This window comes from Ovoidimarina sediminis (assembly GCF_032586175.1).
Lineage (GTDB): Bacteria > Pseudomonadota > Alphaproteobacteria > Rhodobacterales > Rhodobacteraceae > Ovoidimarina > Ovoidimarina sediminis.
Genome location: NZ_JAWHTE010000009.1, coordinates 55,632 through 168,754 on the forward strand (window position 1 = coordinate 55,632; position 113,123 = coordinate 168,754).

At 63.6% G+C, this 113,123-nt stretch carries 105 protein-coding genes and 1 pseudogene (2 of these 106 cut by a window edge); 55 read left to right on the plus strand and 51 right to left on the minus strand.

What is annotated here, in order from left to right; genetic code table 11:
- The 4 genes from RXV90_RS12190 to RXV90_RS12205 all read right to left on the minus strand — a co-directional run.
- On the minus strand, nt 1-338 hold the 5' end (the start) of the coding sequence (locus RXV90_RS12190; protein WP_316649000.1) for a thiamine pyrophosphate-dependent dehydrogenase E1 component subunit alpha. The gene continues 664 nt to the left of window position 1, outside the view; only the first 338 of its 1,002 coding nucleotides appear in the window; its start codon is at nt 336-338; its stop codon lies beyond the left edge, outside the window.
- 58 nt (nt 339-396) lie between these two features.
- The gene (locus tag RXV90_RS12195; protein WP_316649002.1) at nt 397-1,704 is read right to left on the minus strand and encodes a M24 family metallopeptidase; all 1,308 of its coding nucleotides are present in this window, start codon (nt 1,702-1,704) and stop codon (nt 397-399) included.
- 112 nt (nt 1,705-1,816) lie between these two features.
- On the minus strand, nt 1,817-2,623 hold the full coding sequence (locus tag RXV90_RS12200) for an SDR family NAD(P)-dependent oxidoreductase (protein ID WP_316649004.1): 807 nt from the start codon (nt 2,621-2,623) through the stop codon (nt 1,817-1,819).
- 31 nt (nt 2,624-2,654) lie between these two features.
- Nucleotides 2,655-4,391 (minus strand): ABC transporter substrate-binding protein, encoded by a 1,737-nt coding sequence (locus tag RXV90_RS12205; RefSeq protein ID WP_316649006.1) that lies wholly within the window; start codon nt 4,389-4,391, stop codon nt 2,655-2,657.
- 302 nt (nt 4,392-4,693) lie between these two features.
- Here RXV90_RS12205 and RXV90_RS12210 point away from each other — a divergent pair, with 302 nt between their 5' ends.
- The 7 genes from RXV90_RS12210 (at nt 4,694) to RXV90_RS12240 (ending at nt 11,676) form a co-directional block, all read left to right on the plus strand.
- On the plus strand, nt 4,694-5,650 hold the full coding sequence (locus tag RXV90_RS12210) for a sugar ABC transporter substrate-binding protein (RefSeq protein WP_316649007.1): 957 nt from the start codon (nt 4,694-4,696) through the stop codon (nt 5,648-5,650).
- 84 nt (nt 5,651-5,734) lie between these two features.
- Nucleotides 5,735-6,532 (plus strand): SDR family oxidoreductase, encoded by a 798-nt coding sequence (locus RXV90_RS12215; RefSeq protein ID WP_316649009.1) that lies wholly within the window; start codon nt 5,735-5,737, stop codon nt 6,530-6,532.
- Between the two features lie 145 nt (nt 6,533-6,677).
- Entirely contained in the window at nt 6,678-7,577 is a 900-nt protein-coding gene (locus tag RXV90_RS12220; protein ID WP_410482365.1) for an ABC transporter permease, read from the plus strand.
- Nucleotides 7,578-7,590: 13 nt separating this feature from the next.
- On the plus strand, nt 7,591-8,592 hold the full coding sequence (locus RXV90_RS12225; RefSeq protein WP_316649013.1) for an ABC transporter permease: 1,002 nt from the start codon (nt 7,591-7,593) through the stop codon (nt 8,590-8,592).
- On the plus strand, nt 8,589-10,100 hold the full coding sequence (locus tag RXV90_RS12230) for a sugar ABC transporter ATP-binding protein (protein ID WP_316649015.1): 1,512 nt from the start codon (nt 8,589-8,591) through the stop codon (nt 10,098-10,100). Before RXV90_RS12225 ends, RXV90_RS12230 begins: the two co-directional genes overlap by 4 nt.
- A complete protein-coding gene (locus RXV90_RS12235) occupies nt 10,097-10,969 on the plus strand; it encodes an NAD(P)-dependent oxidoreductase (protein WP_316649018.1) in 873 nt (290 codons plus the stop codon). Before RXV90_RS12230 ends, RXV90_RS12235 begins: the two co-directional genes overlap by 4 nt.
- Nucleotides 10,966-11,676, plus strand: a complete 711-nt coding sequence (locus RXV90_RS12240; RefSeq protein WP_316649021.1) for a ThuA domain-containing protein — start codon at nt 10,966-10,968, stop codon at nt 11,674-11,676. The genes RXV90_RS12235 and RXV90_RS12240 overlap by 4 nt, the downstream gene beginning before the upstream one ends.
- Nucleotides 11,677-11,721: 45 nt before the next feature.
- On the opposite strand, the gene RXV90_RS12245 is transcribed toward RXV90_RS12240, so the two are convergent.
- The 9 genes from RXV90_RS12245 to RXV90_RS12285 form a co-directional block, all read right to left on the minus strand.
- On the minus strand, nt 11,722-13,377 hold the full coding sequence (locus RXV90_RS12245; protein WP_316649022.1) for a Na/Pi cotransporter family protein: 1,656 nt from the start codon (nt 13,375-13,377) through the stop codon (nt 11,722-11,724).
- Between the two features lie 121 nt (nt 13,378-13,498).
- On the minus strand, nt 13,499-14,536 hold the full coding sequence (locus tag RXV90_RS12250) for a UDP-glucose--hexose-1-phosphate uridylyltransferase (protein WP_316649024.1): 1,038 nt from the start codon (nt 14,534-14,536) through the stop codon (nt 13,499-13,501).
- Nucleotides 14,537-14,569: 33 nt separating this feature from the next.
- The gene (locus tag RXV90_RS12255; protein ID WP_316649025.1) at nt 14,570-15,400 is read right to left on the minus strand and encodes an inositol monophosphatase family protein; all 831 of its coding nucleotides are present in this window, start codon (nt 15,398-15,400) and stop codon (nt 14,570-14,572) included.
- On the minus strand, nt 15,397-16,185 hold the full coding sequence (locus tag RXV90_RS12260; RefSeq protein WP_316649026.1) for a metallophosphoesterase family protein: 789 nt from the start codon (nt 16,183-16,185) through the stop codon (nt 15,397-15,399). Before RXV90_RS12260 ends, RXV90_RS12255 begins: the two co-directional genes overlap by 4 nt.
- A 40-nt stretch (nt 16,186-16,225) precedes the next feature.
- Complete coding sequence (locus RXV90_RS12265; protein WP_316649027.1) at nt 16,226-17,038, minus strand: carbohydrate ABC transporter permease; 813 nt, start codon at nt 17,036-17,038, stop codon at nt 16,226-16,228.
- Complete coding sequence (locus RXV90_RS12270; RefSeq protein WP_316649028.1) at nt 17,035-17,910, minus strand: carbohydrate ABC transporter permease; 876 nt, start codon at nt 17,908-17,910, stop codon at nt 17,035-17,037. The genes RXV90_RS12265 and RXV90_RS12270 overlap by 4 nt, the downstream gene beginning before the upstream one ends.
- Nucleotides 17,911-17,989: 79 nt before the next feature.
- Nucleotides 17,990-19,273 (minus strand): ABC transporter substrate-binding protein, encoded by a 1,284-nt coding sequence (locus RXV90_RS12275; RefSeq protein WP_316649030.1) that lies wholly within the window; start codon nt 19,271-19,273, stop codon nt 17,990-17,992.
- A gap of 49 nt (nt 19,274-19,322) precedes the next feature.
- The gene (locus RXV90_RS12280) at nt 19,323-20,387 is read right to left on the minus strand and encodes an ABC transporter ATP-binding protein (protein WP_316649032.1); all 1,065 of its coding nucleotides are present in this window, start codon (nt 20,385-20,387) and stop codon (nt 19,323-19,325) included.
- A complete protein-coding gene (locus RXV90_RS12285; RefSeq protein WP_316649033.1) occupies nt 20,384-21,163 on the minus strand; it encodes a DeoR/GlpR family DNA-binding transcription regulator in 780 nt (259 codons plus the stop codon). The genes RXV90_RS12280 and RXV90_RS12285 overlap by 4 nt, the downstream gene beginning before the upstream one ends.
- 427 nt (nt 21,164-21,590) lie before the next feature.
- Here RXV90_RS12285 and RXV90_RS12290 point away from each other — a divergent pair, with 427 nt between their 5' ends.
- The 6 genes from RXV90_RS12290 to RXV90_RS12315 are packed head-to-tail and all read left to right on the plus strand — an operon-like array spanning nt 21,591 to nt 28,131.
- A complete protein-coding gene (locus RXV90_RS12290) occupies nt 21,591-23,153 on the plus strand; it encodes an ABC transporter substrate-binding protein (protein ID WP_316649035.1) in 1,563 nt (520 codons plus the stop codon).
- 46 nt (nt 23,154-23,199) lie between these two features.
- On the plus strand, nt 23,200-24,294 hold the full coding sequence (locus tag RXV90_RS12295; RefSeq protein WP_316649036.1) for a M24 family metallopeptidase: 1,095 nt from the start codon (nt 23,200-23,202) through the stop codon (nt 24,292-24,294).
- A complete protein-coding gene (locus RXV90_RS12300; protein WP_316649038.1) occupies nt 24,294-25,301 on the plus strand; it encodes an ABC transporter permease subunit in 1,008 nt (335 codons plus the stop codon). The genes RXV90_RS12295 and RXV90_RS12300 overlap by 1 nt, the downstream gene beginning before the upstream one ends.
- Nucleotides 25,301-26,194 (plus strand): ABC transporter permease subunit, encoded by an 894-nt coding sequence (locus RXV90_RS12305; protein WP_316649039.1) that lies wholly within the window; start codon nt 25,301-25,303, stop codon nt 26,192-26,194. Before RXV90_RS12300 ends, RXV90_RS12305 begins: the two co-directional genes overlap by 1 nt.
- Before the next feature lie 3 nt (nt 26,195-26,197).
- A complete protein-coding gene (locus RXV90_RS12310; RefSeq protein WP_316649040.1) occupies nt 26,198-27,178 on the plus strand; it encodes an ABC transporter ATP-binding protein in 981 nt (326 codons plus the stop codon).
- On the plus strand, nt 27,175-28,131 hold the full coding sequence (locus RXV90_RS12315; protein ID WP_316649041.1) for an ABC transporter ATP-binding protein: 957 nt from the start codon (nt 27,175-27,177) through the stop codon (nt 28,129-28,131). The genes RXV90_RS12310 and RXV90_RS12315 overlap by 4 nt, the downstream gene beginning before the upstream one ends.
- A 14-nt stretch (nt 28,132-28,145) precedes the next feature.
- Here the strand turns inward: RXV90_RS12315 and arsJ are convergent, their stop codons facing one another.
- The 10 genes from arsJ to RXV90_RS12365 form a co-directional block, all read right to left on the minus strand.
- Nucleotides 28,146-29,429 carry an organoarsenical effux MFS transporter ArsJ gene (gene arsJ, locus RXV90_RS12320; protein ID WP_316649042.1) on the minus strand — a complete coding sequence of 428 codons (1,284 nt, stop codon included), beginning with the start codon at nt 29,427-29,429 and terminating at the stop codon, nt 28,146-28,148.
- Nucleotides 29,426-30,424 (minus strand): ArsJ-associated glyceraldehyde-3-phosphate dehydrogenase, encoded by a 999-nt coding sequence (locus tag RXV90_RS12325; RefSeq protein WP_316649043.1) that lies wholly within the window; start codon nt 30,422-30,424, stop codon nt 29,426-29,428. Before RXV90_RS12325 ends, arsJ begins: the two co-directional genes overlap by 4 nt.
- Nucleotides 30,425-30,613: 189 nt before the next feature.
- The gene (gene phoB / locus RXV90_RS12330) at nt 30,614-31,303 is read right to left on the minus strand and encodes a phosphate regulon transcriptional regulator PhoB (RefSeq protein ID WP_316649044.1); all 690 of its coding nucleotides are present in this window, start codon (nt 31,301-31,303) and stop codon (nt 30,614-30,616) included.
- 5 nt (nt 31,304-31,308) lie between these two features.
- Complete coding sequence (phoU, locus tag RXV90_RS12335; protein ID WP_316649045.1) at nt 31,309-32,022, minus strand: phosphate signaling complex protein PhoU; 714 nt, start codon at nt 32,020-32,022, stop codon at nt 31,309-31,311.
- A 10-nt stretch (nt 32,023-32,032) separates the two neighbouring features.
- The gene (gene pstB / locus RXV90_RS12340) at nt 32,033-32,830 is read right to left on the minus strand and encodes a phosphate ABC transporter ATP-binding protein PstB (protein ID WP_316649046.1); all 798 of its coding nucleotides are present in this window, start codon (nt 32,828-32,830) and stop codon (nt 32,033-32,035) included.
- Nucleotides 32,831-32,844: 14 nt separating this feature from the next.
- Nucleotides 32,845-34,194, minus strand: coding sequence for a phosphate ABC transporter permease PstA (pstA, locus tag RXV90_RS12345; protein WP_316649047.1), 1,350 nt, complete (start codon nt 34,192-34,194; stop codon nt 32,845-32,847).
- On the minus strand, nt 34,191-35,672 hold the full coding sequence (pstC, locus tag RXV90_RS12350) for a phosphate ABC transporter permease subunit PstC (protein ID WP_316649049.1): 1,482 nt from the start codon (nt 35,670-35,672) through the stop codon (nt 34,191-34,193). Before pstC ends, pstA begins: the two co-directional genes overlap by 4 nt.
- A 78-nt stretch (nt 35,673-35,750) precedes the next feature.
- Nucleotides 35,751-36,791, minus strand: coding sequence for a substrate-binding domain-containing protein (locus tag RXV90_RS12355; RefSeq protein WP_316649050.1), 1,041 nt, complete (start codon nt 36,789-36,791; stop codon nt 35,751-35,753).
- A gap of 213 nt (nt 36,792-37,004) precedes the next feature.
- On the minus strand, nt 37,005-37,643 hold the full coding sequence (locus RXV90_RS12360) for a cysteine hydrolase family protein (protein WP_316649051.1): 639 nt from the start codon (nt 37,641-37,643) through the stop codon (nt 37,005-37,007).
- A complete protein-coding gene (locus RXV90_RS12365; protein ID WP_316649053.1) occupies nt 37,640-38,419 on the minus strand; it encodes an N-formylglutamate amidohydrolase in 780 nt (259 codons plus the stop codon). Before RXV90_RS12365 ends, RXV90_RS12360 begins: the two co-directional genes overlap by 4 nt.
- 119 nt (nt 38,420-38,538) lie before the next feature.
- Here RXV90_RS12365 and RXV90_RS12370 point away from each other — a divergent pair, with 119 nt between their 5' ends.
- The 8 genes from RXV90_RS12370 to RXV90_RS12405 all read left to right on the plus strand — a co-directional run bounded on the left by RXV90_RS12370 (nt 38,539) and on the right by RXV90_RS12405 (nt 46,275).
- Nucleotides 38,539-39,411, plus strand: coding sequence for a MurR/RpiR family transcriptional regulator (locus RXV90_RS12370; RefSeq protein WP_316649054.1), 873 nt, complete (start codon nt 38,539-38,541; stop codon nt 39,409-39,411).
- Nucleotides 39,408-40,724, plus strand: a complete 1,317-nt coding sequence (locus RXV90_RS12375; RefSeq protein WP_316649055.1) for a glutamine synthetase family protein — start codon at nt 39,408-39,410, stop codon at nt 40,722-40,724. Before RXV90_RS12370 ends, RXV90_RS12375 begins: the two co-directional genes overlap by 4 nt.
- Nucleotides 40,724-41,437 (plus strand): ABC transporter ATP-binding protein, encoded by a 714-nt coding sequence (locus RXV90_RS12380; protein WP_316649056.1) that lies wholly within the window; start codon nt 40,724-40,726, stop codon nt 41,435-41,437. The genes RXV90_RS12375 and RXV90_RS12380 overlap by 1 nt, the downstream gene beginning before the upstream one ends.
- 16 nt (nt 41,438-41,453) lie before the next feature.
- A complete protein-coding gene (locus RXV90_RS12385; RefSeq protein WP_316649057.1) occupies nt 41,454-42,617 on the plus strand; it encodes an ABC transporter substrate-binding protein in 1,164 nt (387 codons plus the stop codon).
- Between the two features lie 70 nt (nt 42,618-42,687).
- The gene (locus RXV90_RS12390) at nt 42,688-43,392 is read left to right on the plus strand and encodes an ABC transporter ATP-binding protein (protein WP_316649059.1); all 705 of its coding nucleotides are present in this window, start codon (nt 42,688-42,690) and stop codon (nt 43,390-43,392) included.
- Nucleotides 43,392-44,288: a branched-chain amino acid ABC transporter permease gene (locus RXV90_RS12395; RefSeq protein ID WP_316649060.1), complete on the plus strand. Its 897-nt coding sequence runs from the start codon at nt 43,392-43,394 to the stop codon at nt 44,286-44,288. The genes RXV90_RS12390 and RXV90_RS12395 overlap by 1 nt, the downstream gene beginning before the upstream one ends.
- Entirely contained in the window at nt 44,285-45,340 is a 1,056-nt protein-coding gene (locus RXV90_RS12400; protein WP_316649061.1) for a branched-chain amino acid ABC transporter permease, read from the plus strand. Before RXV90_RS12395 ends, RXV90_RS12400 begins: the two co-directional genes overlap by 4 nt.
- A complete protein-coding gene (locus tag RXV90_RS12405; protein ID WP_316649063.1) occupies nt 45,337-46,275 on the plus strand; it encodes an acetamidase/formamidase family protein in 939 nt (312 codons plus the stop codon). The genes RXV90_RS12400 and RXV90_RS12405 overlap by 4 nt, the downstream gene beginning before the upstream one ends.
- Nucleotides 46,276-46,287: 12 nt before the next feature.
- Here the strand turns inward: RXV90_RS12405 and RXV90_RS12410 are convergent, their stop codons facing one another.
- The gene (locus tag RXV90_RS12410; protein WP_316649064.1) at nt 46,288-49,263 is read right to left on the minus strand and encodes an aminotransferase class III-fold pyridoxal phosphate-dependent enzyme; all 2,976 of its coding nucleotides are present in this window, start codon (nt 49,261-49,263) and stop codon (nt 46,288-46,290) included.
- A gap of 106 nt (nt 49,264-49,369) precedes the next feature.
- Complete coding sequence (locus RXV90_RS12415) at nt 49,370-50,233, minus strand: MBL fold metallo-hydrolase (RefSeq protein ID WP_316649066.1); 864 nt, start codon at nt 50,231-50,233, stop codon at nt 49,370-49,372.
- A 140-nt stretch (nt 50,234-50,373) separates the two neighbouring features.
- Here RXV90_RS12415 and RXV90_RS12420 point away from each other — a divergent pair, with 140 nt between their 5' ends.
- The 7 genes and pseudogenes from RXV90_RS12420 to RXV90_RS12450 all read left to right on the plus strand — a co-directional run bounded on the left by RXV90_RS12420 (nt 50,374) and on the right by RXV90_RS12450 (nt 55,762).
- The gene (locus tag RXV90_RS12420) at nt 50,374-50,700 is read left to right on the plus strand and encodes an ArsR/SmtB family transcription factor (protein WP_316649068.1); all 327 of its coding nucleotides are present in this window, start codon (nt 50,374-50,376) and stop codon (nt 50,698-50,700) included.
- Nucleotides 50,697-51,254: a rhodanese-like domain-containing protein gene (locus tag RXV90_RS12425; RefSeq protein WP_316649070.1), complete on the plus strand. Its 558-nt coding sequence runs from the start codon at nt 50,697-50,699 to the stop codon at nt 51,252-51,254. Before RXV90_RS12420 ends, RXV90_RS12425 begins: the two co-directional genes overlap by 4 nt.
- Before the next feature lie 18 nt (nt 51,255-51,272).
- Nucleotides 51,273-53,012, plus strand: coding sequence for a SulP family inorganic anion transporter (locus RXV90_RS12430; protein ID WP_316649072.1), 1,740 nt, complete (start codon nt 51,273-51,275; stop codon nt 53,010-53,012).
- 162 nt (nt 53,013-53,174) lie between these two features.
- Nucleotides 53,175-53,405, plus strand: coding sequence for a YgaP family membrane protein (locus RXV90_RS12435; RefSeq protein ID WP_316649073.1), 231 nt, complete (start codon nt 53,175-53,177; stop codon nt 53,403-53,405).
- Nucleotides 53,406-53,591: 186 nt separating this feature from the next.
- Nucleotides 53,592-54,488 carry a helix-hairpin-helix domain-containing protein gene (locus RXV90_RS12440; protein WP_316649075.1) on the plus strand — a complete coding sequence of 299 codons (897 nt, stop codon included), beginning with the start codon at nt 53,592-53,594 and terminating at the stop codon, nt 54,486-54,488.
- Nucleotides 54,485-54,925 (plus strand): host attachment protein, encoded by a 441-nt coding sequence (locus RXV90_RS12445; RefSeq protein ID WP_316649077.1) that lies wholly within the window; start codon nt 54,485-54,487, stop codon nt 54,923-54,925. The genes RXV90_RS12440 and RXV90_RS12445 overlap by 4 nt, the downstream gene beginning before the upstream one ends.
- An 80-nt stretch (nt 54,926-55,005) precedes the next feature.
- A pseudogene (locus RXV90_RS12450) lies at nt 55,006-55,762 on the plus strand (IS5 family transposase).
- A gap of 42 nt (nt 55,763-55,804) precedes the next feature.
- Here RXV90_RS12450 and RXV90_RS12455 read toward each other — a convergent pair.
- From RXV90_RS12455 to RXV90_RS12475, 5 genes are all read right to left on the minus strand, one after another.
- Complete coding sequence (locus tag RXV90_RS12455) at nt 55,805-56,557, minus strand: ABC transporter permease (protein WP_316649079.1); 753 nt, start codon at nt 56,555-56,557, stop codon at nt 55,805-55,807.
- A 3-nt stretch (nt 56,558-56,560) separates the two neighbouring features.
- Nucleotides 56,561-57,268: an ABC transporter ATP-binding protein gene (locus tag RXV90_RS12460; protein ID WP_316649080.1), complete on the minus strand. Its 708-nt coding sequence runs from the start codon at nt 57,266-57,268 to the stop codon at nt 56,561-56,563.
- A 70-nt stretch (nt 57,269-57,338) separates the two neighbouring features.
- Nucleotides 57,339-58,100 (minus strand): ABC transporter permease, encoded by a 762-nt coding sequence (locus tag RXV90_RS12465; protein ID WP_316649081.1) that lies wholly within the window; start codon nt 58,098-58,100, stop codon nt 57,339-57,341.
- A gap of 70 nt (nt 58,101-58,170) precedes the next feature.
- A complete protein-coding gene (locus RXV90_RS12470; protein WP_316649082.1) occupies nt 58,171-59,148 on the minus strand; it encodes an ABC transporter substrate-binding protein in 978 nt (325 codons plus the stop codon).
- Nucleotides 59,149-59,227: 79 nt separating this feature from the next.
- Complete coding sequence (locus tag RXV90_RS12475; protein WP_316649083.1) at nt 59,228-59,920, minus strand: FadR/GntR family transcriptional regulator; 693 nt, start codon at nt 59,918-59,920, stop codon at nt 59,228-59,230.
- 172 nt (nt 59,921-60,092) lie between these two features.
- Between RXV90_RS12475 and RXV90_RS12480 the strand changes: the two genes are divergently transcribed.
- A complete protein-coding gene (locus RXV90_RS12480; protein WP_316649084.1) occupies nt 60,093-60,302 on the plus strand; it encodes a hypothetical protein in 210 nt (69 codons plus the stop codon).
- Nucleotides 60,303-60,336: 34 nt separating this feature from the next.
- Here RXV90_RS12480 and RXV90_RS12485 read toward each other — a convergent pair whose 3' ends face one another.
- Nucleotides 60,337-60,738: a rhodanese-like domain-containing protein gene (locus RXV90_RS12485; RefSeq protein ID WP_316649085.1), complete on the minus strand. Its 402-nt coding sequence runs from the start codon at nt 60,736-60,738 to the stop codon at nt 60,337-60,339.
- 116 nt (nt 60,739-60,854) lie between these two features.
- Between RXV90_RS12485 and RXV90_RS12490 the strand changes: the two genes are divergently transcribed.
- The 10 genes from RXV90_RS12490 to RXV90_RS12535 all read left to right on the plus strand — a co-directional run bounded on the left by RXV90_RS12490 (nt 60,855) and on the right by RXV90_RS12535 (nt 71,973).
- A complete protein-coding gene (locus tag RXV90_RS12490; RefSeq protein ID WP_316649086.1) occupies nt 60,855-62,129 on the plus strand; it encodes an NAD(P)/FAD-dependent oxidoreductase in 1,275 nt (424 codons plus the stop codon).
- A 3-nt stretch (nt 62,130-62,132) separates the two neighbouring features.
- A complete protein-coding gene (locus RXV90_RS12495) occupies nt 62,133-64,205 on the plus strand; it encodes a hydantoinase/oxoprolinase family protein (RefSeq protein ID WP_316649087.1) in 2,073 nt (690 codons plus the stop codon).
- On the plus strand, nt 64,202-65,848 hold the full coding sequence (locus tag RXV90_RS12500; RefSeq protein WP_316649088.1) for a hydantoinase B/oxoprolinase family protein: 1,647 nt from the start codon (nt 64,202-64,204) through the stop codon (nt 65,846-65,848). Before RXV90_RS12495 ends, RXV90_RS12500 begins: the two co-directional genes overlap by 4 nt.
- Before the next feature lie 3 nt (nt 65,849-65,851).
- The gene (locus RXV90_RS12505; protein ID WP_316649089.1) at nt 65,852-66,592 is read left to right on the plus strand and encodes an SDR family NAD(P)-dependent oxidoreductase; all 741 of its coding nucleotides are present in this window, start codon (nt 65,852-65,854) and stop codon (nt 66,590-66,592) included.
- Nucleotides 66,593-66,871: 279 nt separating this feature from the next.
- Nucleotides 66,872-67,681, plus strand: a complete 810-nt coding sequence (locus RXV90_RS12510) for a transporter substrate-binding domain-containing protein (protein ID WP_316649090.1) — start codon at nt 66,872-66,874, stop codon at nt 67,679-67,681.
- 55 nt (nt 67,682-67,736) lie between these two features.
- The gene (locus RXV90_RS12515; RefSeq protein WP_316649091.1) at nt 67,737-68,414 is read left to right on the plus strand and encodes an amino acid ABC transporter permease; all 678 of its coding nucleotides are present in this window, start codon (nt 67,737-67,739) and stop codon (nt 68,412-68,414) included.
- Nucleotides 68,414-69,127 (plus strand): amino acid ABC transporter permease, encoded by a 714-nt coding sequence (locus tag RXV90_RS12520; RefSeq protein WP_316649092.1) that lies wholly within the window; start codon nt 68,414-68,416, stop codon nt 69,125-69,127. The genes RXV90_RS12515 and RXV90_RS12520 overlap by 1 nt, the downstream gene beginning before the upstream one ends.
- Complete coding sequence (locus RXV90_RS12525; protein ID WP_316649093.1) at nt 69,078-69,815, plus strand: amino acid ABC transporter ATP-binding protein; 738 nt, start codon at nt 69,078-69,080, stop codon at nt 69,813-69,815. Before RXV90_RS12520 ends, RXV90_RS12525 begins: the two co-directional genes overlap by 50 nt.
- Before the next feature lie 21 nt (nt 69,816-69,836).
- Nucleotides 69,837-70,946: a cis-3-hydroxy-L-proline dehydratase gene (locus RXV90_RS12530; RefSeq protein ID WP_316649094.1), complete on the plus strand. Its 1,110-nt coding sequence runs from the start codon at nt 69,837-69,839 to the stop codon at nt 70,944-70,946.
- Complete coding sequence (locus tag RXV90_RS12535; RefSeq protein WP_316649095.1) at nt 70,939-71,973, plus strand: trans-3-hydroxy-L-proline dehydratase; 1,035 nt, start codon at nt 70,939-70,941, stop codon at nt 71,971-71,973. The genes RXV90_RS12530 and RXV90_RS12535 overlap by 8 nt, the downstream gene beginning before the upstream one ends.
- 12 nt (nt 71,974-71,985) lie before the next feature.
- On the opposite strand, the gene RXV90_RS12540 is transcribed toward RXV90_RS12535, so the two are convergent.
- The 9 genes from RXV90_RS12540 to RXV90_RS12580 form a co-directional block, all read right to left on the minus strand.
- Nucleotides 71,986-72,873 carry a polysaccharide deacetylase family protein gene (locus tag RXV90_RS12540; protein WP_316649096.1) on the minus strand — a complete coding sequence of 296 codons (888 nt, stop codon included), beginning with the start codon at nt 72,871-72,873 and terminating at the stop codon, nt 71,986-71,988.
- Nucleotides 72,873-74,255 carry an aminotransferase class III-fold pyridoxal phosphate-dependent enzyme gene (locus RXV90_RS12545; RefSeq protein ID WP_316649097.1) on the minus strand — a complete coding sequence of 461 codons (1,383 nt, stop codon included), beginning with the start codon at nt 74,253-74,255 and terminating at the stop codon, nt 72,873-72,875. Before RXV90_RS12545 ends, RXV90_RS12540 begins: the two co-directional genes overlap by 1 nt.
- Nucleotides 74,252-74,950: an SDR family NAD(P)-dependent oxidoreductase gene (locus RXV90_RS12550; protein WP_316649098.1), complete on the minus strand. Its 699-nt coding sequence runs from the start codon at nt 74,948-74,950 to the stop codon at nt 74,252-74,254. The genes RXV90_RS12545 and RXV90_RS12550 overlap by 4 nt, the downstream gene beginning before the upstream one ends.
- The gene (locus RXV90_RS12555) at nt 74,950-75,732 is read right to left on the minus strand and encodes an SDR family oxidoreductase (RefSeq protein WP_316649099.1); all 783 of its coding nucleotides are present in this window, start codon (nt 75,730-75,732) and stop codon (nt 74,950-74,952) included. Before RXV90_RS12555 ends, RXV90_RS12550 begins: the two co-directional genes overlap by 1 nt.
- Nucleotides 75,733-75,753: 21 nt before the next feature.
- On the minus strand, nt 75,754-76,674 hold the full coding sequence (locus tag RXV90_RS12560) for a dihydrodipicolinate synthase family protein (RefSeq protein ID WP_316649100.1): 921 nt from the start codon (nt 76,672-76,674) through the stop codon (nt 75,754-75,756).
- Between the two features lie 12 nt (nt 76,675-76,686).
- Nucleotides 76,687-77,817 (minus strand): ABC transporter ATP-binding protein, encoded by a 1,131-nt coding sequence (locus RXV90_RS12565; protein ID WP_316649101.1) that lies wholly within the window; start codon nt 77,815-77,817, stop codon nt 76,687-76,689.
- Between the two features lies 1 nt (nt 77,818).
- A complete protein-coding gene (locus RXV90_RS12570) occupies nt 77,819-78,640 on the minus strand; it encodes a carbohydrate ABC transporter permease (RefSeq protein WP_316649102.1) in 822 nt (273 codons plus the stop codon).
- On the minus strand, nt 78,637-79,536 hold the full coding sequence (locus RXV90_RS12575; protein ID WP_316649103.1) for a carbohydrate ABC transporter permease: 900 nt from the start codon (nt 79,534-79,536) through the stop codon (nt 78,637-78,639). The genes RXV90_RS12570 and RXV90_RS12575 overlap by 4 nt, the downstream gene beginning before the upstream one ends.
- A 62-nt stretch (nt 79,537-79,598) precedes the next feature.
- Entirely contained in the window at nt 79,599-80,933 is a 1,335-nt protein-coding gene (locus RXV90_RS12580; protein WP_316649104.1) for an ABC transporter substrate-binding protein, read from the minus strand.
- Between the two features lie 173 nt (nt 80,934-81,106).
- Here RXV90_RS12580 and RXV90_RS12585 point away from each other — a divergent pair, with 173 nt between their 5' ends.
- A complete protein-coding gene (locus RXV90_RS12585) occupies nt 81,107-81,982 on the plus strand; it encodes an IclR family transcriptional regulator domain-containing protein (protein WP_316649106.1) in 876 nt (291 codons plus the stop codon).
- On the opposite strand, the gene RXV90_RS12590 is transcribed toward RXV90_RS12585, so the two are convergent.
- The 3 genes from RXV90_RS12590 to RXV90_RS12600 are packed head-to-tail and all read right to left on the minus strand — an operon-like array spanning nt 81,972 to nt 85,702.
- Nucleotides 81,972-83,105: an NAD(P)/FAD-dependent oxidoreductase gene (locus RXV90_RS12590; RefSeq protein ID WP_316649108.1), complete on the minus strand. Its 1,134-nt coding sequence runs from the start codon at nt 83,103-83,105 to the stop codon at nt 81,972-81,974. The genes RXV90_RS12585 and RXV90_RS12590 overlap by 11 nt on opposite strands.
- Nucleotides 83,095-84,762, minus strand: a complete 1,668-nt coding sequence (locus RXV90_RS12595; RefSeq protein ID WP_316649109.1) for a 2Fe-2S iron-sulfur cluster-binding protein — start codon at nt 84,760-84,762, stop codon at nt 83,095-83,097. Before RXV90_RS12595 ends, RXV90_RS12590 begins: the two co-directional genes overlap by 11 nt.
- On the minus strand, nt 84,755-85,702 hold the full coding sequence (locus tag RXV90_RS12600) for a 3-hydroxyacyl-CoA dehydrogenase NAD-binding domain-containing protein (protein WP_316649111.1): 948 nt from the start codon (nt 85,700-85,702) through the stop codon (nt 84,755-84,757). The genes RXV90_RS12595 and RXV90_RS12600 overlap by 8 nt, the downstream gene beginning before the upstream one ends.
- Nucleotides 85,703-85,791: 89 nt before the next feature.
- On the opposite strand from RXV90_RS12600, the gene RXV90_RS12605 reads away from it, so the two are divergent.
- On the plus strand, nt 85,792-86,550 hold the full coding sequence (locus tag RXV90_RS12605) for an SDR family NAD(P)-dependent oxidoreductase (RefSeq protein ID WP_316649112.1): 759 nt from the start codon (nt 85,792-85,794) through the stop codon (nt 86,548-86,550).
- On the opposite strand, the gene RXV90_RS12610 is transcribed toward RXV90_RS12605, so the two are convergent.
- The gene (locus RXV90_RS12610) at nt 86,547-87,386 is read right to left on the minus strand and encodes a sugar phosphate isomerase/epimerase family protein (RefSeq protein WP_316649113.1); all 840 of its coding nucleotides are present in this window, start codon (nt 87,384-87,386) and stop codon (nt 86,547-86,549) included. The two genes, RXV90_RS12605 and RXV90_RS12610, sit on opposite strands and share 4 nt — an antisense overlap.
- A gap of 105 nt (nt 87,387-87,491) precedes the next feature.
- Between RXV90_RS12610 and RXV90_RS12615 the strand changes: the two genes are divergently transcribed.
- A complete protein-coding gene (locus RXV90_RS12615; RefSeq protein ID WP_316649114.1) occupies nt 87,492-88,592 on the plus strand; it encodes an NADH:flavin oxidoreductase/NADH oxidase in 1,101 nt (366 codons plus the stop codon).
- A 4-nt stretch (nt 88,593-88,596) separates the two neighbouring features.
- Nucleotides 88,597-89,370 carry an SDR family NAD(P)-dependent oxidoreductase gene (locus RXV90_RS12620; protein ID WP_316649115.1) on the plus strand — a complete coding sequence of 258 codons (774 nt, stop codon included), beginning with the start codon at nt 88,597-88,599 and terminating at the stop codon, nt 89,368-89,370.
- Between the two features lie 2 nt (nt 89,371-89,372).
- Here the strand turns inward: RXV90_RS12620 and RXV90_RS12625 are convergent, their stop codons facing one another.
- Complete coding sequence (locus RXV90_RS12625; protein WP_316649116.1) at nt 89,373-90,323, minus strand: dihydrodipicolinate synthase family protein; 951 nt, start codon at nt 90,321-90,323, stop codon at nt 89,373-89,375.
- Nucleotides 90,324-90,358: 35 nt separating this feature from the next.
- Between RXV90_RS12625 and RXV90_RS12630 the strand changes: the two genes are divergently transcribed.
- On the plus strand, nt 90,359-91,501 hold the full coding sequence (locus RXV90_RS12630; protein WP_316649117.1) for an NAD(P)/FAD-dependent oxidoreductase: 1,143 nt from the start codon (nt 90,359-90,361) through the stop codon (nt 91,499-91,501).
- A gap of 24 nt (nt 91,502-91,525) precedes the next feature.
- On the opposite strand, the gene gcvPB is transcribed toward RXV90_RS12630, so the two are convergent.
- From gcvPB to RXV90_RS12645, 3 genes are all read right to left on the minus strand, one after another.
- Nucleotides 91,526-93,085, minus strand: coding sequence for an aminomethyl-transferring glycine dehydrogenase subunit GcvPB (gene gcvPB, locus RXV90_RS12635; protein WP_316649118.1), 1,560 nt, complete (start codon nt 93,083-93,085; stop codon nt 91,526-91,528).
- Entirely contained in the window at nt 93,082-94,458 is a 1,377-nt protein-coding gene (gcvPA, locus tag RXV90_RS12640; protein WP_316649120.1) for an aminomethyl-transferring glycine dehydrogenase subunit GcvPA, read from the minus strand. The genes gcvPB and gcvPA overlap by 4 nt, the downstream gene beginning before the upstream one ends.
- Nucleotides 94,459-94,560: 102 nt before the next feature.
- Nucleotides 94,561-95,724, minus strand: a complete 1,164-nt coding sequence (locus RXV90_RS12645; RefSeq protein WP_316649121.1) for an ATP-NAD kinase family protein — start codon at nt 95,722-95,724, stop codon at nt 94,561-94,563.
- A gap of 81 nt (nt 95,725-95,805) precedes the next feature.
- Here RXV90_RS12645 and RXV90_RS12650 point away from each other — a divergent pair, with 81 nt between their 5' ends.
- Together RXV90_RS12650 and RXV90_RS12655 are read left to right on the plus strand one after the other, a co-directional pair.
- Nucleotides 95,806-96,498, plus strand: coding sequence for a glutathione S-transferase family protein (locus RXV90_RS12650; RefSeq protein ID WP_316649122.1), 693 nt, complete (start codon nt 95,806-95,808; stop codon nt 96,496-96,498).
- A 36-nt stretch (nt 96,499-96,534) separates the two neighbouring features.
- Nucleotides 96,535-97,293 (plus strand): SDR family NAD(P)-dependent oxidoreductase, encoded by a 759-nt coding sequence (locus tag RXV90_RS12655; protein ID WP_316649123.1) that lies wholly within the window; start codon nt 96,535-96,537, stop codon nt 97,291-97,293.
- A 5-nt stretch (nt 97,294-97,298) separates the two neighbouring features.
- Here the strand turns inward: RXV90_RS12655 and RXV90_RS12660 are convergent, their stop codons facing one another.
- Nucleotides 97,299-98,075, minus strand: a complete 777-nt coding sequence (locus RXV90_RS12660; protein WP_316649124.1) for a DeoR/GlpR family DNA-binding transcription regulator — start codon at nt 98,073-98,075, stop codon at nt 97,299-97,301.
- A gap of 123 nt (nt 98,076-98,198) precedes the next feature.
- Here RXV90_RS12660 and RXV90_RS12665 point away from each other — a divergent pair, with 123 nt between their 5' ends.
- From RXV90_RS12665 to RXV90_RS12695, 7 genes are all read left to right on the plus strand, one after another.
- Complete coding sequence (locus tag RXV90_RS12665; protein WP_316649126.1) at nt 98,199-100,610, plus strand: GcvT family protein; 2,412 nt, start codon at nt 98,199-98,201, stop codon at nt 100,608-100,610.
- A 3-nt stretch (nt 100,611-100,613) separates the two neighbouring features.
- Entirely contained in the window at nt 100,614-101,540 is a 927-nt protein-coding gene (locus RXV90_RS12670) for a choline/ethanolamine kinase family protein (protein ID WP_316649127.1), read from the plus strand.
- A gap of 159 nt (nt 101,541-101,699) precedes the next feature.
- Nucleotides 101,700-102,632, plus strand: coding sequence for an ABC transporter substrate-binding protein (locus RXV90_RS12675; protein ID WP_316649128.1), 933 nt, complete (start codon nt 101,700-101,702; stop codon nt 102,630-102,632).
- Nucleotides 102,633-102,735: 103 nt separating this feature from the next.
- The gene (locus RXV90_RS12680) at nt 102,736-103,749 is read left to right on the plus strand and encodes a quaternary amine ABC transporter ATP-binding protein (protein ID WP_316649129.1); all 1,014 of its coding nucleotides are present in this window, start codon (nt 102,736-102,738) and stop codon (nt 103,747-103,749) included.
- A complete protein-coding gene (locus RXV90_RS12685; RefSeq protein ID WP_316649130.1) occupies nt 103,749-105,734 on the plus strand; it encodes an ABC transporter permease in 1,986 nt (661 codons plus the stop codon). Before RXV90_RS12680 ends, RXV90_RS12685 begins: the two co-directional genes overlap by 1 nt.
- A complete protein-coding gene (locus tag RXV90_RS12690) occupies nt 105,734-106,603 on the plus strand; it encodes a choline/ethanolamine kinase family protein (RefSeq protein ID WP_316649132.1) in 870 nt (289 codons plus the stop codon). Before RXV90_RS12685 ends, RXV90_RS12690 begins: the two co-directional genes overlap by 1 nt.
- 7 nt (nt 106,604-106,610) lie before the next feature.
- Nucleotides 106,611-109,043 (plus strand): GcvT family protein, encoded by a 2,433-nt coding sequence (locus RXV90_RS12695; protein ID WP_316649133.1) that lies wholly within the window; start codon nt 106,611-106,613, stop codon nt 109,041-109,043.
- Between the two features lie 9 nt (nt 109,044-109,052).
- On the opposite strand, the gene RXV90_RS12700 is transcribed toward RXV90_RS12695, so the two are convergent.
- Both RXV90_RS12700 and RXV90_RS12705 read right to left on the minus strand, forming a co-directional pair.
- Entirely contained in the window at nt 109,053-109,721 is a 669-nt protein-coding gene (locus RXV90_RS12700) for a GntR family transcriptional regulator (RefSeq protein ID WP_316649134.1), read from the minus strand.
- Nucleotides 109,722-109,750: 29 nt separating this feature from the next.
- Nucleotides 109,751-111,118 (minus strand): formimidoylglutamate deiminase, encoded by a 1,368-nt coding sequence (locus RXV90_RS12705; RefSeq protein ID WP_316649135.1) that lies wholly within the window; start codon nt 111,116-111,118, stop codon nt 109,751-109,753.
- A gap of 112 nt (nt 111,119-111,230) precedes the next feature.
- Here RXV90_RS12705 and hutI point away from each other — a divergent pair, with 112 nt between their 5' ends.
- Nucleotides 111,231-112,385, plus strand: coding sequence for an imidazolonepropionase (hutI, locus tag RXV90_RS12710; protein ID WP_316649142.1), 1,155 nt, complete (start codon nt 111,231-111,233; stop codon nt 112,383-112,385).
- Nucleotides 112,382-113,123, plus strand: the 5' end (the start) of a protein-coding gene (hutH, locus tag RXV90_RS12715) for a histidine ammonia-lyase (RefSeq protein ID WP_316649136.1). Its footprint extends 779 nt past the window's final position; 742 of the gene's 1,521 nt are visible here — the first part of the coding sequence; it begins with the start codon at nt 112,382-112,384; its stop codon lies beyond the right edge, outside the window. Before hutI ends, hutH begins: the two co-directional genes overlap by 4 nt.

Here is a 113,123-nt window from a genome sequence, read left to right on the forward strand (position 1 = left end):
CCGTGGCTCTGGTCGGCGATGTGCATCGATCCACCCTTGCCGCGGCAATAGCCTTCGGCCTTGCCCAGAAGTTCGCAGAACATTTCCTTGAACTCGGCCCCCTTGGCCACGCAATGGCCGTGGCCGCGGTGGGTTGAGGTGATGCGGTCGTCATCGGTCAGCGCTTCGCAGATGCCGACCGCGACGGCTTCTTCGCCGGAATACATGTGTGTCAGCCCCGGCATCTTGGCCGAGAGGTAGAGCTGGTTTGCGTTGTCCTCGAAGGTGCGGATGCGCACCATCTGGCGGTACATACGCATGTAGTCTTCGGCGTTTGATTTCTTCTTTGCGGGGCTCATGGATACAGGCTCTTGCGAAAAGCGCCCGGACCCGAGGGCCCGGGCAGTTTCAGGGAGATTAGTAGCGGTTCGCGATCGGAAGCTCTTCGGCGGGGAAGAGCGAGATGACCTCGACGCCGGTATCGGTGACGACGACCTCTTCCTCGATCCGCGCGGCGGAGTAGCCGTCGGCGGCCGGGCAGTAGGTTTCCAGCGCGAAGACCATGCCCGTCTGGATTTCCATCGGGTGATCGAGGCTGACCGCGCGGCTGATGATCGGGCGCTCGTGGAGCGCCAGGCCCAGCCCGTGGCCGAACTGGAGGCCGAAGGCGGAATCCTCGTCAGGGAAGCCGAACTCTTCAGCCTTGGGCCAGGCCTGGGCGACGACATCCGTCGAGACGCCGGGCCGGATCAGGTCGATCGAGGCATCGATCCACTCCCGCGCCTTGGTGTAGGCATCGCGCTGTGCCGACGTGGCGCGGCCGATATTGAACGTGCGGTAATAGCAGGTTCTATATCCTTGATAGGACTGGAGAATATCGAAGAACGCCTGATCGCCGGGGCGGAAGTAGCGGTCAGTGAAGTTGTGCGGATGCGGGTTGCAGCGCTCGCCCGAGATCGCGTTGATCGCCTCGACGTCGTCGGAGCCCATTTCGTAGAGCATCTTGTTCGAGAGCGCGACGATGTCGTTTTCGCGGACGCCCGGCTTCAGCTCTTCGTAGATCATGTGGTAGACGCCATCGACCATCGAAGCGGCCTGGGTGAGGAGCTGGATCTCGTCCCAGTTCTTGATCTCGCGGGCGGCGAGCATGATCTGCTGGCCGTCGACGACGTTCAGGCCTTCTTCCTTCAGCGCATGGAACATCGCGGTTTCGGCATAGTCGACGCCCACGGGCATGTCGGCCATGCCGGCATCGCGGATCAGGCCCGCGATTTCCTTGGCGTATTTACGCATCAGGCCGAATTCGGGCGGGATGGTGCCGCGCATCCCGACGACGCCCGCGCGGCAATGTTCGGGCTCAAGCCAGTCGGAGAACTTCTTGTGGTGCATCGCGGCAGAGCCGAAATCCCAGACATAGGGGCTGTCGTCGCCGGTCAGCAGGCAGAAGCGGCACATCTTGTCGCGTTCCCATTCACCGATCTTGGTGGCGGAGACGTAGCGGATGTTGTTGACGTCGAAGAGCAGGAGCGTGCCCGCGTTCGAGTTCTTCAGCGCCTGGCGGGTGCGGCTGAGCCGGTAGCGGCGCAGGCGATCGTGATCGATACGACGCTCGAAATCCACCGAGGTGTGGCCCCAGGCGGGCAGGCGGCCTTCCCAGCGCCAGTTGGGTTCGAGATCCTGGGGTGTGAGGACGTTGGGCGTCAAAGCCTGGTTCTGAATGTTCATTGTGTTGCTCCTTTCGGGAAGCAGGGCGCGGTCCGGCCCGCGCACGGATGACAAGCGCGGGCGCAGCCCGACGCAGGGATGGGGAGGGTGCCGGCCAGGTGGCCGGTGCCGATCACTGGATGCACCAGCCGCCGTCGATGTGGATCATCTGGCCGGTCATGTAGTCGCTGTCGGAACTGGCGAGGAACGCCGCTGTGCCCTGCACGTCCTTAGGATAGGAGACACGCTTGATCTGGAGGGCGTCGCGGACGATATCCTCATACGCCTGACCTTCCTTTTCCTTGAAGCCGATATCGACGAGATCCTTGTCGAGCTGTTCCCAGAGCGGAGTGACGACGACGCCTGGCGCGTAGCCGTTGACGGTGATGTTGTGTTCCGACAGCGCGATCGCACCGCAATGGGTCAGCGCAAGGCAGCCGTATTTCGAGGTGCAGTACACCGTGACGTCCACGAGCGGCTTGCGGGAGGCGATGGAGCCCACGTTGATCAGCTTGTAGGGGTAGTCGCGCTTGCCCTGGGCGATCATCTGCTTGGCAGTTTCCTGCATGCCGAGCCACATCGCCTTGGTGTTCACGTTCATGATGAGGTCCCAGTTGTCCTCGTCGATGTCCATGAAGAAGCGCGGCTTGTTGAGGCCCGCGTTGAAGAGGCCCACGTTGATTTCGCCGAAAGCATCGACGGTGGCGGCGACGGCGGCGGCGTTATCCTCGCGCTTGGTGACATCCATCTTGACCGCGATCGCCTTGCCGTTGCCGGCGGCGTTGATGTCGTCGGCCACCGCCTGCGCCTCGTCGAGGTTCAGATCGCCCAGGCAGACATTCGCGCCCTGTTCGGCGAAATGGCGGGCGTTCGCCTCGCCCATGCCGCGGGCGGCGCCGGTGATCAGAATATTTTTACCTTTCAGGCGGTTCGGGTCCATAGTCTTTCCTCCTCGTGTCACGGGTATTCCGCTAATTTTCTATCAGGGCGTCGGCCCGTTCCTGGGCCTTGCGCAGCGCGTCGCGCGGGCTGACGATGCCGCGCAGCATGTCGTGAAATTCCTCGCCGCAGATCTGGATGATGCCGGAGATCTCGGGGATCGGCGGGCGCGGCCAGAACTGCAACTCGTCACGCCAGGACATTCCGTCCACCGCCTCGAAGATCGGGGAGGCGCGGCGCACCTCGGGATCGGCGGCGACGGAGTAGCGCGGGTTGGTGCGGCTGCCGTTCTGGACGTAAAGCTTCTGCGCTTCGGGCGAGGTGAAGACGATGAGCGCCTCGACCGCCGCGGGGATGCGTTCCTTGGGCAGGTTGGCGGGGATGCCCATGACGTAACCTCCGACCGGCGCGATCGGGTTGGCGCCGGGGCCCGCGGGGTGGGGCAGATAGCCCGTCTGGCCGCAGGCGGGCGAGGTTTCGTCGAGTTCGAAATAGGGGGCGAGGAGCGTGTACCCGTAGGTCATCGCGATACGCCCCGCCGCGTAGGGGCGGATGCGCTCGTACCACGACATCGAGAGGATATCGGGCGGTGAGTATTTCAGGAGTTCGAGCAGGAATTCCGCGGCGCGGAGCCCCGCCTCGTTGTCGATTGTCGGGCGGTAGTCGCCGCTGGCGAGGTGTTCGGTTTCGAAGCCGCCCGCGATTTCCGGCAGATCAAGCACCGGCTGGCCGAAATCGGCCATGGTCATCAGAACGGTGTGGCCGAGTGCGGTGCCGCGTGCCGCGTTCCAGGCGAAGCCGTAGCTGCCACGGCGCGGATCATGCAGCACCTTGGCGGCTTCGAGAAGCGCTTCGGTCGTGACAGGCGGCTGGAGGCCGGCGGCCGCGAAGAGATCTTTCCGGTAGAACAGGAGTTCCGGCGTTGTCTGGGCCGGGACGCCGTAGGCGCGCCCGCCCCAATGCGCTGCCTTCCAGCCAGCTGTGTGGAAATCCGCCGGATCGAGGCGCGCGATATCCATCGCCTGTTCGAGCGCCATCAACACGTTGTTTTGCGCGAATTCGCCGATCCAGGGCAGATCGACGGCGATGATATCGTAGCGGCTGGCGGAGCGGGCGGCGTTGCGCCGCGCTTCTTCGCGCAGCCGGTCGATCGAGAACGCGCGCTGGTTGATGTGGCAGCCGATCGCCTGTTCGAACTGGCGCTTGAGGTTGTCCATCACCATGAAGGTCGGGTCGCCATGGACGAGCACGCGCACGCCGCCTGGCGCCTTAAGCGGTTCTGGGCGGATCGGTAGGGGCGGGATCGACTGTGCGGCGGAGTAGCTTCCGCCGAAGTAATAGTCTTTCGTGTCCGGGGCCTTGGCGTTTCCGGCGAAGCGATCTTCAGCCAGACGACGGATGCGGCCACAGAGCTGTGTCCATTGCGAAAGAAGCTTGTCGCTGGGGTGCATCGAGAAGCTTTTTCCCGTCCGCGTGCGCGGACGCTGCTCGATGAGACCGGCCTCGACCATCTCTTTCAGGCGCCGGGTGGCGGTAGCGTAGGGCACGCGACTGGCGCCGATCAAGGAGGTGGGCGTCACGATTCGCGCCTCGAAATGACCGAGCAGGAGGTGCATCGCCATACGGAGGTGAGGATTGGGGGCGGCCTGTTCCGACCCGTCTTCCAACTCGTCGCTCAGATCTTCGAGAAAGGACAGGATATCAAGCATTTCGGTCTTCGCCTGGGGCGAGACCGGGTTTGCGATACTATGTCCTCCCATCATGCTCATCGAACTCTTTCGATCGTGCGTTTTCGTATCGGACCGCTGCGATGCAGAATTGTCGGATCTGGATAAATAGCGCTTGTTCATGACGGCCTTCCCATCGAAAATGTTCAAAACGGCATCCACCTGACATGGTAGAATTATCCAAAATGGATATTACATTATCCGAAATGGATAAATAGACAGCAACTCGGATGTGAGAGATTCGGCAAAGTTCGACGCAGTCGTTCGAGTTCGAGTGACACGCGTCCGAACGGGGCGCTTCGGAACAATAACTGTAGCACGGGATAATCCGGGAGGAGACCCTGATGAAACTTCGCAACGCTTTTGTGGCGACAACGGCAACCGCCGCACTGACCTTTGGCGGCGCTGCCTTTGCCGACACTTTCAAGATTGGCATCACCCAGAACAACGTGGGCGTCGACAGCTATCAGACGACCTATGAAAAAGCCTTCATCGAGGCCGCGGACGGCAATGACGGCGTGGAGACCGTCGTGCTTGATGCCGGCGGCGACGTGGCCCGCCAGATCGCCCAGATGGAAGATCTGATCCAGCAGGAAGTTGATGCCATCATCATCTGGCCGACCAATGGGGAAGCGGTGATCCCTGCTGTTCGCAAGGCGCATCAGGCCGGCATTCCGGTGATTGTCACGAACTCGAACATCGCCGAGCAGGGCTTTGATTTCGTGAAATCTTTCTCGGGACCGGACAACATCACTCAGGGCCAGCGCTCGGCCGAGATCATGTGCGACAAGTTCAAGGAAATGGGCATCGAGAACGAGGCCCAGATCGTGCACATCACCGGCCAGCCCGGCTACACCACCGCGATCGAGCGGGCGCAGGGCTTTGACGAGCGTCTGCCCGAGGTTTGCCCGAACGTGACGACGCTGGAAACCCAGCCGGGTGACTGGAACCGCGAGAAATCGCAGAAGGTCATGGAAGCATTCCTCGTGAAGTATGACGACATCGACGGCGTCTATGCGGGTGACGACAACATGGGCGTCGGCGCGCTGAACGCCGCGAAGGCCGCGGGCCGCGACGGCATCATCTTCGTGGGCGCCACGAACTTTGCCGTGGGCTACGAGGCAATGGCTGCCGGGGATTATTGGGGCTCGATCTACCAGTCGCCGGTCGACGATGCGAAGGCCGCGCTTCAAACCGCGATCGACGTGCTTGAAGGCAAGGACGTGCCGTTCCTGAACTACTTCGACACGCCGAAGATCACCCAGGACAACATGGGCGACTTCACGAAGCCGGTCTTCTAAGACCCGCTTTTTGCAAGAAAAGATCCGCGCGGGGCCGCATTCCGGCCTCGCGCACCGTACGGGACGCGAATGGGAGGTTGCGTCATGGGCCGAGTATCTGGCCGTTCCTGCATAGTGACCGGCGCGGCGCGCGGTATTGGCCGTGCCATCGGAGACGCCCTTGTGGCAGAAGGCGCCGATGTCTGTTTTGCCGACATCAATGGCGCGCAGGCTGCTGAAGCCGCCAAGGCCGCGAAGGCGCGGGCAGAGGGGCAGGGCGCGAAAGTCACCCATGCCGCCGTAGACGTCACCGATCGCGCGCAGGTCAGGGATATGATCGCGCATACCGTGGACGCCTTCGGCAAGCTGGACGTGAAGTTCAACAATGCCGGCGTGAACAAGCCTCTGAATTTCCTTGATGTGACTGAGGAGAACTGGAATTTCATCATGGGCGTGAACGGGCTTGGCTGCCTCATCGGAATGCAGGAAGCCGCGCGCCAGATGATCGCTCAGGGCACGGGCGGAAAGATCATCAATACCGCCTCGATCGCAAGCCGGCAGGGGTTCGACAATGTGGCGCCTTATTGCGCCTCGAAATGGGCCGTCGTGTCGCTGACGCAATCGGGCGCGCGCGACCTGGCGAAGCACGATATCACCGTCACGGGGTTTGCCCCCGGGGTCGTGGCCACCGAGATGTGGGAAGAGGTCGACCGCGACCTCATGGAAATCGGCGCGTCCGAGCGCCCGGGGCAGGCGATGGAGGAGTTTTCCTCGGAGATCCTGAAAGGCCGCGTGGCGCGGCCCGAGGATATTACCGGGACGACGACGTTCCTTGCCTCGAAAGACAGCGACTACATGACGGGGCAGATCGTCATGATCGACGGAGGCATGACGCTGGTCTGACACCGGACCGGCGCGAGGGAGGACGGAAATGGCTGACGCCGCGAACAAGGACGTGACGAAGGAACGGGGCGCCGGCGGGCTGTCGGGCGCGAAAATTGGCGCGTTCCTGGCCCGGAACGGAATTCTGGTGGCCTTTGCCGTCTTCATGATTGGTTTCACGCTGGCCAACAGCCGGTTCCTCGACCCCGACAACGTGATGGGGGTGATCCGGTCGTCGGCGATCCTGGGCGTGATGGCGCTTGGGGTGACCTTCGTCGTGATCTCGGGCAACCTCGATCTTTCCGTCGGCTCGATGATGAGTTTCTCGACCATCGTGGTGCTGGACCTGCACGACAAGATCGGGCCGACGCTGGCGATCCCCGCGATGTTCGCGATGACGCTGTGTCTTGGCGCGTTCATCGGGTTCCTGGTGGGGTACCTGAAGCTGAATTCCCTGATCGTGACGCTTGGCATGCTGTCGGCGATCCACGGGCTGACGCTGACCTATTCGGGCGGCAAGAACATGGATATCGCCGACAAGGAGGGCACCTGGTTCGCCGTCTTCGGGCAGGGCGATGCGCTTGGCGTCCCGGTCCCGATCCTGCTTTTCGTGGCGCTGGCGGCGCTTCTGGGGATCGTGCTGGCGAAAACGCCCTTCGGGCGCAAAGTCTACGCCGTGGGCGGCAACGGGACGGCGGCGACCTTCTCGGGCATTCGCCGCGCCCGCGTCGTCTTCATGTGCTACGTGATGAGCGCGTTCTGCGTGGCGACGGCGGGACTTATCCAGGCCAGCCGGTCGCTCGGCAGCCAGAACACCGTGGGCCAGGGGCTGGAGCTTGAGGTGCTGGCCGCGATCATTCTTGGCGGCGCGTCGCTTCTTGGCGGGTCGGGCACGATCTTCAAGACGGTGATCGGGGTTCTGATCCTCGGCTTCATTCAGAACGGCCTTCTGCTGATGGGCCTTCAGTTCTACGCCCAGTACGTCGTGACATGGGTGATCATCATTCTGGCCGTCTGGCTTGATATCGCGGCCAAGCGTGGCCGGCTTCTGTCGCCAATCGCTTAAGGGAGAACGACCAATGGCACCCGGCACGGTTTCGACCTTCCTGAAAAGCGGCGCGATCTGGGGTTTTGTCGTCCTCGAACTGATCTTCTTCTCTACGGTGGGAGAGATGTTCGCGGTCACCGACAAGGCGTTTATGGACGCGGGCAACATGCTGCTTCTCTTCAAGCAGTCGGCCCCCATCGGGATCATTGCGATGGGAATGACCATCGTCATGATCAACGGCAATATCGACCTGTCGGTGGGGGCGACATATGCGTTGGCGGCGATCGTGCTTCTCGACAGCATGACATGGCCGATCTTCGCGGGCCTCGGCGACTGGGTGATCCCGGTGGCCTGGGCGCTGGCGCTGCTCACGGGCACGATCCTTGGTGCGATCAACGGGTTCATCGTCTGGAAGACGGGGGTGGATGCGTTCATCGTGACGCTGGGCGCGATGCTGGGCTATCGTGGCCTTGTCTTCATGTACAATGGCGAGCAGCCGACGAGCCACCTGAACTGGACGCTCGTCGATTTTGCCGAGGCGCAATTTTTGGGGCTGCACACGCCCACGTGGTTCCTCTTGGCGGTGACGCTTCTGATCTGGCTTCTGATGACGAAGACGGTGCATGGGCGGAACGCCTATGCGATCGGCGACAACCGGGATGCTGCGGTGAATGCCGGGATCCGGGTGGGCCCGCACATGATGATCAACTTCATGATCATCGGGTTTCTGGCGGCGCTTTCGGCGGTGGTGTTCTATTCCGAAAGCGGTTCGGTCAACCCCAATGACGGGGAGCTTTACGAGTTGTGGATCATTACCGCCGTGGTTCTGGGGGGCACGAAGCTGACCGGCGGCGCGGGTTCTGTCATCTCCACCTTCGGCGGGGTGCTGGCGATCCAGCTTCTCAGGAAGGGACTGGCGCATATGGGGGCCGATACCTCGACTGTGAACCTCGTGATCGGTCTGATCCTGATCGCCGTGCTGTTCCTCGACCGGCAGCTTAACGTGAAGGGCAAGGAGGCCTTGAAGATATGACCGACCAGACCCCGGTTCTGCGCCTCGAAGACATCGTGAAGACCTTTCCGGGCGTGCGCGCGCTGGATGGGGTGACCTTCAGCGTCCTTCCCGGCGAGGTTCATGCCCTGATGGGAGAGAACGGCGCAGGCAAATCGACCTTGATGAAGGTGCTGGGCGGGATCTACCAGCCCGATGAAGGCCAGATCCTGATCGGTGAAACCCCGGTCGTGATGACCACGCCGCTTGAGGCGAAGGCCAAGGGTATCATCTTCATCCACCAGGAACTGAGCCTCGCGACGGAACTGAGCGTGGCGGAGAATATCTGGCTGGGCGAACTGCCGCGCAAGAGCTTTGGCCGGGTCGACTGGACCAAGCTTTATTCCGAGACGGATGCGATCCTGGAAAAGCTGCGTGTTGGGTTCAACGCGAAGACGCGGGTGGGGGATCTGTCGATCGCCAACCAGCAGATGGTGGAGATCGCACGGGCGCTGACCCATGAGGCGAGGGCGGTGATCTTCGACGAGCCCACCGCCTCGCTCACCGACGCCGAGAAGGTCGTGCTGTTCGACGTGATCGAGGATCTTCAGAAGGAAGGTGTGGGGATTATCTATATCTCGCACCGGATGGAAGAGATCTTCCGCATCACCGACCGGATCAGCGTGCTGAGGGACGGGCAGTATCGCGGGACGCTGAACACCGCAGAGACGAACGAGGACGAGATCACCCAGCTGATGATCGGCCGAAGCCTCGATCTGAGCAGGAATGCAAGCCGTCACGAGCTGGGCGGCGTGGCGCTTGAAGTGCGCGGTCTGTCCTGTGGTGATCTGTACCGGGATGTGAATTTCGAGGTGCGGCGCGGCGAGGTTGTGGGGTTCTACGGCCTTGTGGGCGCAGGGCGAACGGAGATCGCGGAGACGCTGTTCGGACTGCGCGATCCGACAGCGGGGCAGATCCTTCTCGATGGCGAGGAGGTGCGCATTCATTCGCCCGCCGACGCGATCGCACGGGGGATCAGCCTTGTACCCGAAGACCGTAAGGGGCAGGGGCTGGTTCTCGGCATGAACTGCCGGGACAACATGACCCTGCCGCAGGTCGATGACCTGACTGCCGGTCCGTTCGTGGCCGAAGGGTCGGAAGTGGCGATCTTCGACCAGTATCGTGACAAGCTTGATATCCGGACGCCGGGCTGGCGGCAGGTGGTGGGGAACCTTTCGGGCGGGAACCAGCAGAAGATCGTGATCGGCAAATGGCTGTCGATGCACCCCAGTGTCCTCATCGTGGACGAACCGACCCGCGGGATCGACGTGGGGTCGAAATCTGAGATCCACAACCTTATTCGCGATCTTGCGGCGCAAGGTTATGCGGTGATCGTGATCTCGTCGGAGATGCCCGAGGTGCTTCACGTCTCGGACCGGATCGTCGCGATGTATAGCGGCGAGGTGATCCGGACCTTCACGTCGGAAGAGGTGACGGAAGACAACCTGATCCAGGCGATTTCGGGCATTCGCGTCGACAGCGCCGCATGAGCCGGGTCGGCTTCGCCGGCCTTGGCCGGATGGGCGCGCCGATGGCGCGGAACATCCGCCGGGCGGGCCACGAGCTTGTTCTGTGGAACCGGACGGCGGCGCGGGCTGAGGCGCTGGCGGGGGAGATCGGCTGCGGTGTGGCAGAGAGCCCGCGCGCACTGGCGTCCGAGGCGGATATCGTCGTGACGATGCTGGCGGACGATCCGTCGTCAGTGGCCGTGCATAACGGTCCTGAGGGGCTTTTCGCGGGGACGCGGGCGAAGACCTTCGTAGAGATGGGGACGATGAGCCCTGCCCATATCGCCGCGCTCTGTTACGCGGCGCCGGAGGGTGCAGTTGTGATAGATGCGCCCGTTTCAGGCTCCACCCCTGCCGCGGAGGCTGCGACGCTTCTGATCATGGCGGGATGCACGGAAGAGGCGGCTGAGACCGCGCACCCCGTTCTCGACACGATGGGGCGGAAGACCGTGTTTCTGGGAACGCCCGGAGCAGGAGCCGTGATGAAGCTTGCCGTGAACTCACTGATCCACGGGCTTAACCAGACGCTGGCGGAGGCGGTGACCTTGGCGGAGGCTGCGGGGATTGCGCCCGAGGCTGCGTTCGATGTGATTGAGGCGAGTGCGGCGGGGGCGCCGATGATTGGCTATCGCAGGCCGCTTTACCTCGACGAGGCGGCACATGAGGTGACCTTCACGGTGGCGCTGGCGAGGAAGGATATGGAGATCACGGCGGCCCTTGCGGAGGCACTGGGCACCGCGATGCCGCAAGGGCGGGTGACGCTTGAAACCCTGGGCAAGGCCGAAGCGCAGGGCTACGGCGCGCGCGACATGGCCGCGATGCTGAATTTCATGAGAGAGGGCAAGGAATGAAAGCTGCGCTGTTCGTCGGAGGCTGGGAAGGGCATCGCCCGACCTTGTTCAGTGATTGGTACGAGGCGCTTCTGAAGGAGAACGGGTTCAGCGTAGACATCTATGACACGCTTGAGCCGCTTGAGACGCCCGAGGCGCTGGCCGACGTGGATCTGATCACGCCGATCTGGTCGTCGGCCCGGTCGGGCCACCGCGAGGAATTCGGCAACATGACGAAACCGCAGGAGGACGGGCTTCTGAAGCTTGTCGGCGACGGCTGCGGCATCGCCGGGTGGCACGGGCATATGGGCGATGCGTTCCGCGACCGGCCGACCTATCACTTCCTGATCGGCGGGCAATTCGTGGCGCATCCGCCGGGTTGGCCGGACAACCTTCAGCCGGAAGAGGATTACGTCGATTACGATGTGACGATCTGCCGACCCGACCATCCGCTGGTGCAGGGGATCCGGTCGTTTCGCCTGAAGTCGGAGCAGTATTACATGCTGGTCGACCCGTCGAACGAGGTGCTGGCGACGACCACGTTTTCCGGAGATCACCTTTGGTGGATCGAGGGCACCGTAATCCCCGTCGTCTGGACCCGGCGGTGGGATCGGGGGCGGGTGTTCTATTGTTCGATCGGGCATGAGTTGGATGACCTGAAACTCCCGCAGGTCACTGAGATGATCCAGCGCGGGGCGCTTTGGGCGGCGGAGGGCCGGACGGCCTGACCCGTTATCGGTAAGCGCGTTGCCCGCGACGTAAGGGGCCAGCGTTCAGGAGCCTGCGAGGCGGCTTTCGAGGAGTTCGCCCTGCTCTTCGAGGAGCGGGTAGGCGATCATCGCGAAGGACGTGTTGATCATCTTCAGCGCGCGCAGGAGTTCAAGGTGGATCGCGCTTGTCTCGATCGACTCGGTCAGCCCCTGGCGGAGGCGCGTGAGGTGGGTGCGTTCGAGGTTCTGTTCCATTTCGCGGATCTTTTCCTTCTGCTCCACCAGTTCGCGGGCGAGGCCCACATCCTCCGACATCAGCACCGCGATGCCGTGCTGTGCGTTGCGCAGGACGCTGTCGTGGAAATCGGAGAGCTCGCGCTGGCCCTCGGTGGAGAAGCTGAGTTTTTCGGCGTCCTTGCGGCGGGCCAGGTCGACCATCTTGCGGACGATCACGTCGCCGGCGGATTCGAGATTGACGGCGACACCGGAGAGGGCGAAGGCGCGGCTGCCGGTATCTTCCTCGGGGTCGCTGCTTCGGATGCCGGAGAGATAGACTCTGAGGTTCAGGGACATGCGGGCGATATCTGCCATGTCGCCGCGCAGCCGCTGGGCCGTTGGGTCGTTGAAGGTTTCAAACAGCGCCATTGCCTCGCGCAGCATGACCTCGATACGGTTGCCCATTTCGACGAGCTCGCGCTGCGCACAGGCAAAGGCGCGCGCGGGCTGGTTCTGGACGCTGGTATCTAGCGCGGATCGTGCGGTCGTTGGGGCGGCGTCTTTCGCCGGATCGGGAAGCAGCCGCTCGACCAGCCACATAAGCGGCCGGATCAGGGGCAGTCCGGCGACGAGCAGCACGAGATTGAAACCGAGGTGAAGGTTCAGGGCCTGCTGGGCCTCCGTGCCGCCGGGCACGAGGCTATCTGGGCCCGCGATTTCCAGAAGGGCCAGCGCGAGCGCGGCGCCGCCGCCCCGCAGGATCGCATTCGTCCAGACCACGCGCCGCACCGGGTTGCCCGCCTTCAGGGTCAGCATGACAGCGATCATCGCGCCGCCCAGATTGGCGCCGAGGATCATGGCGAAGGCCGCTTCGAGGGGTAAGAGCCCCTGTTGGGCGAGGGTGGCAAACAAGAGCACTGCGGCAACGCTGGAATGGACCAAGAGCGCGAAGACCGCCGCGATCACGAAGGCCGTCACGGTATCGCCCGCCAGGTAGACCATCGCAGCCTGCGCGCCGCCGCCGGCGAGCGGCGCGCTCGCCTCGCGGATAAGGTCGAGCGACAGGAAGATAAGCGCAAGGCCGATCAGGATGCGCCCGACCTGGCGCAGCGAGCGGCGCCCGCTGCGCAGGAAGATCAGGACACCGGCAAGCAGAAGGAGCGGTGTCAGGAGAGCGATCCGGGAGTTCAGGATCTGTACGACAATAGCAGATCCCAGATCTGCGCCCAGGATGATCGCGAGGCCGGTGACGGCGCCGATCGCCCCGGCAGACATGAACCCCGCCAGAAGCATGGCAACGGCTGTCGAGCTTTGCATCAGGATGGCAGCGGCCGCACCGGTTGCCGCCGCGCTCATGCGGTTCGATGTCGAGCGTCGGAGCCAGCGCCGGAGATGCGCACCGAAGGCCCGTTCGAACCCCGTACGGACAAGACGGACCGCCCAGATCAGCAGCGCCGCTGCGGCGGCCATGTTCAAGGGGATGAGAAGCGGCGAGCTTTCCATCCAGTCAGCCTGTCATATGGGGCGCGACACTCAAGGGGGCCGCGGCCTGTGCCGGTCCTGCCGTGCGGTTTATGTCCCGCCTGCCGGTCCCGTTCGCCCTGTGTCCAGAACTTTTATGCATCTAGGCTTCTGAATCCTCCGCATTCTGGTCTGGCAGCGCGCGAATTCGGGCCGCCGCCTGTTCTGCCGTCAGATCGCGCTGGGGTTCAGCCAAAAGCTCGTATCCCACGAGGAACTTTCGCACGGTCGCCGATCTGAGGAGCGGCGGGTAGAAATGCGCGTGAAGCTGCCAGTGTGCGGTATCGTCCTGTGCCGGCGGCGCGCCATGCCAGCCCATGGAATAGGGAAACTCCGTATCGAAGAGCGCGTCATAACGCTTGCAGAGGCGTTTCAGGATGTCCGCGAGCGTGTCGCGTTCCCCCGTGTCGAGATCCGAAAGACGGGGGCAGTGTCGTCGCGGCAGAAGCAGCGTCTCGAAGGGCCAGACCGCCCAGTAGGGCACGACGGCGATCCAGTCGCGGTTTTCAAGAACGATGCGGATCTGCTGGGCGCATTCTTCCTGCCCGTAGGTGACAAGCATGTTCGTGCCTGCTTCCGTCAGAAAGGCGCGTTGGGTGCGGTCTTCGCGCGCCACCTCGCTCGGGATGAAATCGGAGGCCCATATCTGCCCATGGGGGTGGGGGTTCGACGACCCCATCATCGCGCCCTTGTTCTCGAAGATCGCGACCCAGGCGTAGGTGCGGGCCAGATCCTCGTATTCCCGGATCCAGACATCCACGACCTTGCGGATCTCCTGCACGGGCAGAGCCGGGAGGGTCTGGTCGTGGCGTTCGGAAAAGCAGATAACCCGCGAGGTTCCGCAGGCGGATTGCGAGCGGAAGAGGGGCGAGCGCGCGTCTTCCGCGGGCGCGGTGTCCTTCAGGAGCGCCGGGAAATCGTTCTCGAAGACCAAGGGCCCGCTGTAATCGGGGTTCACCGCACCATTGGCCCGCTGATTGCCGGCGCAGAGGTAACAGGCCGGGTCGTGCCGGGGGCGCGGTTCGGTCACTGGAGTTTCGGACTGGCCTTGCCAGGGCCTGCGGCTTCGATGCGGAGAAACCAGCACCCAATCCCCGCGCAGGGGATCGAAACGGCGGTGAGGATGCTCCTCAAAGTTCATTTCGCGGTCTTTCGAGATCCACCAGATGCCTGTTCATGGCAACGGAGCCGCCAGTTCGGCGATGCGGTGGCCAAGAATTTCCGTCCCAGCCGCGATCAGCCGACCCTGCCGCATATCCGGCGTGTAGGGCATTTCGCCATCGACCCTGGCCCAGCCCCCGGCCTCTTCCAGCAGCAGGTTGCCCGCGGCGTGATCCCAGGGTTTCAGCCCGTAGGAGCGCAGGAAGTCGACATTGCCAGAGGCGACGGCCCGGTATTCGTGGCAGGAGCACCGGATATCGCGGATCTGGAATGCTGCACCGAAGCCGCGCCGCACTATTTCGCGAGTCTCGTCGTCGTAATCGTCCAGGGTCACGAAGCCGCTGGCGCTGCTGACGGCTTCCGTGGTGCGCGTGTGGACCGGCAGGCGCGTGCCGTCCTGCCGGCGGAACCAGGCCCCTTCGCCGCGTAATGCGAACATCCAGTCGTCCATGACCGGATCGTAGAGCAGGCCGAAGATCGTTTCGCCGCGATGGACCACGGCTAGTATCGTGCCGAAGACGGCAAGGCCCGAGACGTAGTTGCCCGTCCCGTCGATCGGATCGACGATGACGCAGGTCTCGCTCGAGCCTATCGCGTCGAGGAGGTGCGGACTGGCCGAGACGGCTTCTTCCCCAACGATTGCGGCCTCAGGCAGAATGCGGGCGATTCCGTCGCCGATGGCCAGTTCGGCAGCGCGATCCGCGATGGTGACGAGATCCTTCGGCCCCGACTTGGTTTCGATATCGTCCGCTGCGAGGCTGCGGAAACGGGGCATGATCAGTTCGGCGCCCGTCTTGCGCACCACCTCGATTAGATCATCGATCTGCCGCGCGGAGGGGATCACGGTGCGAGCGCCCGGACCCGCTGAGGCGTCACAACGTGGCGGCCGCCCGGTGCGATGTCATGGATGTCATAGAAATCCTGAAAGGTGGTCGGACGGATCGGCAGGTCGCCGAACGGCAGGGCGGAATCGTGGGGGGCGATCATGCTGCCCGCCACGAAGCAGGCGATCCTGCCTTCGCGCGCAGTGTAGGGGCGGTGCACATGGCCGGCGAGGGTGATCACCTCTTCCTGCGCGGCGTTCGCGATGTCGAGAAACCTTTCGCGCCCTTCAAGACGGCAGAAGCCATCGAACTGGTCCAGGCCAAGCAGGAGGGGCGGGTGATGCATGACGACGACCAGCCGGTTGCCGTCATCGCGCGCCACCTCGGTTTCGAAGAGTGCGAGCCCGGCTTCGTCTAGCCGGCCCTGGGTTACCCTCTCTATGCAGGTGTCGAGGCCCAGAAAGCGAACGCCTTCAACCTCGATGACTCGGTTGGTGAGATTCCATTCGGCGAATACCGGGGAAGCCTCGCTGTAGGCGTGGAAGCCCCGGGGGCCGTCATGGTTGCCGGGAATGGCGAAGATCGGCAGGGCGATTTCGCGGAACAGAGCCTCGAACTCTGCGAACGCCCGGGGTTCTGCCCGGTCTGTCAGGTCGCCGGAGACGACCACGAGATCGAGCGCGTCGGATATGGCCGCCAGATCCTCTGCGACGGCCCGCGCGACATGCAGGGGGTCGAGGGGTTCCCCGGACGCGGACACACCCTTCAGCCCGAGATGGAAATCCGTGACATGGGCGAGCCTCATCGGTTCACCCCAGACCTGTCATGTGGCGCGACGGATGTGCTCACTTGATCCCCGCCCTCATGAAGTTTGCGACGAATTGCCTTTGGAAGATCAGGAAGGCGATGATCAGCGGCGCCGTCGTCATTAGTGTGGCGGCGTTGACAAGCGACCATTCGATGCCGCTTTCGACCGTGGCGAAGACGCTGAGGCCGACGGTTACAGGGCGCACCTCGGGCGAGTTGGTCACGATCAGCGGCCAGAGGAAGTTGTTCCAGTGAAAGCTGATCGAAACGAGCCCGTAGGCCAGGTAGACCGGGCGTGCGAGGGGGACATAGACCGTCCAGAGGATGCGCCATGGCCCGGCCCCTTCCATCTGCGCCGCCTCGTCGAGCGATTTCGGCACGGTCAGGAAGGTCTGACGCAGGAGGAAGATCCCGAAGGCCGATGTGAGATAGGGCAGGGCGATGCCGATGATCGTGTCGGTCAGGCCGATGGTCGACAGCGTCAGGTAGTTTTCGACGATCAGGATCTCGGGCGAAATGAGGAGCTGAACCATCACGAGGCTGAAGAGGAACCCTGCCCAGCGGAACCGGTAGCGGACGAAGGCATAGGCGACCAGCGTACAGAGGATCAGGTTCGCGATCAGCACCGTGACAATCAGGATGACGGTGTTCAGGAAATAAAGCGCGAAGGGGGCGGCCTGCCAGGCCTCGGTGAAGTTCGACAGGGTGAGGGGCGCGTTCCAGACGAAGTTTGCCGAGTATTTCTCAGGGTGGAAGGCCGTCCACACGGAATAGAGGAACGGAAGACCCCAGACGGCGGCGAGAACGAAGGCCACCGTGGCGAAGGCGATCCGGTTCAGACCGTCGCTCATTGGTAATGCGCCTTTCTGTTGAGAACCCAGAACTGGAGGGCCGCGAGGATCCCGAGGATCACAACCATCAGCACGGTGAGCGTTGCGCCATAGGCGAAGTCGCGGAATCCGAAGGTGACTTCGTAGATGTAGTAGAGCAGGAGCGAGCTTGAGTTGTTTGGCCCGCCCCGCGTCATGACGACGATATGGTCGACCAGACGGAATGCGTTGATGAGCGCGTTGACGGCGACGAAGATAGTCGTCGGCCTGAGAAGCGGCAGCACGACGTCGAAGAAGATCCGAACCGACCCCGCGCCTTCGAGGCGGGCGGCGTCCTTCAGGTTGGTCGGGATCGATTGCAGCGCTGCGAGATAGAAGATCATGAAGAGCCCGGCCTCTTTCCAGACCGCCACAATCATCATCGACAGAAGCGAGGTGTCCGTGCTGCCGAGGAAGTTGATCGAGGGGAGGCCGACGGCGTTCAGAAGTTGCGAGGCAAGCCCGATCCCGGGAGCGTAGAAGAAGAGCCAGATATTAGCCACGGCGACCATAGGCAGCATCGTCGGGAGGAAAAAGGACAGGCGCATCAGGCCGGTAGCCGGCAGCTTCGAATTCACGAGAAGCGCCATGCCGATGGCCAGGGCGATGGCGAGGGGGACCGTGCCGATCGCGTAGATAAAGCTGTTGATCAGCACATGCATCAGCTTGTCGTCTTCGAGAAGCGTTTCGTAGTTCCGCAGGCCGACGAAACGGGACGGGCGGAACGAGGTGCCGTTGTTCCAGAAGGAATTCAGAAGGGCCTTCAGCGCCGGGTAATGGGTGAAGGCCACCAGAAGCGAACAGGGAAGCACGAGGAGGATGAACCCCATCCCGTATGACAAGCGCATGTTCATGTTTCAGCTCACCCGTTTCTTCCTGCCGGGATGTCTGCGCGCCATGGCTGGCACGGCGCGCAGTTTCTTAGATTGTCGCTCAGCGGTATTCGCCGAGGATGTCGTCCGCCTTTTCCTGGGCTTCGGCCAGGGCGGCAGCCGGGTCCGCCTGTCCGGTGATCACACCTTCGATCGCGTCGACGAGGAACTGTGTCACCCGGGCCCGCTGGAAGGTTGCGAATTCGCGGTAGGCATGGGGCATCTGATCGAGGGCGACCAGGGCCTGGGGCAGCCGCTCGGCATAGGCCTGCATTTCAGGCGTTTCCCAGGCCGCCTGACTGGGCGCGACATAGCCCGTCGCCATGCTCCAGATCGCCTGGTTTTCGGGCGTCGTCATGAAGCGCACGAAATCCAGGGCCGCGTCGCGCTCTTCGTCGGTTATATCCTTGAAGATGTAGAAGTTGCCGCCGCCCACGGGCGCTCCCGGTCCGTCGCCGCCGGGCAGGAAGCCCACGCCCCAGTCGAATTCCGCGTTCTCGTTGATGAAGGCGAGGTTGCCGGTCGACGTCCAGATCGAGGCGGCCTGGCCTTCGAGGAAGGCTTTCGGCGTGTCGCCCCAGGTAATGCCGCCGGGGGCCATGACCTCTTCTTCCGCGAGGCGCAGCATGAATTCGAGCGAGGCCTTCGCGGCTTCGGTGTCGAAGCGCGCTTCGGTGCCGGTATCGGTGGACAGGCCATCGCCCTTCGACTTGACGAGGCCGCCAAAGAGCCAGGCGCCCGCGAGGCCGAGGTTCGGTATGCGCGTGCCCCACTGGGTCACGTTTCCGTTGTCGTCCTTTATGGTGAGCTTCTTGCCCATCTCGACCATTTCATCCCAGGTCGCGGGCGTGACTTCGGGGTCGAGACCCGCGGCGCGCCAGGCATCCTTGTTGTAGTAGAAGACCGGCGTCGAGCGCTGGAACGGGATCGAATAGGTTTTGCCGTCGAACTGCGTATCGACCATGAACCCGTCGTAGAAGCTGTCGATCCAGGCCTTGTCGGCATCCGAGGTGGCGATGTCCGAGATCGGCAGGATCACGTCTTCCTCGATCAGCGTGAAGATGTCGATCGCGAGCAGAACCGCCACCTGCGGCGGGTCGCCCGCTTGTGCGGCTGTCAGGGCCTTGGTGGTGGTTTCCTCGTAGTTGCCGGCATAGACCGCTTTCACTGTGTGCTGCGGGTTCTGCGCGGCCCAGGCATTTGTCAGCTGCTCGATCGTCGCCACCGCCGGGGCGTTCACGCCAACGGGAAAGTAGAACTCGAGGTCGGCCGCCTGTGCCGGGGCGTTGAAAGCCAGCGCGGCCCCCATCGCCAGCGGCAGCGCCCTGTTCAATCCGGTTTTCATGTCGTCTCCTCCTTGTTGTCGCCGCTTCCGGCGGTGTTTTCGTGCGGGATCAAAGCGTGAAGGTCATGCGCGACCCGTCCGATTTTGAAAAAAGGTGTGTGGCGGGGCTGTGCCAGCCTGCGGTGATCTCGGCCCCTTCCTCGGGCGCGCCGTCGCCGGAATGCGCCACCACGAAGCGGGCGCCCGACGGGGTGACCAGATGCAGCAGGAACACTTTTCCTTCGTATTCGATGCTTTCGACGTGCGCCGAAACGGTGAATTCCGCCCCGTCCGCACCGACTGTCAGGCTTTCGGGGCGGACGCCGAACAGGATGTCGCCGGACGTGGCGTTCCCGGCAGGCGCCAGCGTTGCAGGGGCCTGAACATCCCGCGCCTCCAGCAGGTTCATGGGGGGCGTTCCGATGAATCCTGCGGCGAAGGTGTTGGCGGGGCGATCGTAAAGCTGCTGCGGCGTTCCCACCTGGCTGACCTCGCCCGCGTTCATCAGGACGACCTTGTCGGACATCGACAGCGCCTCGCTCTGGTCGTGGGTGACGTAGACAACGGTGATGCCCAGCTTCTTGTTGAGAGAGCGGATCTCGCTTCGGATTTCGACCCGGAGCTTGGCATCGAGGTTCGAGAGCGGTTCGTCCATCAGGACGAGTGGCCGGTCGGAGACGAGGACACGGGCCAGGGCCACGCGCTGTTGCTGGCCGCCCGAAAGCTGGGCCGGTTTCCGGTCGAGCAACTGGCCGAGGGCCATGAGATCCGCGACACGGCTGATCGCCTTTTCCTTTTCGGGCCGCGGCACCTTCCGCACCGTGAGCCCGTAAGAGATGTTTTCGGCGATCGTCATATGCGGGAAGAGCGCGTAGTTCTGAAACACCATTCCGATGTTCCGCTCTGCCGCCGGGATGCGGGCGACATCCTTGCCGCCGATTAGGATCTGGCCGCCGCTGACTTCGTCGAGCCCGGAGACAAGGCGCAGGATTGTGCTTTTGCCGCAGCCCGAAGGGCCGAGCAGGGTGAGGAAGCCGCCCGGGTCGATCGAGAAGTTGACGTCTCGCAGGACTTCGACATCGCCCCAGCTTTTCCGGAGGTTCACGACCTCGAGGGATACGCCGGCGGCACTCATGCGATCACCAGGGAGACACCCGCGCGCTCCAGCCGCCGGCGGCTTTCGCCGTCGGCGCCGTCGTCGGTGATCACGCATTCGATGCTGTCGAAGGAGGCGGTGCGGATGAACCCGGCCGCGCCGAACTTCGCGTGGTGGGCGACCACCATGTTGCGGCGCGATGCGGCGACGACCTCGGCCTGGATCTGGCTGTAGCCTTCGTCGCTGATCGAGATCGATCGGTGGTCGAGATCGATGGAAGAGCAACAAAGGAAAGAGATGTCGAAGGATAGGGTGCGGATCGCCGAGATGGCGAGGCGCCCGCCGAAGGAGTCGTTCACACCGATATAGGCGCCTCCGACGAGGTAGAAGTTGCGGATGCCCTGATCGCGCAGCAGGGATGCGATCCTCAGGCAGGAGGTGATGTAGCGGCAGCCGGGCCGACGATGCGCGTTTTCGGCGACGGCCTGCGCCGTCGTGCCCGCATCGAGGAACACGATCTCGTCGCCGGAAAGCAGTTCGATCGCAGCGCGGCCGATCCGGCGCTTTTCCTCTGCGCCGACCAGCATGCGCTCGTCATTCGGAAGGTCGACGAAGACGCTGGCGTTGTTGACGACACCGCCGTGAGTTCGCGTGACCGCGCCGGTTTCACCCAGTTCGCGCAGATCGCGCCTGATGGTGGCTTCGGAGACCCCGAGTTCCTGGGACAGCTCCGTGACGGCGACGGATCCGCGCCCTTCGACGAGATCGACGATCTTTCGGCGGCGGGCTGCGCCCAGACGAAAACTCTCCGTCACTGCGCGGGATTGAATTTATTTGCAGTCATCTTCAGCGCCCCTCCTCCCAAATGAACAAGTTCATGCATAAACGCGCAAAAAAGATCAGTCAAGCGACATCCGGCCCGGCCGGGTCTTGCGGCGGTTCGGCGATCTACCCAGAGCCGGAGCAGGGCGACGCGCCTTCACGCAACTTGTCGCCGGCGCGGATGGCGCCGCCGGTCGCCTATGCGGACGGGCTGCGTCCGCCCGGGGTGAGGAGGGGTGATTGCGCGAGGCGGGCGGTGCCGACGGGGCCCGGTTGCCGTTGCGCAAGGGAATGTCTGAAACTTCTTGTGATGTGTTTGCGAGGCTCATAGCGTGGCGGCTATCGATATTGCGGGAAACGCCGGACGCGGGAATACGCGCCTGAATTCAAACAACCGCACACCAACGGAGGGAAATACTCATGAAACGCATTCTGGCTGCGACGGCCTGCGCATTGGCGCTTACGGCCGGTGCCGCGTCGGCACAGACGCTTGTCTATTGTTCGGAAGCGTCGCCTGAAGGCTTTGATGCCGCGCTTTACACATCCGGCACGACGTTCGACGCGTCGTCGCACACGGTCTACAACCAGCTCGTCGAATTCGTCACCGGCACGACCGAGGTGCGGCCGGGCCTCGCCGAAAGCTGGGAGGTTTCCGATGACGGCCTGACCTACACCTTCAAGCTTCGCCCCGGCGTGAAGTTCCATTCGAACGACGTCTTCACGCCTTCGCGTGATTTCAATGCCGAGGACGTGGTTCACAGCTTCATGCGCCAAATCGAGACCGAGGGCACCTGGGAATACTTCCAGGGCATGGGCATGCCCGATCTGCTTGAAAGCGTGACCGCGGTCGACGACCTGACGGTGGAAATCAAGCTGACAAAGCCCGAAGCGCCGTTCATTGCGAACCTCGCGATGGATTTCGCCTCGATCGTGTCCAAGGAATATGCCGACGCGATGGCCGCCGCGGGCACGCCCGAGAACGTGAACCAGAAGCCGATCGGCACCGGCCCGTTCGCCTTCGTCAACTATCAGACCGACGCGGTGATCCGTTACGCCAAGAACGAGGATTACTGGGAAGAGGGACTTCCGAAGGTCGACAACCTGATCTTCGCGATCACGCCGGATGCCAGCGTGCGTTACCAGCGGCTTCAGGCCGGCGAGTGCCACGTGATGCCCTATCCGGCACCGGCCGACATCCAGGCGATGAAAGACGACCCGAACATCAACGTGATGGAGCAGGAAGGCCTGAACGTGGGCTACCTTGCCTACAACACGACGGTTGCACCCTTCGACAATGCCAATGTCCGAAAGGCGCTGAACATGGCGATCGACAAGAACGCGATCATCGACGTGGTGTTCCAGGGCTCCGGCCAGGTTGCCAAGAACCCGATCCCGCCGACCATGTGGTCTTACAACGACGCAATCCAGGACGATCCCTATGATCCGGAAGCGGCGAAGGCGCTGCTGGCCGCGGAAGGGATCGAGAACCTTTCCATGAAGGTCTGGGCGATGCCTGTGCAGCGCCCGTATAACCCGAACGCGCGGCGCATGGCCGAACTGATCCAGGAAGACTTCGCCGAAGTCGGAGTGGACGTGGAAATCGTCTCTTACGAATGGGGCGAGTATCTGTCGCGCTCGCGCGCACTGGATCGCGACGGGGCCATCCTTCTGGGCTGGACCGGCGACAACGGCGACCCGGACAACTTCCTTGCCGTGCTTCTGGGCTGTGAAGGCCGCGAGAACTCGAACCGGGCGCAGTGGTGCCACCAGCCGTTCGAGGATTTGATCCAGAAGGCGAAGGTTACGTCGGATGTGGCCGAGCGGACGAAGCTTTACGAAGAGGCCCAGGTCGTCTTCAAGGAGCAGGCGCCCTGGGCGACCATCGCGCATTCAGTTGTGTTCATGCCGATGCGTCCCGAAGTGAAGGGATATGTGGTGCACCCGCTGGGGGGCCACATCTTCGACGAAGTCACCGTCGAATAAGAACCGGATCGGGCGGGGCCATGGCGCCCCGCCCGTTTCCTTTGGGATGAGGGATATCTACACGGATTTTCGCGATCTTGCGCGGCGCCTTGATGTCGACGCGGTCGCGCTTGTGCCGGGGCCGAATTTCACCCGGCTGATGGGGAAGTCGTTTCACACCAATGAACGCCCGCTCGTTCTGGTGATCCCCGCCGAGGGGGCGGTTGCCGCGGTGGTGCCGAACCTTGAGCTTGGATCCTGGGCGCTTCTCAACTTCGAAGGCGAGGTCTTCGACTGGCGTGACCAGTCCGGGTATTCGGAGGCCTTCGCCGCCCTTGCCGCCCACCTGCCGCTGTCATCCGTTGCGGTTGAAGGGCAGGTCATGCGGGTATTCGTGCATCACGCGCTGGCCGCAGCCTATCTGGGGCTTAGGATCGTGGATGGGGAGAAGGCGATTTCCGCGCTTCGGCTTTGCAAGACCGATGCAGAGATCGCGGCGCTCGAGCGCGCGATCGGGATTTCCGAGGCCGCGCTCGAGGATGTGCTTCAATCGGTGCACGTGGGGCAGACCGAGAAAGAGGTGGAAGGCCGCCTGATCCAGGCGCTTTTTGCGCACGGAGCCGAAGGGCTGGCCTTCGGGCCGATCGTTGCGGCGGGCGACAATTCGGCCCGGCCGCATGCCTTGGCCCGGCACGATTACAAGGTGCAGGCGGGCGATGCGTTCCTGTTTGATTTCGGGGCCATGTGGGGCGGTCTTTGTGCGGACATCACGCGCACCGTCTTTGTCGGCGACCCGTCACGCGAGGCGGAAGACGTCTATGCGACGGTGCTGGCGGCCAACGAGGCCGGGCATGCGGCCACCCGACCGGGCGCATCTGCGCATGACGTGGACGACGCTGTAATCTCGGTTCTGGAGGCCTCGCCCTTTGCCGACCGGATCCGCACCAAGACCGGCCATGGCCTTGGCCGCGAGGTGCACGAGGCGCCCTACATCATGCGCGGAAACCACGAGATCCTGACCCCGCGCATGGTGTTCACTAATGAGCCGGGGCTTTACCAGATCGGGAATTTCGGCGTTCGGATCGAGGATGACATTCTGGTGACCGAAGGCGGCTCGCGAAGCCTGACGACATTTTCCAAGGATTTGAGGGTGGTGGGCTGATGCTGAGATTCGTGCTGTCGCGGCTTCTAACATTTGTGCCGACGTTTCTTGGGGTCACGCTGATCTCCTTCGCCTTCATCCGTGTGCTGCCGGGCGACCCGATTATCGTGATGGCGGGCGAACGGGGGCTGAGCGATGAGCGGTATCAGGAACTGACCCGCCAGTTCGGTTTCGACCGGCCGTTGTGGCAGCAGTTCTGGGATTACCTGACCGGTGTGCTGCAAGGGGATCTTGGCAACAGTTTCGTCACCAACCGGCCGGTGTGGGACCAGTTCTTCACACTTTTCCCGGCAACGCTCGAGCTGTCTCTCTGCGCGATCATCTTCGCCACGGCGATCGGCATTCCGGCGGGGGTGATCGCGGCGGTCTATCGCGGCAAGTTCTTCGACCGGCTTCTGATGTCGAGCGCGCTTGTGGGCTATTCCATGCCGATTTTCTGGTGGGCTCTGCTTCTGATCATCGTCTTTTCCGGCAATCTCGGCTGGACGCCGGTCTCCGGCCGGATCGCGTTGCTATATTTTTTCGATGATGTGACCGGCTTTATGCTGATCGACTCGCTTCTGTCGGGGCAGGAGGGCGCGTTCTCCAGCTCCGTGCAGCATCTAATCCTGCCAACGATCGTGCTGGGCACGATCCCGCTTGCGGTGATTGCGAGGCAGACTCGGTCTGCCATGCTCGAAGTGCTTGGCGAAGACTACATCCGCACCGCTCGCGCGAAAGGGCTGAGCCCGGGGCGTGTGAACGGGCTTCACGCTCTGCGCAACGCACTGATCCCCGTGGTGACGGTGATCGGCCTCTCCGTCGGTACGCTTCTGGCCGGCGCGATCCTGACCGAGACGATCTTTTCCTGGCCCGGGATCGGGAAATGGATGGTCGATTCCATCTTCCGCCGGGATTACCCGGTGGTGCAGGGGGGGCTGTTGCTGACTGCGCTGATCGTGATGATCGTGAACCTGACCGTTGATCTGCTGTACGGCCTGATCAACCCGAAGATCAGGAGCCGCTGATGGCCGCGTTGCAGACAGCCACGTCCAGCCGCCCGGGCCGTTTCGAGGAATTCTGGACCTATTTCCGCGAGAACCGCGGGGCGGTGATCGGGCTGTGGGTGTTCCTGGCCTTCTTCGTCATCGCGATCTTCGCACCGCTTCTTGCGCCCTACGATCCGAGCGCCCAGTTCCGTGACGCGACGCTTCAGCCGCCGGTCTGGCAGGAGGGCGGAACCTGGGCCTATCCGCTGGGTACGGACGCGCTTGGGCGCGATATGCTGTCGCGCCTGATCCACGGCGCGCGGTTTTCCTTCTTCGTGGGCGTCGTCGTGGTCGTCGTCGCCGCATCGGGCGGCATCCTGATCGGGCTGATTGCCGGTTTCGCGCCGAAATGGCTCGACACCATCATCATGCGCCTGATGGATATCATCCTGGCTTTCCCGTCGCTTCTTCTGGCGCTGGTGCTGGTGGCGATCCTCGGGCCCTCGCTGATCAACGCGATGATCGCGATTGCGCTGGTATTGCAGCCGCATTACGTGCGGCTGACGCGGGCTTCGGTATTGAACGAGCGGACGAAGGATTACGTGATTTCGGCCCGGGTGGCGGGGGCGAAATGGCCGCGCCTGATGTTTGTCACGGTCCTGCCGAACTGCCTTGCGCCGATCATCGTGCAGGCGGCGTTGTCATTCTCCACCGCTATCCTAGATGCCGCCGCCCTGGGCTTTCTCGGGATGGGCGCACAGCCGCCCACGCCGGAATGGGGCACGATGCTGGCCGATGCGCGAGAATTCCTGCTGCGGGCGTGGTGGGTGGTGACGCTTCCCGGCCTGTGCATCCTGGTGACGGTGCTTGCCATCAACCTGATGGGCGACGGGCTTCGCGATGCGCTCGACCCCAAGCTCAGGAGGAGCTGAGAGATGGCGCTTCTGACCGTGCGCAACCTGTCCGTGAAGTTCCAGACCGCCGGCGGTGCCTTGCGGGCCGTGGACGGGGTGGATGTGAGCGTCGACAAAGGCGAGATCCTTGCCGTCGTCGGCGAAAGCGGATCGGGCAAATCCGTCGCGATGCTCGCGGTCATGGGGCTTCTGCCGTGGACCGCGGAGATCACGGCGGACGAGATGACCTTCGACGGGATCGACCTGAAGACCATCGATGCCAAGCGGCGGCGCAAGATCATCGGCAAGGATATCTCGATGATCTTTCAGGAGCCGATGTCTTCGCTCAATCCCTGCTTCACGGTGGGCATGCAGATCCGCGAGGCGCTGCGGCAGCACACCGATCTTTCGAAGGCAGAACGGCAGGATCGCGCGCTGGAACTCTTCAAACAGGTCGGCATACCCGATCCGGAGCGGCGTTTGCGCGCCTTTCCCCATCAGCTTTCGGGAGGCATGAACCAGCGGGTGATGATCGCGATGGCGATCGCGTGCCGGCCCCGCCTTCTGATCGCGGATGAGCCCACGACGGCGCTTGATGTGACGATCCAGGCGCAGATCCTCGATCTTCTGACGAGCCTGCAGGAGGACACCGGCATGGCGCTGATCCTCATCACCCACGACATGGGTGTGGTGGCGGAGACGGCGCATCGTGTGTCGGTGCAATATGCCGGGCAGCGAGTGGAAAACCAGCCGGTCGGTGCGCTGTTCGAAACGCCGCACCATCCCTATACGGCGGCGCTTCTTGCGGCGCTGCCGGAACGGGCGACGGAGCGGCGCCTCCCGACGATCCCCGGGGTTGTGCCGGGCCTTCACGACCGGCCGGAGGGCTGCCTGTTTTCACCGCGCTGCAGATTCGCCGATCACAGGTGCCGCAGCGTGCCGCCGTCGGAACAGCCGGCCACTCTGGGCGCGGCGCGCTGCCATTACCCGCTGTCGGCACCTGTCAGGGAGGATGCCTTATGAACGCCCCGGTTATCACCGCCACCGGCCTGGGACGGGACTACGAGGTTGGCGGCACGATGTTCGCGAAGCCCAAGATCGTGCGGGCCGTGGCAGAGGCATCGTTCACCATCGCGGCGGGCAAGACGCTGGCGATCGTGGGGGAATCGGGCTGCGGCAAATCCACGCTCGCGCGCATGGTGACGATGATCGAGGAGCCTACCCGGGGCAGCCTGACCATCGGTGGGACGGATGTCGTGCCGGAGCGCTGGAGCGACCTGCGCACCGATGTTCAGATCGTGTTTCAGGATCCCTATGGCTCGCTCAACCTTCGCCAGCGCGTGGGTGCGATCCTCGAAGAACCGCTGAAGATCAACAGGCCCGAAATGCCGGCTGAGGAGCGCAAGGAAAAGGCGCTTGAGATGATCCGCTTTGTGGGGCTGCGCGAGGAGCATTACGACCGCTACCCGCACATGTTTTCGGGCGGGCAGCGCCAGCGCATCGCCGTGGCACGCGCGATCATGCTTGAGCCGAAGCTTCTGGTGCTGGACGAGCCGGTTTCGGCGCTAGACCTTTCTATCCAGAGCCAGATCCTGAACCTTCTCATGGATTTGCAGGAGCGTCTTAACCTGGCCTACCTGTTCATCTCGCACGATCTGTCGGTAGTTCGCCATGTGGCCGATGACGTGGCGGTCATGTACCTGGGCCGGGTCGTCGAGACGGGCACGAAGGAAGAGGTGTTCGCGGCGCCGAAGCACCCCTATTCGGTGGCGCTTCTGTCCGCGACGCCGAATGCCGACCCGAAGGCGGAGCGTCACAGGATCCGGCTGGGGGGCGAAATCCCCTCGCCGCTGAACATCCCCGACGGGTGCCCCTTCGCGCCGCGCTGCTGGAAGGCCAAGGATATCTGCCGAAGCGACCTGCCGGATCTGGCCGGGAACGGCCATCGCGCGGCCTGCCATTTCCCCGAAAACTAGCGCAGGCGCCCCTGCTATCGGGCCGGCCCGGGCTCCGCCCCCGGTTCGGGCCGCAGGAAGCCGACCGCAGCGCCCGACACGGCAACCATCACCGCGGCGGTCCCAAGCATCAGGGGCAGGCCGCCCAGCTGATAGGTGAGGCCAGACAGAAGCGTGCCGAGAAGCCGCCCCGCGGCGTTCGCCATGTAGTAGAAACCCACATCCATCGTCACCCGCTCTGATTTCGTGAAGGCGAGGATCAGGTAGGAATGGAGCGAGGAGTTGATAGCGAAGACGCAGCCGAAGGCGAGAAGCCCCAGAACGAGCGTGAGGGTCAGCCAGCCCGCCGGCGCCGGGGAGAGAAGCGATGCTAGGGTGAGGAGGGCAGGGATGAGGGCGAGCCCGAGGCACCATGCACGTGCGGCGCGGATCAGATCGGCATCCGTCCTCTGACTGGCGCGCAGGAGGTGCGGGGCATAGGCCTGCACGGCGCCGTAGAGAATGATCCAGAGCGCCATGAATGTACCGATCATGAAGAAGGCTGCGCGGTTGCCCGCCTCGCTGCCATCGGACAGCACCGCGTAGAAATAGATCGGGATGCCCACGACGAACCACACATCCCGCGCGCCGAACAGGAACACGCGCGCCGCCGAAAGCCAGTTCACGTTGGGCGACTTGGAAAAGACGTCGGAGAATCTGGCGTCTTTCCGTCCCTTCGGCAGGCCCGAGGGCATGAAGAGCAATACCGCAACCAGGATCAGACCGAGAACCGTGGCCATGCCAAGCACGGCACCGGTAAATCCGAGCGTTCCCAGCAACGCGGCGCCAAGGAGGAACCCGAGCCCCTTGACGGCATTCTTCGAGCCGGTCAGCAGGGCGACCCAGCGGAACAGCCCGCCGTCTTCCGAGGGGGCCAGAAGCTTCACCGCGGATTTCGACGACATCTTGGCGAGGTCCTTTGCCACCCCGCTCGCCCCCTGCACGACCATGACATAGGCAACAGACAGGCCGACGGCCCAGGCCGGATCAAGCAGCGCCAGTGTAAGCAGCGCCACCACCTGAAGGCCGAGGCCGGCATAGAGCGTCGTGGTCAGCCCGAACCTTGCCGCGATCCAGCCCGCGCAAAGGTTGGTGACCATGCCGGCCACCTCGTAGAGCAGGAAGAGATAGGCAAGCTGGACCGGCGAGAAGCCTAGGGTGTGGAAATGGAGGAGGACCAGCATCCTCAGCGCGCCGTCCGTCAGCATGAAGGCCCAGTAGGCCGCCGTCACGGCGATATAGGCCGAAAGGCCCTCCGGCCGCGCGGCGGGCGCCGTCACACCGTCGCCCCGACCATGAGCGCCACGTCGACAAGCCGGTGGGCATATCCCATCTCGTTGTCGTACCACGCGTAGATCTTCACCTGCGTCCCGTTTACCACCATCGTCGAGGGCGCGTCGACGATGCCCGACCGCGGATCGTTCGTGTAATCCGTCGAGACGAGAGGGCGAGCCTCAAAACCGAGGATGCCGTTCAGGGGGCCCTCGGCTGCGGCTTTCAAAAGGGTGTTCACCTCTTCGACGCTCGTCTCCCGCTCCACCTCGAACACGCAATCCGTCAGCGAGGCGTTGAGGAGCGGCACGCGCACCGCATGGCCATTCAGCCGCCCCTTCAGTTCCGGATAGATGAGCGTGATCGCCGTCGCGCTGCCCGTCGTCGTGGGGATCAGCGAATTCAGCGCGGATCGCGCTCGCCGCAGATCCTTCGACGGGCGATCTACGATGGTCTGCGTGTTCGTGACGTCGTGGATCGTGGTGATCGAGCCGTGGCGGATGCCGAGATTTTCATGGATGACCTTCACGATCGGCGCGAGGCAGTTCGTCGTGCAACTCGCCGCCGTGACGATGCGGTGCCGGCCGGGTTCATAGATGTCGTGGTTCACGCCGTAGACGATGTTGGCCGCGTCCCCGTCCTTCACCGGTGCGGAAACGACCACCTTTCCGACGCCTGCTTCGAAATAGGGCGCCAGCGCGGTTTCGGACTTGAAGACACCGGTGCAGTCGATCACCACATCCACCCCGTCTAGCGGAAGGTCGGTGATGCTGCGCGTTCCGATGAAGGGAAGCCGGGTGCCGTCGATGATGACGCTTTGGGTGTCATGGGAGATGGCCGCATTCCACCGGCCATGCACGGTATCGAATTCGAGAAGATGGGCGTGCATCGCGGTGTCGCCCACCGCGTCGTTGACCCAGGCGATTTCGGCGCCGCACTCCAAAAGCGGCTTCAGCGCCAGCTTGCCGATGCGGCCGAGGCCGTTGAGGGCGTAAACGGTCACGGGAATGATCCTCTTCCGGAGTGAGCAGGGTCATGAATGGCGCGCCAGCGTGCCAGGCAAGAGAGTGCAAGGGTGGGTCGGGAGGGCAAACCAGTGGTTCGCACTCGGGGGGATCGGCACGAGCATTCCCGATCGGGAGCGCCGTTCTGCTCATGCGCTGCGGGCCGGGGCCGTGTTATGCGCCCTCCGCTAGCCCAGCGCATATCCCGCGCCGCGCACGGTTCTTACGGGATCCGTGCCTCCGTCGCGGCAGAGCGCCTTGCGCAGCCGGCCGATATGAACGTCGACCGTCCGCGTATCCACGTAGATGTCACGCCCCCAGACGCGATCGAGAAGTTGTTCGCGCGACCAGACGCGGCCCGGCTTTTCCATCAGCGTGGCCAGAAGGCGGAACTCCGTAGGTCCAAGTTTCAGCTCGCGGCCGTTACGCTTGACGCGATGGGTGCCTGCGTCGAGCACGATATCCTCGAATTCAAGCATTTCCCCGACGGTGGAGGGGCGTGCGCGCCGCAGCTGGGTGCGGACACGTGCCATGAGTTCGATCACGGAGTAGGGCTTGACCACATAGTCGTCGGCCCCGATTTCGAGCCCGCGCACACGGTCGGCCTCTTCGCCGCGCGCGGTCAGCATGATGATTGGGGTGCCCCTGGTCTTGGGGCTGGATTTCAGCCGCCGGCACAGCTCGATTCCCGAGACCCCGGGCAGCATCCAGTCGAGGACGACGACATCGGGCTGCGCCTCTTCGAAGACCAGAAGTGCGTCGTCCCCGGAATCGGCCATGACAACCTCGAACCCTTCCGCTTCGAGGTTGTAGACCAGAACCTCGCGCTGCGCCGCTTCATCTTCTACCACGAGAACGCAGGGTTGCGCCGCCGACATTGCCGTTACCTCCCGCCAATGACCGTTTGGGATGTTCGGTCATGCTTGGGGCGGGCATCGTCAGGGAACGAGCCCGTCACGAGGTAGATCACCTGTTCGGCGATCGAAGTCACGTGATCGCCGATCCGTTCGATGTTCTTCGCGATGAAATGCAGGTGCATGCACGGCGTGATATGGCGCGGATCCTCCATCATATGGGTCAGGAGTTCGCGGAACAGCGCAGTGTACATCTGGTCGACCTCCTCATCCCGCAGGATGACCTGTTCGGCCAGTTCGACATTGCGCTGCGTGTAGGCATCGAGCGCGTCGCTCAACATCATCTGAACGTCGCGCGACATGCGCCGGAGCGCGGTGGCCGATCCGTTGACTGCCGGTGTTTCGGCGAGGACCGTGACGCGCTTGGCGATGTTCTTGGCGTAATCCCCGCAGCGTTCGAGGTTGGCGCCGATCTTGATCACCGTAAGCACGGTTCTGAGATCGGATGCCGTGGGCGCGCGCAGGGCGATCACGCGCGCGGCTTCCTCGTTCACCTGTTCCTCGAGACGGTCGATGGCCTTGTCGCCCGCCCTGATCCGTTCGGCGAGCTCCACATCGCGGTCGACAAGGGCCTTGGCACTGTTCAGGATCGCGGTCTCCGCCAGACCGCCCATCTTCATCATCAGGGCCTGGATCGCTTCGAGATCGCGATCGAAGGCAGACGCGATGTGCTGTTCTTCCATGGCGCGCTCCTTACCCGATCCGTCCGGTGATGTAACTCTCGGTGCGGCTGTCTTCGGGGTTGGTGAAGATCTGTCCCGTCTCGCCGTATTCGACGAGATGGCCAAGGTGGAAAAATGCCGTTTTCTGGCTGACGCGCGCGGCCTGCTGCATCGAGTGCGTGACGATGATGACGGAGTAGTTTTTCCGCAGCTCGTCGATCAGCTCCTCGACCTGGGCCGTCGCGATCGGATCGAGGGCCGAGCAGGGTTCGTCCATCAGAAGAACCTCGGGCTCCGTCGCCACCGCACGCGCGATGCACAGGCGCTGCTGCTGCCCGCCCGAGAGGCCCGTGCCGGGTTCGTGCAGCCGGTCTTTCACCTCGTTCCAGATCGCCCCGCGGCGCAGGGATCGTTCGACGATCTCGTCGAGATCCGCCTTGTTCTTCGCAAGTCCGTGGATCCGTGGGCCGTAGGCGATGTTGTCGTAGATCGATTTCGGAAACGGGTTCGGCTTCTGAAACACCATTCCGACCTTCGCCCTCAGTTGCACCGGGTCCACCTTCGGGTCGTAGACATCCTCGTTGTCCAGGTAGATGTCGCCGGTCACCCGGCAGATTTCGATCGTGTCGTTCATTCGGTTGAGGCATCGCAGGAAGGTGGATTTCCCGCAGCCGGAGGGGCCGATGAAGGCCGTTACGGTCTTGTCCTCGATATCCACCGACACGTCCTTGATCGCATGCGCATCGCCGTAATAGACGTTCACGCCCTTTGCGTGGAACTTGATCTCATTCATCCCTGTCGTCCGATCAATGATCCGCATGTCGTTCATGGGCGTTGTCCTTCCTACCAGCGCCGCTCGAAGCGACGGCGGAGGATGATGGCGATGGCGTTCATCGCGAAAAGGAAGAGAAGCAGAACGATGATCGCCCCCGAGGCGCGCTCGACGAAGGCAGGATCGGCGCGCTGCGTCCAGTTGTAGACCTGCACGGGAAGGGCGGAGGCCGGATCGAAGAAGCCATCGGGGATCCCGGCGGGATATTCGCGTACGAAGGCGACCATGCCGATCAGCAGAAGCGGCGCGGTCTCTCCCAATGCCTGTGCGAGCCCGATGATCGTTCCGGTCAGGATGCCGGGCATGGCGAGCGGCAGCACATGGTGGAACACTGTCTGCATCTTCGACGCCCCGACGCCCAGCGCAGCTTCCCGAATGCTTGGCGGTACCGCCTTCAGCGAGGCGCGTGTTGCGATGATGATCGTGGGCAGCGTCATCAGCGTCAGCACCAGCCCGCCCACGATGGGGGCCGATTGCGGCAGGCCGGCGAAGTTGATGAAGATCGCGAGCCCGAGGATGCCGAACACGATCGACGGCACGGCGGCGAGGTTCGAGATATTCACTTCGATCAGATCGGTGAACCGGTTCTTCGGCGCGAACTCCTCAAGATAGATCGAGGCCGCCACACCGATGGGCAACGCCAGGACCAGCACGACGATCATCATGTAGAGGCTGCCGAGGATCGCGACGCCCAGCCCCGACACCTCGGGCCGGTTTTCGGAGGCGTCCGGCCAGGTGATGAACTTCAGGTTGAAGCGGGTTTCAAGCACCCCGGCCTCCTTCAGCGCATCCGCAAGCAGAAGCTGTTCGGGCGAGACGTTGCTGTCGCGCTCCGCGCTCTCCATGGTGACCCGGTCCTTGTAGTAGCCGTCGATCCGGCTGGCCGCGACGAATTCGAATGTCCGGGTTTCCCCGACCACATCGGGATTGGCGAGAACGAAGTTCCGCATCTGCGCTGCGGCTTCCTTCGAGATCAGGCTGTCTGGCTTCGACAGCCCCTCGATCTCGATCCCGTTTTTCGCGATGGCCTGTTCCATCGCCGCCTTGATCAAGGGCGCATAGCCGAAGGTGGACACCTTCGCCATCTCCTCGGGGTCGCGGTTGCCGGTCTTGTCGAGCTTCGATTCTTCCAGTGTCACGTCGAGCGTGATGAAGGTTTGCATGAAGGCGCTCGCCCCGTTCCGGACAATAGATGTCAGAAGGAACACGAGCATGAGCACCGCGATCCCGACGGCGATCATGCCGTAGATCTTGAAGCGGGCCTCCGCCGCGTTGCGCTTCCTGGTGCGCGCGTCGAGTTCGAAGAGCGATGACTTGCGGGGGCAGGCGGGCGTGGCTTCGCCAATCGATGCGTCGGTCATTCGTACTGCTCCCGGTAGCGGCGCACGATCCATAGGGCGAGAACGTTGAGCCCGAGGGTGATGACGAAAAGCGTGAGGCCCAGCGCGAAGGCCACCTGCGTCTCGGGGCTTGCGAAATCGGTGTCGCCGGTCAGCTGGCTTACGATCTTTACCGTTACGGTTGTCATCGCCTCGAACGGATTCACGATTTCGCCGAGGCCCCGCTGAAACTGTGCCGCTGCGGCGCCCGCGCCGAGAACGACGATCATTGTTTCGCCGATCGCTCGGCTTGCGGCCAGGAGCACCGCGCCAACGATGCCCGGGAGCGCTGCGGGGATGATCACCTGCCTTATGGTTTCGGATTTGGTTGCCCCGAGGCCGTAGGAGCCGTCGCGCATCGCCTGGGGCACCGCGTTGATGATGTCATCGGACAGCGAGCTGACGAAGGGGATCAGCATGATCCCCATCACCAGACCGGCCGTCATTACGCTTGACGAACTGTCGCCAAGCCCGAGGGGCTGGGCGAAATAATCGCGCAGCATCGGGCCGATGGTGATCAGGGCGAAGAGACCGTAGACGATCGTCGGAATGCCGGCCAGCACCTCGATCGTGGGTTTCGCGACCGAGCGGACGCGCTGCGAGGCGTATTCGCTGAGGTAGATCGCTGCGAAAAGCCCGATCGGCACGGCGAAGAGAAGGGCGATGAACGAAATATATAGCGTGCCCCAGAGAAGCGGCAGGATTGCGAGGTCGGAGTTCCCGCGGAAATCCGGAGCCCAGTTGGTGCCGAAGAAGAATTCCTGCCACGGGTAGGCGGCAAAGAAATTCCGCGTCTCGAACAGCATGGACAGGACGATACCGAGGGTCGTCAAAATGGCGATAGAAGCGGCGCAGATCAGGACAAGCAGGATCCCGCGTTCGACGGTGTTGCGAGCACGGAAATCCTTGTCGGTCAGCATGTAGGACACGGCGAAGCCGCCGATCGCGACAAGAAGAACCACGACCCACATCGCGCGCGAGGCCGTCGTGGACAGATCGCGGTAGCGTTGTGCCGCACTCAGGACCGAGGGATTGACGTTCGACCCCAGTGCAATCCCCACCTCGGCAAGCCGGTCGCGGACATTCGTGGTTTCGGCGCGCATGTCGCGGATTTCGGCCCCGGTCGCGCGGCCTTCCTGAACGAGAAGGTCGAAGCCTTCGGCAACCCGGCGCACATCGCTCATCACCAGGCTGCGGGAGGATCCTTCGGTGATCGCGGTGTCGGGGAGCAAGGTGGAGACCCGGCCATCGACAAAGACGGGCTGCGCAATGAGCCAGAGCGCAAGGAGGCCGAGCGCCGGCGTCAGAACGGTGAGTGCGACGTTGTAGCCGTAATAGGAGGGCAGGGAGTGAAGCCCCCGGGAATCACCCCCGGCAGAGGCCAGCGCGCGGGAGCGCCCCATGACATAGCCTAGGACGGCCAGGGCAAAGAGGATGAGCAGGAGCCAGGAAAGCGGCATGGGGAGCCCGGATCGAGAGTTGAAAAGTGACTGGAGAGGGCGGTGGACCGCCCCCTCCGGCGAGAGGCGGGAGAGGCTTTAGGAACCCGAGCCCATGGTTTCTTCGTTTTCGACCATCATCTGGGTCTGCGTCAGTTCGGGATCGGACACGAGGCCGTATTCGGCAAGCGGCCCGTCGGGGCCGGCGATCTCGTCGGCGACGAAGAACTGCGCATATTCCTTCAGGCCCGGGATCACGCCGATATGTGCACCCTTGATGTAAAAGTAGAGCGGACGCGACACCGGGTATTCCCCGCTGGAGATGGTTTCGGTCGACGGGCTGACTCCGCCCATCGTCGCGACTTTCAGCTTGTCCTGGTTGTTCTCGTAGAAGGCGAGGCCGAAGACGCCGACGCCCGAGGGGTTCGCGTCGATGCGTGCAAGCGTTTCGGTGTAATCGCCGTCGATGTCGACCGAACGCCCATCGGTGCGGACCGACATGCAGGTATCTTCCGCCGCATCCTCGTCCTTGCCCATGCCGGTCATGGCTTCCAACGCGCCGGAGGCTTCACAGCCCGCCAGTAGAACCTTCTCTTCGAAGACTTCGCGGGTGCCGTGCTTGGTGCCGGGGATGAAGGCCTGGATCTCGACATCCGGTAGCGCCGCGTCGATTTCCGACCAGTTGGCGTAGGGGTTGGCGACAAGGGCGCCGTCGACCACGACTTCGGCGGCCATCGCCTTGTACCATTGGTCGGGGGTGAACTCGGTGAAGGCCGGTCCGTCGATCTGGCTGGCGAAGACGATCCCGTCATACCCGATGCGCACTTCGATGATGTCGGTTACGCCGGCTTCGGCGCAGGCCTTGATCTCTCTTTCGCGGATCGCGCGGGAGGCGTTCGCGATGTCGATGGTGTTCTCGCCCACGCCTTCGCAGAACCGCTTCAGGCCGGCCGAGGAGCCGCCCGATTCGACGACGGGCGTCGGGAAGTCGAAGTTTTCCCCGAACGCTTCGGCCACGATGGACGCGTAGGGAAGAACGGTTGAGGAGCCGGCGATTTGAACCTGGTCGCGGGCCGTGGCAGCCGTTGCAGAAACAGCAATGATCGCCAGAGCGGAGGCGGTCAGCTTTGCGTTCAGCATGAGAAGAATCTCCTGAGTGTCAGACGAGACGCACAACGCGCCCCTTGCGGAGAGCGCTACGCCCCTCGTGAGACACGTTGGTAACAGTTTTGTAACAGTTTTATGAATTTGGCCGCCCTTCGCGTACCGGGCGTTTCGCTAACGGCGCGTAATGTCAAAGCGGGCGACCTGGCTGGCCCGCTGGATCACTGACCGCGCCGTTCGGGGTTGTGCTTAGCCCGCAAGCTCCGCGCACAACGCATCCGTCGTCACCTGGCGGCAGTAGCCCTTGATGGCGTTGATCGAGGCGGCCTGGCGTTCCCCGGTATAGGTCATGCAGGCGTCGGTCACCTGGGTGACCAAGTATCCCAGATCGCAGGCGTCGCGGATCGCGCTTTCCACGCACTGATCGGTGACGAGCCCGGTGATCACCAGTTGGCGCACCCCGAGGTTGCGCAGGACATAATCGATATGCGTCGAGACGAAGACGGAGGACGAGGATTTGGGCAGCACGATCTCGTCCCCCACGGGCGCGATCTCGTCCACGACTTTCCCATCCCATGATCCCTTGGGCACGTTGAAGCCGGTTATCTTGTAATCGAGCGACCGGTCGCGACCATCGAGGGTCAGGCTTTCGATCGTTGTGAACATCACCTCGACCCCTGCGGTGCGGCATACCTCCTGAAGCCGGCTGATGTTCGGGATGGTTTCGGACCAGACACGTTCGAAGAACGCACCATACTTCTCTTCGAATTCGGCGTCGGACAGGTGGGCGAACTCGGCCCCGTCGCGCTTGGCGCTAAAGTTCTGAACGTCCACGATGAGGAGGGCTGACTGGTCGGGAACGAGGGGCACGTCGCGTGTCAGGGTCACGGGGAGGTCTCCGGCATGGAAAGGAACAGGTCGGCCAGCCAGTCGCCCCACAGGGCCTGTCCTTCTGGCGAGGCGATCAGGTCGTTGCGGATCTCGATGAGCGCATGGAGCACGCCGCGGGGTTCGGCCACGCGTGGTATGAACCAGTCGGTCTCGTCGTCGATCTGGTAGGGTTCGTTTACGGCGACCGTCAGATCCGGGTTCGCCAAGCGAAACCGTTCCGCAAGCTCCGATGCGCCACTGTCAGGCTGCCGGGCGCAGAAGCCGATATGCCAGGGTCGATCGCGGCCATTCATCGTTGGTGTGAAGCTGTGGATGGAGTAGGCGGCGCGGATCCCCGGATCGGCGGCGGCCGCGCTGCAGGCACCTGCAAACGGCTCGAAGATCTCGGCGACGCGTGCAGACTTGTCGTCGTCGGACAGCCCGAGGTTTCCGGGGATTGTCGTGCCGTCGCTTGTGCCAGGAATGGAGCCTGTGCCGAGCGGCGGGCGGTTGCAGTCGATCACGAGCCGACTGTAGCGCTGGAGGACAAGCCGTGCGCCGACGGCGGATGCCAGACGGCGCGCAACCGGTTCGGCACCAATGTCCCATGCAATGTGCCTGTCCATCTCGCGGGGCGATAGCCCGAGGTCGCCCAGGGCTTGCGGAACCGCCCGTCCGGCGTGTTCGCAAACGAAGAGAAGGGATGACGGACGTGCCGGCGCGATATCTTCGACCGGGGCTGGATCCGCACCAGGATCGAGAAGCCTTTTTGTCAGCCGATCCGTCTGCTGCATTCCGCCTCCGCCGGTTTCGCGAGCATAATGGCCCTCGCGGACTTACTGAAAGAAGAAAATCATTCGAAGGCGTTTGGCAAGAGTTGACATGGAATTTTCATGCGCCGTACGCTCGTCTCATGACAGAAACCACTCTCGACCCGCCAAGAGTGCGCGAAGCGATGGAGGCAAGCTCGGACAGCCTGACGCCGAGCGAGCGCCAGTTGCGTTCGGTCATCCTTGCCGATTATCCCTTCGCGGCCCTGGGACCGATCCAGGAGCTTGCGGACCGCGCGAACGTGTCGGCGCCCTCGATTTCGCGCTTCGTCAGCAAGCTGGGGTATCGGGGGTTCCAGGAGTTTCAGCAGAGCTTGCTGAGCGAATTGAAGGATTCGCAATCCTCGCCGATCGAATTGCGCCGTACACCTGCCGGCCCCGCATCTCACCGGCTGACGGATTACGTGACCCGCGCCATGGCGCTGACCCGCGATCTTGCCGTTCGGATGCCCCCCGATCAGTTCGACCGGATCTGCACCATGCTGGGCGATCCCAAGCGGCGGGTTTTCATGCTGGGCGGCCGGATGAGTGATGCGATTGCGGAATTCTTCCTGCGCCATCTGCGCCAGATTCGGTCGGATGTGTTTCACGTTCCGCCCGACCCCGAGGCATGGCCGGAATACCTGCTTCGGATGAAGCCGCGGGATGTCGTCGTCCTGTTCGATTTCCGGCGCTACGACGCGAAGCTTGCCGAATTCGCGGCTGCGGGCCGGGTGCGCAAGGCGCAGACCATCATCATCACCGATCCATGGATCACGCCTGCAGCCAAGGGGGCCACGGAACTCGTTACGGTGCCGATAGATTCCGGTACGCTCTGGGACAGTTACGTGCCTGCCTTCGCACTGGTCGAAGCCTTGCTGGTGCCGCTGGCCGAACGGGACTGGGATGCCACGCGAACCCGGATCGAGGCGTGGGACACGCTGAGGGGCCGCACGCCCGGGGAGGCACGGCCATGAGTGACGACAACCGTCTTGTCTTCGTGGGAGCCACTGATCTTGCCGGTCTGCTGCGGGGAAAGTCGTTTCCCGCATCCGAGCGGACCTCCCGGATGCGGAAAGGCGTCGGCTGGACGCCGACGAACGTTCAGATCAACTGTTTCAATACCATTGCGGAAACGCCCTTTGGGGCGTTGGGCGACCTGGCCCTCGTTCCTGATCCCGAGGCGCGCTTGACGCTTGCTGCGGAGGGCGAGGCACCGGCGCTCGACGTGATGCTGGGTGATATCCTCTATCTCGATGGTCAGCCATGGGAATTCTGCACCCGGTCGCACCTGAAGCGCGCGCTCTCCACCCTGCGCGGTAAGGCGGAGCTTGAGGTCTTCGGGGCCTTCGAGCACGAATTCATGCTGCGCGACGCGGTGCCGGTTCCGGGCGATTCCTATTCGTTCCGCGGGTTTCGCTCGGCGCAGGCCTGGGCCGAGCCTCTGATTGCGGCGCTGCGGCATGCAGGGATCGCGCCGGATACGTTCATGAAGGAATACGGCGCGCGGCAATACGAGGTGACGTGCGGCCCCACAATGGGCGTGGCGGTGGCCGATCAGGCGGCGCTGCTTCGGATGCTCGTGCAGGACATCACCGGGCGCTTCGGGCACCAGTCGAGTTTCGCGCCGATCCTCGATCCGTCGGATGTGGGCAACGGCGTGCACATCCACCTGAGCCTTCGCGATACCGACGGGCACCCTGTGACCCATGATGCTGACGACCCCCATGGCCTGAGCGAACCGGCGCGGTACTTCATCGGCGGGATCCTCGCCCATCTCGATCAGATCCTTGCCCTTCTGGCGCCCTCCGAGATCAGCTACCTGCGGCTAACCCCGCATCGCTGGAGCGCGGCCTTCAACAACCTCGGCTTTCGCGACAGGGAGGCGGCGGTGCGGATCTGTCCCGTGTCGAACCTCGATCCGGCGAAGGTTGCGGCACAGTACAATTTCGAAGTCCGGGCCTGCGATGCCGCGGCAAGCCCGCACCTTGCGCTTGCAGCTCTGATCTTTGCCGGAGCAGCGGGTGTTCGGGACAGGATCGGGCCGCCCGGCGTCACGGAAGATGACCTGTCGCTCTGGCCCGAAGACCGGCTTCACGCGGCCGGTATGATCCGGCTGCCCCAATCGCTGTCCGAGGCCCTTGAAGCCTTCGAGGCGTCGGATGCGGTGCGCGGCTGGTTCGGGGCGGATTTCGTCAAGGTTTATGCCGATCACAAGCGATCGGAACTTAAGGTTCTTGAGGGCCTGGACACGGCGGAGAAATGCGCCCGCTACGGCGAGGTCTATTGATGCTGCGCGTCGAGGGCGTTTCGAAGCGTTTCGGTGGCGTCCAGGCAGTGGACGGCGTCTCCTTCACGGTGGCCGATTCCGAGATCCATGGGCTGATCGGGCCAAACGGGGCGGGAAAGACCACGATGATCAACCTGATCTCGGGGTTTCTCAGGCCCTCCAGCGGCCGCATTCTTCTGGGCGATCGCGAGATCCAAAACCTGGCCCCTGAAGTGGTCGCCCGGTCCGGCATCGCGCGCACCTTCCAGAACCTGCGGCTGTTTCCGAACCTTAGTGTGCGGCGCAACATCGAAGTGGCGGAAAGCCATGCCCGCGACGGCGGCGATCCCGCGCTGGTCGGTGACGCGATCGAACGCTTCGGGCTTGGCCCCGTGCTGAGCCTTGCGCCCGATGCGCTGTCCTACGGCCATATGCGGCGGCTAGAGATCATCCGGGCGCTGGCGCTGCGCCCCCAGATTCTGCTGCTGGACGAGCCGGCGGCGGGCATGAACCCCGAGGAAACGGAAGAACTCTTCCGGAACTTGCTGTGGCTTCGCGAACGCCATCCCTGCGCGATCCTTCTGATCGACCACGATCTCAAATTCATCATGTCGGCGTCCGAGATGCTGACGGTCATGAGCATGGGCAGGCTCCTGGCCTCGGGCCTGCCACAGGACGTCACCAGAAACGAAGAGGTCATCCGTGCCTATCTCGGGCACGGGGAAACTGTCTGACAAGAGAGGAAAACACATGAGAACCTTGCTGACCCACTGCGCGCTGGGCGCGCTGGCTGCCGGGCTTGCCGCGGTGCCCGCGCTGGCCCAGGACACCGTGAAGATCGGCTTCGCCGTGCCGCTGACCGGGGATTTCGCGCCTTATAACGAGGTGGACGGTGCCCGCTGCATGGCCGAAATGATCAACCGCGACGGGGGCATCGGCGGCCGCCAGATCGAGCTGATGGTGCAGGATACCGGTGCTGACACGCAGGCCGCGATTTCTGCTGTGGAACGGTTTCTCGGCGACAACCCAGTGGCCATCGGGACGATTCCGTTTTCGGATACGATGATTCCCGTGGCGCAGATCGCGGGCGCGCAGGGCGTTTCCATCGTTCAGGCTCAGTCCACCCAGGTGGAGATGCATACGGGCGTCGTCGACAACTTCCTGACGAACGTGGCGCCCGATCCATATACCGCCACGGCTGCGGCGAACTTTGCCCTGGCGCAAGGCGTCAAGAACGTTGTGATCTTCACCTCCGACGAAGGGGGTTCCTGGTCGGCCCGGACGCCCGAATGGTTCGCCGAAGTGATCGAGGCAGGCGGCGGCACGCTTCAGGCGACGCTGAACTATACTGGTGGGACCACGGACTGGAGCCCGCAGATCGCCGAGCTTCGTGCGCTCGATCCGGCACCCGACGCCATCTACATCTCCTGGGGCGTGCCCGATATCGCGGTTCTGATCCGCCAGGTGCGTGCGGCCGGTCTCGACGCCTGGGTCGTGGGGTCGGACGGCTTCGACGATCCGTCGCTTGACGCGCTGGCGGGCGAGGACGCCTCGCTTCTCGACCGGGTTTTCTTCGGCACGCTCGCGCCCTCTCAGGGTGGCAGCAAGATCGACGCGTTCCAGCAGGCCTGCGCCGAGATCGGTATGGAAGTGAACGGCCTTTTCCCGGCGCTCGGCGCGGATACGATCCAGATCGTGGCCTACGGCATCGAAGCCGCAGGATCGACCGATCCCGCGGCGGTACGCGACGCGATACGTGCGGCCGATGCGATCCCGGTGATGTCGGTGGAGTCAATCTCGTTCAAGGACACGACAAGCTACGCCCTGCGCGAGATCCCGGTGATCGGGTTTGAGAACGGGGAGCGGAAGCTTCTGAGCCTCGAAGTGCCCGACAACGTGCCCGCCTGGCCGTAAACCAGCAGAAACGCCGCGCCCCCGGATGATCCCGGGGGCGTGCCAGTCTTTAAACGGGGGTAGCCGTTCCGTGCTCGAAATCAACGGGTTGAAGGTTTACCACGGGCCGATCGAGGCAGTTCATGGCATCGACCTTGCGGTGGCCGAAGGCACCTGCGTGGCGCTTCTGGGCCCGAACGGGGCCGGAAAAACCTCGACACTGTCGGCCATCACCGGGACGGCGCGCGCGACGGGCACGATCCGGCTCGCGGGCCGTGATCTAGGTGCGCTCGACATCGAGGACAGGTTCCGGGCGGGCATCTCCATCGCGCCTGAGGGGCGGCGGATCTTTTCGAACCTCTCGGTCTTCGAGAACCTGCGCATGGGCGCCGCGACCCGCACCGACGGCGATGTCACGGGGGACATCGAAGACTGGCTGACGCGGTTCCCGATCCTGGGAGAACGGCGCGGGCAAAGCGCCGGGACGCTTTCGGGCGGTGAACAGCAGATGCTGACGATCGCGCGGGCGCTTCTCAGCCGCCCGCGCATCCTTCTTCTCGACGAACCCTCGCTTGGCCTTGCGCCGAAGATCATCGGCCAGGTCTTTGACCTGATTGAAGACCTTCGCCGCGACGGCATGACGATCCTTCTGGTCGAACAGAACGCCGGCGCCGCGATCGAGGTGGCTGACCATGTTTACGTCATGGTCAACGGCCTCGTGACGCGCCAGGGCCCGGCACGCGAGTTCGGGGACGGATCGGGGCTAATGGATGAACTGACCGGAGTGCACGGCTGATGGACTATGCCATACAGCAGCTTCTGAATGCGCTGTCCTTCGGGGCGGAATACGCGCTGATCGCGGTGGGGCTTGCCATCGTCTTCTCGATCATGGGGCTTGTGAACTTCGCACATGGCGAGGTGATCGCCTTCGGCGGCTATTCCATGGCCGTGGTGGGCACGATCCTCACCGGTAACCCGCTTGTGCTTATGGCCGGGGTGCTGATTGCCTGCGTGGCGGTGTCGCTGCTTCTCGAACGGGTTGCGTTCCGGACGGTGCGGAACGCCGATATCACGACCGGGCTTCTGACGGCCTTCGGGGTCAGTATCATTCTTCAGAACCTCTACCTTCTTCTGGGGTCTCCCCGCCCGATTTCGGCCACCCAGTTCATCTTCCTCGATCGCACCCTGATGCTTGGGCCGATCCACGTCTCGTCGCTTCAAATCTACGAGACGGTGACGACCATCGCGGCGATCCTTTTCCTGACGCTCTTCCTGAAGCGCAGCCATCTTGGCATCGCCATGCGCGCGGCCTCCCGCGATTTCCAGATGGTCCGGCTTTGCGGTATCCGTGCGAACCGGGTTGTTGCCACCGCCTTCGCGATCTCTGGGCTTCTGGCGGGGCTGGCCTGCATCTTCATCATGGCGCGCCGGGGCAGCGTCACGCCCCATATGGGCTTCGACCCGGTGCTGACAGCATTCATCGCCTGCGTTTTGGGGGGCTTCGGCAGCCTGCCGGGCGCGGTGCTGGGCGGGTTCATCCTGGGATTTCTGGAAGTTGGCGTTCTCGTCCTTCTTCCGCAGACGGCGGGCGGGCTTGCCCAGGCGGCGGTGTTCCTCGTTGTGGCGCTTCTTCTGTTCTGGCGCCCCGACGGCATCCTGACCCCGGCGGCGGAAAAGGGTGACAAGCTGTGACCGGCGTGTTCCTGAACACCGATCAGAAGCGCGGGCTTATCGGCTCGACCCTGCTGGCGATCCTGATCCTTCTGATCGTGGGGGCCTACGCGCTCTGGGGAGAAAGCTACCAGGCCCGCATCCTCTACGCGACCTTCGTCAACCTGATCGTCGTGATCGGTCTTCAGACCTTCATGGGCAACGGCAATTACGCCACCTTCAGCCACGCGGCTTTCATGGGGATCGCGGCCTATGCCGCGGCGATTTGCGTCACGCCGGCGGCGATGAAGGCGGTGTCGCTGCCGGACGCGCCCTGGGGCCTCAACGCCTTCGAGATGCACCCGATTTCGGCGGCCTTCGTCGCGCTTGCCATCACCGGGGCGATCGGGGCGCTGACCGGGCTTTTCATGTCGCGGCTGACAAACGTGTCGATTACCATCGTCTCCATCGCGATCCTGGTGATCGTGCATTCGATTTTCCTGCACCGGACCGACATCTTCAAAGGCAACCAGGCGCTGTTCGGCATTCCGCGTGTGTTCGGGCTGGGCCATGTCACGGCGCTTGTGATCCTCGCCATCGTCGCGGCACGGCTGTTCCGGGAAAGCCGGCTGGGCCTCAGGCTTCGCGCTGTGGCCGATGACGAGGTGGGCGCGCGTGCCATGGGCGTCAACGTTGTCCGCGCCCGGCTCGTTGCCTGGATCGTCTCGACCCTGTTCTTCGCGACGGCTGGGATCGCCTATGCGTTCTATCTCGGTACGATTTCGGCGCGCCCGTTCTATTTCAACTACGTCTTCCTCACCGTTGCGATGCTGATCCTCGGGGGTTTGCGCAGCGTCACGGGCGCCGTGTTCGGAACGCTTCTTATTTCCCTCGGCCTCGAAATCATTCGCTGGCTGGAAACCGGGCCCACCCTTGTCGGCGTCAAACTGCCCGAGATGCTGGGGCTTTCGGGCCTGCTTCTTGGTATCGTCATCGTGGGCGTGATGGCCTTCCGGCCGCACGGCCTGATGGGGAATCGCGAGATCGAGGACCTGGTGTTCCGGCGCCGCAAGACCATGGAGACCTCCAAATGACCTGCACACATACGATCCACAAGCACGACCATCATCTGGGCTGGGACAATACCTTCGAGCCTGTCCTGTCGGTCAAACCGGGCGACACGCTGGCGGTGGAAACGATCGATGCCTCGGGCGGCCAGCTTAGCCCGGAAAGCGGGCTGGAGGATCTGGAAGCGCTCGATTTCGGGCAGGTGAACCCGGTGACGGGCCCGATCTTCGTCGAAGGCGCCGAACCGGGTGATGCGGTGGCAGTGACCTTCCGCAAGTTCCACCCTTCGGGCTGGGGCTGGACGGCGAACATTCCGGGCTTCGGCCTTCTGGCGGATGAATTCCCCGACCCGGCACTTCATATCTGGAGTTACGACACCGGCGCAACGACGCCCGCTGCTTACGGCCCCGGCGGGCGCGTGCCCCTGAAGCCCTTCGTGGGAACGATCGGGCTGGCACTGGCCGAGGCGGGCCATCACAGCGTCGTTCCACCCCGGCGGGTGGGTGGCAACCTCGACATCCGCGACAATGCGGCGGGCACCACGCTTTTCCTGCCGGTGGAGGTTGCAGGCGGGCTGCTTTCCCTCGGCGACACGCATGCAGCACAAGGCGACGGCGAGATCTGCGGCACGGCCATCGAAAGCCCCATGGACGTGGAATTCGAGATCGACCTGGTGAAGGGTGCGAATTTCGCCTTCCCGAGATTCGAAACCTCGGGGCCCGTGACCTCGCATCTGGACAAGAAGGGTTACTGGGTCACAACGGGGATCGGGCCCGACCTGATGCAAGCGGCGAAGGACGCCGTGCGCGGCACGGTGGAGCGGGTGGCCCGCGAAACGGGCATGTCGGCGGTGGAGGCCTATATGCTGGCCTCCGTCGCGGGCGACCTTCGGATCTCCGAGATCGTGGACATGCCGAACTGGACGGTGAGCTTTTATTTCCCGAAAGTGGTGCTGGAGTAGCGGGCGGGGCGTTCAGCCGTCCATGAAGGGCTGAAGCGCCGTCTCTCCGAGGATGGCTTCCAGCCGCCGCAGCAGGAAATCCGCGTCGGTCTCTGAAAACACCAGGGGGGGACGGATCTTCAGCACGTTGTCGTGGGGCCCGTCCGATCCGATCAGTACGCGGTTCTCGCGAAGCCGGTTGACGATATAGGCCGCGGCCTCGGTCGCGGGTGAGCCGTCAGGGCGTGCCAGATCCACCCCGAGAAACAGGCCCATGCCCCGCACGTCCGCGAGAAGCGGATAGCGTGCGGCGAGCGCCGAAAGCCCGTTAAGCATCCGGGCGCCCACACGCTCCACTTGCCGGGGCAGGTCCTCGTCCCTGAGAACATCCAGCACAGCAAGCGCCGCGGCGCAGGACACCGACGACCCCCCGAAGGTCGAGAAGAATTCCATACGGCTCGCAAAGGCATCGGCGATCTCGCGCGTCGTCACCACGACCCCCATGGGGTGCCCGTTTGCGACGGGCTTGCCCAAGACGACGATATCGGGCCGTGCGCCCTGCTGGGCGAAGCCCCAAGGGGTTTGCCCAAGCCGCCAGAGCCCGGTCTGCACCTCATCCGCGATGCAGATCCCGCCGACTGCGCGTACGTGATCGTAAACCGCCTTCAGGTAGCCTGCCGGGGGGATGACCTGGCCCGCGACGCTTGGAAACGGCTCCGAGATGAAGGCCGAAACCCTGCGACCCAAGCCTTCGGCCTCGCGGATCACGCGCGCCACGTCATCGGCATAGCGCGGCCCCGGATCGTCGTTGCCCGGAAGCGCCCCGCGCAGGGGGTCGGGCACCTCGGCCACGTGCACATGGTCGGGTCGGCCCGTCCCGTCCGGGCCGCCAAATTTGTACTCGCTGATCTCGATCGCCGCGCGCGTGATCCCGTGATATCCGGCGCGAGAGACGATTACCTCCGTCCCGCCCGAGGCAGCCGCCGCAAGTCGCAGGGCAAGGTCGTTGGCCTCGCTGCCGGAATTGACGCAGAACACGACGTCGAGCCCCTCGGGCATCAGCGCGGTGATCGCTTCGGCATAGTCCGCCCAGATCGGCTGAAGATACCGCGTGTTGGTGTTTACCAGGGCCATCTGCCGCGCGATGGCCGCCACCACGTGCGAATGGGCGTGGCCCACATGGGGCACGTTGTTATAGGCGTCGAGGTAGGTGCGCCCCCGGTCGTCGTATAGCAGCGTGCCGCGTCCGCGCAGGATCGGCAGCGGCTTGGCATAGGAAAGTTTGAGGTTTCGCGTGCTGTGGCGCCGCCGCCGCGCCGCCTCGGCCTCGTGATCGAGGCGCGGGGCAGTGACCGTGGCGGGATCAAGGCTCAGAAGCCGCGCCGGATTTGGATGCAGCGCGCGGGCCGTTTCCTCCATTCCCGCCGCGTAGACACCGGCAAAGGGCGCGTCCGCCTGGTCCGGGTGCCCGAGCTGAAGATGAAGATGGGGCGGCCAGCCGCCGTTCTCCTCTGCCGTTCCGAGGCGTGCGAACACCGTTCCCGCGTCCACCGACGCGCCGGGCGCAAGACCGGCGATCGAGGCAGGCGCGAGGTGCCCATAAAGCGCGGCGAACCGCGCCCCGCCCGCCTCATGTTCGAGGATCACGCAACCCCCATAGCCCTGGGCGGCGTCCTCGCGTCCCGCATAGCGCACCACGCCCGCGATCGGGGCGGCGACGGCGGTGCCCGCGGGCAGAAATACGTCGAGCCCCATGTGAAGGGTTCTGCGGCCCTCCGCCGGATGCGAACCCGCGCGAAAGAGCGGCGCGGTGTAGATCAGCCGGGGTTCGGCCCAGCGGCCCAGAACCGGCGCCTCTCCGAACGTTGCGGGGTCGAGGGCACCCGTCTCCGGATCGCCCGGTGCATCGCGGCCGGTGACCGAAAGATCGGCCACGCGCGCCCCCGCAAGATCGGTTTCCAACATCGGGCAGATCAGCGCGCTGTCGAGCGCCCGGGCCGCGCGTGCCATGCAGGGCGCAGGGTCTAGCCCCGCGGCATGTCGCAAGGTCGCGGTGATCGCGGTCGCATCCTGGTCACGCGCCCAGTCGAGAAGCCGCCAGGCGGGACGTTCCGATACCGTCACGTAAGGATCATCCGGCTTCAGCCGCTTTTCCCGTGCGGCGTTCACGACGCTTACGCCAAGCCGCATGAGAACGAGGGGCCAGAGCGCATCGGCCTCCTCCTCTCTCAGGGGGCGCACGCTGCAAAAGCCGCGCACAAGCGCGGTGACCTGAGCCAGCGGCCGGTCTGTATCGAGCGCGGCATAGGCCCCGGCAATGGCAAGATCGCACAGAACGGGCGCGCGGATCGCGTCGCCAAAATCGATTACCCCGGTCAGCGCGGCACCGTTCAGATCCACGCGGGCCAGCAGGTTGTGGTCGTTGAGATCGTTGTGGATCGCCTGTGCGGGCAGCCGTTCGAGAAGCGGAAGGTGCCGCGCGGTGAAGGCGTCGAGAAGCCCGGTGATCTGCGCCCGTCGTGCACCGTCGTTTATCAGGCCGATCTCGTCTCTGATCCAATCCGCACGGCGCAGATCCCATTTCAGCGGACGGTCGAGGGCAGGGTGATCGAACCCGGCAAGATCCTCGGCCATGTGCGCGGTCACCCGCCCGAGATCCGCCGCGACGCTTTCAAGCCTCGGACGGATATTCGCCACGGTTGTTCCGTCGAGCCGCTTGATGGCCCAGACAAGCCGGGCCGCTCCGGTTTCGTCGGCCGTCTCCAGAAGCTCACGCCCGTCTTTCGCGGCGACGACCTCAGGAACGGGGCAGTTCCCGGACCGCGACAGATGGGCGTGAAGCGCGGCCTGAAGCTCCACCAGCGCGCGATCGCAACCGGGACGCATGACCTTGAGAACGAGGCCGTCGTCCGGGGCCAGAAAGTTCAGATCCAGTTCACCGGGCAGGGCAGCGATGCGCCCGGAAATACCCCAGGTGTCGCGGAAGAACTTTTGCCAGTACTCGGTCATCTCGCCCCCGGTGAGAGGTGTCTTCGAGAAGACGCTAGTCGTTGGGGCAAGGGGGTGCGAGGGCAAATCGAGGGCCGGGCCGCGGGAAAGCAGCCCGGCCCTCGTTTCAAAGCTGGTTGATCGGGATCTTGAGGTAGGACACGCCGTTATCCTCCGCCGGCGGCATCTCGCCCGCGCGAATGTTGACCTGCACGGAGGGGAGAATCAGCGTCGGCATCTCGAGGGTGGCATCCCGCGCCTCGCGCATGGTGACGAATTCGTCCTCGGTCTTGCCGCCGCCGACGTGGACGTTCTGGGCCTTTTCCTCGGCCACCGTCGTTTCCCACTTATATTCGTCGCGGCCTGGCGCCTTGTAGTCGTGGCACATATACAGCGTGGTATCGTCCGGCAGTGCGAGGATCTTCTGGATCGAGCGGTACATTTGCCGGGCATCGCCGCCCGGGAAATCCGCCCGCGCCGTACCGAAATCCGGCATGAAAAGCGTGTCGCCGACAAATGCCGCGCCATCGGTGACATAGGTCATGCAGGCGGGCGTGTGACCGGGGGTATGCATGGCGCGCAGGGTCAGCCCGCCGATCCTGAACTCTTCGCCATCCTTCAGAAGATGTTCGAACTGGCGGCCATCGGTCTGAAAGCCCTTCTCGACATTGAAGAGCTTGGCGAAGACATTCTGCACCTCGGTGATGTGAGAGCCGATGGCCGTCGTGCCGCCGAGCGCCTTCTGAATATAGGGCGCGGCACTCAGGTGATCGGCGTGCGCGTGGGTTTCGAGCAGCCATTCGACCTTGAGGCCTCGTTCCTTCACATAGGCGATGATCGCATCGGCTGAGGTGGTGTCGGTCCGCCCTGACTTGGGATCGTAATCGAGCACCGAGTCGATCACGGCGCAGCTTTGGCCTTCGGGATCCTTCACCACATAGGAGACGGTGAAGGTGGCTTCGTCGAAGAATGCTTTGACGTCGGGTTTCATGATCAAGCTCCTTGCCTCGATTTCATCTCAGTAGCGTTTGCTGCGCGTCCCGGGTTGACCGGCCGCAAGGCCCTATCCGGATCTGACCCCGCAGCATCTTACTCTTGACGATATGGGTATACATTCCTACATGCGCAAGTATGAATATGAATGACATGCAATCTGCTGCAGACGAGGTCTGCGATCTGATGACGCTTCTGTCGAACCGAAGCCGCCTGATCATTCTTTGCCTGCTGACCGAAGGGGAGAAATCCGTGGGCCAGCTCGCGCGGGAGATCGGGGCACGGGATACAGCGGTGTCGCAACAACTGGCCGTGCTCAGACGCGAAAGGATCGTGAAGGCCCGGCGCGATGGGCAGACGATGTTCTACCGCATCGTCGACCCCAACGTCGCCGAGGTGCTGAACTTTCTCTACGCGAAATACTGCGGTGCGACCGGCAAACCCTTGAAGGACAACCAGACATGAAACTTGAAAGCATCGACCCGAAGACGGCCCATCAATGGGTCAGGTCAGGCAAGGCCGTTCTGATCGACGTGCGCGAACCCGACGAATGGATCAAAGAGCACGTGCCGGAGGCGCATCTTGTGCCGCTGTCGGGCTTCAACCCGGATGACTTCCCCAGGGATCACGAGAAGATCGCCGTGTTCCACTGCCGCAGCGGCGGGCGAACGGAAGCAGCCGCGCCCCAGATCCTGCAGACGGGGTTCAGGAAGGTCTATCAGCTGGAAGGCGGCATTCAGGCCTGGCGTGATGCCGGTCTGAAGGTGAATGAAAACGCCAAGGCGCCGATCAGTATCATGCGTCAGGTGCAGATTGCTGCGGGCAGCCTCGTTCTGATCGGTCTTGCCTTGGCCGTTTTCGTCAACCCGTGGTTCGCCGCGATCAGCGCCTTTGTCGGGGCCGGGCTGACCCAGGCGGGGCTGACCGGCAACTGTGCCATGGCCAGCCTTCTGAAACACATGCCCTGGAACCGCGTGATTTCCGGGCAGCATGCCGTGGCGGATCCTGCCCTGATCTGAGGAGTACGGGCCATGTCCATGAGTAAACTCCGACGGTATCTGCCCATTTTCGAGTGGCTTCCCGGATATGGCCGGGAAGAGCTTGCTAGCGACGGGCTCGCCGGTCTGATCGTCGCGATCATGCTTGTGCCGCAGGGTATGGCCTATGCGCTTCTTGCCGGTCTGCCGCCGGAAGTGGGGCTTTACGCCTCGATCGTACCGCTTGTCTTCTACGGCGTTTTGGGGTCGAGCCGTGCGCTGGCCGTGGGGCCCGTTGCGATCGTTTCGCTGATGGTCGCCTCGACGCTGGGCGAACTTCACGCAGGCGGAAGTGCGGGATACCTGTCCGGCGCGATCCTTCTGGCCTTCCTGAGCGGCGCCATCCTTCTTGGCATGGGGCTTGCGCGGCTTGGCTTTCTCGTCAACTTCCTGAGCCATCCTGTGATTTCCGGGTTTTCGAGCGCGGCGGCCCTTGTGATCGGGTTCTCGCAGTTGAAGTATCTTCTGGGAATCGACATTCCGCGCACCCACCTTATTACCGAAACCATCGGCCATGCCGTAAGCCAAATCGGTCAGACGAACCTGGTGACTTTCGGGATCGCCGCCACCTCGCTGACAATTCTCTTGGTCTTCAAGACGCGTCTCGCCGGCTGGCTTGCCGCGCTTGGGGTCGCGCGTGGCCATGCGCAGGTTCTGGCGAAGGCCGGACCGCTTGTCGCGGTGTTCCTGACGACGATGGCTGTCTGGCTTCTGGGGCTCGACCAGTCAGCAGGTGTCATGATCGTGGCCGATATCCCTTCGGGCCTTCCGCCCCTTGCCGCGCCCGGCTTCGATATGGCGCTGATCCAGGAGCTTTTTCCGGCGGCGGCACTGATCGCCTTAGTAGGGTTTCTGGAAAGCGTATCGGTCGCCAAATCGCTTGCCAGCAAGCGCCGGCAAAAGGTGGATGCGAACCAGGAATTGATCGCACTTGGCGCCGCGAATATCGGGGCGTCCTTCACCGGCGGTTACCCGGTTGCCGGCGGGTTCGGACGGTCGCTCGTGAATTTCACGGCAGGGGCGGTGACGCCGCTTGCATCGATCATTACGGCCGGGCTTATCGCGATCACCGTGCTGTTCCTGACGCCGCTGATCTATTTCCTGCCCCAGGCAACGCTGGCGGCAATCATCGTCATTGCGGTTTTCGATCTGATCGACGTAAAGGCGCTGCGCGACGCGTGGGCGTACAACCGGGCAGATGCCGCATCGCTGATGGTCACCTTCGCCGCAGTTCTGAGTGTCGGTGTCGAACTGGGGATCGTGTTCGGTGCCGCGCTGTCGATCGCGCTTTACCTCTGGCGTACCAGCCGTCCGCACATGGCGGAGGTGGGCCGCGTGGGAGAGACGGAGCATTTCCGGAATGTCCTTCGACACAAGGTGACGACGGATCCGAAAGTTCTGATGGTGCGGGTCGACGAGAGCCTTTACTTCGCGAACACGGCATATCTGGAAGACGCCCTTCTGGCACGTGTCTCGGAACGGCCCGAAATCGAGCATCTTGTGCTGATCATGAGTGCCGTCAACTTCATCGATGCAAGCGCGCTCGAATCGCTGGAACGCATGATCGAGCGGCTGCGCAACGCGGGCGTCACCCTACATCTGGCCGAAGTCAAAGGGCCGGTGATGGATCGCCTGGACAGGGTGTCATTCCTGCAGGAACTCGGGAAAGGCCGGGTATTTCTCAGCACGCACGAGGCGAGCGACGCGCTTTCGGGCGGCGCGCGGATCAGGGCGGCCTGACCAAAGGCACGGGCGCGATGCGCGAGGTGTCTCCGGCGACGATCCGGTGTGCGAAGCCCAAGATCCGTCTTGCAGTTTGACGGGCATCAGCCGTCGGTTTTCAAAGCCGCTTAATATCGGCCGGGAATATCGCGGGAACGCCGCAGTGATGGAGGAGACCGGATGGAAGAAAACATGGGCACGGTCGACCGAATCCTCAGGCTCGTGATCGGGCTTGTGCTGTTTTTCACCCCGTTCCTCGGCATTCCGGTCAGCTGGTCGAACACCTGGCTTGCCATCGTCAGCATGGGACTTGGCGCGTTGCTTGGCGTCACGGCCGTGTTCGCCTTCTGCCCGCTCTATTCCGCGTTCGGGATCAGGACGAAAGGCCGGGGCAGGGGATTAAGGCGTTGACGTGATCTGCTCGACTGATCGCCGGGCTGTTCCGGCGTCGCGAAGGGGGCAGTGTCATTACACCGAAGATCTTGCGAACGGCCGGCGCGCCGGGATGTGCAGGGCGTTCGATCGGATTGAGGCACGTCAACCGAGCCGGTCGGGCGGGTGATAAGAGTGATCCCGGAAGCTAGAACGAGATTTGCCGTGCAGGAGACGAGACCGAACAAGCCGGACGCAGCGCGATCCGATAACCTCTTCATCGCTGAAAAGCTTGCCGAGGTCGCGGATCTGCTGGATGCGCAGGGGGCCGATCCCTACCGGGTCAGGGCCTACCGGGAAGCGTCCGCCTTCGTGGCCGCGATGACGGAAAGCCTGCGGAAAATTCTGACGGAGAAGGGCGGCCGCAGCCTTGAAGACCTGCCGACAATTGGCACCTCGATTGCGGGAGCGATCGCCGAGCTCTTGCGGACCGGCGATCTTGCCATGATGCGCCGTCTGCGCGGGGAACTGGACCCCGAAAAGGTGCTTCAGACCGTTCCGACGATCGGCCCGCGCCTGGCCCAGGTCATCCATGAGGATCTTGGAATCGAGACGCTGGAAGGTCTGGAGGTTGCCGCCTATGACGGGCGGTTGGAAACGCTGAACGGAATCGGCAAGCGCCGCGTCCGGGCCATTCAGCATTCGCTGTCGGAGATGTTGGCGCGGCGCAGGTTTCCGCGCGCCGACGGCAGGATGCCGGCGCCGCCTATCGAGAAAGTACTCGATGTGGATCGCGAATACAGGCGGCGTGTGATGGCGGACGACCTACCGAAGATCGCGCCTCGCCGGTTCAATCCGGGCGGTGCGGCCTGGCTTCCGATCCTGCACACCGAGCGCGGGCCATGGAGGCTGACCGCGCTTTATTCGAACACGCCCAACGCGCACCGGCTAAGCCGCACGCGCGACTGGGTCGTCATCTATTTCGAGAAAGACGGGACGGCGGAAGGGCAATGCACGGTCGTTACCGAAACGCGGGGGCCATTCAAGGGAGAGCGGGTTGTGCGCGGGCACGAACCACACCGCCCGGCGTATGGCGATCAGATCAGGGAAACAGGGGAATGAAGGCAAAGACGACACGGGTCATCGTGGCCAATGGAGATACGGCGCGTGTATTCGAGCTCAGGGGGCGGAATACACCGCTTGTCCCGCTCGAGGGCCATGTCTGGAAAGCGCCGGCAGTGAACGACTATGCCGATGATCCCGGTATGTCGCATTCCCGTGTCGGGCCATCCCAGCATCGGATGGATCCGCGGACCGCGTCAGAAGATCTCGCCCTCGACGCCTTTGCGCGGGATACCGGCGAGAGGCTTTTGGCCTCGTTGCGCAAGGGAGAGTTCGAACAACTGGTGATCGTTGCGGCCCCTCGCCTTATGGGATTTCTGCGCAATCACCTCGATACGTCCGTGCGCGCGACGATCTGGATGGAAATCGACAAGGATTTCACCCATCTGCCGCTGGAGAAGCTTGGAGAGACATTGAAGTCTCATCTTTATTCGTGAAGGGTGGGCGAAGCTTGGTGTCAGGACTCATTGATTTCCGGTGAGCTGCGTGATTCACCGCCCGAAGACGAGCGGTGAACATGTCTGATCTCTTCTGGCTGACAGATGCGCAGATGGCGCGTCTTGAGCCCTATTTCCCGAAGTCCCACGGCAAGCCACGGGTTGACGACCGGCGTGTGCTGAGCGGGATTATCCTCATCAATCGCAATGGGTTGCGTTGGCGTGACGCGCCTTTTGAGTGCGGCCCGCACAAGACGCTCTACAACCGTTGGAAGCGGTGGAGCGACAAGTGCGTCTTCGCGCAGATCATGGCCGGCCTGGCAGCCGAGAACGGCGAGGAGAAGACGGTCATGATTGACGCCAGCTATCTGAGGGCGCACCGGACCGCGACCAGCATGGCCGCGAAAAAGGGGGGCGTTGACGCCTGATCGGCCGAACCAAGGGCGGCATGAACACAAAACTGCATGCCATCTGCGACAGCCAGGGGCGGCCACTCAACCTGTTTGTCACCGCCGGTCAGGTCAGCGACTAAATCGGCGCTCGGGCATTGCTCGGCAGCCTGCCGGATTTCGATTGGCTCCTCGGAGACCGCGGCTATGACGCCGACTGGTTCAGGGAAGCATTGAAAGACCAAGGGATCCGGGCCTGTATCCCTGGCCGCAAGCAACGCAAAAGCGCTGTGCGCTATGACAAGCGTCGATACAAGCGGCGCACCGGATCGAGATCATGTTCGGCAGGCTCAAGGACAGGCGGCGTGTCGCGACACGGTATTATCGGTGCCCAAAGGTCTTCCTCTCGGCAGTCGCACTCGCCGCAACCGTCATCTATTGGCTATGAGCCCTGACCCTAGTGGGTCTTCAAGGTTTACCGCATCTCGGGTTAGCGCTTTGCTGCATAGTACGAAACCTTTCGTTCAAGGTAGGCGAGAAACTCTGAGATCGTAAAAGCCAGCGCGAACAGCACGATTAGCACCGCCCAGAAATGCGCCATCAAGAAGTTAGCCGAGTAGAGCTCGAATAGAGCACCGAAGCCTACGATCGAAATTAAGAGCTGGCCGATGATCACCCCTTTTACAGCGCGGATCACACCGATCCGCACACCTCCAAGAATCTCCGGCAGAGCCGCCCAGAAATAAACTTGACTGAATGCCTTCCACGGTGAGGCGCCAAAACTATGCGCCATCTCTATAAGCGAGCGGTTGATCTGTTTCACCCCAGCACGTGCGTTGAGAATAATTATCCAGATGCCGAAGAGTGTTGTAGTGATGACAATCGCCTTCATCCCGAACCCGAAGAGTACCATCAGCACAGGGACCAGCGCTGTTAGCGGGGCACTGAGAAAGACGTTCACCCATGGCAACAGAAGTTCGTCAAGCAGCCGGTTTTTGCCCATCAGTATGCCCACCGGAATGCCAATTACGATGGCGAAAAAGACGCCCAGCGAGAACGCGTAGGCAGTTTCCGCCAGAGCCTTCTGAAATGCGTCCGTGCCTAGCACAGAAAAGAGCGTTGTCACGACCTCCGACAGTGGCGGAATAAAGAACGTCACTCCCATCTGGCCAACAATTTCCCACAAGAGCCCCCAGAGGATCAGAGAAGACATGCCTGGCAGGCGATAACCAAATAAGGTCATGGTCTACTCCACATAGCTGCGCAGCGAGGCCCAGATCTGGTCGACAATGTCCAAATATTCTGGGTCGCGGCGAATGTTGTCGATGCCTTTTTCCCGGAAACCCGAGGGCCGGATGATCTCGGACACACGGCTCGGACGTGGTAATAGGATCGCGATTTGGTCCGAGACGTAGACAGCTTCCTCGATCGAGTGTGTGACAAAGATGAAGGTCTTGTTCTCGTTCGCGACGAGGCCCAGCAGATCCTCCTGGAACTTGCGACGCGTTTGTTCGTCTACGGCTGAAAATGGCTCGTCCATTAGGAGCACTTGGGCATCCACCGACAACGCACGGGCGAGACCTACCCGCTGGCGCATGCCGCCAGATAACTCATGTGGAAACGCCTGCTCGAACCCGCTTAGACCAACCTCGTCGATGTAGTGCTTTGCAATCGACTCACGTTCGGATTTTGCCACGCCGCGCATTTCCAAGCCGAAAGCAACGTTCCGAATCACGCTGGCCCAGGGTAGAAGCGCGAAATCTTGGAAAACAAACGCCCGGTCGGGACCAGGGCCAGTTACAGTGTGGCCGTTGACCTCGACCTCGCCCGATGTCGGTTCCAGAAGACCTGCGATGATTTTCAGAAGCGTGGTCTTTCCGCAGCCAGATGGCCCCAATAGCGACGTCAATTGGCCGCGTGGGAACTCCAGTGACAAGTCGCGCAAGGCTTCCACCTCGCCGTAATTTTTCGATATCTTCCGAGTCGAAACCGCGCTTTCTGGAACCGCGTCGGCGACCGCGGGTTTAGTCTGAGATATAGCCACGTTGGTTTCCTTTGAAGAGTACGGCCTCGGTCTTCTCGAGGAGATTCAGAAACAGAACCGCCAAAAGAATGATAGAGAAGATAGCAGCGTACATGCTGGGATAATCGGCAATAGACCGGCTGTAAGTGATGATGTCGCCTACCCCGGTCGGTGTAATCTTCAGTTCCGCTAGGATCGCTCCGATAAACCCGGCTGAAACACCAAGCCGCAAGCCCGCAAAAATCACAGGAGAGGCGGCGGGGATGACGATCTTCAGGATGATACTCAAATCAGAAGCGAGGAACGCCTTCGCCATTTCTTTGAGAGATGCTGGCGTGTTTCGCACGGCACTGGATGTGTTTAGCACTATAACGGGCATCGCCATGATGCAGACAACCAACACCTTTGACGTCAGCCCGATTCCGTAAACCAGCACTAGAAGCGGAATTAGTGCTGCAAGCGGCGCGGCTTGCATTACGATGAATATCGGGGAGAACAACCAATCAAAGACATTGCTCAGCCCCACCCAAAGACCGATCGCAATACCGAGGACTGCCGAGATCGCAACGCCCACAACGAGTGGCTGAAGGGTCTCCCCGTAGGCCGCCCAGAGGGAACCGTCCTTCGCCATGCGGAAGAGAGCACCTAGGGATTCCAAGAAGGTGGGGAATGCGTAACTGATAGGAATACGGCCTGCAATCTCCCAAGCGCCGAATAGGATGACGGCGGATAGAATCTTCAGGTGCAGCGAGCGGTTCTGCATGGATCGTGTTCCGGAAATATTAGATAAGGCTGCCGCGCCCCGACTTCTGACGCGGCAGCAACTAGAGCGGTCAGTTCATTGCGGCGTCGAGCGGTGCGAGGTACCAAAAGTCTTCGATGTTCAAGTCACTCGGATCACCGTCCAGCTGACCGGCTGCCGAATACCACTCCATATCGGCCGTCGCCGCCTTCCGGCCGCCGCCATTTGGATCGTAGAGTCCCGCTTCCACTGCATCGCTGTAGAATCCGTCAAGTTCGGCCAAGATTTCTTTGGGCAGCTGACCGATAGGGCCATCGGGGTTGGTCTCACGGCGAATGATTGTCGGATCATCGTGCATGTCCCGGTACACGCTAACAAGGGCGTCGACAAAGATTTGGACGTCTTCGGCGTTCTCCTGGATCCAGTCGAGATTGCCGAACAGTGCTTCGTCGCTGGCCTCAACATCAAACATCTCGAGTACGTTGAAATCAGCGCCTGCGTCGCTGCGCATCAGCTTGTTTTTGTTTGAAAGGTCGATGATCGTTGCATCTGCACGCCCGCCCAGAAGAGCCGCAACCCGGTTCGAAGACCCTGGAACGTAGGAGCGTTCGCCGAACTTGATGTTTAGGCGGTCCTCGATCACGTTGGCGATGGAATCCGTGCCGCCGCCCCGAGAGTGCAAGAGGATCGGCTCCCCGTTCAAGTCCTCTAGCTTATTATACTTTTTAGTTGTGACCGGGAAGAACTTGAGCTTCGACAATTGGAACACGATGCGCAGCGGCGCTTTAGACCGCTGCATAGCGGCGTAGGGCGTGCCGAAACCGATGTCCATTTGGCCTGACAGAACCGCCTGGATCGCGAGTTCCTCGTCCGAAAAGGCTGTCCACTCATAGTCGAGCCCATTTGCCTTTGCGCGATCAAGTGCCACGAAGAATGCTGCCAGCTCATCCGACGGTGTTTCGGCTAGTGCAATCCGGATCTTGTCGGCCTCTGCCTTCTCCACTCCGAAACCCAACACCAGCGGTATTGCGACGGCTGCGGCCGTCAGTGTCCTGAGAATGTTCAACATCGTTTTGTTCCTCCCTAAGTTCGATGTTTATGCTTGTTTTCTTACCGACGCACGGGTCTGGTCGCATCGTTCCTGAGCCTTAAACTTCCCCAAACAGACGCGCAGAAACCGAGCCGATATGCCGGCGCATCGCTTCGAATGCAGCGTGCGGATCACGCGCCTCGATCGCTGCTACGACGTCCCGGTGCTCCGTGAAACTCGAGTGGCCCTCAGGTGGCTTAGATGATTTTCGGATAACGTTAGTACCAGCAACGGAGCGACGTGTCTCATTTAGCCGTTCGAACAGCGCCAAGAGCAGTATGTTGTCCGTGGCTTCGGCCAGTGTGCGGTGGAACCGATCGTCCAGTGCCTCATATTCCTCCCACGATCGCGCCCGCTCGGCGCGTTCGCCAGCTAGTCTAAGCCGCGTGACTGCCTCAACCGAGGCATTGATCGCCGCCTCGCGCGCGATTGCGGGTTCGATCGCCAGCCTTGCGCGCACCATCTTGACCGGAGTGACCTGCCTGCTGAGCAGGGAAAGATCGCTCAGAAGCGACGGCCGGCTAGACTTGAATGTGCCCTTACCAACATGGCGCCAAATTGCCCCCTCACGCTCCAACGAATCTAGAGCCTTGCGCAGGATCGTACGGCTTATGCCCAAGTCCTGGATGAGGTCACGCTCCGGCGGCAGCCGGTCTCCGGGGCGGTAGTCGCCACCCTCGATCAAAGCCCTCAGCCTTTCCGTGGCTTCAATAACGCGGGTGTCTGACTCCTGCCTTGCGACAATGTTCATTTACTTCACTTTGGTCGATCAATTTGAGTCATTGGTCCCACAATGCTGCTAACATACCCATAAATCAATATAGAACCCAAATCATGGCTGATTAATCAGGATTGATTTAGGATCGAGGCCCATAGCCAATAGATGACGGTTGCGGCGAGTGCGACTGCCGAGAGGAAGACCTTTGGGCACCGATCATAAGCGCGTCGTGATCGGTCAGCTTGTCATGTCTACCATCGGGGTCGGAACGTTGATTTCTCTCTACTCCCAGAGCTTCCTGAAGGCGCATTTCTGGGCGCTGATCCTGATCCTATTCGCCTTTGTCCTGACGCTGGCCGACCTGATCGGCCGGCTGGAATCGCGCATCGAATACTACGCCGGAGCGCGGGCCTGACACCTGGGGCAGGCACCGCGCCACTGGCGCGGCGTCAGCCGTCCTTCTTGATGTGTTCGACCGGGCCGCCGGCCTTTTCCCACGCGCCAAACCCCTCTCTCAAATGGGCTGCGTCAAACCCCATCTCCTGCAGCGTCGCGACCGTAAGCGCCGAGCGCCAGCCCGAGGCGCAGTGAAACACGTATTTCTTGCCCGGCTGCGCGAACACATCCTTGTGGTAGGGGCTGGCGGGATCGACCCAGAATTCGATCATCCCTCGCGGGGCATGGAAGCTTCCGGGAATGAATCCGGTGCGCTGACGTTCCCGGACGTCGCGGATGTCGACGATCACGACATCGGGGTCGTCCAGCATGCCAATCAGATCCGCGGTTTCGATCTCCTCTATCCGGTTCCGGGCCTCCTGAACCATCTGTGCCGCTGTCTTCTTCAATGCCATCGGTGAACCTCCGTCGCCTTGATTGCTCCCGCCATTAGAGGACACAGCGCGCCTGTCGTTGCAACCTGCCGGTACAGGCGGTAGATCGCGGTATTAAAGACAGAACAGGCTGGCCGATGAATTCCGAGAGCCCGATTTCCCTTTGGGATGCTTCTGCCGAAGAGCCTAATTTCCAAGCTCCCCTTGACGGCGACGCGACGGCCGATCTTGCCATCGTCGGCGGCGGTTTCACGGGCCTCTCTACGGCACTTTACGCAGCAGAGAAGGGGCTCGACGCCTTCGTTCTGGAAGCACGTCAGATCGGTTACGGGGGATCCGGGCGGAATGTCGGGCTTGTCAACGCGGGCGTATGGCATCCGCCGGCGGCCGTCAGAAAGGCGCTCGGCGACACCTATGGCCCGCGCTTCATCCGGCGCTTCTCCGACGGGCCTGCGCAGGTCTTTTCACTGATCGAACGCCACCAGATCCGCTGTGAGGCGACACGGAACGGAACGATCCATGCCGCCCATGCTGCGTCTGGCATGGTCGATCTGCGCGGACGCTTCGACGAATGGCACCGGCTAGGCGAGCCGGTGGAGCTCCTCAGCCGCGAAGAGATGGTCACGCATACCGGGACGACGTCCTTCGCAGGCGGCCTTCTCGATCATCGGGCCGGAACGGTGAACCCGATGGGGTATTGCCGGGGGCTTGCCCGCGCCGCACTCGGGGCCGGGGCGACGATCCGCACGGGCGTCACGGTGACGGGGCTCAGCCGGATCGGCGAGATGTGGGAGGTCGCGACGATGGCGGGCTCCGTCCGGGCGAAACACGTCGTTCTCGGAACGAATGCCTATACCGACGATCTGTGGCCGGATCTCAAGCGGGTCTTCACCACGATCAACTACTTTCAACTGGCCACCGCGCCGATGGGCGACAGGATCTCGCACATCCTGCCGGGGCATCAGGGGTTGTGGGATACCGGGCGGATCATGTTCAGCCTCCGGCGCGACGCCCGCGGCCGGCTGATAATCGGCTCCATGGGCACCGTGCTCGGCTCTGCCGGGCAGGGAATCTCGCGCCGCTGGGCCGGGAAGAAGCTGGCGCAGCTCTTCCCCGATCTCGGCCCAGTCGAGTTTGAAGAGGCCTGGCATGGCAACATCGCGATGACGCCCGATCATCTGCCGCGCATCTATGAGCTTGCGCCCAATCTCTACACCCCTATCGGGTATAACGGACGGGGCATCATCACCGGCACGATCTTCGGCGAATGCATGGCCGATCTCATCACCGGGATGGACCCGGCAGATCTGCCTTTGCCGATCACGCAGCTGTCCACCGTGCCCACGTCCCCGGTCATGACACGGCTGTACCGCGCCGCTTTTACCGTGAACCAATTTCTGAAGAGCATCTGAGCCATGGGACAGAATGACATCCGCGTGGGCGTGGATATCGGCGGAACCTTCACAGACGTCGCCCTGCTGCATCCCGGCGGTCTTACGACCGGGAAGGTGCTGACGGAATACAGCCAGCCCGAACAGGCGATCATCGACGCCATCGTGAAGGCCGCTGGTGATGCGGGCGTGGGCCTGGGCGAGATCGGTCAGGTGATCCACGGCACCACGCTCGTCACAAACGCGCTGATCGAGCGGCGCGGCGCGAAGACTGCGCTCATCACGACCGAGGGCTTTCGGGATGTGATCGAGATGCGCTCGGAAAACCGGTTCGAGCAATACGATCTTAACCTCACCCTGCCTGTGCCGCTCGTGCCGCGCGAGCATCGCTTTACGCTGAGTGAGCGGATGGCACCCGAGGGCGAGGTGCTTTTGCCGCTCGATCCGGGCGAGGTGGAAGCGATGGTCGAACGAATCCGCGACGGCGGGTTCGAGGCGGTCGCCATCGGGCTGATCCACGCCTATGCCAACGATGCACATGAAGTGGCGATGGGCGCGGCGCTTCGCACGGCGATGCCGGGTCTGTCGGTTTCGCTGTCTTCGGTGATCTCGCCGCAGATGCGCGAATTACCACGGTTCAATACCGTGATCGCCAATGCCTATGTGCAGCCGCGCGTCGCGGATTACCTGGGGCGGCTCGTTGCTCGGCTGGGCGACATCGGCGTCACCGCGCCAGTATTCATGCTGCATTCCGGCGGTGGGCTCATCTCCGTCGAAACCGCGGCGCAACAGCCGGTGCGGCTTCTTGAAAGCGGGCCCGCAGGTGGGGCGATCTTCGCTGCCGATCTTGCGCGCGCCCATGGGCTCGACAAGGTTCTGAGCTTTGATATGGGGGGAACGACCGCAAAGATCTGCCTGATCGAGGAGGGCGCGCCGAAGACCGCGAACACCTTCGAGGTTGCGCGAACCTACCGGTTCAAGAAAGGCTCTGGCATGACCGTCTCGACGCCGGTGGTCGAGATGGTGGAGATCGGGGCCGGAGGCGGATCGATCGCGTCGATCGACAGCCTCGGGCGGCTTCAGGTCGGCCCGCGCTCCGCCGGGTCGGAACCGGGGCCGGCCTCTTACGGGCGAGGCGGGGAAGATCCGACTGTGACGGATGCGAACCTGCTTCTCGGGCGCCTCGATCCCGAAAACTTCGCGGGCGGATCGATCCCGCTTCTGCCGGACCGGGCGGAAGCGGTGGCGGCCCGTCTTGAACTCAGCCCCCACGACGCCGCTTTCGGCATCACCGAACTCGTCGACGAGAACATGGCGAATGCCGCTCGTGTGCACACGGTTGAGAACGGGCGCGATATAGAGCATTTCACCATGATCGCCTTCGGCGGTGGCGCACCGCTTCACGCCTGCCGCCTCTGCGAGAAACTGGGGATCCGCGCGGCGCTCGTGCCGCCGGGCGCGGGCGTTGGCTCTGCCATCGGGTTTCTGAAGGCGCCGTTCAGTTTCGAAGCGAGCCGAGGGCTGTTCCAGCGCCTCGACGCCTTCGATGCGGGGGCTGTAAACGAAGCGCTCGAGGCCCTGGAAGCCGAGGCTCGGGCCTTCGTCGAAGAGGGGGCGGAAGGGGCCGAGACCGCGGTTCGGCTGACGGCGCAGATGCGGTATTCGGGGCAGGGTTGGGAGATCCCGGTTCTTCTCGAGAGGAAGCGGTTCGGGGCGGATGACGTCGCGATGATCCTGGCGGCCTTCGAGACGGCTTACCGCACGCTCTTCGGCCGGATCATCGAGGGCCTGCCGGTCGAGATCACCAACTGGGTTCTTTCGGTGTCCACGGTTCTGCCTAAGGTCAAACCGGTGGCCCATCAGTCCGGCGGCTCGCCAGCGCCGGTGATCCGGACGCGGCGGTTCTACGACGCCGCGCTTCGTGCGCATGTCGATGCGAGCGAGGTAGATCGCGCATCGATGACCGTTGGAATGACGGTGGAGGGGCCTGCGATCATCGTCGAATCCGAGACTTCGACGATTGTCACCACCGCCTATCGCGCCATCGCCCAGAGCGACGGGGCGCTTCTCTTGCTTGCGAAGGAGACCCGGGAATGAGCAGCGCCGCCATCGATCACCAGATCATGTGGAACCGCCTGATCGCGGTGGTGGAAGAACAGGCGACGACTTTGATCCGCACCGCCTTCTCCACCTCTGTCCGCGAGGCGGGTGATTTGTCGGCAGGCCTCTTCGACCGGCAGGGCCGGATGATCGCCCAGGCCGTGACCGGCACCCCGGGACATGTGAACGCGATGGCCGAAAGCGTCACCCATTTCGCCGCCGCCATAGGGCCGCAGAACACCTTCGAGGGGGATGTCTTCATCACGAACGATCCCTGGCTCGGAACCGGGCACCTCCATGACATCACAGTGGTTACGCCGGTGTTCCGGAAAGGCCTGCACATCGGCTACTTCGCCTGTACAGCGCATGTCGTCGATATCGGCGGGCGCGGCTTCGGCCCCGATGCCGGCGAGGTCTATGAAGAAGGCCTTCTGATCCCAATCACTAAATTCGCCGAGCGCGGTCAGGTGCAGCCGTTCCTGATCGAAGTCGTCCGCGCCAATGTCCGCACGCCGGATCAGACAGTTGGCGACATGTACTCGCTCGCCGCCTGTAACGAGGCGGGCGACCGGCGGCTTCAGGCGATGATGGACGAATTCGGGATCGACGATCTGCAAGCGCTGTCCGATTTCGTGATCGAGACGAGCCGTGCGGCGACACGGGCCGCCATCGCGAAGGTGCCGCCGGGTGAATACCGCAACACCATGCAGGTCGACGGGTATGACGCGCCGGTTCACATGGAAGTGACGCTCACGGTCGAGGGCGAGAGCCTGACGGCAGATTTCGAAGGCACTTCGGAAATGAGCCGTTTCGGCGTGAACTGCCCCGAGGTCTATACGCGCGCCTATGCCTGCTATGCGCTGAAATGCGCCATCGCCGCCGAAGTGCCGAACAACACCGGATCGCTCGAACCGTTCCGGATCACCGCACCCGAAGGCTGCATCCTAGCCGCACGGCGCCCGGCCCCCGTTTCTGTCCGCCATGTCATGGGGCATCTCGTGCCCGATGTGGTGCTGGGCGCGTTGCACAAGGCGCTGCCGGGCGTCGTGCCCGCAGAAGGGGCCAGCGCGCTTTGGAACATCCAGATTTCCGCCCGTGCGTCGGATCCGTCAAGCGGCCTGCCGGGCGCCGAGGTGCTGATGTTCAATTCCGGCGGCACCGGCGCGCGCCCGCGCCATGATGGGTTGTCGGCCACGGCGTTCCCTTCCGGCGTGTCTACGATGAGCGTCGAGGCCACCGAACACGTTGGGCCAATCACGGTCTGGCGCAAGGATCTGCGCGAAGGCTCGGGCGGGGCAGGGGAAATGCGTGGCGGTCTCGGGCAAACCATCGAGATCGAGGCACGCGACGGCTATGATTTCTTCATCAACGCCATGTTCGACCGAGTCGACAATCCCGCCCGCGGCCGCGACGGTGGCGGGGCGGGGGCCGCAGGCGGGGTCGCGCTGGCCGACGGCACGAAGCTTGCCTCGAAAGGGCGGCAATTCGTCCGGAACGGCCAGCGCCTCAGGCTCAGCCTGCCGGGAGGCGGGGGGTATGGCGATCCGAAACGCCGCGACAGGGATGCGGTGGCACGGGATCTTATTGCGGGGTTCATCACCCCCGAACAAGCGAAGCAAGACTACGGATATGAGGGATAGGTCATGACAAAGATAGCCTTGGTGACAGGCGGCGCGCAGGGCATCGGCCTTGCCGGCGCCGAGGCGCTGACGGAGGACGGATACAAGGTTGTCCTCGCCGATGTGAAAGACAGCGTTCACGAGGCGGCGGAGACACTGGGCGGTGTCGGCATGATTTGCGACATGGCCGATCCCGGGGCGATCGGCGCGATGTTCGATGAAATCGAGGCCGATCACGGGCCAGTCTCGGCGCTTGTGAACAATGCCGGGATCGCGATGCCGGGCGATTTCCTCACCTACGACCTCGATGCCTTCGACACGGTGATTGGCGTGAACCTTCGCGGTGTCTTCGTTGCCCTGCAGCGGGCGGCGCAAACGATGGTGAAGGAAGGGATCAACGGCGCCATCGTCAACATGTCGTCGGTGAACGCCCATGTCGCCATCCCCGCGATCCCGGCTTATTGCGCCTCGAAGGGCGGCGTGATGCAGCTGACCAAGGCTGCGGCGATCGCACTTGCGCCGAACGGGATCCGCGTCAACGCCGTGGGCCCCGGTTCGATCGATACCGAGATGATGGCCGGCGTCAACGCGAACCCCGAGGCCTATCGCATGGCCATGTCGCGTACGCCGCTCGGCCGCGCTGGTACGGCGCGGGAAGTGGGTGACGTGGTGGCGTTCCTCTGCTCCGACAAGGCCAGCTACATCACGGGCGAGACAATCTATATCGACGGCGGCCGGATCGTGCTGAACTACGTGATGTCTTAGGGCCCACCGTCCCGGCCCCGTCCGCGGGCCGGATCTTTCCTGTCTACAATGGCCGCGCACGCGCGCCCTGAACTCCTGTGTGACCGACTTGGGGCAGGAGCGCGCATTCCCGATCGCCAATCCCCGGAACGGCGGCATGCTGGGGATTGACAGACGCGCCATTCTCCCTGACGCTGATATCGCACAAAAGTTCGTTTTGCGCACAAAGTGAGCCAACTGCTCACGGCGGACTACAAGAACCGCCCCACGCATTGGGGGACACCAACGGGAGAAATGCCGATGCTCAAGAGAACCCTGCTGGCCGGTATGGCCGGGATTGCCATGGCGGCCATGTCGCTGACCGCAGTACAGGCCAAAAGCCTGGACGACATCCTGACGGACGGCGTGATCCGGATCGGGATCAACCCGAACTTCCCCAACATGAGCACGCGGAATGACGCGGGCGAGTGGGAAGGCTTCGATATCGAGGTGGGCAAGGCGCTGGCTGCCGCGATCGGGGTCGAAGTTGAATGGGTGCCCACGGAAACGCCTCAGCGCGTGCCGTTCCTCGTCTCAGACCGCATCGACATCTCGCTTGGCGCGCTGACGCGCAACACCGAGCGCGCGAAGCTGATCGATTACACAGTGCCGCTTCATACCGAGGTGCTTGCGGTGCTCGCCACCGACAAGATCGAAGGCGACAGTTGGGAGGATTTCAACAAGGAGGGCGTGACGCTCGCAAACATGCGCGGCAACTGGACGGTCGACTGGATCGGGGAGAACATGCCGAATGTCGAGCTTGAGCTGGTCGACACGCTGGCCGACACCGTGCGCCTCGTGGCTCAGGGCCGGGCGGATGCGATTGTCGAGAACATCGACTTCTTCATGGCCTTCACCGAGAATTACCAGGACGTGAACTGGCGCGTGGTCGAGAACCCGATTTTCGTGGCCTATTGCGCGATCGGCGTGGCGCAGGGCAACGACAACCTCACCGAGGTTCTGAACATTGCGCTTTACAATTTGCACTCGTCTGGTTTCGTGAACGAGACGTGGGAGAAGTTCTATGGCGCGCCGATGCTGCGCACCGTCGATCCCGATCCCTACTTCTGATTGACGAAACCGAAGGCCCGGCCCGCGCGGGGCCGGGCGCCCAGGCGAAATCCGCATGAACTACAGATTTCAGTTCGGTGTTGTCTGGGACAACTTCGATGCGCTTCTGGAAGGCGCCCTGCTGACATTTCAGCTTGGCGTCTTCGCGTTTGGGGGCGGTGCGCTGATCGGGCTCTTCTGCGCAACACTGAAAACCTACGGGCCATGGCCAGTGCGGTTTCTAGTCGACAGCTATGTCGTCTTCATCACCAACACCCCGGCCCTCATCCAGATCTACTTTCTTTATTTCGGGCTGCCGGAGGTGGGGATTCGATGGTCCAACGAGGCGTGCCTGCTGATCGGCCTTACCCTTAACGCGGGCGCCTATCTGACGCTCATCCTGCGTGCGGGCTTCCTTTCGGTCAGGATCACCGAACTCGAGGCAGGGCAGACGCTCGGCATGTCGCTGATCCAGCAGGTCCGCTACATCATCGTCCCCCACATTGCGAAGTCGATCTATCCGGCGCTCGCCAATTTTTTCATCGTCGTTCTGGTGATGGGCACATCGGTCGGCGCACTGATCGGGGTTGATGAACTCACCGGGCAAGCCATCAACCTGTCGACGGTGAACTACCGCTGGCTCGAATATTTCACGGTGGTCGCAGGGATGTATGTCGTGCTGACCTTCATCGCGAGTATCGGTCTTGCGCTCCTCGGCCGCTGGGCTTTCCGCGTGAAGGCGAAGATCTTCTGATGGAACGCATTCTCGAACAGGCCCCGCGGTTCTTCAGCTCCGGCAACATGGCGCTTCTGCTCGAGGCGGCGGGTCTGACCCTGGCCATGACGGCCACCGGTTGCCTCATCGGCTTCTTCCTCGCGTTCATCCTGGTCTATCTGCGGCAGACGCCGGGCCTCTGGGCCATGCCGCTGCGCTGGATCTGCATCACCTATGTCGAGGTTTTCCGCCGCATCCCCTTTATCGTGGTGATCTACCTCGTCCTGTTCTTCATTCAGGCGGTGACGCCCGATGCCTCGCTCTTCACCATCGCGGTGATCGCGATCTGCCTTTACGCGGTCGCCTACACGGCTGACATCATCCGGGGCGGGATCGAATCCGTTCCTCGCACCCAGGTCGAGGCGGCGGAGGCTATGAATCTCTCGCGCCTGCAAACGACGCTCACGATTGTTCTGCCTCAGGCCTGGCCGGTGATCGTGCCGCCCGCCATCGCCTTCGCGGTGTCCTTCATCAAGGATACGGCGCTGGTCAGTCAGGTCGGTGTCTTCGAATTAACCTTCCGCGGTAAGGAGCTGAACAATCAGGGCTATTCCGGCATCCTTGTTTTCGGAACCATTGCCTTGTGCTACTTCCTGATATCCTTCCCCTTGAGCCTCCTCGGCCAACATCTGGAGAAACGACTTGCCACACCTCGCGGTCAGCGACGTGCGCGCAAAATACGGCGCACTTGAGGTCCTGCACGGGATCTCGCTTTCAATCGAAGCCGGCGAAATCGCCGCGCTTGTCGGGCCGTCCGGGTCGGGCAAGTCGACGGTGCTGCGGGCGCTGATGGGGCTGACGCCGATCACCGGGGGCAGCGTGTCGATTGCGGGCGAGACGATGGATTACTCGAATGCGCGCGCCGTACGGGCGGCGCGCGACCGGATGGCGATCGTGTTCCAGCAGTACAACCTGTTTCAGAACATGACAGTGATGCAGAATGTCACGCTCGCACCCACGAAGATCAAGGGCTGGCCGCGCGGCGATGTTGAGGCCGAGGCGTTGCGCCTTCTGACGCTCGTCGGGCTTTCCGACAAGGCGGGGGCATATCCCGATCAGCTTTCGGGCGGGCAGCAGCAACGGGTCGCGCTCGCCCGCGCGCTTGCGCTGAAACCGCAGATCCTGCTTCTCGACGAGGTGACGTCTGCGCTTGACCCCGAACTCGTCAACGAAGTGCTCGACGCCATCCGCAAGCTTGCCTCCGAGGGCATGACGATGGTCATCGTCAGCCACGAGATGGGTTTCGTGCGGGAGGTTGCGAACAAGGTCGTCTTCATGGACGGTGGCGAAGTGATCGAAAGCGGATCACCTGCCGAGTTGTTCAACGCGCCGAAGACGGAACGGGCGAAGAATTTCTTCAGCAAGATCATCCGGCACTGACCGGCTTTGGGAGAGCCATGAATGAAGATTACCGCGATCCGCGCCTATCAGGTTGATCTGCCCCTGAAAGAGGGCCGCTACAGCTGGTCGAACGGCAATTTCGTTGAGGTCTTCGACAGCACCGTCGTGGCCGTTGAAACGGATGCGGGCCTGACGGGGTATGGCGAATGCTGCCCCTTGGGCTCCGCCTATCTGCCGGCCTATGCCTTCGGTGTTCGCTCGGGTCTTGCGGAGATCGCGCCCAAGGTGATCGGCCACGATCCGCGCGATCTTGCAAATCTAAACCGTTTCATGGACGCGGAACTGCGCGGGCACCCCTATATCAAGTCGGCGATCGACGTGGCGTGCTGGGATATTCTGGGGCAGGCGACGGGGCTGCCAGTTTACACGCTCCTCGGCGGCAAGGCGCAGGAGGATGTGGCGCTCTACCGGGCAATCTCGCAGATCGAACCAAAGGCTATGGCGGCGAACGTGGCGGGCTATCGAGACGAGGGTTACACCAAGTTCCAGCTCAAGGTTGGTGCCGATGCGGATAGCGATATCGAGCGCATCCACCTCAGCGCGGCAGAGATGCGGCCCGGCGATGTGCTGGTGGCGGATGCGAATACCGGCTGGACGATGCACGAGGCAGCGCGTGTGGTGAATGCCGTGCGCGACGTCGATGTCTATATCGAACAGCCGTGCCCGACCTATGAGGAATGCCTCGTGACACGGCGCCGCACATCGCTTCCCTTCGTGCTGGACGAGGTGATTACGGGCGTCGACAGCCTGATCCAGGGCCTTGCCGACGGCGCCATGGATGTGATCAATCTGAAGATCTCGAAAGTCGGCGGTCTGACGAAAGCCCGCCAAATCCGCGACCTGTGTATCTCATCGGGCATTCCCATGACGATCGAGGATACCTGGGGCGGGGATATCGTGACCGCGACCATCGCCCATCTTGCGCAGTCGACGCCGGAGGAATTCTCGTTCTCGGCCACCGATTTCAACTCTTACGGCACGGTCGATATCGCAGAAGGTGCACCGAAACGGATCGACGGAAGAATGCGCGCCGCCGATGCGCCGGGGCTTGGCATCACGCCTATCCTCTCCGCACTCGGGGATCCGGTGTTCGACACCTACCGTGCGTAGCGACCGCACCATTCACATCGTCGGCTGCCACGCGGAAGGCGAGGTTGGCGATGTCATCGTGGGTGGCGTCGCGCCTCCGCCCGGGGAAACGCTCTGGGCGCAGTCGCGCTGGATCCAGGAAGATGGCGGGCTCAGGGATTTCGTGCTGAACGAACCGCGGGGTGGGGTGTTCCGACATGTGAACCTGCTTGTGCCACCGAAGGATCCCTCCGCCGCGTCGGGCTTCATCATCATGGAACCGTCCCATAGCCCGCCCATGTCAGGCTCGAACTCGATCTGCGTGGCGACCGTATTGCTCGATGCCGGTATCGTTCCGATGGAAGAGCCGGAAACGCGCTTCCGTCTCGAGGCGCCGGGCGGGATTGTCGATATCACCGCCACCTGCCGGGACGGGAAGGCCGAAAAGATCCGCGTCACCAACGTGCCGAGCTTCGTGGGGCGCCGCGATGCGATGCTCGAGGTCGAGGGCATCGGGACGCTTCGCGTGGACACAGCCTATGGCGGGGACAGCTTCGTGATCGTCGAGGCGGCGGATCTGGGCCTTGCGCTTCAGCCCGACGCGGCCGGTGCGCTTGTCGAGGCGGGCATGCGCATCACGCGGGCCGCGACCGAACAGCTTGGCTTCCACCACCCCGATCTGCCCGACTGGACGCATATCTCCTTCTGCCAGTTCACCGAGCCTGTCGAACGCATCGATGGTGTGCTGACTGGCCGGAACACGGTGGTGATCGATCCGGGCAAGCTCGACCGGTGCCCGACGGGCACCGGGTGTTCGGCCCGGATGGCGCTGTTGCGGACGCAAGGCCTTCTTGAAACGGGCGAGACGTTCGTGGGCATTTCCATCCTCGGCACCCGGTTCGAGTGCCGGGTGGAGGCCGAGTGCGAAGTGGGAGGCGTGCCCGCAATCCTGCCCTCGATAAGGGGGCGCGGTTGGATCACGGAAACGAAACAGCTTCTCCTCGACCCCGACGATCCTTTCAAGCGCGGCTATCGCCTGGGGGATACCTGGCCGATGCAGGGGTTCTGACGCGTCCGGTGCTCAGGCGGTTTCGCGGACCCAGTCCGCAAGCTCGGCATGCGTTGGAAACCAGACGTCACCGCGTGATTTCGCATGCCGTATCAGTGCCTCGAGAATCCAGATGCGCGACCGGTAGCCGATCACGAAGGGGTGGAACACAAGCTGGCACAGCGCGCCCTCGTCAAAGGCCGCATCGAATTCGCGCGTGAAGATATCGAGCACATCCGCCGGCGGCGTCCATGGCCGCGTCGGAGGTTCGCGGTTGAAGAGAAGATAAACCGCGTCGTCGCGCACCCAGTCGACGGGGATTTCGACAAGCCCTGTGGGCTGCCCGCAGGAGAGAAGTTCGTAGCAGGCGTCATCCGCCATCATGCTCGAATCATAGGAAAACCCGGCTTCGGCCACCAGGTCAATCGTGTGTTCGCTGAGGTCCCAATGGGCCGCGCGGTGCCCCACGGGGCGCGTGCCTGCAAGCTTTTCAAGCGTGTCGCGCGCTCTCACGAGAAGATCCCATTCCGTCTCCCGGTCGAGTGTCGAGGTGTTTTCGTGGATCCACCCGTGCACCCCGATCTCGTGCCCGGCGCTGACAATCGGGGCCAGGGCGCCCGGATCTATGAGCGCGGAGACGGCGGGCATGAAGAACGTGCTGCGGATGTCATGACGGGCGAGGACATCGAGGATGCGCGGCACGCCCCTGCGGCGGCCGAACTCACCCCACGCGAGCCGTCCCATGGCGGCACGGCCCTGCCCAAGCTCGAAGGTTTCGTGGTCGCAGTCGAAGGACAGCGCGAAGGCACTGCGCGCGCCACCGGGCCATGTCTCAGGCGACAGCTCCCGGCCAGCCCGCACCCGCTGGACCGCCCGACGCCAGACGGCCTCGGGCATCTCCCAGGGGCGCGGATCGTTCATCACCCGAACACGGCCTCGACCGCGGCCTTCAACGCGTCGGCGATCACGTCGATTTCCTCGCGGGTGATGGAAAGGGGAGGTGCAAAGCCCATGATATTGCCTTCCGGCATGGCGCGCGCGATCACCCCGTGCCTCAACATCTCTTCGGCAATCTTGGGCGTGACGGCCATGTTCGGGAACCAGACACCGTTCTCCGGATCGTCCATGAACTCCACCGCGGCAAGCATGCCGATCCCGCGCACCTCCGCGACCTTGGGATGATCCGCGACAGCCTTCGCCAGGCTTTCGAGTAGGTAGGCACCCGTATCGCGCGCCTTTTCCACAAGCCCCAGACTGTCGACAAGGTCCAGCGTCGCAACACCGGCGGCCGCGCCAATCGGATGGGCCGAATAGGTCCAGCCATGGCCGAGCGGGCCGAAATCGTCCGTGCCCTGGGCCAGAACCTCGAACACCCGGTTCGAGATGATGGAGCCCGAAAGCGGGGCATATGCAGAGGTGAGGCCCTTCGCGATCGTGATGAAATCGGGCCTGAGGCCATAGCGTTCAGTCGCGAACATCGTGCCCGTGCGGCCGAACCCTGTCACGACCTCGTCGGTGATCAGAAGGATGTCGTGCCGGTCCAGCACTTCCTGCACCCCGGCCCAGTACCCCTCTGGCGGGGGGACGATTCCCCCTGTTCCGAGAACGGGTTCACCGATGAAGGCCGCAATGGTGTCGGGCCCCTCGCGCTCGATCATCTCTTCGAGCGAGCGGATGAGAAAGGCGGTGAAGTCGGCCTCGCGCATGTCCCGATCCGCCCGCCGCAGGTAGTGCGGCGTCTCGGTGTGCAGAAAGCCGTCGAGGGGAAGGTTGAACCGGTCGTGATACAGCTTCAGCCCCGTCATCGATCCCGAAACGATGCCGGAACCGTGATAGGCGCGCCAGCGGCTGATGATCTTCTTCTTCTCAGGTTTGCCGCGCAGGATATTGTAATGCCAGGCAAGTTTGACATTCGTTTCGTTGGCATCGGAGCCTGATAGCCCGAAATAGACCCGCGCCATGTGATCTGGCGCACGGTCCATCACCATCTTCGCCAGACGGATCGCCGCCGCATTGCCATGGCCAGCATAGGAATGGAAATAGGCGAGTTCGTGCGCCTGCTTCGCGATCGCATCGGCGATCTGCGTGCGCCCGTAGCCCACGTTCACGCAATAAAGCGCTGCAAAAGCATCGAGCAGGCGGTTGCCGTCGCGGTCCGTGATGTAAACCCCGTCGCCGCCGGTCACGATCCGGCCGGGCAGATCGCCGCGTGCATGTCCGGCTGTGTGCGTGGCTGGATGCAGAAGGCAATCGCGGTCCCATGCGGCAAGCTCGTCGTTGATGGTGCTTGGATCAAGCGTCATATCAGGCTTTCCTTTCGCGTATTCGCGACCAGTTCTGGCACGCTGGCCTGGTTTGGCAAGGCCAGAAGAAAGGCAACCATATCTGCGACGGTCTCCGGAGTTAACCGGTCCGCCTTCGGCGTGACGCCGGGGATATCGGCGATCAGATCGGTGTCGATCGCGCCGGGGCAAAGGGCGGTGGCGCGCAGGCCATGATCCCATCCCTCCGCGCGGGCCGCCTGGGTCAATGCCAGAAGCGCATGCTTGGTCATCGCGTAGCCGAGCGAGGTGCCTTCGCGAAACCGTTTGGCGTCGGTCGAGGCGATGTTGACGATCCGGCCTGAACCGGCTCGTTTCAGATGCGGCATGGCGGCACGGATCAGCCGGAACGGCGCCTTGACGTTGACGGACCAGAGCGCGTCAAGGTCGTCCTCGCTGCCGGTTTCGAACGTCACCATCCGCAGGATCCCGGCATTGTTGACGAGCGCATCGAGCCGCCCGAACCGCTCCACCGTGCCTTCGACCCAGGGCGCCGCCGTGGCGGGATCAGTCGCGTCGAAGGGAAAAGCCGCAAGCTGCGCCTCGCCGGCGCCGAATGCATCCGCCTGGCCGGGATCGCGCAGGCCAAGCGAAACAGCCCAGCCCTCGTTCAGAAGCTTACCCGTGATCGCCGCGCCAAGCCCCCTGCCACCGCCGGAGATCATGACGACCTTCATCAGAAAAGCCCCTGATAGACGCCACCGTCATTCACGATGTTCTGGCCTGACATGAACCCGGCCTGCGTGGAGCAGAGGTAGGCGATCAGATCGCCGCATTCCGAAGGGTTGGCAAACCGGCCAGCCGGGCAGGTTTCAAGCCGGTTCTGCACAATGGCCTCGTAGGTCGTGTTGCCGCGTTCCGCGTGACCATGCAGATTCGTATGCAGTGCGTCTGTATCGAACAGGCCCGGGCATACGGTGTTGATCGTCACGTTATGGGCGATCAGTTCGCGCACCATGGCCGCTGTAGCGCCCGACAATGCGAGGCGCGCGGCGTGGCTGTGGGCGAAGCCTACCTGTGGAAACTTGATGAAGCTGACGGACATGTTGACGATCCGGCCGAACTTGCGCTCCGCCATTCCCGGTGCGACGCGCTGGATCATGTCGACCGACGATAGGAAATGCACCTCCAGCCAGTAGCGCCAGTCCTCGGCGCTGATCTGGTCATAGGGCGTGGGCACCTGCCGCACGCCGGGATTGTTGACAAGGATATCGGGCAGCCCGGCCACGTCGAGAAGTTCCGCACGCCCCTCCGGCGTGTTGAAGTCGGCCGCGACCGTTTTCACATCGACGCCGAATTCCTTACGGATATGCCCGGCGGCGGCGTCCAGCGCATCGGCGGAGCGCGCGTTGATCGTGACGTTGACGCCTTCGCGCGCAAGTGACCTTGCCGTGGCCAGCCCGAGCCCGCGGCTCGCTGCGGTGACGATTGCTGATTTTCCCGTGAGACCCAGATCCATTGGTCTGCCTTTCCCTTGCGCTCAGGCCACCTTGGCCGATCTGGCAAGGAGATTGTCCATGCCGGTTGTCAGATGCTCTAGCGCTGCGCCGTCAAGCGGGCGAAGCGGAGGTCGTGGCATCCCGCCGCCCGGAAGGCCCAGATGGTCCATCGCGGCCTTCGTCGCGGGGTAAAGCGTGCAGCCGCCCGACGTAAAGAGTTCGGTCATCTCGATCCCGAGACGCTGCAGCGCCCAGGCCTCGCTCACCCGGCCGGCATTCGTCAGATGCCAGAGGTCGAGGCATCCCGGGGCCCAGACATTCGGAAAGCAATCGATCGTGCCATCGGCACCTGCCAGCACGGCAGGCACACCGAAAACCGACGAGGGGCCACAGAACACCCGGATCCGGTCGCCTGCCCGGTTCAGTGTGCTCTGGAACGTGTTCCAGTTGCCGCTGCTTTCCTTGATCCCGACCACTTTGTCGAGATCCGCCAGCCGGTCGGTGATTTCGGGCGTCAGCTCGTTCCCGGCATTTCCCGGGATGTTGTAAAGCAGGATGGGCAGCACCGATTTCGCATCTATCGTCTCGAAATGCGCGATGATCTCGGCCTCGGTAGAGCGCACGAAGTATGGCGGCATCACCAGAACGCCATCGGCGCCGGCTTCCTTCGCGGCGTGGATCTGATCGATGATCTCTTCCTCGCGGATCGATCCGGTCCCGATGATCGAGGGGCCGCGCCCGGCCGCGGCGGAGATCGTCAGCCGGGCAAGGCGCTCGCGTTCCTTGAAGTCGAGCGCCCAGAACTCTCCCGTGCAGCCGGCGGTGACCATGCCCGTCGCCCCGGCCGCGTAAAGCCGGTCGACGTTGGCGCTGAAAGCCTCCTCGTCGATCGAAAGATCGTCGCGGAACGGCGTCGTCACAGCCACCATCGGGCCCGTCCAGTCTATCGTGGTTCTGTCCATGGCTGGACTCCTTCAAGCACTGCCCGATTGGGCCCTCGTCTCTGTCATTTCAGGTGCGCTTCGTGATCGCGGCGAGTTCAGCCGTTCACCGTGCGGCCCCGTGGCGAAGACATGCGCCTCCGCCAGATCGAATTCCACCTGAACGGGTTCCCCTGGTTTCCAGATCTCGGTGGCCTTCGCGCGGCCGGTAATACGGATGTTGCCTGCGATCTCGGCGACCACGATGTTCTCGTGGCCGGTCTGCTCCACGACCTGAACCGCACCGCCGATATTGCCAGCCCCGAAGCTCACATGCTCTGGCCGGATGCCAAGCGCGGCCGGCCCTGCCTGCGCCGATGCAGCGAGGGCCGGCATAGGGAGGCGGAGGCCCGGGGCCTCGAAGATCCAGCGTCCGCTTTCATGGGCAAGCGCACCGTCGATCAGGTTCATCGCGGGCGTTCCGATGAAGCCCGCGACGAAGCGGTTGGCGGGCTCGCGGTAAACATCGGTCGGGGGTGCGAATTGCTGTAGATTGCCACCCTCCATCACGGCAATCCGGTCCGACATGGTCATCGCCTCAAGCTGGTCATGGGTCACATAAACCATCGTGCGTCCGAGGCGGCGGTGCAGTTCCACAAGCTCCACCCGCATGTAACCCCGAAGCTTCGCGTCGAGATTCGACAGGGGTTCGTCGAGCAGAAAAACCTTGGGTTCCCGCACAAGCGCCCGGCCAAGGGCAACGCGCTGCTGCTGGCCACCGGAAAGCTGTCGCGGCTTGCGGTTCAGAAGGTCGGTCAGCTGCAGAAGCTCCGCCGTCTTCTGTACCAGCTTCGCGCGTTCCACCTTCGGCACACCGCGCTTCTTCAGCGGATAGGCGATGTTCCCCGCAACCGTGAGATGCGGGTAAAGCGCGTAGGACTGGAAGACCATTGCGATGTCGCGCTGCCCCGGGGCCACGTCGTTCACCACCCGGTCGCCTATGGAAATCGTGCCGGAGGTGGGAAACTCGAGCCCCGCCAGCATCCGCAGCGTCGTGGTTTTCCCGCAGCCCGACGGCCCAAGGAGCGAAACGAATTCTCCTGACCTGATGGTCAGGTTCAGCCCGTGCACGGCGGTGAAGCTGCCGAAGGACTTGACGATATCTTTCAGAACGACGTCGGCCATCTTACCCCTTCACACCTCCTGCTCCGAACCCGCGTGTCAGATAGCTTTGCAGGAAGGCGAAGACGATGATCAGCGGCACGCTCATCATCACGGAGGCCGCCATCAGAAGCGACCACTCGATATTGAAGGCGCTGACGAGCATGTTCATCACGCCGGTGGTCAGCGGCCGGGCACTGTCGGAATTCACCAGCACAAGCGCATAGAGGTATTCGTTCCAGGACAGGATGAAGGTGAAGAGCGCGGTAGAGATGATGCCGGGCAGAAGCTGGGGCAGGATCACGTCGACGAACGCGCCAAGCCGCGAGGCCCCGTCGACGAGGGCGGCGCTTTCAAGATCCTCGGGGATTCCGGCCATGAAGGAGCGCAAGAGCCAGAGGGCATAGGGCAGGGCGAAGGTCGTGTAGGCGATCACGAGCGAGAAGATCGTGTTCGACAGCCCAAGCTGCACCAGCATCAGGTAAAGCGGAATGATCAGCACGACGGACGGCAAGAGGTAGGTGAAGAGAACGAGGAAGGCGAGGCTCTCGCGCCCCCGGTACCTGAAGCGCACGAGGCTGTAGGCCCCGATCGTCGCGATCAGGATGACGACCAGCGTGGTCGATAGCGACAGGATGACGGAGTTCTTGAAATAAATGAGGAAATCCGTGGTCGTCAGAAGCCGGATGTAATGCTCGAACGTCCATGTCTCCGGCAGGATCGTCGGCGGGCGGCGGAACAGCTCGAACTGCGGCTTGACCGACGTCACCACCATCCAGAACAGCGGGAAGGCCACGGCCAGGATGATCGACCACGCGAACAGGTTGAACAGGATGCGCCGGATCATGTGGCATCCTCCGACCGGGTGCGCCGGATATAGAGGATCATGAAGACCAGCATGATCGCCATCATCACCACCGCATAGGCCGAGGCCATGCCCATCTGGTTCAGCGCGAACGCTTCCTTGTAGACAAGTAGCGGCAGCGTCTGGGTCGAGGTGATCGGCCCGCCGCCGGTCAGTAGGTAGATCAGGTCGAATTCCTTGAAGTCCCAGATGGCGCGCAGCATGATAATAACGACAAGCACCTCGCGCAGCTGGGGCAGGGTGACGTCGAAGAACCGTGCGATTGGCCCGGCCCCATCGATACGCGCGGCTTCATATAGCGCGTCGGGAATGGTCTGCAGCCGCGCAAGGACGGCGATCACCACGAAGGGAAAATATTTCCAGGCGCCCACGAGGATCACCGAAATCATCGCGTTCGGCATGCTGCCGAGGAAGTCGATCGGGAACTCCGTCAGCCCCGCCATTATCAGCAGGTGGTTCATGATCCCGTAGAGATCGTTGAACAGCCACTTCCATACGAGAACGGCCACAACGGTCGAGATGAAATAGGGAAACAGGATCAGCGACCGGGCAAGGCTGCGGAAGATCAGGTTCTGGTGCAGCACAAGCGCCATGCCCACGCCGCAGGCGATCTGAAGCGTAAGCGTGCCGCCCGTCCAGATGATGTTGTTCCAGAGCGACGACCAGAACACTTCGGTCCCGAACAATTCGCGATAGTTCCGAAACCCTACCCAGTCGCCCTCGAGCGTCGGTGTGTAGATCGAGAACAGCGACAGGTAGACCGCCGACACGAGCGGATAGACGATGACCGCGCAGAACACGAGAACCGTGGGCGCAATCAGCATAAGCCCCAGCATCGCGTACTGGCGCTCCAGCAATGTCCGCTCTGTACGTTGCATCTGGTTTCCGTATCGCGGCACCGCCCGGCACCTGGCCGGACGGTACGTTCGCTATAGCGCGATCAGCCGGCCATGATGTCGGAAATCGCCTTCGAGGCCGCGCTCAGCGCCTCGTCGACATTGTCGCCGTTCAGAACGACGCGGCCCACAAGCTCGGAAATCGCGTTCGAACCGATGATCTGCCCGGCCTTGTCGTTCGACTTGTGATCGCTGCTTTCGTAGCCGAGGTTGAAGCCGCCCGCCGCCGACGCGGCCATCAGATCGACTTCGCCGGGATACTTCTGGATGATCTCGTTGTCCTGATAGGCGGGGTTCTCGTTGATCGACTTCAGCACCGGCAGCACGTGGCCTGGGGCCGCGTGAAGCTGCTGGATATAGCCCGGCGGGGTGAACAGATGCGCGGCGAATGCCTTCGCGGCGTCCTTGTTCGCCGATTGCGCGGGGATCATCACCGACGGGAAATCGTTGAACGTCCAAGGCGCGATATCCGTCGACATCCGCGGATAGGTCACGCAAGTCACATGATCGGCGATCGGTGGGTTCTGGGTGTTGACGTTGATCAGCACGCGGCCGGTATAGATGCCGGTAGCCGTTGCGCCGGAAACGAAGGCCGTCAGGCTTTCGCCCCAGCTGTAGTTCGTGGCGCCCGGCGGGCAGAACTCACGCATCTCCTTGTAGAATTCAAGCGCGTTGCGGGTGCCCTCGTTGTCGATATCCACCTCGAGATCGGGGGTGAAGACATGCCCGCCTGCCTGGTGGATGAAGCCGATGAAAATCAGCGACGTCATCGAGTTCAGGCCATAGGGCAGGGGGGCACCGAATATCCCGCCGGTCTGCATCGCCGACACGGCGGCGCGCAGTTCGTCCCAGGTTTCCGGGGCCTTGTCGATGCCGGCCTGTTGCATCAGGTCCTGGCGCAGCCAGAGCATGTTCGCGGCCGAGTTGCCGATTCCCGTGCCGCAATAGTTGCCATCGCCAGCGAGATAGACATTGTTGGCACCGGCATAGAAATCATCTGCACCGATTGCGTCGATCACGTCATTGAAAGGCTCAAGCAGGTCGTTCGCGTAATACGATTGCACCGCGAAGGAGGGAAGATGCGTCACGATATCTGGCACTTCGCCTGACGAGAATGCGGCGGCCAGCTGCGGCGCGTATCCTTCGTCCGATGTCGTTTCGAACATTACGTTGATGCCGGGGTTCGCCGCTTCGAAGGATGCGATCTGGGTCTCATAGGCGGCGACCTGGGCCGGCGCGCCCTGTGGCGACCACCAACGCAGCGTCACGTCCTGCGCCTGCGCGGCCCGGGGCAGGGCAGTCATCGCCGTTGTTGCGGCCAGCCCCGCAAGGGCCCCGCGCCGCGTGAGTCCTGAGCCAGTGTAGAGTGTTTTCGTCATTATGAGCCTCCCTGCGGCCTGAATTGTTCACATAGCGCACTCTTGTTCGATATAAATACAGCTGTGCCGAGTCGTGCAACAGGTTTTTCGGAAGCGGCAAGCGCCCGATGTTCAGGATTGCAACGTGTCGGTAAAGTGCTGCATATCGCGCGGCCAGCTTTGAAGAGGTCCTAATGGCTGAGAAGGTGACGGAGAAGAACGGGGCATCGCATCCCGACCGGGATGGCCGCCAGGTTACGACCGGGCTTATGACGGCCGCGCCGGACCGCGAGGAAGACAGCGAGGCCGGCGTCAATCCGCGCGATTACGTCAGTTCCCTTGCCCGGGGGCTCGAGGTTTTGCGGGCCTTCAACCGCACCCGGCGGAAGATGACGCTGTCCGAAGTGGCCAGTGAAACCGGCAATACCCGTGCCGGCGCCCGCCGCATCCTTCTGACGCTGGTGCGCGAGGGCTATGCCGTCGCCGATGGCAAGCTCTTCGATCTGACGCCGCAGGTCCTGGAACTCGGCTATTCGGTGCTGTCTTCGAAGGGGGTCTGGGATATTGCCCGACCCTTCATCGATCACCTGTCCGAGGAATTGCGCGAAAGTGTTTCCGCCGCCGTTCTCGACAAGTACGACGTGGTCTATGTAAGCGGCGCGCAGTACCACCGCATCCTCTCCATCGGCATTACCGTGGGCGCGCGCTTCCCGGCGGCCAGTACTGCCACGGGCCGCGTTCTTCTTGCAGCGGAGCCGCCGGAGACTTGGGATGCGATGATCCGCAAGATCCCGCTCACCCGGATGACGGAGCGGACGGTCACCGATCCCGTGAAATTCCGCCGCATTCTCGAAGATGTGCGCGAAAAGGGCTGGTGCCTTGTCGATCAGGAACTTGAGATCGGGCTGACCTCGATCGCGGTGCCCGTCTACAACCGGACAGGAACGCTTGCCGGGGCGATCAATGTCGGCGCCCCGTCGATCCGTATGACGCCCGAGGCGATGGTGGAATCGATCCTGCCGATGCTGCAGGAAACCGTGGCCAATATCTCGCGCGCAATCACGCGCTGAGCAACGGGAAGCGTGCGGGCGTGAAGGGCGCCGGGTCGGCAGGCGGGTCTTTCTCAAGAACGATCGCGGCCGCCATGCGCGCCACCAGCGGCCCGAGCGTATAGCCGGCATCCCCAGGCACGGCCATCACTACGCGCGACGCTTGCGGCAGGCGCCCGATGATCGAGGCGCCATCGGCCGTCGTGTTCATCCCCGCCCAGGTGCGGATCACCCTGAGCGCGCCGATTGCTGGGGCCAGGCGCGCCGCGAGCGCGACATTGCCCGTCAGCGAGCTCTGGCGCACTCCCGGGACCGTATTTCGCCCCCTGTCCGTTGCGGGCCAGCCACCCCCGATGACGATCTGCCCGGTTTTGAACTGCTTCAGGGTGATCGAGCGTTCCGCATGCTGGACGAGGTGATCGATCCTTTGGTCGCAGGCCTCGGTGATGTTCATGTGCAGGGGTTCCGCCGCCGTCGGGATCTCGATTCCGAGCTCCCGAACCAACGCACCGGATCCCCATGCGGCGGCCACGATCACCTCGCTGGCTTCGTAGCGCCCCTTGCGCCCCCGGGCCGTCACGCCGGAGGCCGTTGCCTCAAGCGCCTCGATCCTGTCTGAAACCGTCTTCATACCCAACCCGGCAGTCCTCGCCGCAAGCACCGTGTTGGCCCGTAACGGGTTGAGTTTCCCTTCGTTGCGGCAGAGTTCTGCGCCCACGATGTCCGCCCCGATCCATGGCGCGACAGTATCGAGCGCCGCACGGTCGAGAAGCACGACGTCGAGCCCCTTGGCCTCCTCCCGCCGGGCCTTTTCTTCGAGAAACCGCATCTGATCTGCACTTTCGGCCAGCATGAGCCCGCCATTCCGGACAAGGTCCATGGGCCCCAGATCCGCTTCCAGATCGGCCCATAACGCGGCGGCCTGCGCGTAGAAGGGCAGGGCGCGTTCGACATTGGGCGCGTGGTCCGGATAGAGGCGGATGAACCGGCTTTGCATCTGCACATGCAGGCTTCCGGCATTCGCGGTGCTTCCGGCATTCTCGCCCGCATCGACCAGCGTGACACGCGCCCCGGCCCCGGCAAGGTCGAGCGCCGCGACCTGCCCGACAATCCCGCCGCCGATGACGAGGACGTCAGTCGTCACCACCAAGCGCCTCCTCGGCGGCGAGGATCGCGTTGATCGCGACTGGCTTGATCGGAACACGGGGGGCGAAAAAACTGCGATCGGTCAACGACTCCCCTCTCATTCCCGCGATCAGGCGGGCTGCGGCCGGGCCGCAATACCTGCCCTGGCACCGACCCATCCCCAGCCGCGTGCCGCGCTTCAGCGTGCCGATGTGGCCCGGGTTCGCGGCATAGCCGTCAAGCGCCTCTGCGACGGTGATTTCCTCGCATCGGCAGAGAAGTGTGTCGCCGGGCAGGTTGGCAATGGCAACAGGTGCGATGTCGTGCAGGTGCCAGAGCGTTTCCTGAAACCGCCTGTGCCACCTGAGGGCGCGCTGGTCGGCGAAAAGATCGTAGGCGTCGCCATACCCCGCTCTTGCCGCTGCCACACGACCCGCGATGCGCCCTTCGGCAGTCGCCGCAGGCGCACCACCAAGCCCTGCACAATCGCCTACCGCGAAGAGACCGGGAACGGTGGTCTCCAATCCCGCGCTCCTGACACAGCGCAGATGGCCCATCGTCGGCTCATAGAGCATATCCGCACCGAGAAGCCGCAGGATCTCGTTCTGCGGTTCGAAGCCCACATTCGTGCAGATCACGTCCGCCCGCTCCGCGAACGCTGCTCCATCGGAGCGGCGGAAGTGCGCCAGAAGGCCATCGCCATCCGCCTCGATCGCGGCCAGGCGCGTTTCGTTCCGTACGGGCACCCCATGGCGTTTCAATCCGCGCAGCATGGCAAGGCCCTTCCAGGCCAGCGCAGGTCCCCGGGTGAACAGCTGCGCGCCGCGCCAGGGGTGACGCAGGGGCGAGGCGGCGGCTTCCGCCACCATGGCCACCTCAGCCCCGCCTTCGGCCAGTTCAAGCGCCACCTGCATGTTCAGGGGCCCCGATCCCGCGACGATCACGCGTTTGCCCGGCAAGGTCCGGTAACTCCGCCACAGTGTCTGCGCGGCACCCGTGGTCATCACGCCGGGCAGCGTCCAGCCGGGCACGATCGCCGGGCGTTCATAGGCTCCGGTTGCCACGACCACTGTCTTCGGGCGCAGGATAAGCGCGCCGCCATCGCATCGAGCCAGAAAGACGGGGCCGTCAAACGCCCCCCAGATCTCTACACCGCCGAGGATCTCCGCGCCCGATGCCTCGGCTTCCGCTAGAAGCGCCGCCCCTTCGGATTGCTGGGCGTCGAGCGGGGCAGCGGCCGCCGCCTGCTTGAAATACTGCCCTCCCGCAACGCGGCGTTCGTCGACGAGAACCACCTCCGCCCCCGCCCGCCGCGCGGCAATGGCGGCAGACAGCCCTCCGGCGCCCCCACCGATCACGAGGACATCGGGCGCGAGACGGCGTGCCTCGGGCACCTCCGGGCGTGCCGCCTTCGGATCCAGCGCAGGGAAGGGCACTTGCGTCTCAACGCGCATCCCGTCCGCGACCTTCGTCATGCAGGCGCGGCGGTTAGGTGTTTTGTCAACCGTGAGCAGACAGTCCTGGCACACCCCCATACCGCAGAAGAGGCCTCGTGCGCTGTCACGGTGTGATCTACGGAAGGCGCGGTATCCCGCGGCCGTCAGCGCGGCGGCAAGCGAATGGCCGGCCTCGGCGCGCACGGGGTTGCCGTCGAAGCTGAATGTAACCTCAGTCATCCTCGCCCCGCGCAATCCTGTCGCGCTGTGCAATTAGGCGCGCGACCGCCTGTGTCCGCCATTTGGCCCGCGCGGGGATCTGGTCGGCGGGAAGGGCCTTGCGCCGCTCCCGCTCGACCTGGGCCAGCAGATCTGGGTGCCAATCCACGCTTTCGCCCCGCGCTTCCCCCATCCGCTTGTAGGCCGGGCCAAGGCGCGCGGCATGGGCGGCGATGCCGCCCGGTGTGTTCAGCTCCGCCGTTTCGAAGGGCCCCGAGAACGCCCATCTCGGCCCCAGCGACAGGCGCATCACCGTATCGATATCCGTCGCTGTAGTGATACCGTCATCAACGAGGCGATAGGCCTCGCGCAGCACGGCCCCCTGCAGCCGGTTCATGATGAACCCCTCGATTTCGCGGTGCAGCGTGACCGCCGAAAAACCCGCCCCTTCGAAAATGGTGCGGGCGCGCCGGGTCGTTGCCTCGCTTGTTCCGTCGCAGGGCGTCAGTTCGATCACGCGCAACACGGAGGGCGGATTGGCCGGATGCGCCACGAGGCAGCGGCGCTGCTGCGAAGGATCGGGAACAACTTTCGACATCGGTATGGCCGAGGAGGCGGAGGCGAGCACGGCATCCGGCGCAGCACGGGTCAGCAGATCCGCGAAGATCGCGGCCTTGATCTCTCGCTGTTCGGGCCCGCATTCGAGCACGAGATCAGCGTGGGCGACGTCATCTTCAACGGCGGCGCGGAGCTCGAGCATGCCGCCACCGCCACGCGTGAGCCCGGCTAATTGGATCGCCTCGGCCTGCGCCTCGACACGGGGCTCTGTCAAGTTGCGCGCCTCGGCATCCGGCTCCACAAGACAGACCGACGCGCCCGCATCCCGAAACACCGCGGCGAAGGCACAGCCGATCGACCCTGCTCCCAGGATCTGGACGTTCAGGGGATTGGGATCGCTCACCCGGCCACCTTTCGCTTGCGCTGGTTCGCATAACGCACAAAAGTGCGAGAATACTGAAACTACTACGGTGAAGAAGGAGGCCACGCAACATGTCCTTCGCGCAAGACCTGAGCGGGCGGCGGGCGCTGATCACCGGTGGGGGCCGGGGCCTGGGGCGCGCGATTGGCGAGCGTCTTGCGGCCTCGGGCGCGGAGATCCTCGTGATCGATCTGCCTGACGCGCTCGAGGATCTGCCGGGCGCGTGGCGCGGCGTGGCTCTCGATCTCTGCGCTGTAGATGCGGAGGATCGTCTGGCGCGGCTCTCCGGCGAAGTGCAAACGCTGGATATCCTCGTGGCGAATGCCGGAACCGTCCCGCCCTGGCGCGGCGTTGACAGCCTCGACCGGGCCGAATGGGAGAGGGTGATGACGCTGAATGTCTGGGCCGTGGCCCAGACGCTTGGTGCATTCACCAGGGCGCTGGCACGCTCATCCCACGCCTCGGCGATCCTCATGGCGTCGATCAACGGCTTTCGGGCACACCCGAAACAGGTGCTCTACACCGCCTCGAAACACGCGGTGATCGGCGTGGCGCGGGCGGCGGCGCTGGATCTCGGCCGGCGGGGCATCCGCGTGAACGCGATCGCCCCGGGCCCCGTCGCCACCGAGGCACTCGTTGGCCGCGTGCGAACGCGCCACGCCACGGGCGGCCCTGCACCGGAAGAGGCGCTTGCCGCCCTGGCCGAGGAGACGGCCCTGGGAAGGATGGCCACCGCGGAAGACGTCGCCCGGGTCGCGCATTTCCTCGCGTCGGATGCCTCTGGTGCGATGACGGGCGCCGTGCTGCCCGTCGAAGCGGGGCTTGCCTAGCCGCGCGGCGCCCAGCCGTGCTTCGCAAGGATCTCGTGACTTGCGCGGATGTCGCCATCGGGGTCGGCGCCGGGCTGCAGCGCGTCAGCGATGATTTCAAGAACGGTGACACCGGAATACCCGATGTCGTTCAGCGCGGCCGCGGTCGGCCCCGGATCGACGACGCCGGTGCCAAGGCGTGCATGCAGGAACTCGTCATAGCCGGAATCGGAGATATGCACATTCTTCACCAGATCCCCGAGCATCCGGATCGCCTCGGCAGGATCTTCCTTGATGAAAGCGCTGTTACAGACGTCGAAATTGATGCCCACCTCCGGCCCGATCAGCGCGGCGGTGTCCTTCATGTCCTGCGCCGTCGGTAGGTAGGTGAAGGGCACGTTTTCGAGCAGAAGCTGCACGCCGGTGCCCTTCGAGTAATCAACCAGCTGCTTCATCCCTTCGACGAACCATCCGAGCATCCACTGGTACGGCGGGTTGATGAGGCTGTTCACCGGGCCGGGGATCGCGACGACATAGGGGCATTCCCACTCGGCAGCGAGGTCGATCGCCTCGCGGTAACGGTCGAGCGTGTAGGCGCGCATCAGGCGGTCCACCCCGTTGGGGTTGTTGTCGAGAAGCGGATAGCAGAACGAAGTGATCTTCCCGCCTTCGCCGTTCAGCCAGGTCTTGTATTCCTTCCGCTGCGCGACCGACATCTCCCGCGGCCAGCAATGGGGCGGAAAGATCATCATCTCGTAAGTGTCGTACCCCAGGGATTTCAGATGCTTCAGCGCCTGAAGCCCATCATGGGAATAGAGGAATGGAAAAGTGCTTGCGGCCACATCCAGCTGGGTCATCCTGAGGTCCTTTCCACTTGTCAGCCTGCGGGGGCCGTGTTCATAATCCGCACAAAAGTTACTATACCGCACGACTTTCGCGGTTCAATCGGAATGTGAGGGCAGATGCCGAGCACGATGTTCACCCCGTTCGAAATCCGCGGCGTCTCGATTCCGAACCGCATCGCCGTCTCGCCCATGTGCCAGTATTCGGCGGTGGACAGCGTGCCGGGCGACTGGCACATCGCGCATCTGGGGCAGATGGCCATGGGGGGCGCGGGGCTCATTTTTGTCGAGGCGACGGGGGTTGAGCCCGATGGGAGGATCACGCAGGGCTGCACGGGGCTTTACGACGCTGCGACCGAGGCGGCATTTGCGCAGATCGTGGGTTTCATGCGCACGGTGGGGCCGGCGAAAATCGGCATCCAGCTCAGCCATTCCGGCCGGAAGGGCAGCACCGTCGCCCCCTGGGAGGGTGGCGGTCTGATCGAGGGGCAGGGTGGCTGGCAAACCGAATCCGCCTCGCCCGTGCCCTATCTCGACGGGTGGCCGGAACCTCGCGAGATGGATGCCGCGGCACTGGAACGCGTCAAGGCGGCCTTCGCCGAGGCGGCACGCCGCGCGGATCGTGCGGGGTTCGATCTGGTGGAGGTTCACGTGGCCCACGGTTATCTCCTGCACCAGTTCCTGTCGCCGATCACCAACCAGCGCAACGACGCCTATGGCGGAAACGCCGTGAACCGCATGCGCTACCCCCTTGAAGTGGTCGAAGCGGTGCGGGCGGTCTTCCCGGAGGACAAGCCTCTCTTCGTCCGGCTTTCGGCAACGGACTGGATCGACGGAGCCTGGGATCTCGAACAATCGATCATGTTCTGCCGTGAACTGAAGGCGATTGGATGCGATGTGGTCGACGTCACAAGCGGCGGGCTCGATCAGCGGCAGGCGATCAAGGTCGGCCCCGGCTACCAGGTGGGCTTCTCGGAGCGCATCCGCCACGAGGCGGAAATCGCAACCATGGCGGTGGGCCAGATCACCGATCCGGTGCAGGCCGAAACCATCCTCGCGACGGGGCAGGCCGATCTCGTGGCGCTCGCCCGCGGGATGCTCTGGGATCCCCGCTGGGCCTGGCGCGCCGCACTGGCGCTTGGCGAAGAGATCACGCTTCCCGCGCCCTATGCCCGCTGCAATCCCGCCCTGCAAAGCAAACCCTTCGTGACGAGGAGCTAGCGCCATGAGGCCTCTTTCGGACAAAACGGTCGTGGTCACCGGCGCGTCGAAAGGCATCGGTGCCGCCATCGCGTCGGCACTGATCGAAAACGGAGCGCGGATCGTCTCGCATTACGGGGGCGACAGGGAAGGGGCCGAGGCTGCGGTGGAAGGGGCCGCGCCTGGGCAGGCCACGCTTCTGAGTGCCGATTTTCACGATATGGCGGCGGTCGACAGGTTCTGGGCGGAAGCCTCCGATGCGCTCGGTGGCGCCGTCGACGTTCTGATCAACAACGCGGGCATGATGCGCCAATCGGGCGGCATTCCCGACCCGATCGAGGAATGGGATGCGGTCTGGCAGGAAACGATGACGGTCAACGTCTACGCCCCGGCCCGCCTTCTGCGGCATGCGGTCAACGCCTGGCTCGATGCCGGTCGGGCCGGATCGGTTATCGGGATCGGAAGCTGGGCGGCCACGCGCGGTACCGCGAACCCGCGCGCCATCGCCTATGCCGCCTCGAAGGCCGCGATTACGGCAGCCACGAAAACCGTGGCCCGCAACCACGCCCATCAGGGTATTCTCGCCTATGTCATCGCCCCGGGTGTCGTCCGCACCCAGATGTCCGTCGACAGCGCCGCGATCGTGGGGGGCGAAGAGGCCGTGACCGCCACCCTTCCTATGGGAGAATGGGTGCCGCCCTCCGATATCGGAGAGATTTGCGTCTTTCTCGCCGAGGGCCGCGCACGGCATCTATCGGGCGCGACGATCGACGTGAACGGCGCGGCCTACATCCGATGAGCCTATTCGGCGGCTGCCCGGCTGGCCTCGATGTGATCGACCACCCGGTCGAGTTCCTCCATCAACGGCACCATCCGCGCCACCCGTTCTCGCCCTTCCACGCCAAGGCTCTCGAATGTCGTGATCGGCGGGCGCACATCGCCCACCGGATACCCCGCCGCCGCCGCCAGCGCCTTCGAATAGCACTGATGCCCGTAAAGCGGATGCCCCTCGGTGATGATCGCGTCGAATTTCGCAATGATCGACTGCACCGCCCAGACATCGTCCCACCGGCCCTGCTCGGCCCATTCCACGAACTTCACCGAGGCCCGGGGGATGTAGTTGCCATAAGGGTTCACATAGCCCTTCGCCCCCATCTTGTAGGATTCAAGCACCCGCTGCCCGGCCCAGACATTCATCAGCCCGTCGGATTCAACGATGATATCATGCACACGTTCAATGCGTTGCGAGGCTTCCTTGATGTAACGGATCTGTTCGAAACTCTTCGTCAGACGACCCACGAGTTTCGCCGGCATGTCCACGTTCGAGGTGAACGGGTTGTTGTAGAGCATGATCGGAAGCCCGCAGGCCTCGCAGATCGCCTTGTAGTAGTTGAAGATCTCGTCCTCGGTGGGCGTGTAGTAATAGGGCGGGATGATCATCAACCCGTCTGCCCCAAGCGCCTCCGCCTCGACGGAATACCGCACCGCATTCGGCGTATAGGCGTTCATCGTGCCCACGAGCACTTTCATGCGCCCGTTCACAAGGCCAACGGTGTGCTCCACGAATGCGCTTCGTTCCGCGTCGGTCAGCGTCAGGAACTCGCCCGTCGTCCCGAGGATGATGATGCCCGGCACGCCACATGCGACCTGCCAGTCGAGAAAGCCTTTCCATGCCTCGTAATCGACCCTCTCGCCGCCGGGCGTGAAGGGCGTGATGGTCACCGTATAGCTTCCGGAAAGCGGGGCATTCATGGCAGGGTCCTTTCATTCGGGGCGGCCCGAGCGGGATGATGCAGGAAAACGCGGATATCGTCATCATCGGCGGCGGGATCGTCGGGCTGATGACGGCACGCCTTCTGGCGCGCGAAGGGGCGGATGTGCTGCTGATCGAGGCGGGTGATCTCGGGGCCGAGGCGTCCGGCGCGAATGCCGGCTCGATCCACCTGCAGATCCAGTATCCCGAATTCGTCAGCTACGGTGAAGACTGGGCGCGGGCCTACACGCCTTGCCTTCGGTTTTTGAAGACGTCGCTCGCGCTCTGGCAGGATCTGCCGGGCGAGCTTTGGGCCGATCTGGGCGTGACCCTCGCAGGCGGGCTGATCGCGGCCCGCACCGAAGCGCAGATGGCCCATATCCGCGCCAAGAGCGTGATCGAGGCAGAAGCCGGGATCGAAACCCGGATCCTTGGCCGCGACGACCTTCTGCGCCTCGCGCCCTACCTGTCGTCCGATGCCATCGGCGGCGGGTTCTGCCCGCTCGAAGGCAAGGCCAACCCCCTTCAGGTCACCCCGCATCTGGCAGGCAGCGCGGCGGAGGCCGGGGCGCGGATCGTGACGCATACGCGCGTGACCGGAATCGCACGTCAGACAGGGGCCTATGTCGTCGAGACGCCACGCGGTGCGGTCCGAACCGGCCGCATCGTCAACGCCGCCGGCGCCTTCGCCGGGCGGATCGGCGCGATGCTCGGCACCCATCTCGACATCGACGGCTTTCCCCTTCAGGTGACAGTGACCGAACCGGTCGCGGCCTTCATCCCCCATCTCGTCTATTCCGCCGCCGGCAAGCTCAGCCTCAAGCAACTCGCAAACGGTGGCTGCGTGATCGGCGGCGGATGGCCCGCCCGTGAACGCGGGAACGGCGTTCTCGTCACCGATCCGAAAAGCCTTTCCGGCAACATGGGCATGGCGGCGGGAGTGGTGCCCGCAATCGCCGCTTCGCGGGCGCTCCGCAGCTGGACGGCCTGGGTGAACGGCACACCCGACTGGCGACCCATCCTCGGCGAAGATCCGAACGCGCCGGGCGTTATCCATGCGCTCTTTCCCTGGGTCGGTTTCTCCGCCGGTCCGATGACGGCAACGGTCGCCGCAGCGCTTGCGCTCGGGCGGCCGTCGCCGGTCGGCCTCAAGGGCCTGTCGCTCCTCTACGACTGATCGGTCAGCCGCCCGGCCCATGGCTCAGGCGACGCCGCGCGCGCCTTCGGCATCGCTGTGCTTTCGCTTCCAGGCCCGCCAGGTCATCGCCCATTTCGCCGGATCCTCGAAAGCGTCGCCCTTCACCTGGGCAATCGCCTGATTGTGCGGGGCGGTCTTGACGAGCTCGGGATCGGCCCGTGCCTCCTCACAGATCTTGGCGACGACATCGATCCAGAGGTCGATATCCTCCTTCGACCAAAGTTCGCCCGCCTCGGGGGTGAAAGGCTCTGCCACGATCCACGGCTCATGGCTCATCCACCAGGGGTCGATCCCGTAATCGGCCATGCGGTTCGCGAAATCGACCGTCCCGCAACCGGTTTCCTCGGCAATGGGCCCAAGCGACCAGCGCGTCATCTCCATTCGCCGCTTCGAGACGTCGGGGTTCGAGATTGCAAGTCCAGGGATCTCAGACAACCGCTTGTCCATGTAATTGTTGGCGACGACCGAGATATCTGCCCCAAGCGCGATCCCCTCGGCCCCCATGGCGCGCGTCCAGGCATAGGCCTTCACGACTTGCGGGACGTTGCCCCAATACTCGCGGATCTTGCCCATGGATTTCGGGCGCTCCTCGTCAAGCGCGTAGCGGTCGCCCGATTTCACCACCACGGGGGTCGGCAGATATTCGGCCAGATCCTCGGTGCAGCCGAACGCCCCCACGGCGGGACCGCCGCCGGCTTTCGGCGCGCCGAAGGTCTTGTGCAGCATGAACATACAGGCGTCGAAGCCAAGCTCCCGGGCCGACAGCTTCCCCATCACCCCGTTGAAATTCGCATGATCGTAGAAACAAAGAGCGCCGGCCTCCTTCGCAATCCTGACCCATTCTTTGATCTCGGGATTGTAGATCCCCATGTCGTCGGGGTTGTTGATCATCAGAAGCGCGGTCTTGTCGCTGACCGCGGCCTTCAGGGCCTCGAGCGAGGGATAGCCGTTCTCTTCAAGCGGTAGGTTCACAACCTTGAACCCCGCCGCCGCGGCCGTCGCGGGGTTGCAGGGATGGGCCTGCACGCTCGTCACCATCTCCGTTCGCTGGCCCAGCATCCCGCGATCGGCCCAATAAGCCCGCGCCACACAAGCCATCGTATAGGCCGCATTGGCGCCGCCACCGGCCTGGAAGATGAACTGGTCCATGCCCGACAGCGATCTCAGCATGCCGTCCATGTCGTGGATGATCTCGAGCACGCCCTGAAGCGTGTCAGGATGCTGATATGGATGTACGGTGGCAAGCTCGGGCCGAAGCGTCGCGAATTCCGCAGTCTTCGAGTTGTACTTCATCGTGCACGTGCCGAAGAGGCTGACCCCCATCATGCCTAGCGTCATCTGGCTCAGGTGCAGGTAATGCCGCTGCACCTCGAATTCGGTGATTTCCGGAAGCTCCGGACGATCCGTTCGTGCCATCGCCGCCGGAATCAGATCTGATCCGACCGCAGCAGCCACCTCGTCCTCGGGTGCCGGGAAATGCTGGCCCCGTCCGCCGGGGCGGCCAAGCTCCATCACCAACGGTTCGTCCCAGGATGCGGCGTGGAAGTCGGGCAGGCGGGTCATGACAGCACCTCCTTCAGCGTGTCAGTAAGCCGCCGGATATCGGCGGCGGTGTGCACTTCGGTCACGCAGTAGAGCGCGGATTGGCCTAGCCCGCCCGCCTCATCGGAAATATCCTTGCCTCCGAAGATGCCGTGCGCGCGCAGGGCGTCGTTGATCTCTGCAACGGTCTTGCCGGTGTCGTCGAAGTTGACGACGAATTCCTTGAACGTCGTCTCCGGCCAGACGATGCGCGCCCCCGGCACCTCCGACAGAAGCGTCGCGGCATAGCACGCGCGGGACACGATCAACTGCCCGAGTTCGCGGAACCCCTCGGGCCCCAGAAGGCTCATGTAAACCGCCCCGGCAATGGCCCAGAGATAGGTGGAATTCCCGGTCCAGTCGTTCCCGTTCTCCCGCATCCCGTAGGAGTTCTGATGCGGGCAGGCGAGGCCGAACCCCAATTGCCCGGGCTTCTGCGTCTCTACGATCGAGACAAGAAACCCGTTATAGGCCCGGACGTAGCGTTCCTCGTCCCGCGAGGCGATGAACCCGCCGGCTCCGCCCCCGCAATGCATGTGCACGCCGAGGGGCTGGACGGGCCCCGTCACGATATCCGCGCCATAATCGCCCGGTGCCTTCAGGACGCCGAGGCTCGCAGGATCGACGCCCACGATGGTTTCGGCGCCCGCGGACCGGGCAAGCCGCGCGATCTCTGCCGCCCCCGTCTCGATGGTGCCGAGATAGGCCGGGTTCTCGAAATAGACCGCGGCAACATCATCGCCAAGCTTCTGGGCAAGATCCCCGAGGTCAAGCCGCCCGGACGTCGGATCGGCAGCAACCGTCACCACCTCGATATGCCCCTCCATTTCCAAGGGCTGGCAATATGTGCGGATCACGCTCAGCCGTTCGGGATCGGATAGAACGGGGACAAGCACCTTCGACCGCCCCGTGATCCGTGCCGCCATGCGCATTGCATGCCCGATCGCGCAACCCCAGGAATAGACCGGCAACTGCACCACATCGAGATTCAGGAGCGCCCCAAGCTGAGAGTTGAATTCAAACCACGCCTGGTTTCGGCCGTGATCCGACTGATAGCTGCCCCAGACATTCGTGGCGAATTCGGTACGGCCGACGATCTCGTCGACGATCGCCGGCACATGATGCTGCCAGACGCCGGCCCCGAGGAAGGATAGATTGTCCTCGCAGCTTTCGTTCTTCTTCAGCTTGCTCACTAGATCCCGGCGGAGTTCGATCTCCGAGGTCAGGGCCGGTGGCAGATCGAGGGGCGTGGTCCGGAGATGATCCTTCGGGATCTGCTCGAACACCTCGCCGACCGATCCCGCACCGATCTCCGCCAGCATCGCCTCCAGCACACCGGGGGCCGAATTTGCCATCCAAGGATGGGCACGTCTGTCGCCTGCCATATCAGTGCTCCCTGTCGAATCCGTGGTGTCTTGTCATTGTTGCACAAAAGTTCGCATATCGCACAATGCGTTTCAACTCGCGCCGATGCGCATCATCGTTTCACGGCCGCGCCCGGTCTTGACGCGAAGATACCCTGCAAGCTGTTCGTCGAGTTTTGGGTCGCCCGTGTCGACCCAGAGGCAGGGCTGGGCGAGGGCGGCCAGCTTGTCCTCTGTCGCAAGCACGATAAGGTCGTCGCGCCCCGCATGTGCGATCAGTGCCGGGCTGATCTGCTGGTTGCCGCGGCCCAGAAGAAACCCCTGCTGGCCGGTGACACCAAGAACGATCCGCACTGGTCCTGTAGCAGCCAATTCCTCGAGCGTGGCGGCGTTCGCATCCCGGGCAACGACATGCCCGTCGCGCACGGCATCGATTCCCAGTAGCGTCGGGGCCTCGCCAAGCGCGGTCAGCACCGCCCCCGCGCTCGTCCCCGGGCCGATCACATAAAGAACGCCTGGCTCCATGCCATCGACGACATCCCGCGCGGCACCGGCAAGCGCATCCGCCGCAGGTGTTGCCGGCCCGCCTTTCGACGCCTGCATGAACCGCCGTGCCACCGGCACCCGCGCATGGCCGAAGAGGCGGGGCGCCAGCCGGCCCTTGCGTAGCGTCTCCTCGTCGATATCCATCACCTCGGCAGCGTCATCCCAGCCGATCCTGTCGGGCGCGGTCACCAGATCGGCCAGAAGTGCCCCGGCGGCTTCCGGCGAGATCGCGAAAACACCCGAATGCATCTTCACCCCGCAGGGGATCCCCAGCACTCCGTTGTGCGGCCCGAGGCAGCCGGTGACATCCCGCGCTGTTCCATCGCCACCGCTGAACACGATGAGATTGGCGTCCGCCAGCGCCTCCGCCGCGCGCCGTGTATCCCGCGCGGTGCCGGTCGGTGCGCCGGTCGGCACGGGCCTCACATCGAGGTCGAGCCCATTGAGCCACTCCGCCCCGAGTGCGCCCGCCGCCGCGTGAACGACCGTTCCAGGCACCCGTGACGCGAGCCTTTCGAAGGCGCGTCGTGTGCGCTCTCCCGCATGTGGCTCAGCCCCGCGCGCCAGCGCCTCCGCCACGGTGCCAGGCCCGTCCGTCCCTTTCAGCCCCACCGCGCCGCCCAGCCCGGCAATGGGATTCACCAGAAGCCCGATCCTCATCGGATGCGGCCCGGTGCGGGGATTGACAGGATCGGGGCCATCGGCGGACACTCGCTCGCACAAAGGTTCGCTTTGCGCACAGTGGGCACATCCCTCCGCCACAGGCAACCCGCCGCATCATCCGGAAACACCATGATCACATTCTATTACAACGCCGCGCCGAACCCGATGAAGATCGCTCTCTTTCTGGAAGAGGCCGGGCTTGCTTACGATCCCGTTCCCATCGACACCCGCCGCGGCCAGCAGCACGCCCCGGCCTTCCGCGCAATCAATCCCAATGGCAAGGTGCCGGTGATCACCGACGGTGAGGCAACGGTCTTCGACAGCAACGCGATCCTTCTCTACCTCGCCGAAAAGACGGGCCGGTTCCTTCCGCCCGAGGGCCCGGGCCGGCGCGGTGAACTGCTCTCCTGGCTTATGTTCGTGGCCTCCGGCGTCGGCCCGTTCTCGGGCCAGGCCGTCCATTTCCGCAACTTCGCGCCAGAAAAGGTGCCCTATGCGCTCAAGCGCTATGATTTCGAGGCCCGTCGCCACTGGCAGATTCTGGAAGACAGGCTCTCCGCAGCCCCTTACATGTTGGGCGATACCTACACGATCGTGGATATGTCGGTTTGGGGCTGGGCCTCTCGCCTGTCCTACATGCTGGGCGACGACCGGATCATGGAAAGCTATCCCAACATCGATCGATTGATGTGTGAGATCGACGCGCGCCCTGCGGCGGAACGCGCCCAGGCGCTTGCCAAATCGCACGCCTTCAAGGTCGCGTTCGACGACGAGGCAATGCGCGCGCTCTATCCCCAGATCTTCGCGCCCGATCCGGCCTGATCGATGCCCGTCCACCCGGCTTCCCCAGACGCGCAGGTGGCGCTCGTAACGGGCGCGGGGTCGGGCATCGGGCGGGCCATTGCACACCGCCTGGGCGCAGGCGGCGCAAGGGTGATCTGCACCGACATCGATCTCGACGGCGCGCAATCGATCGCCGGCGAGATCGAAGAGGCAGGTGGCTCGGCCCTTGCCTTCCGGATGGATATTTCCTGTGAGACCTCGGTGCGCGATACAGTTGCCGGCGCACTTGCCGAAACAGGCCATCTCAACGCCGTCGCCGCGAATGCCGGAATCATGGTCGAGGGCGATCTTCTCTCACTCTCCCTCGACGATTGGAACCGCGCCATGGCTGTCAACGCCACTGGGGCCTTCCTGACTGCGCGTGCCACCCTTCCTTACCTGATCGAAAGCGGTGGGGGATCGCTTGTCTTCACCGCATCGACGGTTGCCCTGAGCGGCATGAAAGGCGTTGCAGCCTATTCCGCCTCGAAGGGCGCCGTGGCGGCGCTGACCCGCCAGATCGCGGCGGATTACGCAAGTCGGGGCATCCGCGTGAATGCGGTTGCCCCTGGCGCCGTGCGGACGCCCCTGTCCGAATCCCAGTTCCGCGCCCGCGCGGATACCGACGCGGAAGTCGAGGCGCTGCTGACGGCGGTGATCCAGCGCTATCCCATTTCCCGCTGGGGAATGCCCGAGGATATCGCCGCCCTCGTCGCATTTCTCCTCGGCCGCGACAGCGGCTGGATCACCGGGCAGATCATTCCAGTCGACGGCGGGCTTCTCGAAACCCGTTGACGGGGTTAGCTCGCGATGCGGATCTCAAGCGCGGCAAGGCTCTCGCGGAACTCGGGCGGGGGTGCCCGGTCAGTCACAAGGTAGTCGCCCGGCTTCAGCGCGGGCTGGCGCAGCGCCGGCTTCCGCTCCTGCGGCAGGAATTTGGAGTGATCGACGGCCATGATCGCTCGCGCGGCGTGGGAAAGCATCGCGGTCGCCACATCGACCTCGCACTGCTCGTGCACGAGAAAACTCTTCCGCGCATCCACCATCGACGCGCTCAGAACCACGTAATCCACCTGCATCCGCTCGATCACCTCGAAGGAGGACCGGTCGAAGGCCGCTCCATCGTGATCGCGCAACTGCGTTCCGGCCATCGACACATTGTTGCCGGGCACCATCGCAAGCGTGCTGGCCACGAAGGCCGAATTCGTCACAACCGTCAGGTTGCGCCGCGCCCGCAGGGCCTGCGCGATGAAGGCCGAGGTCGATCCGGTGTCGATCGCCACGCTGTCGCCATCCTCGATGATCGACGCCACCTCCCGCGCGATGGCGACCTTGGCCTCACGGTTGGCGCTCATCCGCGACAGGAAGGGCGGATCCGAGGCCGTCTTGTTCGAAACGAGCGCGCCGTGCACCTTGCTCAACTCGCCCTGTTCGGCCATGGGGCGTGTGACCCGTCGGATCGTCTGGCCCGAAACGCCAAGAAGCCGCGACAGCTCCTGCACCGAAACGGTGCCGCGCATATCGACGGTGCGCAGGATCTCCGCTCTGTATTTCGATGACATCCTGTTGCGATCCATTCGTCTCAACTTAGTCATATATCACCAAAGCACTGCTCAAAACCAACAGAAATCAACAAAAATGTTGTTCTGCTGCGAGGCGATGGTAGGCTGCCGCGAAATTCAGTCGCTTCGCGGGGGGGCATGACGCGGCAGGCAGCAAAACATCTGATCATCGGCGGCGGCATTATCGGATGTTCCATCGCTTATCACCTGTCGCGTCGCGGGGAATCGGATGTGGTGCTTCTGGAACGCGCGGGTCTGACCGAGGGCGCGACATGGCACGCCGCCGGCCTGGTGGGTCAGCTCCGATCGTCTCGCAACACCACCCGGATGCTTCAGAAATCGGTCGAGATGTATGACCGGCTGCAGGACGAGGACGGGCTGCAATTCGACTGGAAGAAAACCGGCTCGCTCCGGCTCGCGGCCACGAAAGACCGGTTGCTCGAGGCCAAGCGCCTCGCCACGATGGCCCGCAGCTTCGGGCTCGAGATGCAGATCATTTCGCCCTCCGAGGCGAAAGAGCTGTTCCCGCTCATCGACGAAACCGGGCTCCACGGCGCGGCCTTCATCCCGTCCGATGGCTATGTCGATCCCGCCTCGCTCTGCCAGGCGGTGGCGAGTGCCGCACGGCGGCAGGGGGCCGATATCCGCCAGCAGGTCGAGGTCACGGGGTTCACCCTCTCCGGGCGGCGCGTGACCGGAGTTGAAACCACCGAAGGGCTTTGGGAGGCAGATACGGTCATCCTCGCCAGCGGCATGTGGAGCCGTGAAATCGGCGCGAAACTGGGCTTGCGCATTCCTGCCTGCGCCGTTGAGCACCAATATATCGTGACCGAGTCGGTGGGCGAGGAGATCGGCCACCTGCCGACACTTCGCGATCCCGAGCGTCTGGTCTATTACAAACCCGATGTCGGCGGGCGCCTTGTCGTGGGCGGGTACGAAGAGGGCACGCTGCCCTTTGGCGACAACGGCATCCCCGGCCAGTTCGTGCGCCAGCTTCTGCCGGAAAACCTAGATCGGTTTCTCCCGCTTGCGGAACTTGCGGCAGCGGTCACTCCGATTGTCGGCGAGGTCGGCATCCGGCAGGTGATCAACGGGCCGATCCCCTATTCCGCCGATGGCGATTTCGTCCTCGGCTGGCAGCCTGACTTCGACAACCTCATGCTCGCCACCGGTTTTCTCTACGGCATCGCCGCCGGTGGCGGGGCAGGCGAGATGATCGCGGAATGGATCACCGAAGGCCGCCCATCGCTCGATCTGTGGCCCCTCGACGTGCGCCGCTTCGGCCCGCATCACGGGACGCGCGCCTTCATGTATCCGCGTGCGGTGGAGCATTACGCGCATCACTACAAGATGCGCTACCCGGGTCAGGAGGCCGAAAGCGCACGCGCTCTGCGCCTCTCGCCGCTTTACCACCGGCTGAAAGAGCAGGGCGCGATATACGGCTCGAAGAATGGCTGGGAACGCCCCCTCTGGTTTGCGCCCGAAGGCGTGCCACCGGTCGATCAGCTCGATTTTCTGAACCCGGGCTGGAAGGCCTTCGCGGCCGAGGAACACCGCGCGGTGCGGGAACGTGTGGCGCTCATCGACCAGACGAGCTTCTCCAAATTCGAGATCCGTGGGCGCGGGACGGCAGACGCGCTGCAACGCCTCGCCGTCTCGAACATGGACCGATCCGTCGGTTCCGTCATCTACACCCAGCTCTGCAACGACCGCGGCGGTATCGAGGCGGATGTCACCTTCACCCGGCTCGGCAGCGATCACTACCTGATGGTCACCGGCGCGGGCTTCGGCGTGCACGATTCAGACTGGGTGCGCCGGCATTTGCCGCAGGATATCTATCTGACCGAGGTCACAAGCGCCTGGGCGGTTCTGAACCTCGCCGGCCCGAAATCGCGCGAGGTTCTTGCGGCGGCTTCGGAAAGCGATGTCTCTAATGCGGCGATCCCCTTCGCGCAGGCGCGCGATATCGTCGTGGGTGCGGCCCCTGTCCGCGTGGCCCGGATCGGATATGTCGGCGAACTCGGCTACGAGCTCTATGTGCCGACCGAATTTGCCCTTCATGTCTACGACACACTATGGGCGGCAGGCGCGGCCCACGGCATCGCCAATGTCGGCTACCGCGCCATCGACGGGCTCAGGATGGAGAAGGGCTATCTCTACTGGTCGGGGGATATCTCGCCCGACTACACCCCGTTTGAGGCCGGACTTGGCGCCCGCGTCCATTTCAAGAGCAAGGGCGATTTCATCGGCCGCGCCGCGCTTGAGACGCAGCGCGATGAGGGTGTGCACCGCAAACTCTGCACCTTCTCGACCGGGCGGCCTCTGCCGCTCACGGGTGGCGAGACGATCCTCCTCGGCGATCAGGTCGTCTCCCTCGTTACCTCGGCCGCATTCGGGCACACCCTGGGCCAGACGATCGTTCACGGCTATCTCGACCGCGCCCACTGGGCCGAAAGCGCCTTCGATCTCGAGGTGTTCGGCGAACGTCACCCGGTCGCACAGGTCGAGGGCCCCCTTTACGACCCCGGCAATGACAGACTGAAAGGATAATCCATGGCGGACCACGAGACGCAGGTCATCGAAGCGCTGCGGCGCGCTCCGGGGTTTTCGGATCTGGGCGTGCCGGATGCGATCACGCGGCTGGGCGGGCTGACCAACCTCGTGTTCCGGGTCGAGGCGGGCGCACGCTCCGTCGTCGTGCGTCTGCCGGGGGAGGGGACGGAGGAATATATCGACCGTTCGATCGAGGCGCATAACGCAAAGGCCGCCGCGCGGGCCGGGGTTTCGCCGGAAGTCGTGCTTGCGGAACCGAAGACTGGCGTTCTTATCACCGAAACGGTCCCGGGTATCGTTACCATGACACCCGATCATTTCAGCGTGCGCGCCGGTGCCCCCGCCCGTGCCGGCCGAGCTTTCGCCAGGCTTCATTGTTCCGGTGAAACCTTCGAATACCGGTTCGAACTCTTCAAAATGATCGAAGACTATCTTGGTGTGCTCTCCACCAAGGATGCCACCCTGCCGGAGGGCTATCATGATGTCGTCGCCGCCGCCGCGCCGATCAACGAGGTGCTGGCAGCGGCCGATTTGCCCCTTGCGCCCTGCCACTGTGATCCCTTGTGCGAGAATTTCCTCGATGATGGCGAAACGATGTGGATCGTCGACTGGGAATATTCGGGCATGAACGATCCCTTGTGGGATCTCGGCGATCTGTCGGTCGAGGCCGGCATGAATGCCGAACAGGACGCTGAGATGATGGAAGCCTATTTCGGTCGCGCGCCCACCTCCGCCGAAACTGGCCGCATGGTGATCTACAAGGCCATGTGCGATCTTCTGTGGACACTCTGGGGCCTCATTCAGCACGCAAACGGCAACCCGGCGGAAGATTTCTGGGCCTACGCCACAGGGCGCTTCGACCGCTGCAAGGCGCTTATGAACTCTCCCGGGTTCAACGGCCATATCGATGCGGTGCGGGCGGGATGATCAAATGCCGGGCGGACAACTGCTAGAAATCCACAAAGGGCGCCCAATAATGTTGTTTTTTGTTGATATAGCCCGGAATTGTTGTTGAATGTTTACTATTGCCGGTGCCCCGCCCGATCCGGGAGCGAGAGAGCATCGGCCAAATCAGGGAGTAATGGAATGAAACGGATTTCCCTCGCGGCTGCGGCCCTGCTGGCGGCAAGCCCGGCACTGGCGCAGGAATCGACGGATCCGATCAAGCTGACCTTGCACGACTGGACGGGACAGCTGATCACCACGACGCTGATGGGCGAAGTGCTGGAAGAGGCCGGCTACAATGTCGAGTACGTCCAGGCCGACTACATCGCCCAGTTCGCGGGCCTCAAGACCGGCGATCTGCACGTTGCCATGGAAATCTGGGAAACCACGGGCCGCGAAGCGATGGACGAGGCGACGGCCACTGGCACTGTCGTGAACCTCGGCTCCACGGGCATGAACGCGATCGAGGAATGGTGGTATCCGGCATACATGAAGGAGGTCTGCCCGGGCCTTCCCGACTGGCAGGCCCTGAACGATTGCGCCCAGGAATTCGCGACACCCGAAACCGCGCCAATGGGCCGGTATCTTGGCGGCCCGGTCACCTGGGGCGGCTTCGACGATGAACGGGTCGAGGCGCTGGAGATGGATTTCGAAGTCGTCCATGCCGGCACCGACGCGGCGCTGTTTGCAGAGCTTGAATCGGCTTATCAGCGGCAGGCCCCGATCGTTCTCTGGGTCTACGCCCCCCATTGGGCGCCCTCGAAGTATGACGGCGAATTCGTTGAATTTCCGCCATATTCCGCCGAATGCTACAACGATCCCTCGGTCGGCATCAATCCGAGTGCCGCCTATGACTGCGGCAAGCCGCGCGGCCCGATCTGGAAGGTCGCGTGGTCGGGCGTAGCGGAAAAGTGGCCCGGCGCAGCGAAGGCGATCGAAGCCTTCACCATCTCGAACGACGACATGGGCGCCATGGTGGCCGCCGTCGATCTTGATGGCGGAACCGTAGAAGATACGGTGGCTGCATGGATGGACGCCAACAAAGACACCTGGATGGGCTGGATCGGCAAATAGGCCGGCACACGGCAACCCGGTGCGCGGGGCCCGGCCCTGCGCACCACCCCCGCCTCTCGGCCACCGCCTTTCCCACGACACCCCGGACGCCGCAGGGGGATGGATGACCCGTTCCGTGATTCTCGACTGCCGCAATGTGTGGAAGCTCTACGGGCCACAGGCCGAGACCTTTCTGAAAGGTAACCCCGCACCAAGCGCCGAGGATATCGCGAACGCGAATCTGATCGGCGCGGTGCGCGCGGCCGACGTCCAGATCCAGAAAGGCGAAATCTTCGTCATCATGGGGCTGTCCGGCTCGGGCAAGTCGACGCTCGTCAGGTGCCTTTCGCGCCTGGTGGAGCCGACGGCGGGCGAAATCCGTTTCGAAGGCAACGATCTTCTGGCCGCTTCCGAAGCCGAACTGATCGAGATCCGCCGCAAGAAAATGGGCATGGTGTTTCAGCAATTCGCGCTTCTGCCGCATCTGACGGTGCTGGAAAACGCGGCCTTTCCTCTCGACGTTCAGGGCGTCGGCAAGGCCCGGCGCGAGGCCCGGGCGCGCGAGGTGATCGAACTCGTCGGGCTCGGCGGGCGCGAAGACTATTACCCTCGCGAACTCTCCGGCGGGCAGCAGCAGCGCGTTGGTATCGCCCGGTCGCTTGCCGTCGAACCGGAACTGTGGTTCCTCGACGAACCGTTCTCGGCGCTCGACCCGCTGATCCGGCGCGAGATGCAGGATGAGTTCCTGCGCCTTCAAAGCATCCTTCACAAGACCATCATCTTCATCACCCACGATTTCGACGAGGCGATCCGCCTGGCCGACCGCATCGCGGTGATGAAGGACGGGGTGATCGAGCAGGTGGCGACGCCCGAAGAACTCGTCCTCAACCCGGCAACCGAATACGTGGCCGAATTCACCCGCCACGTCAGCCGCGCCAAGGTGATCCGCGCACGCTCTCTGACCGAACCGCTGGGGCAGGGCGCCTTCGCGGGCGACGTGCCCCATGACGCGGTGATCGAGACGATCGCCGACCGCGTCGAAGCGAGCGCAGAGCCTCACCGCGTCATGCGTGACGGCGAACCCATCGGCCAGATCACGCGGCAGGCGGTGATCGACGTTCTGGTGGGGCGGCGCTGATGGCGCGGGCCCTGAACCGGCATACGGCCTTCTGGCTCGGGCTTTTCGCGCTCACCTGGGCGCTCTCGACATGGTCCTTCGGGCTTTACAAGGCTCTCGATGCGCGCTGGATTGTCCGTTTTCCGAAAGGGTTGGAGCTTCCGTTGGAGGACCGGATCAGCGCCTTTCTCGACTGGCTCGTCAACAACGCCAATTTCGGCCTCTTCACCTTCCGCGACCTGACCCGCGCCATCGCGGCTGTTATCGAATGGCCCTATCAGGTTCTTCGCAACCTCCTCATCGAAGGCTTCCAGATCGGCCTCGGCGATCAGGCCACCCAGATCGCGCCATCTCTAAGCTGGATCGCCGTCATCGTCTCTGCCGCGGCCATCGGCCATTACGCCCGCGACTGGAAGCTCGGGGCCCTCGTCGGCGCCTGCTTTCTCTATCTTGCGATCTTCGGCCAGTGGGAAAGCGCGATGATCACGCTTGCCTCCGTTCTGATCGCGGTGCCGATCGGCGCGGTCGGCGGGCTCCTCCTCGGGATCGCAGCCTACCGGTTGCCCTGGGTCGATGCGCTGCTGCGCCCGATCCTCGATCTGATGCAGACGGTGCCGGTCTTCGCCTATCTCGTGCCGATCCTCATCCTGTTCGGCTTCGGGCCGGTCGCCGCGCTCGTCGCCACGATCATCTATGCCTCGCCCCCCATGGTGCGGGTCACGATCGTGGCGCTTCAGGGCGTCCCGACGGAGGTGATCGAGGCGGGCCGCATGGCCGGCTGCACCCGGCGCCAGATGATGTGGAAGGTTCTGGTGCCCTCGGCCACGCCGATGCTGATGGTCGGGGTCAACCAGGTGATCATGCTGACCCTCAACATGGTGATCATTGCTTCGATGATCGGCGCAGGGGGGCTTGGCTTCGACGTGCTGGCCTCGCTCCGCAAGCTCGACATCGGCGGCGGCATCGAGGCGGGGCTCGCGATCGTCGTCATGGCCATCGCGCTTGATCGCGCCAGCCAGGCCTTCGCCAATCGCGGGATGCGCCATGCGCCCGAGGGAAACGCGCTTCAGCGGCATCCCTGGGCCGGGACGGTCCTCCTCGTGATCGGGGCGACCTTCATTCTCGGCCGCTTCCTGCCCGGCCTTCAAAGCTACCCCGACGCCCTGACCGTCACCACCGGGCCTTTCTGGTCATCGGCTATCGAGTGGATCAACGTCAATTTCTTCGACACGTTCGAAGCCATCAAGACGGCGGTGCTGACCTGGATCCTCCTACCCGTGAAGAAGTTCTTCACCGGCATCCCCTGGGCCTGGGGTATCGCGGTGACGGGACTCATCGCCTGGCGCGTCGGGGGCTGGAAGCTTGGCCTGCTCGCCGCGCTCCTCGCCGCCTTCATCGCGGCAAGCGGGCTTTGGGGTAAGGCCGTGGTCACGATCTACCTTTGCGGCGTCTCGGTCGTGATTGCCACCCTGATCGGCATCCCGCTCGGCATCTGGGCCGCCGAAAGCCCGAAGGCGGGATGCGTGATCCTGGGGGTGATGGACACGCTCCAGACGCTGCCCAGCTTCGTCTACCTGATCCCGGTCGTGATGCTGTTCCGCGTCGGCGATTTCAGCGCCATGATCGCGGTCATCCTCTACGCGCTGGCCCCCGCCGTGCGCTACGCCGCCCACGGGATCGGCGGGGTGCCCGAACAGCTGCTGGAAGCGGGGCGCATGGCGGGCTGCACCCGGCGGCAGCTTCTGTGGCGCATCAAGATGCCGCTCGCGACGCCGCAGCTTCTTCTCGGCCTCAACCAGACGATCATGCTGGCGCTGTCCATGCTCGTGATCACCGCCCTCGTGGGCACCCGGGATCTGGGGCAGGAGGTTTACATCGCCCTGACCAAGGCCAATGCCGGCCAGGGCATCGTCGCCGGCCTTTCGGTGGCCTTCATCGCCATCATTGCCGACCGCATCGTCAACGCGCTGGCCGACGGCCAGCGCAAGCGCCTGGGACTTGCATGATGGACGCGATCGAACGCACCGCCGCCTTGCCCTGCTTCGATAACCCGCAGGAGATCGCGCCTCTGGGCGGCGGCATCACCAATATCAACCTCAGCGTCCGCGATGGCGACCGCCGGTTTGTCGTTCGCCTCGGGGCGGATATCGACGAGCACGGTGTCATGCGGTGGAACGAACTGGCGCTAAGTCGCGCGGCCGAGGCCGCAGGGATTTCTCCTGCGGTTGTCCACGCCGAGCCTGGGGTGCTTGTTCTCGATTTCGTCGACGGCAAGACCTATGCCGAGGAGGACGTCCGCGACCCGTCAAACCTGCCCCGGATCCTCAGCCTCGTAAGCCGCGCGCACCGCGAGCTTGGCCAGCATCTTCGCGGCCCGGTGCTGACATTCTGGCCCTTCCAGGTCGTCCGCACCTATGCCCGACGGCTTGCCGAAGACGGCACCTCGCATGCCGGCGAATTGCCCGGCCTGATGAAAGAGGCCGATGCGCTCGAGGCCGCCACGGGGCCGGTCGAGCTTGTCATCGGGCACAACGATCTGCTCGCGGCGAACCTCATCGATGACGGTACGCGGATCTGGCTCATCGACTGGGAATACGGCGGCTTCAACTCGCCCCTTTTCGACCTGGCGGGCCTTGCCGGAAACAACGGGCTTTCCGAAGCGCAGGAACGCGCCATGCTCGAAACCTATTTCGACGCCCCGGCAGAGGCCCGTTGGCGTCCTTACCAGGCCATGAAATGCATCTCGTTGATGCGCGAAACTCTTTGGTCCATGACCTCAGAGATCCATTCCGAGCTCGATTTCGATTACGCCGCCTATACCGCCGAAAACCTCGCGCGGCTCAGGGCGACGCTCTCCGATTTCCGCAATGCGTGAGGGCGCCATGTCTCTACCCACCTCATCGAAGATCATCGTCATCGGCGGCGGCATCGTCGGCTGTTCAACGGCCTATCACCTCGCGGCCATGGGGCAGGAGGTGCTTCTGCTCGAGAAGGCGAAGCTCACCTCCGGCTCCACCTGGCACGCGGCGGGGCTCGTCGGCCAACTGCGCTCGAACGCGAACATCACCCAGCTTCTGGGGTATTCGATCGAGCTTTACGACCGGCTGGAGGCCGAAACCGGCCTCGCGACGGGCTGGAAGATGAACGGCGGCCTGCGCCTCGCCTGCAATGCCGAACGCTGGACGGAAGTGAAGCGGCAGGCGACAACGGCCCACAGTTTCGGCCTCGACATGCAGCTTCTGACACCGGCGGAGGCGCAGGATCTCTGGCCGCTCATGGATATCGGCGATGTCGTCGGCGCGGCCTTCCTGCCGACCGACGGGCAGGCCAGCCCCTCCGACATCACCCAGGCGCTCGCGAGGGGCGCGCGGTCTGGCGGCGCGCAAATTGTCGAGGAGTGCCCGGTCACGGGCATCCTCACCGATCAGGGGCGCCTCACCGGTGTGAAAACGGCCCATGGCGATATCTCCTGCGAAAAGCTCGTCCTTTGCGCGGGGCAGTGGACGCGCGATCTTGCCGCAACGATCGGCGTCACGGTCCCCCTCGTGTCGGTCGAACACCAGTACATGATCACCGAGCCCTTCGGCGTTCCGTCGACCTTGCCGACGCTCCGCGACCCGGATCGCCTGACCTATTACAAAGAAGAAGTGGGCGGCCTCGTCATGGGTGGCTATGAGCCGAACCCGATCCCCTGGGCGGCGGGCGGGCTGCCGGAGCGCTTCGAATTCCAGCTTCTTGACTCCAATTTCGATCACTTCGAGCAGATCGTCGAACTGGCCATGCCCCGCGTTCCGGCCTTGCAGGAGGCGGGGATCAAGCAGCTTCTGAACGGCCCCGAAAGCTTCACGCCCGACGGCAACTTCATCCTCGGTGAAGCCCCCGAGATGGCCAGTGTCTTCATCGGCGCGGGGTTCAATGCTTTCGGCATCGCCTCGGGCGGCGGCGCGGGCATGGCGCTCGCGGAATGGGTGGCGCGGGGCGAGCCGCCTTATGATCTCTGGCCCGTGGACATCCGCCGCTTCGGGCGGCCGCACACCGACACCGACTGGGTCAGAACCCGTACGCTTGAGGCCTATGCCAAGCACTACACCATGGCCTGGCCGTCCGAGGAACATGACAGCGGCCGGCCCTGCCGCCGCTCCCCGCTTTATGACCGGCTGAAGGCGGCCGGCGCGGTCTTCGGCGAAAAGCTCGGCTGGGAACGCCCGAACTGGTTCGCGGAAGAAGGCGAGGAGTCGCGCGATATCTATACCTTCGACCGCCCGAACTGGCACAGGCCCGTGGGCCGCGAACACAAGGCCGCCCGTGAAGGCGCGGTTCTGTTCGACCAGACGTCCTTCGCCAAGTTCATTCTCAAGGGGCCCGATGCCGAAGCGGCCCTGGGATGGATCGCCGCGAACCGGGTCAATGTGCCCGTGGGGCGGATCATCTATACCCAGATGCTGAACGATCGCGGCGGAATCGAATGCGACCTGACCTGCGTGCGCACCGCGCCCGATGAATATTACATCGTCACCGGCACCGGCTTCGCCACGCACGATTTCGACTGGATCCGCCGCAACATCCCCGACGGGCTCAACGCGCAAATCGTCGACGTGACCTCCGCAAATGCCGTTCTCTCGCTCTTCGGCCCGAAGGCGCGCGATATCCTCGCTGCGGTCACGCGCGCGGATATCTCGCACGCCGCCTTTCCCTTCGCCACCATGCGCCGGATCGGGATCGCCGGGTGCCCGGTCATGGCGCTTCGGATCACCTATGTGGGCGAGTTGGGGTGGGAACTTCACCTGCCCACGGAATATGCGGTCACGGTATTCGATGCGCTGCATGCGGCGGGTGCACCCCACGGGCTAAGGAACGCGGGCTACCGCGCGATCGAAACCCTGCGGCTCGAAAAGGGCTACCGCGCCTGGGGCTCCGATATCGGGCCCGATCACACGCCGGACGAGGCGGGGCTCGGCTGGGCGGTGAAACTCGGCACGAATACCGATTTCCGCGGCCGCCAGGCCGTGCAGGATCAGCGCGCAAACGGGGTGGCGAAGATGCTCGCCACCTTCACCGCGCCGGGCGATGTCATCCTTTCGGGCCGCGAGACGATCTACCGCGACGGTGTGCGCTGCGGCTGGCTCAGTTCCGGCGGCTATGGGCACAGCATCGGCAAGAGCATCGGCCTCGGCTACGTACGGAACGCCGACGGCGTCACCCGCGACTATGTGCTCTCGGGCAGCTACGAACTTGAAGTCGCGACCGACCGTGTGCCTGCGGAAGTTACGCTCGATCCGCTCTTCGATCCGAAGATGGCGCGGATCAAGGCCTGACCCCTTCGCTCAGGTTTCGGCTAGAAGCCTGTAGCCCGGCGCCATCATCGCCCTGACGCTGGTGATCGGGCTGTCGTCGATCCATGTCGTCCGCTCCACGACCAGGATCGCCGTTCCGTCCCCGATCCCGAGGTGCCCGGCCGTCCGCGCATCCGCGGCCTCGGCCGTGATCTCAAGCCCGAACCGGGTGTATGGCTTGTTCAGCACCAGCCATTCATTGGCGCTGATTACATCCAGATCAACCTCCAGGATCTCGGGCGCCACCTCGGGGTTCACCCACCGATCCTCCAGAAGAAATGGGCGCCCGTCCGACAGGTGCAGCGCTTCGACCCGGAGAAGCCGCGCCGCTTCAGACAATCCCATCCTCTGACGAATTGCCCGGGGCGCCGCCCTCTGCGTACGGGAAATCAGCCGATAACCATATGTTCCGCCGGCTTCCTCGATCTCGCGGCGCGTCAGCGGGATGTCGAGCGTCGCGCGCGCCACCGGATCGCGCCGCACATGCGTGCCCCCCTTGCGCCGCCGCTCGATCAGCCCGCTGTCGGACAGATCCTGCATCGCGCGTTGCACCGTCGCCCGGGCGCAATTCAGGTCCTCGGCAATATCCGCGTCGCGCGGAAGCTTGTCTCCCGGCTCGTACCGCCCGGCGAGGATTTGCGCGTGAATTCTGTCACGCACGTCCCTCCAGCTCAGCCGCCGCGCCGCCATCAGATCGCCTGTGCGAGCGCGGCCACAGCCTTGCGGAAGGCCGGTACGATCCGGTCCCGCGCGATGTGCCGGCCGTCCTGTACGACATGCCGGCCCCCGCTCCACACATCGCGGATACATCCGCGCCCGTGCCCGCCGAAGATCAGGCTGTCGAGCGCCGCATCCCCGCTGCGCGCGCAGATCCATTCATTGTCGGTGCCAAGGCCCAGAAGATCCGCCTGCGCCCCGGCCCGGATCGCCCCCGCATCCCGGGCCGCGGCCTGTGCCCCGCCACCCGCCGCCGCCTCGAACAGCACCCGTCCCGTCGACCGGTCCGGGGTTGCTAGCACTGCGCGCCGGCGACGGTGCAGTCGCTGGGAATATTCCAGCATCGCCAGTTCCTCGAAGAGCGCGATGTGAACATTCGAATCCGATCCCACGCCATATCGCCCGCCCGCGTCCTGAAACGCGGCTCCGTTGAATATCCCGTCGCCCAGATTGGCCTCCGTGATCGGGCAAAGCCCCGACACGGCCCCGCTCTTCGCAAGCCCCGACGTCTCTTTCTCGCTCATGTGCGTCGCATGGATCAGGCACCACCGCGCGCCGATCTCTGCATTGCCCAAAAGCCACTCCACCGGCCGCGCCCCCAGATGGGCCACGATCTCGTCCACTTCCGCGGTTTGCTCTGCCACATGGATGTGAACCGGCCCGCCCGGCACGAGATCGGCTATCTTTCCAAGATCCGCCGGGTCCGCCGCCCGCAGCGAATGGGGCGCTACCCCCAGCACATACGCTCCATCACCCGCATGAAGGTGCACCCGCGCCGCATCGATGAGGGCCGCGAACCGGTCCGCATCCGTGCCAAACCGACGCTGTCCTCCCTGAAGGTCGCGCCCGTCCGCCCCGCCGCGGGCGTAGTAGACCGGCAAAAGCGTCAGCGCGATCCCCGCAGTTCCCGCCGCCCGAACGATCCGCCCGCTCATTTCGCCTACGTCTGCATAGGGCATACCACCGGGGCCATGGTGCAGGTAATGAAACTCCGCAATAGCCCCATAGCCCGCCTCGAGGCTCTCCATGAACACCTCCGCGGCAATCGCCTCGACATGCTCGGGCGTCAGCACTTCGAGAAACCGGTACATCAGCCGCCGCCATGTCCAGAAACTGTCTTCCGGATCCGTGCCCCGTGTTTCCGTCAATCCGGACATCGCCCGCTGAAAGCTGTGGCTGTGCAGATTTACCGGGGCAGGAAGCACAAGGTCGGCCACATGCCCATCCGGGGCGGCACCGGGCCGGACGGAGGCAATCCGCCCGTCCTCACCGATCGTGATCGCGACATCCTCGGCCCATCCCTCGGGGGTAAGGGCCTGCCGGGCGTGAACGTGCTGCATCAAGGATCCCCGTTGACAGAATATGTACATACTTATTATGGATATCCCATTCTCGGATCAAGGGCTGGCAATGGCGGGGACATCGGTCATCTTAAACGCGACGGTCGCCACCATGGCCGGGGGCGGCACCGTTCTAATCGAGCATGGCGCAATCGTCCTCGACGGCGATCGCATCCTCTGGGTTGGTCCCGAGGCAGAGTTGCCGGGGGCCCACCGCACCGTCTCGCACGAAGATCTCGAAGGCCGCCTGGTCACGCCGGCCCTGATCGACTGCCACACCCATCTCGTCCACGGTGGCCACCGCGCTCGCGAATTCGAAATGCGGCTCGAAGGCGCAAGCTACGAGGAAATCGCCCGCGCCGGCGGCGGCATCGTCTCGACGGTTGAGGCCACGCGCGGGGCAGGGGAAGAAGCACTTCTCAAGGCCGCCCTCCGCCGCGCCGATGCGTTGATCGCCGAAGGTGTGGGCGCGGTCGAGGTGAAATCTGGCTACGGGCTCGATATCGAGATCGAGCTTACGATGCTGCGCGTCGCGCGCCGGATCGGCGACCTGCGGCCCCTGCGGGTCAAAACCAGCTTTCTCGGCGCCCATGCTGTTCCGAAAGGCATGGACGCAGACAGCTATCTCGACGGGATCTGCATTCCCGCCCTCGACGCGGCCCATGCCGAAGGGCTTGTGGACGCCGTGGACGGCTTCTGCGAGGGCATCGCCTTCTCCACCGATCAGATCGCCCGTGTCTTCGACAGGGCGGCAGCCCTTGGCTTGCCGGTGAAACTCCACGCCGAACAGCTTTCCCATCAGGGCGGCACCGCGCTCGCCGCGCGCTACGGGGCCCTGTCCGCCGACCACCTCGAATACGCGACAGCCGAAGATGCCGCGACCCTCGCCCGTTCCGGCACCGTCGCCGTTCTTCTTCCTGGCGCGTTTTATACGCTGCACGAAAAGCGGCAGCCGCCCGTCGCGGCCTTCCGCACAGAGGGCGTTCCCATGGCCGTCGCGACGGACTGGAACCCGGGCTCTTCCCCCCTGGGTTCGCTCCTTCTGGCAATGAACATGGCTTCGACACTATTCGGCCTGACCCCTGCCGAAGCGCTCGCCGGCGCAACCTGCCACGCGGCCCGTGCGCTTGGCCTCACGGATTGCGGCGTGATCGCCCCGGGCAAGCGTGCCGATCTCGCGATCTGGGACGTGGAGACACCCGCCGAACTTGCCTATGGCATCGGGATCAATCCGCTTCACAAGCGTATCTTCGGAGGCCGTGAATGAGCGTCGTCCTTCATCCTGGTGAAACAACGCTCGCCACACTCGAATCCCTCTGGCGAGGACACGCACCGGTCACACTCGATCCGGCTGCACATCCCGCCGTCACAGCCGCGGCGGCAATCGTGCGCACCGCGGCCCGCGCCGAAACGCCCGTCTACGGCGTCAACACAGGCTTCGGAAAGCTCGCTTCCGTCCGGATCGCGCCCGACGATACCGAAACGCTTCAGCGCAACCTCGTCCTCAGCCATTGCTGCGGGGTGGGGGAGCCGCTCGATATCCCGACCACCCGCCTCATGATGGCCCTGAAACTCCTGTCGCTCGGGCGCGGCGCCTCCGGTGTCCGCTGGGAGGTTTGCGCCATGATCGAGGCGATGCTGACGTCAGGCGTCACACCCCTGATCCCCTCGCAGGGCTCGGTCGGGGCCTCGGGCGATCTGGCGCCGCTGGCCCATCTCGCTGCAGTGATGATCGGCGAGGGCGAAGCGATCTGGGAGGGCCAGCGCATGCCGGGCGCCGCGGCGCTGTCCAGCGCAGGCCTCGCGCCCCTTGTCCTTGGCCCGAAGGAAGGCCTCGCCCTGATCAACGGCACGCAGTTTTCCACCGCCTGCGCGCTTGCGGCGCTCTTTGACGGGGGGCGGATGATCCGCGCCTCCGCCGTCACGGCCTGCCTCTCCACCGATGCGATCATGGGCTCGACCCAACCGCTGCGCGCCGAAATCCATGCCCTGCGCGGGCATCCCG

Excerpts from the sequence above, each read along its gene's own strand:
- RXV90_RS12195 (WP_316649002.1), bottom strand. The coding sequence starts at position 1,704 with ATGAACATTCAGAACCAGGCTTTGACGCCCAACGTCCTCACACCCCAG.
- RXV90_RS12200 (WP_316649004.1), bottom strand. The coding sequence starts at position 2,623 with ATGGACCCGAACCGCCTGAAAGGTAAAAATATTCTGATCACCGGCGCC.
- RXV90_RS12205 (WP_316649006.1), bottom strand. The coding sequence starts at position 4,391 with ATGAGCATGATGGGAGGACATAGTATCGCAAACCCGGTCTCGCCCCAG.
- RXV90_RS12210 (WP_316649007.1), top strand. The coding sequence starts at position 4,694 with ATGAAACTTCGCAACGCTTTTGTGGCGACAACGGCAACCGCCGCACTG.
- RXV90_RS12215 (WP_316649009.1), top strand. The coding sequence starts at position 5,735 with ATGGGCCGAGTATCTGGCCGTTCCTGCATAGTGACCGGCGCGGCGCGC.
- RXV90_RS12220 (WP_410482365.1), top strand. The coding sequence starts at position 6,678 with ATGATTGGTTTCACGCTGGCCAACAGCCGGTTCCTCGACCCCGACAAC.
- RXV90_RS12225 (WP_316649013.1), top strand. The coding sequence starts at position 7,591 with ATGGCACCCGGCACGGTTTCGACCTTCCTGAAAAGCGGCGCGATCTGG.
- RXV90_RS12230 (WP_316649015.1), top strand. The coding sequence starts at position 8,589 with ATGACCGACCAGACCCCGGTTCTGCGCCTCGAAGACATCGTGAAGACC.
- RXV90_RS12235 (WP_316649018.1), top strand. The coding sequence starts at position 10,097 with ATGAGCCGGGTCGGCTTCGCCGGCCTTGGCCGGATGGGCGCGCCGATG.
- RXV90_RS12240 (WP_316649021.1), top strand. The coding sequence starts at position 10,966 with ATGAAAGCTGCGCTGTTCGTCGGAGGCTGGGAAGGGCATCGCCCGACC.
- RXV90_RS12245 (WP_316649022.1), bottom strand. The coding sequence starts at position 13,377 with ATGGAAAGCTCGCCGCTTCTCATCCCCTTGAACATGGCCGCCGCAGCG.
- RXV90_RS12250 (WP_316649024.1), bottom strand. The coding sequence starts at position 14,536 with ATGAACTTTGAGGAGCATCCTCACCGCCGTTTCGATCCCCTGCGCGGG.
- RXV90_RS12260 (WP_316649026.1), bottom strand. The coding sequence starts at position 16,185 with ATGAGGCTCGCCCATGTCACGGATTTCCATCTCGGGCTGAAGGGTGTG.
- RXV90_RS12265 (WP_316649027.1), bottom strand. The coding sequence starts at position 17,038 with ATGAGCGACGGTCTGAACCGGATCGCCTTCGCCACGGTGGCCTTCGTT.
- RXV90_RS12270 (WP_316649028.1), bottom strand. The coding sequence starts at position 17,910 with ATGAACATGCGCTTGTCATACGGGATGGGGTTCATCCTCCTCGTGCTT.
- RXV90_RS12275 (WP_316649030.1), bottom strand. The coding sequence starts at position 19,273 with ATGAAAACCGGATTGAACAGGGCGCTGCCGCTGGCGATGGGGGCCGCG.
- RXV90_RS12280 (WP_316649032.1), bottom strand. The coding sequence starts at position 20,387 with ATGAGTGCCGCCGGCGTATCCCTCGAGGTCGTGAACCTCCGGAAAAGC.
- RXV90_RS12290 (WP_316649035.1), top strand. The coding sequence starts at position 21,591 with ATGAAACGCATTCTGGCTGCGACGGCCTGCGCATTGGCGCTTACGGCC.
- RXV90_RS12295 (WP_316649036.1), top strand. The coding sequence starts at position 23,200 with ATGAGGGATATCTACACGGATTTTCGCGATCTTGCGCGGCGCCTTGAT.
- RXV90_RS12300 (WP_316649038.1), top strand. The coding sequence starts at position 24,294 with ATGCTGAGATTCGTGCTGTCGCGGCTTCTAACATTTGTGCCGACGTTT.
- RXV90_RS12305 (WP_316649039.1), top strand. The coding sequence starts at position 25,301 with ATGGCCGCGTTGCAGACAGCCACGTCCAGCCGCCCGGGCCGTTTCGAG.
- RXV90_RS12310 (WP_316649040.1), top strand. The coding sequence starts at position 26,198 with ATGGCGCTTCTGACCGTGCGCAACCTGTCCGTGAAGTTCCAGACCGCC.
- RXV90_RS12315 (WP_316649041.1), top strand. The coding sequence starts at position 27,175 with ATGAACGCCCCGGTTATCACCGCCACCGGCCTGGGACGGGACTACGAG.
- phoB (WP_316649044.1), bottom strand. The coding sequence starts at position 31,303 with ATGTCGGCGGCGCAACCCTGCGTTCTCGTGGTAGAAGATGAAGCGGCG.
- phoU (WP_316649045.1), bottom strand. The coding sequence starts at position 32,022 with ATGGAAGAACAGCACATCGCGTCTGCCTTCGATCGCGATCTCGAAGCG.
- pstB (WP_316649046.1), bottom strand. The coding sequence starts at position 32,830 with ATGAACGACATGCGGATCATTGATCGGACGACAGGGATGAATGAGATC.
- pstA (WP_316649047.1), bottom strand. The coding sequence starts at position 34,194 with ATGACCGACGCATCGATTGGCGAAGCCACGCCCGCCTGCCCCCGCAAG.
- pstC (WP_316649049.1), bottom strand. The coding sequence starts at position 35,672 with ATGCCGCTTTCCTGGCTCCTGCTCATCCTCTTTGCCCTGGCCGTCCTA.
- RXV90_RS12355 (WP_316649050.1), bottom strand. The coding sequence starts at position 36,791 with ATGCTGAACGCAAAGCTGACCGCCTCCGCTCTGGCGATCATTGCTGTT.
- RXV90_RS12365 (WP_316649053.1), bottom strand. The coding sequence starts at position 38,419 with ATGCAGCAGACGGATCGGCTGACAAAAAGGCTTCTCGATCCTGGTGCG.
- RXV90_RS12370 (WP_316649054.1), top strand. The coding sequence starts at position 38,539 with ATGACAGAAACCACTCTCGACCCGCCAAGAGTGCGCGAAGCGATGGAG.
- RXV90_RS12375 (WP_316649055.1), top strand. The coding sequence starts at position 39,408 with ATGAGTGACGACAACCGTCTTGTCTTCGTGGGAGCCACTGATCTTGCC.
- RXV90_RS12380 (WP_316649056.1), top strand. The coding sequence starts at position 40,724 with ATGCTGCGCGTCGAGGGCGTTTCGAAGCGTTTCGGTGGCGTCCAGGCA.
- RXV90_RS12385 (WP_316649057.1), top strand. The coding sequence starts at position 41,454 with ATGAGAACCTTGCTGACCCACTGCGCGCTGGGCGCGCTGGCTGCCGGG.
- RXV90_RS12395 (WP_316649060.1), top strand. The coding sequence starts at position 43,392 with ATGGACTATGCCATACAGCAGCTTCTGAATGCGCTGTCCTTCGGGGCG.
- RXV90_RS12405 (WP_316649063.1), top strand. The coding sequence starts at position 45,337 with ATGACCTGCACACATACGATCCACAAGCACGACCATCATCTGGGCTGG.
- RXV90_RS12410 (WP_316649064.1), bottom strand. The coding sequence starts at position 49,263 with ATGACCGAGTACTGGCAAAAGTTCTTCCGCGACACCTGGGGTATTTCC.
- RXV90_RS12415 (WP_316649066.1), bottom strand. The coding sequence starts at position 50,233 with ATGAAACCCGACGTCAAAGCATTCTTCGACGAAGCCACCTTCACCGTC.
- RXV90_RS12420 (WP_316649068.1), top strand. The coding sequence starts at position 50,374 with ATGAATATGAATGACATGCAATCTGCTGCAGACGAGGTCTGCGATCTG.
- RXV90_RS12425 (WP_316649070.1), top strand. The coding sequence starts at position 50,697 with ATGAAACTTGAAAGCATCGACCCGAAGACGGCCCATCAATGGGTCAGG.
- RXV90_RS12430 (WP_316649072.1), top strand. The coding sequence starts at position 51,273 with ATGAGTAAACTCCGACGGTATCTGCCCATTTTCGAGTGGCTTCCCGGA.
- RXV90_RS12435 (WP_316649073.1), top strand. The coding sequence starts at position 53,175 with ATGGAAGAAAACATGGGCACGGTCGACCGAATCCTCAGGCTCGTGATC.
- RXV90_RS12445 (WP_316649077.1), top strand. The coding sequence starts at position 54,485 with ATGAAGGCAAAGACGACACGGGTCATCGTGGCCAATGGAGATACGGCG.
- RXV90_RS12455 (WP_316649079.1), bottom strand. The coding sequence starts at position 56,557 with ATGACCTTATTTGGTTATCGCCTGCCAGGCATGTCTTCTCTGATCCTC.
- RXV90_RS12465 (WP_316649081.1), bottom strand. The coding sequence starts at position 58,100 with ATGCAGAACCGCTCGCTGCACCTGAAGATTCTATCCGCCGTCATCCTA.
- RXV90_RS12470 (WP_316649082.1), bottom strand. The coding sequence starts at position 59,148 with ATGTTGAACATTCTCAGGACACTGACGGCCGCAGCCGTCGCAATACCG.
- RXV90_RS12475 (WP_316649083.1), bottom strand. The coding sequence starts at position 59,920 with ATGAACATTGTCGCAAGGCAGGAGTCAGACACCCGCGTTATTGAAGCC.
- RXV90_RS12485 (WP_316649085.1), bottom strand. The coding sequence starts at position 60,738 with ATGGCATTGAAGAAGACAGCGGCACAGATGGTTCAGGAGGCCCGGAAC.
- RXV90_RS12490 (WP_316649086.1), top strand. The coding sequence starts at position 60,855 with ATGAATTCCGAGAGCCCGATTTCCCTTTGGGATGCTTCTGCCGAAGAG.
- RXV90_RS12495 (WP_316649087.1), top strand. The coding sequence starts at position 62,133 with ATGGGACAGAATGACATCCGCGTGGGCGTGGATATCGGCGGAACCTTC.
- RXV90_RS12500 (WP_316649088.1), top strand. The coding sequence starts at position 64,202 with ATGAGCAGCGCCGCCATCGATCACCAGATCATGTGGAACCGCCTGATC.
- RXV90_RS12505 (WP_316649089.1), top strand. The coding sequence starts at position 65,852 with ATGACAAAGATAGCCTTGGTGACAGGCGGCGCGCAGGGCATCGGCCTT.
- RXV90_RS12510 (WP_316649090.1), top strand. The coding sequence starts at position 66,872 with ATGCTCAAGAGAACCCTGCTGGCCGGTATGGCCGGGATTGCCATGGCG.
- RXV90_RS12515 (WP_316649091.1), top strand. The coding sequence starts at position 67,737 with ATGAACTACAGATTTCAGTTCGGTGTTGTCTGGGACAACTTCGATGCG.
- RXV90_RS12520 (WP_316649092.1), top strand. The coding sequence starts at position 68,414 with ATGGAACGCATTCTCGAACAGGCCCCGCGGTTCTTCAGCTCCGGCAAC.
- RXV90_RS12530 (WP_316649094.1), top strand. The coding sequence starts at position 69,837 with ATGAAGATTACCGCGATCCGCGCCTATCAGGTTGATCTGCCCCTGAAA.
- RXV90_RS12540 (WP_316649096.1), bottom strand. The coding sequence starts at position 72,873 with ATGAACGATCCGCGCCCCTGGGAGATGCCCGAGGCCGTCTGGCGTCGG.
- RXV90_RS12545 (WP_316649097.1), bottom strand. The coding sequence starts at position 74,255 with ATGACGCTTGATCCAAGCACCATCAACGACGAGCTTGCCGCATGGGAC.
- RXV90_RS12550 (WP_316649098.1), bottom strand. The coding sequence starts at position 74,950 with ATGAAGGTCGTCATGATCTCCGGCGGTGGCAGGGGGCTTGGCGCGGCG.
- RXV90_RS12555 (WP_316649099.1), bottom strand. The coding sequence starts at position 75,732 with ATGGATCTGGGTCTCACGGGAAAATCAGCAATCGTCACCGCAGCGAGC.
- RXV90_RS12560 (WP_316649100.1), bottom strand. The coding sequence starts at position 76,674 with ATGGACAGAACCACGATAGACTGGACGGGCCCGATGGTGGCTGTGACG.
- RXV90_RS12565 (WP_316649101.1), bottom strand. The coding sequence starts at position 77,817 with ATGGCCGACGTCGTTCTGAAAGATATCGTCAAGTCCTTCGGCAGCTTC.
- RXV90_RS12570 (WP_316649102.1), bottom strand. The coding sequence starts at position 78,640 with ATGATCCGGCGCATCCTGTTCAACCTGTTCGCGTGGTCGATCATCCTG.
- RXV90_RS12575 (WP_316649103.1), bottom strand. The coding sequence starts at position 79,536 with ATGCAACGTACAGAGCGGACATTGCTGGAGCGCCAGTACGCGATGCTG.
- RXV90_RS12580 (WP_316649104.1), bottom strand. The coding sequence starts at position 80,933 with ATGACGAAAACACTCTACACTGGCTCAGGACTCACGCGGCGCGGGGCC.
- RXV90_RS12585 (WP_316649106.1), top strand. The coding sequence starts at position 81,107 with ATGGCTGAGAAGGTGACGGAGAAGAACGGGGCATCGCATCCCGACCGG.
- RXV90_RS12595 (WP_316649109.1), bottom strand. The coding sequence starts at position 84,762 with ATGACTGAGGTTACATTCAGCTTCGACGGCAACCCCGTGCGCGCCGAG.
- RXV90_RS12605 (WP_316649112.1), top strand. The coding sequence starts at position 85,792 with ATGTCCTTCGCGCAAGACCTGAGCGGGCGGCGGGCGCTGATCACCGGT.
- RXV90_RS12610 (WP_316649113.1), bottom strand. The coding sequence starts at position 87,386 with ATGACCCAGCTGGATGTGGCCGCAAGCACTTTTCCATTCCTCTATTCC.
- RXV90_RS12615 (WP_316649114.1), top strand. The coding sequence starts at position 87,492 with ATGCCGAGCACGATGTTCACCCCGTTCGAAATCCGCGGCGTCTCGATT.
- RXV90_RS12620 (WP_316649115.1), top strand. The coding sequence starts at position 88,597 with ATGAGGCCTCTTTCGGACAAAACGGTCGTGGTCACCGGCGCGTCGAAA.
- RXV90_RS12625 (WP_316649116.1), bottom strand. The coding sequence starts at position 90,323 with ATGAATGCCCCGCTTTCCGGAAGCTATACGGTGACCATCACGCCCTTC.
- RXV90_RS12630 (WP_316649117.1), top strand. The coding sequence starts at position 90,359 with ATGATGCAGGAAAACGCGGATATCGTCATCATCGGCGGCGGGATCGTC.
- gcvPB (WP_316649118.1), bottom strand. The coding sequence starts at position 93,085 with ATGACCCGCCTGCCCGACTTCCACGCCGCATCCTGGGACGAACCGTTG.
- gcvPA (WP_316649120.1), bottom strand. The coding sequence starts at position 94,458 with ATGGCAAATTCGGCCCCCGGTGTGCTGGAGGCGATGCTGGCGGAGATC.
- RXV90_RS12650 (WP_316649122.1), top strand. The coding sequence starts at position 95,806 with ATGATCACATTCTATTACAACGCCGCGCCGAACCCGATGAAGATCGCT.
- RXV90_RS12660 (WP_316649124.1), bottom strand. The coding sequence starts at position 98,075 with ATGGATCGCAACAGGATGTCATCGAAATACAGAGCGGAGATCCTGCGC.
- RXV90_RS12665 (WP_316649126.1), top strand. The coding sequence starts at position 98,199 with ATGACGCGGCAGGCAGCAAAACATCTGATCATCGGCGGCGGCATTATC.
- RXV90_RS12670 (WP_316649127.1), top strand. The coding sequence starts at position 100,614 with ATGGCGGACCACGAGACGCAGGTCATCGAAGCGCTGCGGCGCGCTCCG.
- RXV90_RS12675 (WP_316649128.1), top strand. The coding sequence starts at position 101,700 with ATGAAACGGATTTCCCTCGCGGCTGCGGCCCTGCTGGCGGCAAGCCCG.
- RXV90_RS12680 (WP_316649129.1), top strand. The coding sequence starts at position 102,736 with ATGACCCGTTCCGTGATTCTCGACTGCCGCAATGTGTGGAAGCTCTAC.
- RXV90_RS12685 (WP_316649130.1), top strand. The coding sequence starts at position 103,749 with ATGGCGCGGGCCCTGAACCGGCATACGGCCTTCTGGCTCGGGCTTTTC.
- RXV90_RS12690 (WP_316649132.1), top strand. The coding sequence starts at position 105,734 with ATGGACGCGATCGAACGCACCGCCGCCTTGCCCTGCTTCGATAACCCG.
- RXV90_RS12695 (WP_316649133.1), top strand. The coding sequence starts at position 106,611 with ATGTCTCTACCCACCTCATCGAAGATCATCGTCATCGGCGGCGGCATC.
- RXV90_RS12705 (WP_316649135.1), bottom strand. The coding sequence starts at position 111,118 with ATGCAGCACGTTCACGCCCGGCAGGCCCTTACCCCCGAGGGATGGGCC.
- hutI (WP_316649142.1), top strand. The coding sequence starts at position 111,231 with ATGGCCGGGGGCGGCACCGTTCTAATCGAGCATGGCGCAATCGTCCTC.